Below are 102,619 nucleotides of genomic sequence, written 5' to 3'. Positions count from 1 at the left end.
GCGCTGGAGCCCCTGGGGGGGGTGCCCCGGCCCCGCCTGTCGGGGGGGCCGGGGCCACCACGGGTGTGTTGTCAGCTGCTGGTCGTCAGCAGCCGGTTGGCCAGGGCGTCGGCGAGGCGGTAGGCCTCGTCGGCCGAGAGGGTGCGGCAGATGGCGTCCGCCAGCTCCTCCACGTTGTGCCAGTCGACGTCGCCGAGCTCCGCCTGCGGGGCGGCCGACGACTGCTCGTCCACCGGGACCACGGCCCGCTGCTCCGGCATCGGGAGCGGCTCGGAATTTTCCGCGGAAAATCGCTCGGGGCTCCGGACGGGCTCGGCGCTCGCGACCGGGTTACGGGGCGCGGGCTCCGGCCGGGGAGCGACGGGAGCCGGCGCCTTCACGGTGGCCGGTGCCGCCTCCGCGGCCGGCTGGGCCGCGGGCGTGGAAGCGGGTGCGGAGGCAGCCACCGCAGCGGGCTGCGGCGCGGGGGCCTCCGCAGGCGCCTTGGTGGCGGCCCTGGCCTCCAGCTTCGCGGCGCGCCTGGCGGCCACCGCGTCGGCGTCGGACTGGAGCAACTGCTCCAGCTCCGCGGTCTGCCCGGCCAGGGACATCGCCTCGATGCCCTTCACCGAACCGAGCCGGCGGGCGACGTTGATGGAGACGCCCTCCTCGCCGCGCGCCTTGGCCCGCACCTGGCGCTGCAGCTCGGGGTGGAGCTTCAGCAGGTTCTTGCGGTGCGAGATCCAGCTCTGGGACCAGCCCTCGGCCTCGGCGGCCTCCTTGGCGGTCGGGTACTGCGCCACGATGAGTATGACCGCGTTGGCCTCTTCGATCGGGTCGAAGTCCTTGCGCGCCATGTTCTCGTCGAGCGCGGCCCGCAGCAGGGTCGCCTTGGACTCCGCCACCGAGTCGTCCACGACGACGAGCAGCTGCTCGCGCCCGTACAGCTCAGCGGCGGCCCGCCGGCGGTTGCCGTTGACGATGACGACGTCCTGCGGTCCCGCGCCCAGCGTCTGCTGGTCCTCCGGCCACAGCCGCAGGTAGGCGGCCGGGGTGACGGCGAGGCAGCTCTGCAGCTGGCGGTCCTTGATGCTCGCCAGGTCGGAGAGGTCGCCCAGCTCGTCACGGGGGTTGCGCGGGTTGGGCAGGCAGTCGGCGGTGGGGATCCACTTGGCCACCGGGGCGCTGTTGTTGGCGCTGTCCACGCCGGGGGCGTCGACGACCGGGTCGCCGGCCATCGACGCGAAGGAGACACGACGACCCGCCATCAGCGGCCCCCGTAACCCAGCTCGAGGGACAGGCGGAAGAAGTCCTCACGGGCCCGGTAGGCGGTGCCGCTCTCCTTGTACTGGGTGACGACCGTTCCCTCGGCCACCGCCCGCGAGTGGATCTTGTACCGGCGCAGGACGGTCTTGGCGCGGGGCCACCCCTTCGCCGTGATGTACGCCTCGGTGTCCTCGAGGTCGGCGCGGCCGTCCCGGGGGTCCCAGTTGTTGACGACGATCCGGAAGGGGATGTCCATCGGCTCGATGACCTTCTGGATGGTCCGGGCCGTCGGGTCGAAGCACAGCGGCTCGGTGATCATCGGGACCAGGACGTCGTCCGCGATCTCCAGGGCCCTGCGCAGGATCTCCTCGTCCGCCAGGGTGCCCGGCGTGTCGATGAAGATGTGCTGGTACTCGTCCTTCTCACCGAGGACGTCGAAGGTGCACGCCGCGAGGTTGACCGTGGTGGTGGTCTTGCCCACGCCGCCCTTCTGGTTGGCGATGACGTGGATCTTCGCGCCGGTCTTCTTCAGGTGGATCAACTGCTCGGCATGGTCGTGTGCCGCCATGAAGTCGAAGGGCAGGTTGTCTCCCACCCGCTCGGCCCAGACGACGGCGGACCCCTGGGGGTCGGTGGACACGACAAGCACAGATGGCTTCATGATGTTCCGTTCTCTCCGTGGGCTTCCCGGGCCGACTGCCCGGTACTGCGGATGCCCGCCGCTCAAAGCCGTGGTCGGCGGACGGAGAACAGCATTCCAGATGATCAGCCCGGAGCCTGACACGACCCGCGTGTCATGGAGCACAAAAGGGATGGATCGCGGTGGCCGGACTTCCGGAGAACCGCTCTGCTTTCCTGAGTCGGCATCCAATCTCAAGGGCTACCACCTGCGGTGATGCCTGTTTGGCGGAGGGGGGAATTCATGAGCACTGGTCATTCACATGGGCGGGCGCGTCGTGCACGTGCCGGCTTTCACGACGCAGGCCGACCGTCGCGGCACGGCGAGTCCCGCCCGGAGCCGGCCACGGGTGACGGCCGGCTCCGGGCCCGACCTGGGCAGGGTGAACATCGCTGGCGCTCGCATTGGTCCCGGTGCGCTGCCCGTCGGCGAGCGGGCGGTCAGTGGGGTCCGGAACTGTGACGGGCATTCCCGACCGTGCGGATGCGGACATTGGACCCGGGGCAGCCTTGTCGGGCCGAACTTGGACGTGCGACCAGTTGACCGCGCCGCCTCGGAGCAGAATGGGACGCGAGACGGCGGTCCCGTGATCCTGCTGCTCGAAGTGCTCCTGTGTGGGTGACATGGCGGAGCGATGTGCGAAGGGTCGGCCAACCGACGAAGTAGCCCTGCTCGGTTGGGAGAACGGAGCGCCACGTCGACCCCTGCGCAGACGGGGCTGTGGACTCGAACTGATTTAATTGGCGCACTCCGAGCCGAATCACAGCAGGTCAGAAAGTGTAGGCCCCGCACGCGCGGGGATGGCTCCTGCGACTCGACGTCGCCCGGCGTGCGTTGGTCGTAGGCCCCGCACGCGCGGGGATGGCTCCGTCGACGGCCACCTGGTGCTCCACCTCAAGGAGTAGGCCCCGCACGCGCGGGGATGGCTCCCTGTGGCAGCAGGGTCTCGTGCCTGCGGACTCGTAGGCCCCGCACGCGCGGGGATGGCTCCATGCCTCCGGCCTCGAAGTTGCCGCTGGGGGTGTAGGCCCCGCACACGCGGGGATGGCTCCCCGGCCCGGCACATCAAGACCGGCGGCATCGGGTAGGCCCCGCACGCGCGGGGATGGCTCCAGCTTCGTGAGTTCTGCGTGCGTGACCACGGTGTCGGCCCCGCACGCGCGGGGATGCTCGTTGAGCGCTGGCGGCCAGTCGGGTTCGGCTCACACTGGTCTCCGCCCCGTTTGGCAGGCCGGATCTGCCCGACCGTCGTCCGGGCCAGCTGAACAGCCCTGAGGCAGGCGTCCCCATCCCTCAGGGCTCCGATGAGCGTTCCGTCACGGCAGAGCCAGCGAGGTTCAGGGGAACCCGTGGGATGTCGCACACCTCGACCGCACCGGCTTCACCTTGTTCCTGGGCGAAGCCGCTGTGGGCGTCGGCGGCTGGTCAGCGGGCGACGACGACCGTGATTGGCGTGTCGTCGCAGCCGGCCGCGATCTCGTGGAGCGCGTTCAGCTCGATGGGATCGACGGCGAGTCGCCAGCGGGTCTTGACGGCCACTCCGAGGCCCCGGACCTCGTCCTGCTGCTCACCGTGAACCGGAGCGCCGTCGGCGGCTGGTCGTACGGCTGGACAACGAGCGCCTGATCGGCGGCGAGGGCCCGCAGGGAATCGCACCGTCGGGGTCAGCAGACCTTCCGGTAGGGCACTTCGGGGAGGTACGTGTCCCAGTCGGTTTGCGGCAGTCCGCCTCCGGCTCGTTCGCAGATGTCGGCGGCTTCCCGGTCCGGGGCCACCACGACCTCGTGTCCTGGTACGTGTTCGGTCGCCATGCGCAGGGTGCGGTCGTCGGGGCTGAAGGCCAGGGAGAGGGTGGCGCCTCCTGGTGTGGGGAGGGCGGGGCCGAGTGGTTGGTGGGATGCGAGGTCCCACATCCGCAGTGTGCCGTCGGTGCCTGCGGCGGCCAGGGTGCGGCCGTCGTGGGAGAACGCGATTGCGGAGATGGGGTCGAACACCCCTGCGGCGTTGGGTCTGAAGGTGCCGGGCAGTACGCCCAGGTTCCGCTCGGCATTGCCGTCCCAGAGTGTGACGCGGCCGCCTTCGTCGCCGGTGGCCAGGTACCCGCCGTCCGGGCTGAAGGCCACGGCGTGGGTCGTGTTCTGGGTGAGCGTACGGGGGTTCACCTGGCCCGATGGCAGGTCGGCGAGTTGGTTGTGCGAGGTGACGAGGAGTTGTCCGTCCGGCCGGGCGGCGAGTTGTTCCCCGCCGACGCCGGAGATCACCCGTGTTCTGGCCCTCTGGGACAGGTCCCAGACTTCCACGGCCTCCTCCTGCGGCATCCGTGACACCAGAAGCGATCGTCCGTCCGGTGTGAAGGCGATCGCGTTGACAGTGGACACGGTGAGCCTCTCACCGGCCACGAGGTCCAGGGTCGCGGTGACGCTGGCGGTGGAGACGTCCCAGATGGACACCCTGGGGGGTGCGTCCCACTGCAAGCGGTCGAAGACGCCGAAGGCGAAGGCTCCCCCGTCGGGACGAAAGGCCGTGAGGACGGTGCAGGGCATGGAGCTCCGGCGCTGCGAGGTGCAGGACGTGGCGGGGAGGTCGACGGCGTTTCCCGGCCCGCGGAGATCGCGCAGTTGGAAGCGGTACATGTCCCCGCCCTCCGGCGACGCCAGCGTGGCGAGTGTGCTGCCGTCGGGGCTGAACACGGCAGCCGCGATCGGTCGGCTCGTCCAGGCCGGAGCGAGGCCAGTCGTGAGGTCGATGGTGCGGACCACCGCTCCGGTCGGGCCCTCCAGGTAGCGGATCCTGTGTGCGGCCGGATCCAGCCTGAACTGGCTGGCGTCGGTGTTGGCGAGCGGATGCCGCAGGAACGGGACCGATGGGGTGTCAAGGCGCCACAACAGCACCTCCTTGCCGTCCGACGCCACCATGAGCGTTCCGTCCGCGCTGAACGCCGCCTCCCTGATGTCGGCGTGCTCGATCCGCGGGAGCTCCGTTCCCGAGGCGATGTCCCAGATCCGGACTCCGCCGCCGTCGACGACTGCCAGCCGGCGGCCGTCCTGCGCGAACCCGACCGCCTGGTTGAGGCACTGCTGCGCGGTGACGTCGGGGGCCCAGGGGGTGGGGACCGGGCGCTGTTCGGGCACATTCCACACCTGGACGGGCTCGCCCGGAACGCACAGCGCCATCAGGCGGTCGTCGGGGCTGAGCGACGCATCGGGGTACGGGTAGTGCTGCATGCGGTCCTCCACCCACATCCGCCGCTGCCTGGCTTCAGGTACGCCGCGTAGCTCGTCGGGGACGACCGGCCTGCGCTCACCGCCCCTGGTGCGTCGTTCGAGCAGCAACCGGCCGTCGCGGACATCCCGGACCTGGACCACGTCGTCCTCGCCCGCGACAGCGTAGAGGAGCAGGGTCCGTCCGCTCGGGCTGAGTCGGGCCGCGGTCGGGTCCAGGCCGGGACCGGAGGAATGGCGTGCCACCGGGGCCGCGCCCGTACTCTCCTCGGGCAGGTTCCACACGTTCACATGGTCGTGCTCGAACACGGCGAGGGTCCGGGCGTCGGCGCTCATGTCGTCCACGTCGTCCGCTTCGGCCCCCAATCCGGGCAGCGAAGCCACCCGGCGGTGCGTGTCGACGTCCCACTTCACCACCTCGTCGCGGCCGACACCGACGAAGGTGCGGCCGTCGCCGCTGAGGAAGTGGGTCTGCGGGACGGATTTGCCGGAGGGCGGGTCGGTGAAGACGTCCTGATCCGGCTGGACGGCGGCGCCGAGCAGTGCGGACCGTGACTCGGGAAGATCGGCGGTCTTCCACGCGGCGAGGCTCAGCCGCATTGCCGTGAGGGGGTCGGAGGTGCGCATGCCGTCCGCCACCGCGGCGGCCCGGCGGGCGGCGGCCTCCGTGCGACGCCGTTCGCCGGTCCGATTCTGCTGCCACGCGATCACCCCGGTCAGCAGGACGAGGACGACCAGGGCGGACAGCGTGCCGAGGAGGGTGCGCAGCCGTCGGGCTGAACGTGCCGTGCTTCGCTGTTCGCGGCTTCGGGCGGCGAGAGCGGCCCTGACGAACTCGAACTCCAGCGGGGTGAGGTCGTCGCGGTGCCCGCCGGTCGCGAAGGCCGCTTCGGCCGCTGTCAGAAGAGTGCCCCGGTAGAGCGCTCCGGGATCGCGGCCCAGGTCCTCCCAGGCCTTGGCGGCCTCGGTGAGGCGCCGGTGCTGGCGCAGCCGGTCGCGGGCGTCGTCGACCCACGCGTTCAGCCGCGGCCAGCAGCTGATCAGTGCCTCGTGGGCGAGGTGGACGGTGTCGCCGTCCAGGGTGATCAGCCGGGCGCGGGCCAGGCCTTCGAGAACCCCCGCGGTGCCGGTGTCGCCGGTGCCGAGGGATTCGAGTTCGGTGCGGTCGGCGGGACGGCTCGTGTCCTGAGCGCCGTCGCCCGGGGTGACCAGTCGCAGCAGGATGCGCCGGGCAGTGGTGGCCTGTTCCGGTGTCAGGCCGCCGTAGGCCCGCTCCGCGGTGCGGGCGATGGCGCCGCGTACCCCGCCGGCGGCTTCGTAGGCGGCTTCCGTCAGTGTCCTGCCCTTGCGGCGGCGCCACGTCTCCAGCAGGGCGTGCGACAGCAGCGGGAGCCCACCCGGTTCGCCGTCGACCTCCTCGATGATCCTTGAGGTGAGGGCGCGTTCGACGATCAGGCCCGCGCCGGCGGCCGGCTTGACGATGGCCTCTCGCAGCTCGGCCGGGCCCATCGGCCCGACCAGCAGCGTGGCCTCCCGCAGGGCGACGGCCAGGCCGTGGTGGTCCGCGCAACGGCCGAAGAAGTCCGCCCGTACCGCCAGGACCACCCGTAATCGGCTGTCCGGATCACACGCTGCCAGCAGCAGGTCGAGGAAGGCCGCGCGTTCCGCCGGTTCGGTGCACAGCGTGAACGCCTCCTCGAACTGGTCCACCACCAGCACCGTGTCGCCCGCGCCGTTCGCGGGCGCCATCAGCTCGGCATGGTCGGAGGCGGGCCGCGGGCCCGGAGTGAGGATCCGGATGGCGGCCGGACCCGTGCCCGTCGCGCCCCGGTCCCGGAGCGCCGGAATCAGTCCGGCGCGCAGCAGGGAGGACTTGCCGCTGCCCGAGGCACCCACGACGACGACCAGGCGACGGGAGTCCACCAGGGCCAACAGGTCGGCGACGAGCCGGTCGCGGCCGAAGAACCGCTCCCGGTCACCGGGTTCGAAGCGGGCCAGGCCCCGGTACGGAGCATCGGCGTCGTCACCGTCCTCGGCTGCCGCGTCCCGCGCGGCGGCGTGCCAACGCCGCTCCCACTCCGCGAGGTCCCCGCCACAGGCCTCCACGTAGGCCAACGCCACCGGCAGCGAGGGAAGCTGCTGACCGCCGGCCGCCCGCGACAGCGTCGCGACCGAATACCGGGTACGGCCGGCCATCGCCCGGTAGGTGAGGTCTCCGGCTTCCCCGCGCAACCGGCGCAGCTCGAACGCGAAGCGTTGGACCGGCCCTGCGGCCGGATCCAGCGGGCTCTCCTGGCGCCCCATCCTGTGTCCTCCCCCACTCGGCGACACCACCGGACCGGCGTCAACCTACGGGCCGGGGAAACCCACCACAACGGCTTCTCATCAGCCTGTCTCGTTCCAGCGGTCCTTCCGACCTGCGGAGCGGCATTTTGTTTCGTCCGGCAAGCAGGGCTGCGCAACAACCGGCCGGCTGTGAAAACTCGAACCGTGCCGGGGCCGAAGCACAGCAACGGCCGGCCCTGACGCCGGCGCGACCACGCCCCGGGGACACCACCGCCCGTACGGGCCGTGTTCCGCCGCACCGGTGAAGCGCAACGGCATTCCGAGACCCTGCGGCTCTCGGAATGCCGCACAGTCCCCTCCGCTCCCCACACCGAAAGGAGACAGCGATGTCTCTCGTCAAGATCCGTACCGCGATGATCGCGTTCGCGTCGAGCGCGGCACTCATCGGCGGCACCGTCGTTCTCGCCGCTCCGACCGCATTCGCCGCCACGCCTCAGGTCACGGCCGGCTGCTACGGGTCCTCCTGCAACAGGCAGGACCCGGTGGACATGGGCTGCAGCACGGACGCCTACACGGTGGAATCGGTGGATTCGGCGAAGGGCACGATCGAACTCCGCTACAGCCCTTCGTGCAGGGCGAACTGGGCCCGGATCTCCGGCGCCTCGAACGGGCAGGAGTTCTACGTGTACAACGAAAGCCTGGTCGTGTGGTGGCACGCGATCGGCTCCACCGGATACGGCGACATGGTCGATGGCTCAGGCAAGGCGCGTGCCTGCATCTCTAGCGGCGCCTGCACCGGGTGGCACTGAGGCTCCTTCGCCCGTTCGGGCATCCGGGAAGCTGCCGTGGTAGCGCAGCTCCCCGTCCTCGGCGGGGTCGGCAGCTGACGCCCGGGTGGGTGTGGCCCACGGTCAGCACCCCACCCGCGGTCCTGCCATCCCGTGCCTCGCCGGGCGCACGCCGACACACGCCGACACACGCAACTTCTGCCGATCCCCTTCTTACAGGGAAGGAAATCCGAGTGAAGCGTACGAATCGTCTGGTCAGGGTCCTGGTCGGTCTCGCGGTGGCCGCGACGGCGCTGGGCGGACTCGCCGCTCCGACCGCATCCGCCGCCACGCCCCGAGTCACCGCCGGCTGCTACGGGTCCTCCTGCAACGGACAGGACCCGGTGGACATGGGCTGCAGCACGGACGCCTACACGGTGGACTCGGTGGCCTCGACGTTGGGCACGATCGAACTCCGCTACAGCTCTTCGTGCAGGGCGAACTGGGCCCGAATCTCCGGCACCTCGATCGGGCAGAACTTCTGGGTGCAGAACACGAACCAGAACATCCACGGGTGGATCGCGACCGGCTCCACCAGCTTCGGCAACATGGTCAACGGTTCGGTCCAAGCGCGAGCCTGCATCGATAACTGGGACCAGCCCATCTGCACCGGCTGGCACTGAGGCCCCTCTGCCCGTTCGGGGATCCGGGGAGCTGCCGTGGTAGCGCGGATCCCCGTCTTCGGCAGGGCCTGAAGCTGACACATCGGCGGAGCCCGAAACCCGCAGCGCGGGCATTCGCATGGCTCCGACCGTTCCGCCGGGACGGTCCGAAGCGGGTTCGGCGCGACCACCCGGGTGGGGCGTGACCGTCAGTCACGCCCCACCCGTGCCCCTGCCATTTCCACTGCCCGGCCCAGCGCACTCCGAAATCAGTCCGGGCGAATTCTCGCCGATGAAATGAACCGCCACACGGAGATCAAACCCGAGGGAGAGAAATGAAGGGCAACTTCAAGGCAGCCGCAGCATCGCTGATCGCAAGCGGAGTGCTGCTGATGGCATCGCCTGCAACGGCAACCGCGGCCGAGGTCCCCTCGCGCCTCGGAACGGATCAGGCGGCCGCCGGATACAACGGCGCCTGCGGCAGCGGATACCGGGTCATCGACAGTCTGCGACTGGAGTCGGGCGCCAACATCTTCCTGACCTATTCGGACAGCGGGTTCAACTGCGTCGTGACGGTGGCCGAATACCCCGGGTCCGCCCGATCCATGGACGCGTGGATTCAGCGGACCGGCGACTACGCCTCCCGTCATTCCGACAGCGGTAACTACACCGCTTACGCCGGCCCGGTCTTCGTCTACGCCGAGGGAAGCTGCGTGGACTGGGGTGGCTCGTACACCTACGGAAAGTACTGGCAGAACGCCGGGCACTGCGGTTGATCCCGCCGTCGCGGCGCTCTCCGATCCCCCGCATTCCCGGGAATTCCGACCCGGATCATCCACCCCACCCGCTCGGTCAGTCGCACAGGGAGTCCAAGTGAGGAAAATCCAGTCGTTCCGCCTTCGCGCAGGAATCGCCCTGTCGTCGGCGCTCGTGGGCCTCTTCGCTTTTCCGCAAGCGGCCGCAGCAACTCCGGTGAACGGGACCTACAACGGATCGTGCGGCGCCGGATACAGCGAGGTCGACTCGCTCGACATCAGCGGATACGGGCGCACCTTTCTGACCTGGAACAAATCCAACGGCTACAACTGCGTCGTCACGCAGAAGTACGGGGCGAACGACGGACCCGTCGAGCTCTACTACATGACGGCCTGGATCCAGCGGACCGCAGACGGCTTCGAGGAGGAGGACAAGAACCTCTACCACCACTACGCGGGTCCGGTGTACGCGAACGGGCGGGCCACCTGCATCAACTGGGGCGGCTACGTGGACGACGCACCCACCGGGGCGTACCAGTACAGGTCGCACTGCGGGTAGCGAGGAGAAGGAGGAACGATCATGATCGTCGAAGCACTCCATTGCGGTGGGGTCGGCCCTCGCGAGGGTCCCGGACGGCTCCGGGGCCTCAGAAGTTCCGTTCCCGCCGTCATCGCGGGAGCCATGACGATGGGACTGCTCGCCCTCGCCACTCCCGCCGCCCACGCTGACGCGTCCGGAGTCTGCGGGAACGGATACAAGCTCATCGACTCCGCGCCGGTCGGGAACCTCGGAACGGCCTACCTGACCTGGAGCGCGGAGTCGGGCCGCAACTGCCTGGTCGTCGTGCGCAGCCACCCGGGCGCCGCCCTCTCGATGAATGCCTGGATCGGGCGGGACGACGGCATCCAGGACATCGACTCCGGCTACTACACCTCGTACGCCGGCCCCGTCTCCGTGGACGGCCGCGGCACCTGCATCGACTGGGGCGGTGTGATCCACGACCAGGAAGTCAGCCGCTGGCACACCCACTGCGGATAGCCCTGCCGCTCGGGAGGGGCGCCCAGTCCGACGGCCTCCTCACCTGACGAGAAAGGAGGACACCCGCTGGCCGGCGCGCCCACCGTGGGGCTTGCCCCCGTGACCCTGGCGCCCGGGACGGCCACCGCAACCACCAGCGCCCACAGCGGAGTCTGAGGCGCCGGCTGCTTCTCCTCGTACGCGGGGCCGGTCTGCCTCTACGCGAAGAACTTGTGCATCCACTGGAGCGGCGGCATCGGGGGAGCAGCGACAGGATGCTCGCAGGTCATGTCAGAGCCGACTCCTACTGCAGGTGACAGTCCGAGGACCCGGCTCCCCGGTGCCCGGTGGTGAAGTGCACATCAGGGGCACTGCGCGGGCGGCACGTCGATCGGCAGAAGAAAGAGACCGGGAGGCCCGGCAGCCGTCATGGGTGCCGGGCCTCCCGGTCGTCGGCCGGTGACATGTCGGGTCCGACCACAAGCTGGTCGACGTGCCGTACGGCTCAGTCCCGCCGGCGGGGAGCCTCGTCGTCCGGGGGGTCAGGGCCGGCGAAGTGGAAGGGCACCGACGGGTGCCCGGCCAGGGCCGGCCCGCGCGTTCGGCGGCCGCGGCGCATGCGAGCTGTCCACCGCCGGCCTCCTCCACGCCGTCCGGGTAGCGCCTCGCCGTGGTGGAGTGGATGGTGGCCAACGGATGCTCCTGCGCGGGGTCCCCGGTGATCGCCAGCAGGACCGTGAACCAGCCGTGGACGGTGTCGCCGTCCCGGACCGCCTCGATCGCCACGACGCGGCCGGGGCAGCCGGCGGCACCAAGCGCCAGGGACTCCAGGTCGAGGGGGCTGTCGGGGCTCCGGGCGATCCGGTTGTCTTGGTGGGTGTAGCGGTCGTTGACGATCTCCTGGGCGATGCCGATGCCTATGCCGGAGGGGACACCGCCGACATCGAGGACGGTCCGCAGCGCGCGGAAGAGGCAGCCCTGGAGGATTTTCCTGTCCCACCCCCGACGCGGGCGCGGCAGCGAGGACGTCCTCGCCTGCGCCCCGGGCCCGTGGGGGAACGAGGCCCGCCCGCCCGGCCGGGATCGGAGTCCGGCTCGGCACCGAGTGCACCGCCGCGCCCGGGACGATCACGATCGGCGGGAGGGGAGCTCCCGCCGCGACAGCATCAGCTTTCGGCGTTCTCGGTCGATGTCGGTGACGACGACCAGGACTTCGTCGCCGACCCCTACGACCTCCTGCGGTGTCCGCACGGGTGTCCGTGCGAGGTCCTTGAGGTGGATCAGCCCCTCGACCCCGTCGGCCACCTGGACGAAAGCGCCGAACGGAACCAGCCCGGTGACCCTTCCGCGCAGTGTCCGGCCCGGCACGACGTCGTCGGCGAGGTCCTGGAAGGGGTCCGGCCGCGTAGCCCGCAAGGACAGCCTGGCCTCCCCGTTCGTGGTGTCGAACTGGAGGAATTCGCACGAGACGCGCTCACCGACCCGGACGATGTCCGAGGCCGTTTCGAAGCGACACCAGGACAGTTCGGGGAACGTGATGAACCCGACCCCCGGGAAGACCGGATGGGCGGGCCCGTCGTCCAGCGCCACGAACACGCCGAACGACTCGATCGACGCGACCGTGCCGGCCATGATCTCGCCGGGGGCGAGCAGCTTCAGAAAGGCCCACAGCTCCGGGTGCCCGGTGGCTGCCATCGACAGCCGCACCCCGCCCGCGGGCCGGTCGACGCCGATGACCTCAGCGGTGATCCGCCGACCGACCTCCACGCCCTCGGTCCGAGGCCGCCCCCAGGACAGGTCCAACGAGCCGACGAACCCCAGCGGTCTCGCCGGGAACCCGTCCAACGTCACCGCGACGCCGGAACGGGTGGTCTCCGATACGACCCCACCGCACAGGTCGCCGACGCGGATCGCTGACAAAAAGCTCCGTACGGCGCGGTCATCCGGTGCTTCGTCCATACCGGCAAGCCTTTCACGGAGGGAGGGGTGGGCCACCAGGAGGCGGGCGTCGGATCCGGCTCGGGCGGGGCCGAGCCGGTCCGGCCCGTCTGCAGTTCGCTGCGCTCCCCCGCCCTTCTCCGCCCCGCAGCGCGCACCGCCGCCTACGCGCCGACCGGCTCCGACCGCACGAAGGACGTCCTCGCCGCATGCCGTTCCCGTCCGCTCGTCCGTCCGTCCGCCGAGCAGTACCCGGCCGCATGTACGGGCTTGGCATGAGACAGCGACGTTGATGGCGCCGGCTGCCGCAGATGAACGCGGTTGCGACCTCCGGGGACAGCGGCCACCAATGCTGCCCGCGCACCATGCGAAGCCCTGGCACGGCTGACAGCGAAGCCCGGAACGACCCGTCGTCCTGACCACGGCCCGGGGCGGCCCTGCCACGAGTCCTGGCCTGACTCAGACTTCCGTGTCGCCCTTACGGGAAGTCAGATCTTCGGCGCCAGGCGATGGCGGTTCGGATGGGCACGAAGCCGAGGCGAGGTGAGCTCCAGGGCCCGGTTGTCGAGTCCGGCGCTCATGTGATCGAGCCAGCGTTCGTACCAGTCGAGGAAGTCGGTGGCGGAGGAGACGTTGGGACCCCAGTAGCCGTCACTGTTGCCGATGAGGACGCGGCCCACGAGAGGACCGTTCACCGCGATGACGCATACGTCGGTGCAGCCCATCTCGATGATGTGGAGGAAGAGGTCGCGTGCGTGCGCCCCAGGTTCCGGGCTTCCGAAGCCCCGCGGTGCTCCCGGTTCTCCGCGCGGATCCATGACCAGCAGGGAGCATCGCTCCAGCGGCATGAGACCGTAGAACGGTGCCGCCCCGGAGCCACCGATGTGCGTGAGGAACTGCCGGTGGGCATCAGGCACGATGATGTCGTGTTCGGCCTCGAACGCAGCGACGCGTGCTTCCGTCAGCTTCGGACCGAGGTGGAACTTGTGCTGCTCTTCCCCGAAGGAGTGGCTGCGCACCGGTTGGAACGGGATCGCGGCCAGCTTGCGGCGCAGGCGGGGTATGCGGGGATCCATGGTGCGTCTTCTCTCGTTCCCGCCACCGTATCGGAAGCCGGGTCAGTGAATCCCGATGTCGACCAGAACCGTCCCGTGGGCGCGATCTTTGTGCGGGGCGTACTCATTGACGCCAACGACCTGCGGGGCCGGTGGCCCTCGAACGGGAAGGGAAGTGTCGGCCCTGTTAGCCAGCGGGGCCTGGATTCGAACTGAATGAATTGGCGTACCCTGAGACGGATCGTGGCAGGTCAGGAAGTGTCGGCCCCGCACGCGCGGGGATAGCTCCGGCCTGGTGCTCGACCTCATCCAGTAGACCCCGTCGGCCCCGCACGCGCGGGGATAGCTCCCGCTCGTGCACCTCAGGGAAGGCAATCGCGCGGTCGGCCCCGCACGCGCGGGGATAGCTCCGGTGATCACGAGCAAGGGGACGAAGGAGTGGAGTCGGCCCCGCACGCGCGGGGATAGCTCGAAGGAGATGGACGACCAAGGGTCCCCGGGTGTGTCGGCCCCGCACGCGCGGGGATAGCTCCCTCCAGTGCCACAGGCCGGGCAGGCCCCAGGGGTCGGCCCCGCACGCGCGGGGATAGCTCCAGGTCGGCGCGCAGCTTCTGCTGCTCGTCCAGGTCGGCCCCGCACGCGCGGGGATAGCTCCGCATGCAGGCCGCCCGTGCCTACGCCCGCCGAGTCGGCCCCGCACGCGCGGGGATAGCTCTTCAGCTCCGCCGCTGGTCGTGTGGCCTATGGTGTCGGCCCCGCACGCGCGGGGATAGCTCCCGGTCCGTCCTCGACGCCTCCCCCGGCGAACTGGCGGCCCCGCACGCGCGGGGATGGCTCCGACGAGCCATGCCGAGTGCGTGGCGTCCGTCCAGTTCTGAGCAGTTGACCCCACATCCGCTCCCCCGACCCGCCCGGGCGCCCGGTAGCGTCATGAGTACACCGAGTGACGGTGTGCCTCTTGCTCAGACAAGGACCCTTCATGCGCGTCTCCGTGATCGGCTGTGGCCACCTCGGCATTCCGCACGCGGCGGCGATGGCCGAGCTCGGCCACGAGGTCGTCGGCGTGGACGTCGACCGCGAAAAGGTCGAGCGGCTCAACGCCGGCGAGTGCCCGATCTTCGAGCCCGGCCTGCCCGAGTTGCTGGCCCGGCACGTCGGCAGCGGCCGTCTGCGGTTCACCGCCGACATCGCGGAGGCGGTCGCGTTCGCCGAGCTGCACTTCATCGGCGTCGGTACCCCCATCGACGCCGACGGCCGCTCCTACGACACGGGCCAGGTCTTCGGCACCGTCCGCCGGCTCGCCCTCCACCTCACCGAGCCCTGCACCATCGTCGGGAAGTCGACGGTCACCGTCGGCACCACTGCCGAGGTCACCGCTCTCGTCCAGCGACTGGCCCCGGCGGGCACCGGAGTCGAGGTGGTGTGGAACCCCGAGTTCCTGCGCGAGGGCCATGCCGTGGAGGACACGCTGCGCCCGGACCGCATCATCGCCGGGGTCACCGGCGCCGAGGGCGAGAAGGCGATCCGCGAGGTGTACGCAGGCATCCTGGACGCCGGTGTCCCGTTGTTCGTCTGCGACCCGGCGACCGCCGAACTCGCCAAAGGCGCCGCCAACACCTTCCTCGGTCTCAAGATCTCCTACATCAACGCGGTCGCGGACATGTGCGAGGCCGCCGGCGCCGACATCGCCCGGATCGTGGAGATCCTCGGCGTCGACCCGCGGATCGGCGCGGGCGGCATGCGGCCGGGCATCGGCTACGGCGGCGGCTGCTTGCCCAAGGACGTCCGCGCGTTCACCGCCTCGGCCCGGCAGCTCGGTGCCGGCGGCGCCGCCGACCTGCTGCTCGCCGCCGAGGGGATCAACGAGTCCCGCATCGGCGTCGCGATGGACCTCGTCGCCGACGCCCTCGGCGACCGGCCGCTCCGGGACGCCCGGGTCACCGTGCTGGGTGCGGCGTTCAAGCCCGGCACCTCCGACGTCCGGGAGTCCCCCGCCCTGGCACTGGCCCTCGCCCTGTACCGGGCCGGCGCCGTGGTCACCGTGCACGACCCGCAGGCCGTCGCCAACGCGATGGTCCGCAACCCCGAACTCGACTTCACCGCGGACCTGCCCGCCGCACTGGCCGGCGCCGAGTTGGTGGTCCTGGCGACCGAGTGGTCCGAGTACCGGCGGGCGGACCCCGGTGCCCTGCTGGATCTGCCCGCCGACCCCCTCCTGGTCGACTGCCGCACCACCCTCGACCCCGAGCCCTGGCGCGCGGCGGGCTGGCGCATCCACCAGCTCGGCAGGCCCGGAAAGTAGCGGAGCCCCATCGAGGGGCAGGGCCGCAGACTCGAAGCAGGTCCCGATCGGGCGGCGATTCCTGCCGGACCGCCGGAACGACGCTCTCCGAGGGGGCGGACGGTGCACCTCCGCCCGAGGGGGTCCAGTACTGGTAGGAGTCTGCGGTCGGGGGATCTGGGTTCGTCCGTAGAAGCGGGCGGTCGGCGGCCCTGCGCAACGGTGACAGGCTTTCGCAGGAACGCAGGGCCGGAAGCACGCTTGTGTCGGCAGCGGTCGGGCAGACGATCTACAGAGTTCCGGCGTCCGGCCAGTGGGACCAGTGGGTGTTCGCCGGGAGCGTCGGTCGGTACCGGGTCGGGTCCCCGGAGTTCAAGACCTCGGCGATCATCCGGAACGTCTCGTGACCGCTGGGCATGACGTCCCAGGAGTCCTCCGGTTGGTTCCACTCGTCAAGTCGCATCAGCTCCGGCAGCTCGGAGGGAATGCCGGCCCGCAGCTCCGTCTCGTCGGCCAGCAGGAGCGTCCTGTTCGCCGGCGCGAGCAGGCGGAACACGTCCTGCAAAGGGGTGTCGGCGTCGGCGTCGACCGTCAGCGCGGTGCCGCGGACGACCACCGGGACTCCTCCCGCGTAGACCTCGGTGCCGGCGGGATCGATCTCCTCCATGTTGTCCACCCGTGCCAGGAAGTCGCCGAACCCGGGCTCGCCGCGCGTCAGGCAGTTGCCGAAGCAGTGCATGACGTCGATGAGGTTGCCGCCGCGCGGGTTGTAACCCAGCAGTTCGGCGACCACGGCCCAGCGCGTGCTGTCGCCGAGCAAGTGGATCCGCGCATCGACCGGGTAGTAGTAGCCGTTGTCGAGATCAGGGAACTCTCCCTTGTCCGCGCAGAGATCGAACTGTCCGAGGATCGACGAGGTTGTCATCACGTCTCCAGGCTAGGACCGGGCTCTCGGCCGCTCCCTGGCGGGAGTCCGCTGCCCGGTGGCGGCGGCTCAGGCCCGTGACCTGCTCGACGAACGTCCGCCGCCCGCAGGAGACGACTTCGCACGTGAAGCGCTGGACACGAAGCCGCAGCACCACCCGCCGTGCTGCCAGGGGAAGATCGGCGGGAAACCGCAGGTAGGAGCCGTGAACCCGTCCCGACCGGCTCCCCCAGCCCCGGGCAGCAAGCCGTGACCGTCCGGGATCTGACACCTATCCGGATCACGTCGCCGTTGTCCCGCACCGACATCACCCTGATCTCCGGAGCCGACAGGAAGAGCAGAGATCAACGGTCACAGGGAGGTGGCACACCGTAGAAGTTGGACCGGAGCCCTGGCTTTCGGACAGTCAGAGGTGGGGCCAGGGGTCGATGCCCTCCTCCTTGAGGCGTCGTTCCTCCCGCCAGTTCAGGAAGACCGGCTGGTCGGGGGAGAACATGCCCATGGGTTGAGGACTGATCTCGCCGGTCAGGAACCCGACGAGGAAGTCGACCATGCCGTAGTCGTACTCGACCCAGTCACCATCGCGGGTGAGTACGAGGGTGGTCCACCTGTCGGGATCCGGATCCGTGGTGTCCCAGAACGCCTGGCTGGCGCTGCAATCCACGGCCCATGAGATCTTCCCCTCCAGGGCTGGGCCGTCGGCGGGATCCAGATCGAGCAGCTCGTACCCGCACTCGATCAACTCCTCGAAGAGCAGGGGGCCGCGAGAACCCCGGGCGACCTCCAGCGGCAGTCCTATGGAGAGCGAGCAATTGATCGACCCACCACCGTAGAGGGAGACGAAGTCGCGGTAGTCCGCCGGAAATGGAGTGCCCCACCTTTGGGCCACCTCGTCCCAGTCGATGGGATCGCCGGCTCCGGGGTGCTGCGGCAGAATCCCAGCCAGTCGGGCAACACTCGGGTGCATCAGCAGCGCCTCTCGGAGAACTCGGGCAGAGGCTCCGCCGAGCGTTCGAATGTGCGCGCGACCCAACCACCGCGGCTTGAGACAGCCTATTGATCAGGTCCCCGCGAGGAGAACTCGGTGACCTCGCTGCCGGGAGATCCGCCGGCCGTCCCGCACTGTCTCCTGCGTCCGCAGCGTCTCGACGGTCGCCGCCGCCCGGCGCCGGGCGGCCGTGTCGGCAACGGCCCGGACGGCGTGGTCGGCGCCATGGGGGTCGCAGAGCGCCCGGACGAGCCCGGTACGGACCTCACGACCTGGTTTCCATCGCCTGCAGCCGGGCCCGGGCGTCGGCGACGACCCGTCCCGATTCCTCGGTCATCCGTCCGTCCGCGTCAGTGATCGGGCAACTCATGACCAAGACGGCGAGGCCGGCGAGATCCACCATCGTCACCACCTCCGTGTGTCGGCGGGAATCGTAGTGGGCGAACTCGTCACACGCTTCGACCAGTGCGGTGAACGACGGCAGCCGTTCCACGATCATGAACCGGAGGTCCCGCAGGACGCGCCGGGTGTCCCTGCTGCGCTCGTAGACCGCGGACGCGGCGTCCTCCACCTCGCTCATATCCGTCTCGGCCCGTTCCAGGGCCTGTGCCTTCTCCTGTTCGCCGCGCCTGAGTCTGCGGCTCTGCCACTCCCCGATGGCGGCCAGCGAGAGGACGGCCGGAGCCGCGACGATCAGGGACAGCACCGTCGTCCCGGCCGCCATCCCGCCACCACCCGCGGCCAGAGACCCGCCGCCGAACCACGCGAGCGTGGCACTGCTGGCCGCCGCCCCGGACAATCCCGAGATCGCCGTGCCGGTCGAGGCAGAGGCGAAAGCTCCCACCGCGAGATAGGCGCCCAGCCCTGCACCGGACCCGACGAGCGCGCTGCCCGCCAGCGTGCCGACCGCGGCCGCCACGGCACGTTCGCGCAGCCGTCGAAGCTCGATGCCCACCACGTCGCCGACGTTCGGCATCTCGATCGAGGCCGGCTCGACCGGATTGACGCGCTCAAGACGCCGGAAGGCTTCGCAGAAGGGGACCAGGGCCTCGTCGTAGAGCGCCTGCCGTGCCTTCTGCTGGGCGGCGTTCTCGGCCGCGGCCCGCTGATCGAGCTCCTCCTTGCACTCCAGCAGACGCTCGTACCTCCGGCGGTTCTCCTTCGCGAGCCTGACGGCGTCGACTATGGCGATGGCCACGCTGCCCCCCTTGATACCGGCTCGGAGATCCTAGGTTCTGTCCCGCCGATCATGTCCGGAGCCAGATGATGGTTGCTGCGACGGTGACGGTGCCCAGGTAGACGTATGCGCGCTTGTCGTACCTCGTGGACACAGCTCGGTAGTTCTTGAGCTTGTTGATCGCCCGTTCCACGGTGTTGCGCTTCTTGTACCGCTCCTTGTCGAAGCCGGGTGGGCGACCCCCTGCCCGGCCCCGGCGTACGCGGTTCACGGCCTGGTCACTCTTCTCGGGGATGACGTGGTGGATGCCGCGTCGCCGCAGGTAGCGGCGGATCCGGCGATTGCTGTACGCCTTATCGGCGCTCACGCTGTCCGGCGTGGTGCGCGGGCGGCCCGGCCCGAGGCGAGGCACCCGAATGCGTTCCATGACTGGCTCGAACTGCAAGCAGTCCGCCCGCTGGCCTGCCGTCAGCAACAGTGAAAGCACGCGGCAGCGCCCGTCGGCACTCAGGTGAATCTTGGTGGTGAAGCCTCCTCGGGAGCGACCGAGCGCCTCACCTCCTGCACCACCTCCGCCAGGCGGGCGCACAGTCTCACCCACGGTCTTCCGCTCTGGTGTGCCATCGCGGCCGCCCCTTTTGACGCGGCGGGCGGCGGAGCTTTCCGCGCGCCGGCCGCATGCTGGTGGGCACGGATCGAGGTGGAATCAACCGAGACGTCCCAGTCGATCCCACCGGCGTCATCGGCCTGGGCTTGCACCTGCTGGAGTAGTCGTTCCCAGGTTCCGTCGGCCGACCAGCGCCGGTGGCGCTCGTAGACGGTCTTCCACGGCCCGTAGCGTTCAGGCAGGTCACGCCACTGCACCCCGGCTCGCACCCGGTGCAGGATGCCGTTGACCACCTGATGATGATCGCGCCACCGCCCGCAGCGGTTGTTGCCCGTGGGTAGGAGCGGCTCCAGACGTCGCCACTCCGCCTCTGTCAGATCCCCCCGACCAGTCACGCAAGAGCCAACGAACCAGTGGGTGACATGGGCACGGTCAGCACCTGCGATGCCACCACGCCAACTCCGGGTCTTCCGTCGGCTCGTGATGCGTTCGCCCGAGGAGTACCCCGTCCAGGCGCTCGACCTGCACCCGGAGTTCGCTGGCAGCCCTCGGCGGAAGCATGAACAGAGCCTCTTGCAGCTTGTCCCGGGCCCAACCCTCGCCGCAGCAGGGACAGGTGAACTCCGCTTCCCACTGCCTCCACCGGCGCCTCGTGCCGTGAACGCGCACGGACCACACGCTCAGCGCCACCGCCACGATGCCCGGAGACAATCGCTCCCGTTCAAGCACACGGACAGCGGCATTCGCCGCTCCCGACAGACCTGGGACATCGCGATACCGCACCCAGGGCATACCCCAGCCGCATTCCCGCGGCCGAAGCGAAGCTGGTGTTCTACGAGGCACGGCCCCTTCGGATGCAAGTCATGGACGGCATCCTCCCACAGCCCAAGATCGGCCGGACAGAACCTAGTGCCGTACCGGGTGATGCCCTTCCGGGGGCTTCCCGGCGTTCGTCAGCGCGAGTGCGATCGTCACCTTCAGCGGCCGGCGGCTGCCGAGCGCCACGCCCACCGGCCTGTCCGCGGCGATGGCCGGCTCGGCCTGCACCGCGTGGCGCCGGTTCCTGGGCCGCCACCAGCGGTCCCGGTCCGCCGCCCTCGGCACATGCCCGGGCGAACCGGAGGATGACGGGCGTCGCCGCTGCGGCCTCCCTGCCCGGATGACCAGGCGGCTATGCGGACAGTCGCCGGAGCCATTCCCTCAGGAGTTGCTGTTCGGCGGGGCTGAGGGCGTTCTGGCCGGGCAGTGCCGCGCGCAGGGCGCGGGCGGCGCCGGCCGGTCCCGGTTCCTGGACGGCGGGTTCCCGGGTGGTGACGGTGGTGATCATCGATACGGACCTGGACGTCGGCGCGTTGTGGGCGGCGGTCGAGGAGGCCGTGCCGCGTACGGCGGTCGCGGGGGCGGTGGCGACCCTGGAGGCCCAGGTGCCGGAGGACGACGGGTCGGCCGAGGCGGACGTGCTGGCGGGCCTGTCCCTGTCCGAAGCTGCCACCGAGCACCTGGACCAGCTGGTCCGGGGTCTGGATGCCGCGTGGCGGCAGATGGCCGACCGGCTTCAAGAGGCCGGTGACGACGCGAAGGTGGAGGTCGTCGTCCCCGAGGCCGGGCGGCACCGGCTGGGTACCCAGTGCAAGAAAAGAAGGCTGATCGCCGAAAACCTGGCGTTCGCCGACCGACCGTGGCCCAGCCGACGAGTCGAGAGCAGGGGGCTCAGCGGGCCAGCAGGCCCCGGATCGCGGCCGCGATCTCGTCGGGTGCCTCTTCGGCCATGAAGTGCCCGGAGTGGGTCAGCCGGTGGTCCAGGTCCGGCGCCCACGCCTTCCACACCCCGGCAGCGTCGTAGCCGAGCCGCGCGCCCCAGTCCTGCTGGACGACTGTCACGGGCATGGCCAGCTGCGACCCGGCGTCCAGGTCCGCTTGGTCGTGCGTGACGTCGATGTCCGCCGAGGCCCGGTAGTCCGCGACGATCGACGTCACTGCCGCGGCGCTCGCGCGCAGGTATTCGGCACGTACGTCCTCGGGCATGGTGGTCGGGTCGTTGGCCCAGGCGTCGAGGAACGAGCCGAAGAACACGTCCGCGCTGCCTGCGATCATCGTCTCCGGCAGGCCCGGCGGCTGCGCCATCAGGAAGAGGTGGTAGCCGACCGCCGCCGAGACGCCATGCAGGACGTTCCACATGTCGAGCGTCGGCACGACGTCGAGGATGCCCAGGTGCGTGATGGTCTCAGGGTGGTCCAACCCCGCCCGGAAGGCGACCAGGGCGCCTCGGTCGTGGCCGACGAGGGCAAAGCGCTCGTGGCCGAGCGCCTCCGCCAGGGACACGACGTCGGCGGCCATGGTGCGCTTGGCGTACACATCGGGGTCGGTGGCCGCCGGCTTGTCGCTGGCGCCGTAGCCCCGCAGGTCAGGACAGATCACCGTGTGCTCGTCGGCGAGCCGCGCGGCGACGTGTCGCCACATCAGGTGGGTCTGGGGAAAACCGTGCAACAGCACGACCGGGCTTCCGCTGCCGCCGACAGCTGCAGCCAGCTCCACACCGTCCGCACCGGGCAGGCGGACGTGATCGAAGCCGGGAATGGTGAGCGTCATGAAGGACCACCCTTTCGGGTCGGGGACTTGACCGGATCATCAGCTTGGGCGACGGCGATCAGCAACCGATCAGTGCGGTTGGGCGCAGCCGACCCCCGGCACGGAGGATGAGGGCATGCGAATCGACGTGCTCGGTGTGGTGCGGGCCCTCCACGACGACGGCCGCCCGGTCGACCTGGGCGGACCCCGCCATCGTGAGGTACTCGCCCGGCTCGTCGCCGCCGAGGGACGGATGGTCACCACCGACACCCTCGTCAATGACCTGTGGACCGATCCGCCTGCCCGCGCCGTCGGCGCTTTGCGTACCTTCGTCGCCGCGCTGCGCCGCGCCCTCGAACCCGACCGACCGCCCCGCAATCCGCCGCGCGTCATCGTCACCGAAGGTCCCGGCTACGCGCTGCGCCTGCCGCGCGAGGACGTGGACGTCCATCGCTTCCAGGACACCCTGGCCCGAGCCCGCCGCAACCCCGCCGCGGTGATCGGCCTCGGCGCGGCACTCGCGGCCTGGCGAGGACCCGCCTACGCCGATGTGACCGGCTCCGCATGGGCGCAGCGCGAGCGGACCCGGCTGGAGGAATTGAGGTTGGAGGGGGTGGAACTGCGCGCCCGGATCCTCCTCGACTCCGGGGAAGGGGCCGATCTCGTCGCCGAACTGGGTGCCCATGTCGCCGAACACCCGTGGCGCGAGCCGGCCTGGGAGCTGCTGGCCCGCGCGCTGTACCGCGCGGGCCGCCGGGCCGACGCGCTGGCCACCCTCCGCCGTGCCCGCGCGATGCTCGTTGACCAACTCGGACTCGACCCCGGTGGCGACCTTCAGCGCCTGGAGACGGACATCCTCAACGGGTCCGCGCCCCCCGAAGGAGCACGTACGGCGTGGACCGGCCCTGGTGTCCGGCTCGGCCCGCGCACCACCGTGGATCTGGCCCGCACCCTCGCACTGGCGGGTGGCGACGCCCTCGTGCGCTCGCGGCGCGACCGCCTCGCCGCCATCCAGGCGGCGGAACGCACGGGAGACCTCTCCCTGACCGCCCGGATCATCGGCGCCTACGACGTGCCCGCCATCTGGAGCCGGGCCGACGACCCCGAGCAGTCCCGCGCCGTCGTCGCGGCTGCCGAGCGCACGCTCACAGGGCTGGGCCCAGACGGCCCCGCCGACCTGCGCGCCCGCCTCCTGGCCACGGTCGCCGTCGAGAGCCGCAGCGCCGATCTGTCCGGGACCGAGCTGAAGCACGCGCAGCAGGCGGCGCGTCAGGCCGAGGAGCTGGCACGGGACCTGGCCGATCCCGCCCTGCTGGCCTTCGCCCTCAACGGGGTGTTCCTGCAGTCCTTCAGCAGCCCCGGGCTCGCGGCCGCACGGGACAGGACCGGCGCCGAGATCCTCGACTTGTCCACCCGGCACGAGCTGCCGAACTTCGCCGTGCTCGGCCGACTCGTCCGCCTGCAATCCGCCTCGGCCCTCGGCGACCTCGACGCCGCGACCGCGCACGCCAACGCGGCCGACCAGCTCGCCGCCACCACCGAGGCGCCCCTCGTCCCCGTCCTCACCGGGTGGTTCAGGGCCCGGGCCACGGCCGCCCGCAGCGCCGAACCCGGCGGACCGACCGCCGCCACGGCAGCAGCGCACTACCGCGCTGCCGAGGACGCCCTCCGGACGGCCGGAATGCCGGGGCTGCACCGCGGCCTGTTCCCGCTCGCCCTACTGGGACTGCGCCTGCTGCACAACCGGCCCGCGCCCACCGACCCGCACCTCGACTGGGGCCCGTACAGGCCCTGGACGCGTCCCCTCGTGCTGCTCGCCCAGGACCGGGGCGAGCAGGCTCGTACCGCCCTCGCTGCGGTGCCCGAGCCACCGCGTGACCACATGCAGGAAGCGCTGTGGTGCCTGACCGCCCGCGCCGCCGTGGGCCTCGGCGAGCGCGGAATCGCCGCGCGCGCTGCGGCTGCCCTGCGTGATGCCTGTGCAGAACACGCCGGCGCCGCCAGCGGAATGCTGACCCTGGGCCCGGTGGCGCGGTACCTGGCAGAGGCGGAGGCATGCGCCGGAGCGGGGTGAGCGACCGCAATCCGCGAACGCCGGGCCCGTCCGCGCTCACCCCACGGCCCCGGCGGAATCAGGTCGCATGACGTCGTTGACCTGCGTCGGTATTGCCGGAGAGGTCGGCCATCGCCCCTCCGGGGTGGATGCGACGAGTTGTCGGAGGGTCTCCGGTTCGGTTCAGCTGCCGTAGCGCCGCTGCCTTGCGGCGAAGCTGCGGACGGCGCGCAGGAAGTCGACCTCGCGGAACGCGGGCCAGTAGGCCTCGCAGAAGTACAGCTCCGAGTAGGCGCTCTGCCAGAGCAGGAAGTTGGAGAGCCGTTGCTCTCCGCTGGTGCGGATGACCAGGTCGGGATCGGGCTGGCCGGCGGTGTACAGGTGCGGGGCGATGTCGTCGACGGTCAGGGCGTCAGCAACCTCGGTCAGTGACGCGCCGGCTTCGGCCCGCGCGTACATCAGGTCGCGCATGGCGTCGACGACCTCCTGGCGGCCGCCGTAGCCGACGGCCAGGGCGACGTGGGCGCCGGTGGTGCAGGTTCGGGTGGCCTCGACCGCCTCCTTGAGGGCGCGGGCGGTGCTGTCGGGCAGGGCGTCGGTCATTCCGGCGAGGTGGACCTGCCAGCGGGCGTCCGGGCGGGTGAGGCGGTCGGTGACCACCTGCTCGATCAGCCGCATCAGGTAGGTGACTTCGGCGTCGCCGCGGCGCTGGAGGTTCTCGGTCGAGCAGACGAAGACGGTGATGTGCTTGATCCCCAGGGCCTCGCACCAGGAGAGCACCTCCTCGACGTGTTCGGCGCCCGCCTTGTGGCCGAGGCTCGGGTTGGCCATGCCCATCTGTCGGGCCCAGCGGCGGTTGCCGTCCATGATCAGCCCGACGTGCCGGGGCAGTGGGCCCGCCATGACCTCGCGGCGCAGGCGGCGGGTGTAGAGGGAGCGGAGCAGGTCGGGCATGATCACCGTCCAAGTGGGATGGGAGCGGCCCGCCGGTTCAGGCGGACCCAAATCAGGGGGCGTCGTGCGGCCTACGGCCCCGATGGCAGGTCGCGCAGGTCGCTCAGGGTGCCCGCGCACACCGCCGTCAGCAGGAGCAGGCCCACGCCGATGCCGGCGCCGAGCGGGTGGAATCCGTCAGCGGCGATGGAGAGCCCGAGGATGGTCGCGCCGCCGGTGGCGCTGGCACCGGCGAGGGTCCGTACGCCGGCCCGGAGGCGGCCGGTGCCGGGTGGCACGACGGCGTCCGCGCCGACGCCGGTGAAGATGCGGGGGATCTGGATCGCGCCGAGGCCGAGGGAGATCCACCAGGCGGCGAGCACGGCGGTGCGCAGGGTGGGCGGCGAGGCGTCCGCGTCCACGCCGCCGTGCACCAGGACGACCACGGTGGTGCCGAGGAGCGTCGGTACGGCGAGACGGCGGAGCGCCCACCCCAGCAGTGTGATCGCGGCGCTCGGCGTGGGCCGGGGCCGGGGTGCGACGAGGGCGATGCCGAGCAGCAGCAGGGTGGTGCAGCCGTGCATGACTCCGTTCCGCACGCCGTCGGCGGGCAGGGGGCCGGCTTGTTCGGCGGCCAAATGGCTCAGGAACCAGGCGGCGAGGGCGACCGTGATCCCCATGGTGGCCACCCGCCGCTGGCGCTGCGCCGGGGAGTCGGCGGGCCAGTGGGCGGGGTGCAGCCACATGTCCACGATGCCCGCGACCAGGTTGGGCCACGACTTCCAGCCCGCGCCGCGGGCCTCGTCCTCCACCATCGAGCCCCAGCGCTCGCGGAAGGCGTCCGGGTAGAGCCTGACCAGGCTCCGGGCGACGATGCTCACGCCGGGTTCACCCCCAGGCGCCGTAGTCCCGCGTTCGCAACGCGGGCCATGGCGCGCAGTTCTCGTTCCAGGACCTCGCGGCCGAGGGGCGTCAGCTGGACCGGGCGCTGGCGGCCCTGCCCGTCGAGCGGTTCGATCAGCCGCTTCGTCTCCAGCCTGGCCAGCGCCCCGTACAGGCTGCCGGGGCCCAGCCGCTCCCCGGTCAGCTCCTCGATCGCCGTGTTGATGGCGTATCCGTGCATCGGCCCGTCGGCCAGCGCGCAGAGCACCAGCGTCTGGGCGTCGTTGGCTTGCATGTGTCGTTCCTTCCGATCTGACGGAGCACCATACTACGTGCCGCGAACTACGTGCCACGTACTACGCGATGTGTACTATCGCCGTCATGCGCAACGACGTGACGATCGATCAGCTGGACGTCGGACACCCCGCTCGGCCCACCGCGGCCGCGGCGCTGTCGACGTCCGCCGCCGGCGCCGCCGCCTTCACCCTGTTCGCCTACCTGACGACGCAGGTCCGCTCGGTGCGGGCGGGCAGCCCCTGGCAGGGCGATCCGTACGACGCGGTGGTGACCTTCACCATGTTCTTCGTCCCCCTGCTCAGCGCGCTCGGTGCGGTCCGGGTGCTGCTGTGCCGGCGCGACCGGCCGCTTCCGCGCTACCGGGTCGAGCAGGTACTTCGGGCCGCGCTGGTCTGCACGCTGCTCGTCGCCGCCACGCTCGCCACCGACTGGGCGGCGGTGGCCGCGCGGGCGGACCGCGCTTCCTGGGACGGTGGCACCCCCTGGCTGATCGCGTCCCTGCTGCCGCTCACCGGGGTGACGGCCGGGAGCCTGCTGCTGCACCGCCGGGCGATCCGACGGCTGCCGAAACCGGTACGCGGGGCCGACGACGCGGCCGACGGTGCGGGCGGGGACTGGCTGGACGACCTCGCGCCCCTCGCGAACCTGCTCGCCGGCCCCCGCTCCCGCGCGGGGCGCGCACTCGCCGCGCTGATCGGCCGCGGCACGGTGCTCGGCTTCGTGCGTCGGCGCTTCGCCCCGCTCGCCGCCGCGGCCGCCCTCACCGCCGGCCTGCTGGTCGCCACGGGACTGGCCTCCGGCGAGGGCTGGCCCGGGGTGCTGCTCTTCACCGTGGAGGCCGCGGTCTTCGCGGGCGGAACCTTCGCCTTCGTGATGATCTGCAACAGCGTCCTGCGGTTCGCCGCCTCCCCTCCCGCATCGGGGACGCGACGGGCCGCCCGGATCGCGACCACCGCAGGCGCGTTGACACTGCCGGTCTCGTTGGCGCTGCGGGACACCGCCTGGCAGCTGCTCGGGCTCGGCGACCACGTCGAATCCATCGGACAGTGGGCGGCCTTCGCACTCGCCTGTGCGCTACTGACGGGCGCGCTCACCTTCGGTGCGGCCGCAACCGGAAGCCGGGAGTGACAGCGGGACGCGCCCACTACGGGGACGCACTTGCCACTCCGGGAGTGCCGGTCGCACGTTGAGCCCACCAGCGGCGCGTGACAGGCTCGTGCACCATGATCGATGATTTCGCGAAAGAGTACCTGCACGGCGATCTGCGAGAATTACGCGAGACAATGCTCTGGAAGCTCGACGGGCTCGGCGAGTACGACATCCGCCGGCCCCTGACCTCGACGGGCACCAATCTTCTCGGCCTGGTCAAGCACCTGGCGATGCTGGAGGCCAGGTACTTCGGCGAAGTCTTCGACCGACCGTTCCCCGAGCCCCTGCCCCGCTGGGACGATGATGGGGAGCGCGACGCCGACATGTGGGCGACCGAGCACGAGACGCGCGAGGAGATCACCGACCGCTACCGTCGTGTCTGGGAGCACGCAGACGCGACGATCACCGCCCTCGCCATCGACGCCGCCGGCTACGTGCCCTGGTGGCCCCGCCCCGATGTGAAGCTTTTCAACGTTCTGGTTCACATGCTCACCGAGACCAGCCGGCACGCAGGACACGCCGACATCCTGCGCGAACAGGTCGACGGCTCGACGGGGACAACAGCCCACGACGCGACTGGGCGGCACGACGCGGCTTTCCGGGAAGCCCAGCGCGCGAAGATCGAGCGAGCCGCCGCCGAAGCAGCCGTCACCGAACTCGGCCAGAAGCGTCAGCCCTTCACGACCGACATGGACTTGTTGTAGCGCGGCCCCTCGGCGACGGCGTGCAGATCGCTTCGGGAGGCCGAAGACTGGCGTCTTCGGCTTCCCGAGGTACCACGGGAACCGGCGCGGGTGCGAGCCGCGCGCGACCGGTTCCGCCTTGTCGAATGGTCGCGGCCTGCTGGCGAACCAGCCGGCTGCTCATCAGGACGTCCAGCAGGCCCGGGGTGCCCGTCGTTGTGGCGGCGGTGGTCCTCGGGCATGAGGTCCAGTGGCGCGCGCCGTGCCCTGGGCGCCCGGCTGGACGCCGCGTACGCCGGCCGGACACCGGTGCGTCGGTGCACCCTCACGGCGCCGGCGTGAACCACGCCTGCGGCTCGTCCCTCTCGACCAGCGCGATGATCTCCCGCATCCGCCCGCTCATCGGCGGCAGGGCGTCCAGCGCGAACCAGCCGACCTCCACCGACTCGTCGTCGCACACCCGGGCCGGCTGACCCGGGCCCGTCGGCCGGCACGCGAACACCAGCTCCAGGTACTGCGCCAGGTCGCCGTTGCCGTGCCGCACCTGCGGGGAGGTACCCACCTGGGCCAGGCGCTCCACCAGAACCTGCACGCCGGTCTCCTCCGCGACCTCGCGCACCACCGCGGCGGCCGGCTCCTCGCCCGGCTCCACGATTCCGCTCAGCGGTGTCCACGGTCCGCCGGCGGACCGGCGCTGCAGCAGCACCTGTCCGTTCCCGTCACGGACCACCGCGACCACCCCCGACAGCCACAGCAGGTGGTCGGGGCCGACGGCCCTGCGAAGAGCCGACACGTACTCAGGAATCACGGACCCCACCGTAGACGGGGAAAGGATGCTCCGGCGGAGATTCGGTCATTGCGGGCGCCCTCGGCCGCCGGACACCGACGTGCTCGACGCCGTCCGCACCGGGTCCCGCCCACCGCTCCCTGGTATGGGCGGCGGGACCTATCCGAGGAAGGGGTTGGGGCTGGCGGCGAGGCCGTCGGCGGTGAGGGTGTCGGCGAGGTGGGTGAGCTGGGGGTGGGTGGAGGCGACGGCGCGCAGGAGGTCGCGCACGCTGGGCGCGGGGTCGAGTCGGCGGCCGCGGCCGCTGGTGAGCAGCGGGCCGGCCTCGGGGCTGCTGTGGGGGGCGGCGGTGCGGCGGTGGGGGAGGTAGTCCTCGACGGCGAGGGCGACGGGTGGGGGGAGTTCCTGGAACTCGGTGCCGCCGCCCTTGAGGGTGACGAGGGCGGTGGTGCGGTGCTGCTCGCGCACGATGCCCTCGACGTCGAGGGCGACGGCCTGGTGGGCGCGCAGGCCGCGGCCGAGGACGAGGTAGCCGAGCGCGCGGGCGCGGTGGGGCATCAGGCCGTTGTAGCGGTCGAGGGCGGAGACGTAGAGGGTGGACTCGGCGCGGGTGAGGGCGGGGCGGCCGGGGAGGTCGGCGACGGAGGGGCGCAGGGTCTTGGGGGCGGGGTTGACGATGCCGGGGTCGAAGCGCTGGGCGTGCTGGTAGAAGCCGCGCACGGCGCTGACGAGGAAGGCGCGGGTGCGGGCGTTGTCCGCGCCCGCGCTCCAGTCCTTGACGTCGCGTCCGCCGGCGGTCCAGACCCGGTCCCCGATGTACGCGATCCAGCGCATGACCTCGCGCGGGTAGTTCAGCTGGGCGCTGTCGCCGAGCGGGGTGGTCGTCAGCCAGTCGGTGAGCACCTGCTCGGGATCGGGGTGGAGGACTGGGAGCTCTTCCTTGGGGGTGGGCCCGCCGGCTGGGGTGTGCATGGGACCCAGGGTGTCACAGGCCGGTCAGAGAGGTGTCGGAGGCGGGTTGTCGATCGCTGTCCAGCCAGGGGCGCCCACAAGCCGCCGCGAGATGATCTCGAAGTCTTGGGTGCCGGTCCTGGCGCCATCATCGGTACGACCACGTCCCCGACCGGCAACTCCGCGCCTGCGGCCGCGTTCCGAACCGGCTCGGCGCAGACCGACCGCTACCGCCGACACCCGGAGCGATCCTCCCCGAAGGCCGGGCTGTCGGCTCGGCGGCGGGCCCGTCGCTGTCAGAGGTCGTTCCTAGACTCAGGCCCATGGGAGGAAGGTTCGACCGTCACATGATCCCTCGGGCTCCTGGTCGCCAGGGATCTGCGGAGGTGCGTCTTTCCGGTCCTCTCAGAATGACTTTCTATAACAGCCTTACCGTCACCACTGCCATGGCCAGCCTTCCGAACCGCCGTTTTCACGCGTACGTGAGGGGCGCGCGCGGCGCCGGCTGAGTAGGTGGCTGAGGTCTAGGGCTGTTATAGAAAGTCATTCTGGGGTGGTACGGGCGGCCCTGCAACCGATCCTCACCGACACGGAGACGATGACCGTGCCCCTGGATGGCCAGCACATCTGGACCCGGTGGCACCTGCGCGAGCCGATGGCCGCCCGCGGCATGATCTCGGGCGGCACGATGCGGCGCGGGTGCCTGGAACGTCATTGGCTACCGGATCTTGCGGGGCGTGGGGACGACTTCGATCGAGCGGACTGCGTATCCGCGGTTCAAGCGGCTGGTCAGTGCGCATGAGCTGCATCTGTTCTTCGCGCCGACGCGGGAGGAGGCGGCGCGGGCGGCGGAGCGGATGGACGCGGATGGAGATCAGCCGGCCCTGCTGCTGGCGTTGAAGTCGTACCAGCGGATGGGCCGGTTCCCGAGACCGGAGGAGTATCCGGAGGCGAGGCTGCGGCCGAGCATCGTTCAGCGTGCCAGCTCAGGACGTTCGGTGGGCCTGTCCGCGGCACGGCCGGCTTCATGTCGCTGACCTGAACGTGACGGCTACGACACCTCACCGCGAGCGGAAATAGCATCGCCACGGGTGGAGTTGGTGAGGGAAGTTTGCCGTTTCAGGAGGGGTCATGCGAGCGATTCAGATGTCCGAAGTGGGCGGTCCCGAGGTGCTGCGACTGGTCGATATTGATCAACCGACGCCGGGCCCGGGCCAAGCGGTCGTGGAGGTCGCCGCATCCGGGGTCAACTTCCTCGACGTCTACCACCGCGAAGGCCGGTACAGCCTCCCGCTGCCCTTCACCCCGGGCGCTGAGGGCGCCGGCACGGTCGTCGAAGTTGGACCCGGCGTCGCCGACGTCGCAGTCGGGGACCGGGTCGGCTGGGTGGAGATTCCCGGCACGTATGCCGAGCGGGCCGTCGTGGACTCCTCCCGGCTGGTGCCGCTGCCCGACGACATCGGCTTCGAGACAGCCGCCGCCGTGCTCCTCCAAGGCATGACCGCGCACTATCTCGTCAAGGACGCCTACCCGGTTCAGGGAGGCGACACGGTGCTCGTGCATGCGGCTGCTGGTGGCATGGGGCTGCTTTTGACCCAGCTCATCACCCATCTCGGCGGCAGGGTGATCGGCACGACGTCGACCACGGCGAAGGCCGAGCTGGCGAAGCGTGCCGGGGCCGCTGAGGTGATCCTTTCCTCCGCAGTCGACGATCTCGCAGCCGAGGTGAGGCGACTCAACGGCGGTCAGGGACTGCCGGTCGTCTTCGACGGCGTCGGCGCGCACACCTTCGATGCGAGCCTCGCCAGCCTGCGAACCCGCGGCCATCTCGTGCTCTTCGGCGCGGCAAGTGGTGCCGTGCCGCCGTTTGATCCGATTCGGCTCGCCCACGGCGGTTCGCTGACCCTGATCCGGCCCAGCCTCGGGCACTTCATCGCCGATCGGTCCGAACTGCTCCGACGGGCCGCCGATGTGTTCGAGTGGGTGCGCTCCAAGGCGCTTGAGGTCACCGTAACGGGCCGCTACGCATTGTCCGAGGCCGCCCAGGCCCACAGCGATCTGGAGGCTCGGCGTACCACCGGCAAGCTGCTCGTCGTACCCGATGCGGCCGCTATTGGACGCCGCGAGGAGACGCAGAGCTGATCGCGGGTGACGAGGTCGGGGATCTTGGAGACTGAGATGTCGAGGGCATGGCCGACCGTCATCGCCGAGGTCCCCGACAACGTCAGGCACTCAGCAGGCCAAGATCAAGTTCTGGCGGGTTTCTGGCGTACCGGGGTCACACCCCTTCCAGGTCCGTGGCGAACAGCGGGCCGTAGCGGTCGGCGGACATCTCGTGGACGCACTTGACGAGGATCTCGGCATCCTGGTCGTCGAGGGCGAGGACGCCGAGCGGGGTGCCATCCGGGCGGGCGACGATGAGCTGGGCGACCGGCGGCGGTGGCGTGACGTTCTTGGAGACCTCATTCCGGCCGGTGCGGAGGGCTATCGGTCGGCCGACGTTGAGAACGATCAGTCCTGCTGGGCTTGGGCGGGAGGGCGGCTGTCCCGGGCGTCTGGACTGCTGCTTGGTGATGCACCTGGTCATGAGGGTGATCGCGGCCCAGGTGATCAGCGATTCGGAGTGCCGGACGAGGCGTTCGTAGTCGCGGGCGTGTCGGCGGGCGTGCATGACCCAGGCGTGCGAGCGTTCGACCACCCAGCGGCGGGGCAGGACGACGAACCCCTTCGCGTCCTCGGGCCGGTTGACGGTCCTGACCGTGAGGTTCAGGTATTTCTTCGCCCAGCCGACCAGCCAGCTGCCCGGCGTAGGCGGGGATGTCCTGGGGAGGGCAGCGGATGGTCCGGGTGGCCGGGTCGGGGAGGTCCGCCCGTCGTGCACGGCCGCGCGCATCCCCTACACCGGGGGACACGAACTCCACCTCCGGCCGTATGCCAGATCGAACACCGGAAGGACCCTCATGCAGCACAAGGAACACGCCATCACGATCAACGCCCCCGTCGAGAAGGTATGGGATGTCCTGGTCGACGTGGAGGGATACGCCCGCATCTTCCCGCAGACCCACGAGGTCCAGATCACGGAGAGCTCCCCGACCCACCAGATCGTCAGGATCGTGGCCGAGGTCGCCGGCCAGAAGCAGTCCTGGGTGTCGCGGCGCGACATCGACCAGGATCGCCGGGTCATCGCCTATGAGCAGCTGGAGAAAGCTCAGTTGATGAGCCACATGGGTGGGGAATGGCGCGTGAGGGAACTTGCCGACGGTTCGACGGAGCTGGTCATCACCCATGACTTCGCCCCGCAGGAGGGCCTGGTCGGCGGGCTCATCGGCGCGAAACCCGGAGACGAGGACCTGGGAGAAGTCCTGAGCCGGGCAGTGGATCAGATCAGCCACAAGGACCTCGCGGCGGTCAAGGCCGAGGCCGAACGACTCTTCGCCGCGGCCGGCTCGTCCAAGTCTTGAGCGGCCTTCACACGCCGGCCTTGAACGCGCCCAACGAGCACGGGCTCCCGGCCGGGGCGAAGGCGGCCGGGAGCCGGAGGGGGACCGCCGCACCGCCGACCTTGGCGAGCGGGGGGTGCCAGTCCTGGTCGCCGGCCGACGGCGACGCCGAGGTAGGGGGTGTTCCACCACGCCGTCCCGTAGCCGCCCCGCAGCCAGAGAGTGCGCCCCGGCTCGGCGGCAGATCTCGCTCAGCCATCACCCAGAGTGACTGAACCATGGTGCTCGCAAACTTCGATGTCCATTCGCAAGGCGTGCTGTCCGGTCACAGCACGATGGAGACAGGCACGGACGAGGAGTCAGCGATGCGTACCGGGGACGTCGTGGTCGGCGAGACCTACATCAAGAGCATCCCCCAGCGTCTCCCGGAGCAGCTGCGCCGTCCGGGAGACACCCGGCACGCTGGCTGCACCCGGCCGACGAGCAGCTGGAGCTCCGCCCGGACACGGACCACTTCCACCGCGCTGGTGTGCCGGGACGCGGACGGGATGACGCCGGCCGAGATCGACCGGGCGGCGGAGAAGGCGCAGCTCCACCATGTCCAGGTGGGCGCTGGAGCGGCGGCGCTTGACGATTCCGGGGAGCGGGTGCGGGCTCGACTCCGGATGAAGATTCGAGCAGGTCGCGGCGTTATCGGAGTTGGCGGGGAGAGTGGCGGCCCCCGGGGGCATATGTCGGCATGCGAGTCGACCGAGAACACCCGCTACGTGCAGTCCCCAGCCTGGAACTCTGTGTCATGTTGGTGGTGATCATCGTCGTGCTCGGCCACGGAGCCTGCTTCCGCCGGCTGCCGTAGGGCTGGGCACGGGTGCGGCGACTTGGGTGAGGAGTGGGCGTGGCGAACGTGAACGGGCAGAGTGCGGGGTCTTCTCCCTCCAGCCACCAGCCGTTGGGACCGCACCGGACCGCCTCCAGCTCGGTGGCGACTCGGGCGATGTAGTCGCGGTGCGGCAGGTGGCCGCCGCGCTCCTCCAGGATCCTCGGCACAATGATCTTCCCCTCCGTCGGTGGTGCGGGCCGGGCACGGGCCCGTTGGTGAAGCGTCGGGCGCTGCGCCCGTGGACAGGGCACCGGCGGCACTCACGACCGGCCCGTGCCGGTCACCTCCAACCGCGGGCTTGTTGCTCCTCGAACCGGGTGGTCGACGGCCACGACCGGCGCTCGACTCTTACGCCGAGGTGTGCGGCATCAGCCGGATCCGGCCGTCCTCGCGCTTCAGCCGATCGACGGTGGCCGCACCGTCGATCAACGCGGCCACGACGGCGCAGCTGTCCGCGGCCGGCGCCGGATCCCCGAGGAGTCCGGCGCGCTGGTGGCCGGCTGTGATCGCCACGGCGAGGACTGCCGGGAGCCCTGTCGGCGGCCCGCGGTTGACTGACGTCATGGACCACACCACCGACCACCTGCACCGCATCGACGCCCTGCTGGCCCGCCCTGCCCCGGCCGTCGCCCGCCTGCCCGCCGACGGCGACCTCACCACCGCCCACCGCCGCCTCGTCGAGGCGTTGCGCCCGCGCTGGGGGTCGTCGCGCGTCCTGGCGACCGGTGGTTTCGTCGACCCCACCCTCGACGACGGCAGCGGGCTGCCGTTGGCCGCGCCGTTCGCCGGGCGGCTCGTCGAATTGTGCGGGTGGGTGGCGGGCGGGCGGTGGATCGGCTGCGGGATCGTCCGGGACAACGGCGGCGGCGGGTCGCACCTGGTCGCGGTGACGGCCCGCCGGGTCGACCCGGCGACGGCCTTCCTGCCCGCCGGGGACGCGGAGGAAGGGGCCGAGGTGCCGGGTGGGCGCTGGGTGCGGCGGCTCGCCGTCGTGACGGGCCGGCCGCGGTCGCGGCAGTGGCCCGTCGACTGGTCGTCGGCCGAAGCCCGGCTCGGTACCGCCCTGCCCGCCGACTACCGGCGCCTGGCGGAGCACTTCGGCCCCGGCACGTTCGCCGGCTTCCTCGACCTCTCCCTGCCCGGCCCCCCGCCCGGCCGCGACAACCCGTTCCCGCAGTTCCTGTGCCTCGTCGAGCAGGCCCTGCGCCTTGCCGAACTCGCCGCCGACCCCGGTATCGCCGACCTCTACCGCCCCCACCGGCTCCACCCCGCCCCGGGCGGGCTCCTGCGGTGGGCCGACTCCGTCCGGGCCGACCAGTTCTACTGGCTGACGGAGGGCGCGGACCCGAACCGGTGGCCGGTCGTCGCCCGCGACGAGGACGGCGACAGCTGTGCGCGGTTCGACGGTTCCACCGCCGAGTTCGTCCACCGGCTCCTCACCGACCACCGGCACCCCTTCTCGGTCGCCGAGCTCATCGACCGCCCCGACTTCGAGCCGTACGAGCCCCACGACTGCGACGACCCCTTCGAGGACCGCCGGCTGCCGTAGCAGGTCGGTTGACAGGTTCGCCGAGCGGACAAGGGACAGCCTCGTGGAGCGACACGAGCACCGTGGTCACGGCATCGCCGTGCCCGACTCCGACGCGTTCTCAAGGCACCTCCGCGGGCCACCGCAACCGGTTCCGCCGATGCCGCACGCGGCCTGCACGGTTCAGCCCCGCCCCCGTGGGGACGGCAGCGGGTTGGCCGGCTCGTGCAGCCACGCCCGGTGCTCGCCCCCGTCCACGGTCAGCCCGAAGCTCTCGAACCCCGGACGGCCTTCCCCCACCCACCACTGGAAGGACTCCTCGACCTCCGACCACATCCGGCGGGGGCCCGACTGGCGGACCTCGAACCGGCGCGCGCCGTCCACGAAGTCCACCGTCGCCCAGGAGGTGACGCCCGTGTCGAACAGCCACAGGGTCGTCATACCGCCGCCGTCGCCGCGCCGGTAGTACACGTCGGGTACGGCCAGGCCCACGACGAAGGACGCCAGCCAGTCGTCGACGACTTCGAGCGGATTCAGGGTCGTGTACTCCTGCACGGCGTCCCCGGGCCAGTCGCCGGGCAGGTAGTCGTCGACGGGCGGGGCCTGGTAGCGCTGCTGGCGCATGCGCATGAACGCCGAGGAGCCGGTGAACGGGCCCCTGGCCGTGCCGTCGGCGACGGTCAGCCGGGCGACGGCTCCGCCCCCGAAGAGCGGCGCGAAGGGCAGCACCAGCACGCCCTGCCGGCGGATCTGCCCGATCACGGCCGGGGGGACCTCCCGTACCGAGCAGGTGAGGATTCCCCGGTCGTACGGGGCCCCGGGCAGGTATCCGTGGGCCGCGTCGCCCACCACCGCGGTCGGAGCGGCGTCGAGGGAGCGGAAGTTGGCGGCGGCCCGGGCGGCGACCTCCGCGTCCAGTTCCACGGTCACCACGTTGTGCGCGCCCTGGCGCCGGGCCAGCAGTCCGGCGTTCCAGCCGGGGCCGGTTCCGCCCTCCCAGACCCTGTGGCCTTCGTGGACGTCCAGGTCGCGCAGCATGGAGGCGACCATCGTCGGCATGGAGACCGACGAGGTCGGCTCCCGCTGCTGTCCGCTGTCCGCTCCGTCGTCCCACTGCGTCACGATCGCCACGTCGGAGTACGCGAGCTCCAACCAGCGCTCGGGGCTCTGCGCGCGGTCGCAGCGTTCGTAGCCGTCGCCGGTGCTCGCCCAGAAGACGTCCGGGAGGAACCCATGGCGGCCGACGTCGAGGAACGTCTGCCGCCAACCGGGGGTGAGTGCACCCGAGGCCTCCAGCCGGTCGACCAGCCGGACGTGGACGTCGGTGGCCGCCGTCACTTGTGCTTCGGATCGGGAGTCGGGCCCTGTCCGTCCGGGTTCGGCTTCGGGCCGATCTGCGGACCGCCGGGCTTGGCGTGGGCCCCGCCCTTGCCGTCGTTCGGGCCGCCCTTGTTCTCGTCACCCACGGTGCTTCCTCTCTGCTGCAACACTCCGAAGATTCGCAGAGCAGAGGGTAGTCGACCGGACACCTGGCGTGAAGCGGCTCATGTTCCTCTCGGCCACGGGCCGGCCCGGTCGACGATGTGCGCGGCGCCGCCGCGTTACCCGCCCGGCCCGGGCAATCCCCTCACATGGCCTCAAGCCGTTCATGGAGCTCCTCGGCGAATCGCGTCCGGTAGACGCCGTGGACGATGGCCCCGGGAGACTGGTAGCCCCTGTGCTCAGGGTTCGAGACTTCCCCGTCCCACAGCGCCACGCCTTCCGGAAGCAGCGGAGCACGGCCCAGGTACATCCGAGCGGCTTCCTCCAGCCGCAGCTCTCCCCCAACCACCGAGCTCCACAGCCCGTGGCCCTGCCCGACCACCCACATGCACAGATCCTCGGTGCTGTCCTCGGACCAGACGTCCCCGTCCACGCTCACACCTTCCGAGAAGTCGGCCAGCGATTCCGCCGCGGACTCGTATGCGAGCGCGAAGGCTTCGAGCACCTCCCGCGAGTGGGACTCCAACCACGACTCCAGGGCAGACAGACGCGGTCGTGTCGCCTCCAGGACCTCCCAGAACCAATCAGGCACATGATCCGGTTCCATCTCGGCTCCTGTGTCGACGGCTGCGGTACTCGCCCGACCGTACAGCGCGGTGGAGTTCCCTGGAGACTCCCGGGCCTCATCGTCGGCGAAGGGCGCTGACCGTCCGTACGGTCACCGGTTCACCGTCAGGCACCGAAAGTGGTGGGGTGCATCGGCCTTCGGCCGATCCGGCAGTGCCGCGCCCGCTTCGCTGCGTCCGGTCGGACGGCGGCGACAATGCCCTCCCGCTGAACGCGTCGGGCTTCCGGCCGCAAGGAAGCCCCGGCGGGGGCTTCTCCGGCGCCCACCCCCTCCGGATTCAGCAGCTACCGCTACGACTCGGTCGTTGTGCACAACGGCTCGGTTCAGCCGGTGTTCAACACCATGGTGGTCCTGCGGACCGCTACGCCCGGCGAGCTTCCGGGCGAGACCGACGTGGTGAACATCAACATCGGTTTGATTCCACCCAAGGAGACGGTGCAGCGCGACATCAGCGTTGCGGTACCGCCGGGGACCGTTCAGCGACCCGTCACCATTGAGTTCCAGGACGCTCAGGGGCGGACGTGGGAGCGGGACGAAGCCGGCCAGCTCCACCGCGGGGAGCGGGTGAAGGGCACCACCATCGGAGCCGCCATCCGGCGAAACGATGACGGTTCGATCGGGCCTGCCACGCCCAGGGCCGGATTCATGAGGCGCTTGCTGCGGCGGAGATAAGGGCCTCCACAGGCTGGCTCCCTCGCCTCAACCGGTCCCGTACCGGTCCCATTGCGAGCTTCGTCGGCCGTGGCCCGGTCGCCGTCCTGCGCCCACCTCGCGAGCTGCTCTGCGCGCATCCCGCTTCCGGAGCCGCTGCCGCCCGGATACCGCGACATCCTGGCCGCCATCGAGAAGGCCACGGACGGGCTCCGCGCCAAAGACGTCTGCCAGGCACTCGGCCTCGGCGCCGAACCGCGGCATACCGAAGGCACCCGCGCGAAGCTCAAACGCCCGGTGACCCGCGGCATCCTCACCGAACCCGAGCCCGGCCCGTTCGCCCTCACCAAGCCAACACCGGGCACACCGGAGGCCGACTCAAGCTGAAATCCGGCAAAGGCTGACCTCTGACACGAGATCTTTACCGCTTGCCGAGAAGAGACGCGATCCGCCCGCTGGAATCTCGATTGCCCGGCAAAGGGGGCGACGGCTACCGTCCATCCCATGACGTCGTACTGCTTCGCCGCAGGGCGGATCCGCCGCGCCTGAACGCGGCGGCATCCCGTTCATCTCCGCCGCGCCCGTGAGCCCCTTCCACTTCAACGGGTATGGAGATCCCCCATGTTCACCCCGTACCGGGAGCTGGACGCGCTCCTGGACGAGTTCGTCCACGCGGTCCGCGGAATCCTCGGCGACACGTTCGTCGGTGCTTACCTGCAGGGCTCCTTCGCGCTGGGCGCCGGAGACCTGCACAGCGACTGCGACTTCATCGTTGCCACTACCGTCCTGCCCGCCGGGGCCACAGAGGCAGAGCTCCGCCGGCTCCACGACGAGATTCCCACCCGTCCGGGCTTCTGGACCAAGCACCTGGAGGGCTCCTACGCGGACACCACGTCCCTGCGCGCCGTCGCCGGGCTCGGAACACCGTGGCTGTTCTGCGACCACGGCCACCGCGAGTTGATCTGGGACGCCCACTGCAACAGCCCGCACACCCGCTGGATCCTCAGGAACCACGGAATCACCCTCGCCGGCCCCCCGGTCACCGACCTCGTCGACGCAGTGCCACCCCAGGCCCTGCGCGAATCGATGCGCGAGATGCTGCCGGGCCTCATGGAAGACCTGCGGACCTGGGCCCGCTTCGACGTGGCCTGGAGCCAGCGCTATGCCGTGACCACCTACTGCCGGGCACTGTTCACCCTGCACACCGGCGAGGTGGCCTCCAAGCGCGATGCACTGGAATGGGCGCGCGAAACCCTTGACCCGCGCTGGCGCCCCCTGCTCACCCAGGTGATCCAGGACCGGGAGCTGGGCTGGGACCCGACCGACCCGCCACGACCGGGCAGCCTCGAAGCGATGTACGCCTTCGGTGCCTACGCGGAGTCTCTCGCCAGCTGAACGGAGCCGGGCCCGGCTGAACCCCTCCCGTCAAGGACGTGGACCGGCAGGGCCCGGATCATCACACCATTGCCCAAACTCATCCGACAAGCAGTCACGATTGCTTATTGGAGGTTAAAGGCTCACAGAACACCCTCTGAGAGGGCTCTCGCCGGGGCTGCTCGTGGAAGCGTCAGGGCCGTTGGCTGGAGATGAGGCAGTCAGCCGGCCATGCCGGGCGTCCGGACGGCACCGGGCATCCGCGGGTCGTTTCCCTCCCTAGTGCTCTGACCGCATAGGTTCACCGGTTCGCTCGGGCCGCAGTGGCGAGTGGGCGTCCGCCCCAGCGGATGCCTCTCTCGCTGCGGATGCGAGCGCGTTCCTTACGTTCGGCGGCCAGGACGTCGCGGTGGCGGGCGTTGGCGTTGCGCCAGCGGAGGTAGGCATGCAGGGCCCGGGTCTGGACCGTGTGGTTGGGGTGGTGGGAGTTGGCCCCCAAAGCCGCAGCAGCAGCCAGCCGGTGGCCTCCGCCGAGGCCGGCGCGAGGGAGACTGATCGTCCGATCGACGGCGAGCGTGGAGGGCTGACGCACCCGGTGAGAACGATCACCCTCACCCGGTGCGTCGTCCTTTGAGGAGCGTGAGGAGGAGGGGAGCATGAGGCCCGGATCAAGGCTTCGCGGCGAGTTCCCGCGTGGCTGGTAGAGCTCGGCGCGATGGTGGGTCACCGTGGCTTTATACGTGGTTCGTGAGAGCACCTGTCGCTGAGCGGCGAGAGCACCCCGTGCCACGGAAGAGTGATGTCGCCGGGTTTTGAGAACACCTGGATGCTTGCTTCGGGACCATGGTTGTGCTCTGCACGACGAGGGGGCCGGGGTGTTGCCGAAGTCCAAGGTCGATCTGTACGCGGCGATCCGCCGTGACTCGCGTGCCGGGCTGTCGAACCGCGCCCTCATGCGGAAGTACGGCGTCGGCTTCCTGACGGTGAAGAAGGCCCTGGAGTCGGCGTGGCCCGAGCCGCGCAAGAAGCCAGCGCCCAGGGCGACGCGGCTCGATCCGTTCAAGCCGCTGATCGACCAGATGCTGCGGGCGGATCTGGATGCGCCGCGCAAGCAGCGGCACACGGTGAAGCGGATCTATGACCGGCTGGTGGACGAGCATGGCGCCGACGAGGTCTCGTACCAGATGGTCCGTGGCTACGTGGCCGAGCGCCGCAAGGAGATCCGTCTGCAGGCGGGCCGCGGGGTGGTGGACGCGTTCGTCCCACAGACCCACAAGCCTGGTGCGGAGGCGGAGGTCGACTTCGGGGACGTGACGGTGCGTCTGGCCGGCGAGCTGGTGACCTGCTACCTGTTCGCGTTCCGGCTGTCCTACTCCGGCAAGGCGGTGCACCGGATCTTCGCCTCGTGCGGGCAGGAGGCGTTCTTTGAGGGCCACGTCCACGCTCTCAACACGCTGGGCGGGGTACCGACCGGGAGGGTCCGCTACGACAACCTTAGGGCCGCCGTCGCCCGGGTGCTGGGCTTCTCCCGCCAGCGTGTGGAGGCCGAGCGGTGGACCGCGTTCCGCTCGCACTACGGCCTGGATGTCCTCTACTGCCAGCCTGGCATCGGCGGCGCCCATGAGAAGGGCGGCGTCGAGGGCCAGATCGGCTGGTTCCGCCGCAACCACCTCGTCCCCGTCCCCGACGTCGCGACGCTGGCCGAGCTCAACGCGATGATCGACCGATGGGACGAGGAGGACGAGGCCCGCCGGATCCGGTCCCGGCCCCGCACCATCGGCGAGTGCTTCGCCGCCGAGCGGCCGCTCCTGGAGTCGCTGCCGGACGAGCCGTTCGAGACGGGCCGACTGTTCACCCCACGGGTCGACCGCTACAGCCAGATCGGGGTGCGCAACAACCGCTACTCGGTGCCGGTGCGGATGATCGGCCGGACCGTCCGGGTCATGCTGCACGCCTCCGAGCTGGTCGTCTACGACGGCCGGGAGGAGGTCGCCCGGCACGAGAGGCTGATCGCCAAGGGCGGCACCCGCCTCGATCTGGACCACTACCTGGAGGCCCTGGTCCGCAAGCCCGGTGCCCTGCCCGGGGCGACCGCACTCGACCAGGCCCGCTCAGCCGGCCGCTTCACCCCGGTCCACGACGCCTGGTGGGCGGCCGCCCGCAAAGCCCACGGCGAGCGCGAGGGCACCCGCGCGCTGATCGAAGTCCTGCTGCTGGGCCGGCATCTGCCCCACGAGCATCTCGTCGCCGGCCTCGCTGCCGCCCTCCGGTCAGGCGCGCTGACCGCCGACGCCGTCGCGCTGGAGGCACGCAAGGCCGCCGAGGCCGACATGAGGACGCCTGCAGAACCGGAGCCGCCCGCCGCAGACCGGGCAACGGTGACTTCGCTCACCGAGCGGCGCCTGGCCCAGCTCCCGCCCGACACGAGGCCGCTGCCCTCGGTGGCCCACTACGACCAACTGCTGCGACACCGTCGACCGAATCGCCCGACCCCGTGAAGGAGAACGCCGTGACCTTCCCCCGCCAGCGAGGAATCACCGAGCAGGCCGCCACCGCCGCCATCGACCAGGCATGCCGGATGCTGCGGCTGCCCACCATCCGCGCCCAGTTCCCCGAACTCGCCGAGAGTGCCGCCCGCGAGCAGATGTCCTACCTCGGCTTCCTCTCCGAGCTCCTGATGTCCGAGTGCGACGACCGGGCCCGGCGCCGCTCCGAGCGCCGGATCAAGGCCGCCGGCTTCCCCCGGGACAAGTCGCTGCGGTTATCAGGGGTTCTTTTGTGCCCGTCTGGAACGTCTGTCAGCGTGGGGTTCACTCGTCCTGATGGTCGTCGGCGTTTCGCTATCCGGGGTGTTCTGGCAGCGTCGGTGACGTCGGCAGCATGGCGTCGTGCCAGTGCAGAGAGTCGAGTTGTGTCCGGGCCGGACGTGGACGGTTGTCGGGTCGGATCACTTGCCAGTTGCGCCGATCGAGGAGTTCTTGGAGTTCCTCCGCGTCGGCCGGGATGCGTCACCGAACACCGTCAGGTCATATGCCGCGTCGCTGAGCGCGTGGTGGGACTACCTGGAGGCAGCCGGGCTGGCCTGGGATGGGGTGACGCTGCCGTCGTTCCTTCCGTTCTTGACGGTGCTGCGGACCGGTGATCCGGTCGGAGTGAACCGCCTGCCGACTGCGGGCGCGTCCGCAGAGGGGGCGGCGGAGTCGACGGTGGGGCTGCGGGTGGCGGCAGTGCTGTCGTTCTACCGGTATCACGCGGATGTCCACGGGGTGCCGGTTGCCGGGCGGCTCTACCGGATGGGTGGACGACGGGCCCGCAGCCGATACGTCCGGGGCCTGGCCCACCTGGACCGCGGCGCCGACCACGCGAGCCCGGCGGTGCGGATCCGAAGTTGCGAACGCGGACCAGCACCAGTACTCACACCCGCCCAGGCCGAGGCGATCCTCGACGGGTGCGCGCGCTTCGACGCGGCCTCGGGCCAGTGGTTGGGGTCGGTACGCGACCGGCTGCTGTTCGCGACGCTGAGCGAGACCGGGATGCGGCTGGGCGAGTGCCTCTCGCTCAAGCACTGCGACTGGCATGTCGGCCGGGGCGGCACCCCGTTCGTTGAGGTCGTGCCACGGCAGGATCATCCGGCCGGGGTCCGGGTGAAGAACAGCCGGTTCCGTCGCGTCTACATCAGCGACGACCTGGAGCGCCTGCACAGCGAGTACGTGTGGCAGCTCTGCGACACCGACGCCCACCGGGCCGTGGACCTGGAGAACTGGTGGGTGTTCGTCAACCTGCGTCGCGGCGAGTGGCTCGCGCCGCTGCGGCCGGAGACCGTCTACGACCTGGTCGGCACTCTGAAGCGCCGCCTGGGCAAGGCAGTTCCCGCCGCCTGGACGCCTCACTGGTGGCGCCATACCCACGCGACTGCCCTGCTGCTGGCCGGCGCCCACGAACACGTGGTGATGCGACGGCTTGGTCACGCCGACGTGCAGACCACGCTGAACCTCTACGGCTGGGTCACTGAGGACGCCGAGCTGAAGACGCTGGCGAACTGGAAATCGTTCACCGCCAACTGGCGTGGTCTAGAGGAGAGTTCAGCATGAGCGACCACGGTTGCCCGCCGACCGCAGTGAAGGGCGGGGCCGCCTCGGACCGGTGGGCCCAGAGCGCCGTGCTGGTCGATGGCTTGGACCCGGTCTTCACCGGCCCGCTGTTCGACCCGCGCGATGAGCGCCTGGCCGGGGTATTCATGCGCGGATCGCGGCAGGTCCGGCTCGACCTTACCTCCTTGCCCGAGGTCATGCGCCGCGAGGTCGGCTGGTGGCTGGCCACCTGCGCGCGCACGGGCGAACGGCAGATCCACGCCAGCGAGTGGAACCGCTGGGCGGCCACCGCGGCCGCCGTCATCGCCCGGCAGCGGCACGTCACGTCCTTCGCCGACCTGCCGCTGACCGAATGGATGGCTGCCTGGGCCCGGGCCTTCCACGCGGACAAGGGCCGGATGCCAGCCCCTGGGCACCGGCTGCGGGCCGAGCACGCTCTGCGCGGCATGCTGGAGCGGCTGCTGCGGCAGTACAGCAGCGAGATCGATTGGTGGCGACACGACATCTGGTCGCTGCGGCTTGATCCACGCATCCCGCGACGCGAGCACGAGCCGCGCGCGAACACCGCCGTCCGCTGGGCCGACATCAGCCCTGCCTGGCTGCGAGAAGGCACCAAGTTCTACCTCCGACTGCAGATGGAGTCCGGGCAGCTGACCTGGTCCACGGTGATGCAGCACCGCGTGAACACGGCACGCTTCGCGGCGTTCGTGACAGAGCGCGGCATCGACCACCCCGTGCTGGCGGTCGGCTCCGAGCGGAGCCTGCGCTCCCTCGCGCTGGAATTCGGCACTTTCCTGCACCACTGGCGGCGCGAGCATTCGGGCCGCCGCGAGGTCGGCGGCAGCCTCCAAGCGCGGACGATCAACAAGAATCTGCAGACGATCGACCTGTTCTACCGGGTGATGGCCGACTGCCGGGCTGAGGCGGCCGAGGCCCTCGACGACGCTCGTTGGCTGGAGCTCACCGACAGCCATGCCCGCATGTTCCGCCCCGCCGACCGGCCCCGGCAGCGTGAGCTCCGCGAGGCGGATGAACGCAACTACATCAACGACACCGACCTCAGCAGCATGCTCACCCACATCGAGATCCTCGGCCTGCCCGCCGAGCAGAGCCGAACCATCGTCCGCGACGCATGCCAGGTCGAACTGGCCGGGCTGGGCCAGCCCGCGGTCATGCGGGCCTGGCTGATCCAGGCTCTGACTGGGCGCCGGGCCAGCGAGGTGCTGCTGATGGACTTCGAGCCGCTGTCCGACATCCCCGGCCTGGACGCCGCCGCGGTCCCCGAGGGCGGGATGGTCGCCCGGCTCCGCTACCAGCAGACGAAGATCGACGGGGCGCCGAACACCATCCTCGTCGGCCGCGACGTGGTCGAGATCGTGCGGGAACAGCAGGCATGGGTGCGCGAGCACTGGAACCTCGGCCCCTCCGGCGCTGTCCGCTACCTGTTCCCGAAGACCACCGGCAACCGGCACGGCACCAAGTCCTGGGAAACCAGCAACTACAACCGCGTCCTGAAGCAGTTCAGCCACCACCTGGACCTGCGCGACTCCCGCGGCGAGCTCCTGCTCTACTCACGCAGCCACCGGCTCCGCCACACGAAGGCGACCACTCTGATCAACGCCGGCGCCCCCATCCACGTCGTCCAGCGCTACCTCGGCCACCTGTCTCCCGAAATGACGATGCGCTATGCCGCGACCCTGGCCAGCACCGCCGAGCGGGAATTCCTCACCCTGGCCAAGGTCGGCCGGGACGGCCGTGAACTCGGCATGGACCGTCGCGACATGCTCGACCTGGTCCAGCTCGACCGTCGCACTGACCGCATCCTGCCCAACGGTTACTGCCTCCTGCCGCCCACCCGCTCCTGCGACAAGGGCAACGCCTGCCACGGCTGCGACCACTTCGCCACCGACCGCACCTTCCTGCCCGACATCCAACGCCAGCTCACCGAGACTGAGTCCCTGGTCGCATCCCGGCAGGCCCGACACACCGATCGCTACGGGGAGCCGATGAGCTCGGCCAACGTCTGGCTCGAACAGCGCAACGCCGAGATCCGCAGCATGCGCCTGGAAATCGCCGCCCTGCAAGCCCAAGCCGACAACAGCACCACCGCCGTTCGCGGCGCCGGCGTCCTGGGCCGCGACGGCTACCAAGACCACTCCGCAGCGTCGGGCACGAAAGTCGGCCACTTCGATGACTGAACTCCCCGCCCCCGCCGACAAGGACATTGGCACTCGCCGCGTCACAGCCCTCAAGAAGGCAGCCCAGGACAAGAGCAAGGGCGCAACCAACCGCGCGGAGGCAGGGCTCCGGTCGCTCCTCAAGTCCGGATCAGAGATCAACTTCCGATCGGTCGCCCGAGCCGGAGGTGTCAGCCTCGACTTTCTCTACAGCCACCCCGACCTGCGACGCCGCATCGAGACCCTGCGCAGTCAGCAGAACCCCAAGACAAACACTCTTGCCGACGCCGCGACGAACAGCGACGGCACCGTGATCCAGACCCTGACACAGGCCCTCCGACACGAACGCACCACCCGCCGAGAGCAAGTCCGCGATCTGCAGCAGAGGCTCGCCGCCGCCCATGGAGAGATCCTCCGCTTGCAGCGCGAACTCCATGCCACGGACACTGGCACGTGACCAATTGCAGTCAGCCCGATCGAGACGCTGGCTACGAGTCCGAACGCAGCCCCAGCATGCTGTGCTGAACCACACCGGCGGAAGCGTCAGTGACTCCCGAGGCCTGACGCACCACCTCCACCAGCTGTTGACGAAGTTCCACTGCCGGCTCTCCGAGCACGACACCGCTGAGCACCAGCTCCAGCATCAGACAGTCATAGTCGGCCGAGTTCCCATGAAGGCCCCCGCGGCCCGCTTCCACGACGGCTGAGGCAATCCGCCAACCACCACCCTCGACAGGTGCGAACGTCGCTTCGAAGACGCCAAAGCCGGTCCAACTGCGGTGCAGATAAACGACCCTGTCCTCAGCGAAGACGTTCCACTTCTCATCCATGTCCCGGGCCCGATATCCCCTCCGGATCCGGTCCCAGTTGGCGTCCGTCCAGACACGACCAGGCAACTGCGACATCGGTCCGGGCGTGTTGATCGACAGAACGCGTCGGAACGACTCTCGGGTGAGTGGGGCATCGGAAGTCATGACGCGATCCTACGGATGGACCACCCCGCCAGGACAGCGACTTACCTCCAAGATCAGATCGCCCGGCAGGGCGAGCGAATCCAGCCACCTTCCAGACGCGTCATCAATGCTCTGATCAGCTACTCTGCAAGATCGAATTACTCTTACCCCAGATAACTCCAGAAGTTCGACTTCGACGCGAACCCGAACATCGACCCGGCGACGATCCACACCCTCGCGGCCTGCGAGTGGATCAAGAAGAGTCTGCCGCTCTGCCTGATCGGCGACTCCGGCACCGGCAAGTCCCACCTGCTGATCGCGCTCGGCACCGAGGCCGCGATGGCCGGCTTCCGCGTCAAGTACGTGCTCGCCACCAAGCTCGTCAACGAGCTCGTCGAGGCAGCCGACGAGAAGCAGCTCGCCAAGACCATCGCCCGCTACGGCCGCGTCGACCTGCTCTGCATCGACGAGCTGGGCTACATGGAACTCGACCGCAGAGGAGCCGAGTTGCTGTTCCAGGTTCTGACCGAGCGGGAGGAGAAGAACAGCGTCGCCATCGCCTCGAACGAGTCGTTCGCCGGCTGGACCAAGACCTTCACCGACCCCCGCCTCTGCGCGGCCATCGTCGACCGCCTCACCTTCAACGGCACCATCATCGAGACCGGCACCGACTCCTACCGCCTCGCAAGCACCCGCGCCCGCGCCGAACAGCAAGCCGTCGGCTGACATCGCACGCCACGGATTCGTGGAACGTCCTCAGCGCTCCCGGATTCTCGACCACCACCAGCCGCCCACCGTCCACGCATCGACGGGACCCGGGTTCGGCAGCGTGCGGCGCTCGAACTCGTCGTCGATGCGATCCACCAGCCGGCCCAGGTCCCGCCGGGCACCACAAGGGAGGTGGAGCATGACCTCTTCCAGGTCATCGCGGGCATACTCGACCTCCAAGCCAGGCTGCCAGACATGGGACGCACTGAGATAGCGGCCCGGCAGCTTGAACATCCACTCGAAGCGGTCCAAGGCGTCAGCGACAGCGTTGGGCCATAGCCGCTCGTCTTCGAGACGGCGGATCGCTGCACGGGTCCGCGCGGAGACCCCTCGGACCCGACGCACTGCAACATTCCTGCGCGGCCGCCACCGTTCAGCACGGACGGCCTTCGGACGCCTACGCGGCATCGACCTTTCGGATCAGCATGGCGTCATGCTGACACAGCCCAGCCTGCTTCCGCACGCGTGACCACCACGCACCCGCCACGCCAGTGTTCCTACTTCTCACCAACATTCGTCGGATCCGCAGCCAACGAGTGATGCCGGAACCCACCGACAAGTGCTCTCGCCTATGACCTACGCAGCCAGTCACCGGGATCCGTGAGCAGGCACTGAGTGCTGCGGCGGCTGTGGCTACCGTAGTGTTCGTCGGCGAGATGGTGCGCGCCGTGCGGCATCGTGACGAGCCGAGGATCCTGGCGCGTCTGGTCGGCTCGGTCGAGGGGTACGTGGCGGGCCTTCTGGTCAACGGCGCAGGCTTGGGCGTTTTGGGCACCATGGAGATCGAGAATGATCTGCCTGTGGTGCTGATGGTGCTGCTGACGGGGTGGTGTCTGTCCAACATCGGCGTCAGCGCCGTGATGTTCGTCGTGGTGGCCCAGTCGAGGATTCGGAGGCCAGAGGCGTGGGCCGAACTCGATTTCGTCGAGCGGCATGCCCCGAAATACGGCCAGCCGCCGGAGACGATCGAGGAATACCGGGCGCTGCAGCTTCAGGAGTAGACGTCAGAGGCTTGACCAGCCGAGGAAGGACAGAACCCCGTGGACGCGATGCCCACGGGGTTCTGCGCTGCTTGGCCGGCCGAGCGGGACGTCGACGCTACTTCCCGCACTTGGTCTTGAAGCCGTCCAACAGAGCCTTGCCCGCATCGGAGTTGTCCCGCACGTACGCGCTACCGCTGATGCTGATCGAGGTGGTGCTGGTTGAGATCGGCTCGCTGCCGGTCCGCTTGTTGCGGCTGTCGTCTCCGGCGACCGTCCAGATGATCTGGGACTGATCCTTGTTGAACTCGCCGGTGCTGGTCACGCCCGGCTTCTCGTAGACACCGTCGCAGCTGTACTCATGATGCGAGACACTGTTGCCCTTGACGACCAGCTGGCCGAGGTCGGACGTGCCGTTGACGTCCTTGACGTAGTAGGTACCGTCGAGCTTGCTGGCGCTGTCGCTGCTTCCGCTGCAGGCGGTGAGTATGAGTGAGCCCGCGGCCAGGGCCGCGATGGACACGGTCATCTTGGCCCGCGTCCTACGTGCGGTCCTGGTGATGCTCATGGTGCTCTCCTTTCATTCGTCCTGGATAGTCGGTTTGAGATAGAAGGCCAGTCAAAATACCCTATGGATAGGTCACTTTGGCTGACCGGGACCACCTATCAGGCGCCTTCTCGGAGGTTGCCGAGCCGATGCCCAGTCAGCGCTAGTTGTTCTGACCGCATAGGTTCACCGGTTCGCTCAGGCCGCAGTGGCGAGTGGGCGTCCGCCCCAGCGGATGCCTCTCTCGCTGCGGATGCGAGCGCGTTCCTTACGTTCGGCGGCCAGGACGTCGCGGTGGCGGGCGTTGGCGTTGCGCCAGCGGAGGTAGGCATGCAGGGCCCGGGTCTGGACCGTGTGGTTGGGGTGGTGGGAGTTGGCGATGGTGAACTGCCGCAGCGGTCCGAAGTGGGCCTCGATCGGGTTGGCCCAGGAGGCGTAGGTCGGGGTGAAGCACAGTTCGACCTTGTTCTTCTTCGCCCAGCGGCGGATGTCCGCGCCGGTGTGGGCGGAGAGGTTGTCCAGAATGATGTAGATCGGGGCGCCGTCGGGCCGGGCGGCGCGGATCGACTTCAGTGCGGCCAGGCTGTTGGCGGTGCCCTTGCGGCGGCGGTTGACGCCCCACAGTGTGTCGTCGCCCACGGAGTAGCAGCCGTGGAAGTAGGTGATGCCGTGGGTGCGGCGGAAGGTCGCCGGCAGCCGGTCGGGCCTGCCCTGCTTCGCCCAGCAGGAGCCCGCGGTGGGCCGGATCCCCAGGGGTCCGAACTCATCGAAGGCAAAGACCCGGTCCGGGAAGCGTTCCACAACATGCTCGATCCGGTCGAGCTTGGCGTTGCGGTCGGGGTCGGGGGACTCCTTCCAGGTCTTGGTGCGCTGGAAGGTGATGCCGCGGCGCCGGAGCAGGCAGCGTAAGGCCTCCCGGCCGATACGGATGATGCGTCCGTGTACTTTCCGCAGGTAGTCGGCGAGTTTGCGTACCGACCAGCGAGTGAAGGGCTGGCTGAGCTTGGCGGGGCGGGTGGTGGCCGTCTGGACGACGAAGTCCTCGTCGTCAGGGGTGAGCAGGCGGGGACGGCCTCCCGCCCATCGAGGGTCCAGGCAGGCCAGACCGATCTCGTTGAACCGGTGGATCACATCCCGCACAGTGTCCTCGTCGGCGTGGACCAACCGGGCGATAACCGGCACCCGGTTCCCGCCGGCGGACGCCAACAACATCATTGCCCGCCGGTAGCGCACCGAGCTGGTGCTGCCCCGGCGGACGATCTGCTGCAGCTTCTGTCCTTCCTGATCGGTCAGTCTGCGGACCCGCACAGGCTCGGCCACCCCACCTCCAGTAATCGGAATGGACGTCACCACCCATCCAACCGCGCCACCCGCCAATCCGGTGAACCTATGCGGTCACAGCACTAGGGACGGTGTCAGCGGGCGGGTGGCCGCTTGCCCGATGCTTCGGCGGCTCGGTGGCACAGCTCGACGAGGGAGCCGAGGAGTCGGCCGCCGTACGCGCGGGCGGCGGCGCAGGGGTCCGAGCCGGTTTCGGCGGCCTGGCCGCCGGACGGCCGCACGGCGTCGGGAGCGGGCCGCGGTCGGGCACCGCCGGCCGGGAGGCCCGGTCGCCGTCCGGGGCCCGGCAGTGGTGTGCGCCCCGCCCGGGGCCCGCCTCCGTCCGGGTCTGCGGCCGCGTCCTCCTGTTCGCCCGCGGGCCCGGCGTCCGGCGCGGGGACGGGCTCCGCGCCCGCGGGATCCGGCGGGGGCGGCACGGGGCCCGGCGCCAGGGAGGCCGACGGGGCGGAGCGCTCCAGGGCTCCCACGACGGCGGGGGCGACCGGCTGGTCGTCGGGTACCGGTCGCGGGCCCGTCCCGAGGTAGGCCCGCGGGCCGGCGTCCGCCGCCCCCGAGAGCAGTGCCGTCGCCAGGACGACCGCCACGACGGTGCCGCGTCCGAACGCCCGGGCCGGGGACGGGCAGCCGGGCGGGCGCCGGGCGACGGGGACCGCCGAGGGGGCGGACGCCGCCGACTCCGCACGACGCCGGCAGACCTCCGCGTTGCGCGACGCCGCCCACTGCTCCGACGCGCCCAGGCCGGCCCACGCGGTGGCGGCCACGCTGAACAGTTCGGCCGCCCGCCGGGGATCGCCGCCGACCGCCGCGACGTACGCGCGCACCTCCTGCGCGCGCAGCGCCTCGGGATGCAGGGCACCGCGCTCCAGGGCGACGTGCTGGTGGAGCTCCTCGGCCAGGCGGGCCGCGAGGACCGTGTCCCCGGCTTCCATGGCGCCCCGGATCAGGGCCACCCGGGGGGCGTAGGCGGTCGGCAGCATCTCGCCGGCCGTCCTCGGCGACGTGTCGGCCGTATCGGTCATGGGCCCCTCGCAGGTGGTCTCTCCGAACGGTGGATCACGTCACGTATACCGGTCGCAGCCGCCCGGGCCGGTCCGCGGTCATCCCATCGGGTGAACCGTCCCCGACCGGTCCGGGGAACTCCTCCGTCGTTCTGGCCGTGCCGGTCGGCCGCCCGTCGGCCCGGCCACCGGTCGGGCCATCGGTCGGGCACAGGCGTGGCGTCGCCGCGCGGAAATCGCCGCTTCGAGTGACAGGCCGTCAACGGAGCGGACGTCCGACGAGCGGTGCGCCCGGTGCTACGGCCCGGGACGCCTCCGTCGGAGGGCGGGCTTGGTGTCGGCGGCGCGTGAACCGTCTTCGGCCGTCGCCGAGACGTGGTTGCCTCCCCTGGAAGGGCAACGCGCCGAGAAGGCCTCCCACCACGGGGATCCCGCCCCCGCACCACGCTCCGTGGCGACGTGATGAGGAGTTCCTCGGCTGGTCGGGTGGCCACGACCGTCCGTCCTCGCAACTGGAGGCCTGCCCCCTGGCCTTGTTCACGAGTCGTGGCGTCGGCTGTTCACGAGTCCCGGAGGCGCCCCGAACCACGGTCGGGTGATGTTCACGAGTTCTTGCAGTCAGGCTGACCCGGGCTCCACGACGGGGTGCTCCCGGTGGGCGCGTCCCCGCACCGTGGCCGACCCGCCGGTCGCTGGCCCGTCCCGCGAGCGGGGACGGGCCAGCGGGTTCTCAGCGCAGCTGGCTGAACCAGCGCACGATGGCCGCCGTGCCGGCGACGTTGGAGCCGAGGTGCCTGGAGCCCGCGAAGTCCGGGGTAGCGAGGTCGACGACCGCCGCTTTCACGCCGTGCGATCGCAAGGTGGCCTCGCAGCGGTCGGTGTTGGCGTTGGCCGCCTGCTCGTCGGCGTCGGCCGCGTACAAGCGGACCGGGACGCGTGGTGCCCAGTCGCAGGTGCTGTCGGCCACCCGGAGTGCCTCGGCCAGGCGGCCGGTCGGGTGGCGCAGCATCTCGAAGCCGCGTGGGGTGAGCAGTGCGTCGATGGTGTCGGGCGTGCCGGCGAAGAGTTGCGGGCCGGTGTGCGAACCGTCGAACAGTGCCTCGACCGTGCTGCTGTACGGCTTCTGGAAGACCTCGTCCGGGGAGTCGTACAGATGGTGCAGCCGGTTCCAGGCGACGAAAAGGTACGCCGAGTACAGCACACTTGATTTCGGGTCGAGAGAGCCGTCGAGCAGTGCCGGCAGCTCGGAGTGCTGGAAGTCGTAGGCGCCGCTGACCGGCGCGACGGCTTCGAGCCGGAACCACCGGTCGTCGCCGGCCTGGAGCGCCCGTGCGAGTCCCATCGCCGCCGAGGCGCCCTGGGAGAACCCGGTGACCAGCACGTCGTGTCCCAGCGCCCGACCCGTACGCGGAACAAAGGCGCGGGCTGCCCGGAGCATGTCCAGGGAGGCGGTCGTCTCCGACGGCACATCCATCCAGGGATGGAGTCCCGGGCCGGTGCCCAGACCGATGTAGTCCGGGGCGGCGGCGGCGAACCCGGCGGACGCGTACGTGATGGCAGGCGAGGACACGAACCCGGCCTTGACCATGGAGGACGGGGCGTCGGAGCGGTAACTGGCCGTGCCGTGGGTGAATGACACCGTCCGCAACTCGTGTTCGCCGCCGCGGGGCAGCACCAGCAGTCCGCTGGCGGTGACCGGTCGGCCGCTGGGGTCCACGGTGCGGTACACCAGCCGGTAGGCGTCCACTCCGAACCGGACTGTACTCGCGTCGTACCTGGCGGCGGTCAGTGCCGCGGCGACATCCTCCTTCGCGGCCAGGGTGGTGATCTGCTGAAAGGACACCAACCGTCCGCGATCGCTTCGGTGCACCGTGTCCGCCGAGGCGGCTCCCGTCGTCACGGTCGCAGCGGCCAGGACGGCCAGGACTGTTCCGACGTTCAGCCGGCGAAGCACGGACCGTGGTTTGCCTGCTAAGTAGGTGGATTTCATGTCGCCGACGCTACGTACGGTCACCTCGTGCCACAGCCCAGCCAGCGGGCGTATCCGCCCTGTGGCTATCCCTACCGCGACACCAGGTGCAAGGCGGGGAACCGTCGAAGGCCGGCTGACCGCCGAAGGCTCCAACCCCACGGCCCTCTGCGCTCCGCCCTCCGGCCCTCCGGGTGGAGGGCCAGCGCCATCCAGCGACGTCGTTTCTCGTTTCTCGTGAACATCCGCAGCATTCAAGATCGCCAACTGTGGCCCAACCCGCTGTCCAATCGCTGCCGCCTCACGTGAACGAGGCCACCTGCCCCCCAATCAGGAGCACGGCCGGTGGCGAGCCGGTCGGTGGTCTCCGCGGTGCGGGGCGGGTCGGCGCGCACCGCGGTGCGGGGAGCGATCAGGTCGACGGCCCGGTCGTAGCCGTCGGAGCGGGCCCGGGCGGTGAGGATCCGCGTCTGCTCGCCGGCGACGCGGAGTTTGCGGCCGCTCTCGGCCAGCGCGGCGGAGGAAGGCGTAGGTGGACGTGGCGTCGGCGAGCCGGTCGGCGATGCCGGCGGCGGGCCCGGACCGGTGGGGCAGTGCCTCGACGGCCTCCCAGGCGAAGCGCCGCTCGATGCCGAGCACGATCTCGGTGAAGTCGGCGAGCTGCCCGATCAGCGCGGTGCGGGCGAGTGCCGAGGAGTCCTCGACGGGCAGCCGGTCGACGTCGGCGAGGTGCTCGGCGGCGAGGGCGACGAAGTCACCGAACCGCGCGGTCACCGGGGGCCGCCGGTGGCGTTGCGGACGGCCCGCGCGGCCCGGCCGGCGAGCAGGGAGGCCCGGGCCGGGGCGTGCGCGTCGGCGGGCGCGGTGGTGTCGGCGACGGCCGCGAGCTGTTGTTCCGCCTGGTCCAGGAGTTCGGCGAGCGCGGTCCCGTCCGCGAGGACGAGCGCTGTGGGTTCGTCGTCGTACCCGGGCTGGTCGAGCAGATCGCGGGCTTCGAGCACGAGGGTGTAGGCGCCGGTGGCGGCGAGGGCGTCGCCGTGGTCGGCGCCCGGCCCGATGGCCCAGGCCGCGGTCTGGTCGAACAGGTTCCATGCGCCGGCCAGCACGGTGGGGTGGTCGACGGCGGCGAGTCGGACGGTGGTGCGGGTGGTCCACCCGGTCATCTCGTTCATGGGGTGCGTCCTTCGTGCATCGGGTGTGCTCTTCGTGCAGGTGCGTGGAGGTCAGGCTGCCCGCAGAGCGGTCACTGTCCTGGCCTGCCGGGATTCCTGTGGAAAACCCGGTGTTCGCGGAGGATCCGGTCCAGTCGGGTGACGCGGCTGGAGACCTGGGACGGCGTACCGAACTTCCACCGGCGGTCATCCGCTGACCTGGCGTGTGGATTCCACCACTACCTGTCATTTCCGAACGAGCTCGACCTGGGGCTTCGGGTGGGTGTCCGGTCGGCGTCGTGTACCGGCCGTCTCGCGGCGGTGGCACTTGCCCGCGTGATGGGGCAGGATCCCCCTTCCGTGAGCTCTCAGGACAGCGAGCTGTCACCCGCGTGGGTTGCGCAGAAGCCCCGGGCCCTTGCGGACAAGTCCTCCGACATCGACCGGCCGGGTCGCCACGCTGCCGGCGCCCGCCTGCACCCGCACCACCAGGCCGAGCCCATTGACTCGGCCCTGCGCTCGCATAGCTACGGCGAAGTGACAAGTAGCTCTCTGTAACCGATGTGACGGTCTGCTGAGCAGTGGCTGAGGGTTTGAAGATCCTGTCCTCCGGGCTACTGCTGCGTGGCGTCGACGTCGTGGTCTGGAACCCATACCGGCGAGGTCGACGTCGCGAGCCCGAGATCGTCCAGGGTGGCGTCCTCACCTGAGAGCGCCAGCAGGAGGAACCGGGCCATGCCCATGTCGTAGTGGTGCCAGCCGTCGGGGAACTCGCCTCGCAGCCACACCATGACGGGCCAGCGGTCCGGGTTGTCTCCTTCGGTAAGCCAGAAGCAGTAATCTCCGTTGTAGTTGCTCGCCCAGTACAACAGCCCGCCGGGCTCGGGGTAGACGGGGTACGGGCAGAGATCGAACGAATCCTCCCGCATCTGCTTGAATGCGGCTCCGGTATCGCTGGTGAGCCAGTTGACCTTGCGGGAGAGAGCGTCGACGCTGATGGGTCCGCCGGGCAATGGCCGCGGAGTCACGATGCCGAGTTCTCCCCGTAGCTCGCCGGGGCCGAAGAGATCGACGAATGCTCGGTAATCGGCGGGGAGCTGGATTCCGGCGATGTCCTGGGCCAGGTCCCACGGAAGCAGCGGCTCAGCAGCCGCTGGGTCCAGACCGGCGAGTTGCGCGAGTCCGGCGACGTCAGGCCGCGGGGCAGTGTGGCGCCCTGTCCGTCCCCGGAAGTCACGTCGGGCGATCCACAGGACGAGGTCTCGCGCGATCTGCTCGGCGCTGGTCTCCGTGGTCACGACGTGTTCCCTGCAGGACGGATCACGCAGGACGATCTCGTAGCCGCCCTCGTCCTCCAGCGCGACCGAGGCGAACCAGGACGACTCGTCCTCGCTGTCCTGGAGGACAACGAATGTGTTCTCCGCGGTGTCGAGCCCGTTGAGTAGCGTGCGTATGGCAGCTTCGGACGGGTCGTCGACGCGTTCGCTGTTCTCGTTCTCGGCGTAGTAGAAGTCTGCGGCCATGCACCCCTCCCCGGGTGGTATTTCGGCAGGTAGGTCGGACGCAGCCTGGCATGTCCTGCCGACAGTGCCGCTACCGGGACCGGGCCAGACACGCGCCTCTGTGGCGCCGTCGGGGCGCCCCGGGTGTCGGCGGCCCCGGCCGGGGCTCTCGGCAGCACACGGTGCGGTCCTCGCCCCTGGGCCCGCCGGGCTCTTCCTGGTCGTCGTCCTCGGTCCAGGCGCCGAGGGGCCCGGTTCGCCGTGGACCTCGGCGCCGAGCAGCAGCGCGCCGCCCTTGCGGTGCCAGTTGAAGGGCCCCCGCCGGCACCGTGGATCCCGCGCCGACCGGGAGCCCGGCCGGTACCGGGCGTGCTGCTCGATCGTGGCCCGCAGGACGCGCTGGTGCTGCATCTCCCGAATCAGGCCCCGCCGCATGGAGTGCCTTGTGCAGCGGGGGCGGGTACGGCGAAGGGTCCGGTGCTCGACCCGCAGCCGGGCCCGCAGGAGGAGCGCGAACTGCGGCCTCTACGGTGGCGGGCATGTCAGGATCTCGACGCACTTTCAGGCACGCGGACGGCGAACGCATCCCTTGGTACGTGGCGGCACGTGTTCATCCGTAACGGCGGCAACTACTTCCTCACCGATCTGCTCATCTACGCCGACGGGCTCATCGACTGCTGGGGCCTGGTCACGGTCGAGGAGTTCGCCGAGAAACTGCGCAGCGGATGGGTCGCGACGACATTCGAGGACGGTGCACGGGCATCGGCCCACCATGTGGCCGCGTGGAACGCACGGCGCCGGCCCGAAGTGGCCCGCCGGCGCGCAGGCAAGCGGCAGCGGCCACCCGGGCGGCGGGTCCGGTTCCCGGTCAGCGGCAGTTGTGGGCCGGTGGGCTGCAGAGCCTGACATCGCTGACGCCCGGCAGGCCGGCGATCCTCTGCCGCAGGACGGCCAGATCGGCGGCGGGGGTGTGAGGGGCGAAGACGACGGTGAGCGTGCCGCCCGGTACTCCGCCGGTCTCCCCCACACTGACGCTTGTGGCACCGTGGCCGAGGCCTGAGCCGTCGACCAGGAGCTCCGCCGGAAGCGACGGGCCAAGGAGTGAACTGCCCTCGCCGACGGTGGCGAGGAAAGCGTCCGGCTCCCTGAAGTACGGGCCGATCAGCAACGGGCCGAACACCCAGCCGGCAAGGCCGAGGGTCACCACCGACACCAGGGTGCCGACCAGCAGCGGGACGCGGCGGGACCCAGGACGCGACCGGCTTGCCGCGGCGAGCAGAACGATGCCCACCGGCGCCAGCATGAAGAGGCCGAAGAGGAAGCCGACAGCCGAGAACGCGAGCACCCCCCAGCCGGTGATCCGGCAAGCTGCCCGAAAGTTGTCCGCGTCCCGCGCGAAAAGGGGTGCGGGTGTTACCAGTGAACCGAGCACCAGCGGACCGTTGATGAAGGTCCCGCCGCTGGCGGCCACCCAGACCAGTGCTGGTGCCGCGCACAGCATCGCCAGTACCACCAGAACCCGTGCCGCCCGCGGCACCGGCCGACACACGCCCGACGTATCCACTCGCCCCCCAATATTGAACACGTTCAAATTGCAGGGGCGTCACGATAGCAGGAACATCCCCGCGGTGGCCAAGTACGCAGGCCCGGGGCGTTCATTCCGGTCACTCCAGCCGGTCCGGGCCGGCCTACTCATCGAGTACCAGCGGCGAGCCCTCCGACCCGCCGACAAAGCCCCGGGACGGCCAGCACCGGCGCAACGCGGCGTTCGCCCCCCCCCGGGCCGCCTCCAGCTGTTCTTCGGCCTCCCGTTCCAGGCACTGCGTGTGTTCCTGGTGGCAGGTCCAGCAGCGGCCGCCGAGGCGGCGGGTCCACTGCTCGTTGCCGTCCGGGCCGTACTCCCAGGTGCTCTCCTCCTTCGGGACCTGGCCACGGTCGGCGCAGGCCAGGGTCCACATCAGGTCGCAGTGGTCCTGGCGGGCCTTCTTCTCCCTCTTCTGGCGCCGGTCGTAGGCGGCACGGTTGTCCGGGTTGTCGAGCGCATCGAGCAGGGAGTGCCGGCCGGGGCCGCCGTAGCGCCACCACACCGGCCCAAGCGGGCCGTACTCGGCCAGCAGCTCCAGAGTGGTGGCGATGACCGGCACCGCGTCGTCGTACTCGCGACAGCCGTCCCCGTCCGCGTCGTGGGTGGGGACGGTCCACCAGCCGCCGCCCCAGGCGTCGCGCGCCAGGTCCGCCACCGCCTGCTGACGGTTGGCCAGGTCCACCGGACCGGCGTCGGTGACGACCGGGGCGACCGGCGGGTACCCGACACGGGTGTGCCCGGGCCAGGTACGAAGCCACCAGTGCACCATCCGGTCGGCCGGCTCCCGGTCGGAGCGGGCCAGGTCGTTGTCGCGGACCTTGCCGCGGAACAGCTCGCGGTACCGGGGGACTTCGCGGCCATGTCGGCCGGAGCCATGGTGGAGCGGTCGACCTCGACCATCAGCACCGGAACCCCGATCTCCGCGGCCTGCCACACCCCGTCCGGGCGCACCTTGCGCTCGCCACCCGGCAGCAGGAACCCGGTCTCGGTCGACCAGGACCGCACCGTGCCCACCCCACCCGCGGCCCGGGCGCACTGCCACCCAGGACGAACGCGGCGATCGTCTCGTTGACCGCCATCGCGGGTTGCTCGGGGCGGTCTTGTAGTGCCGTGCGATGGCGACCGCTTCGGCTGGGTGGCGGGTGGGCTGTGGCCAGCGCGCGTGGGCGGCTCGTTTGACGCCGAAGTTCGACATCTTGCGTTTCACGACACGGGGGTTGGAGCGTCGGCGGCGAACAGGGGAACGCCGAGGCGGTGGGCGGCGGCCCGGCGGGAGGGTCAGCGTCCTACCCGCAGTCAGCACACCTTCGGGTGGTTACGAGCAGCGGTCCCCGAGGACGGTGAGGCGCGATGCGTACGGTTCCGACTGACGGGGCCGGCCGACCACCCGGCCCGTACTGCCGAGAAGGGATCCGTATCTTGCCGCGTTCACACCGCACCCTCGCCGCCGCAAGCTCTTTGTTCCTCGCCTCATCCGGTCTCGTCCTCGCCGGCGCGGCCGGTGCCGGCGCTGCGGCCTGCGGAGCCCACAAGGTCACCAGCATCCCTGGTGCCGAAGCCGAATACCGTCTGGCCTGCAGCAACGGGAACCTCCGCGTGTACGGCTGGGTCAAGGACACCCGCCCCGACGGCGACTTCGCCGCACTCCACATCCACAGTTCCAGCGGCGAGGTGCGCAGCGCGTTCGCCGACGGCATGGGCACGGTCGAGCACTTCGACTTCACGTTCGCTCGCGCCAGCTCGGCGGAAGTCCGGCTGAGCTTGGACAACTGACCGGCAACGGGCCGCTGTGGTGCGGCGTCCCGACGCGGCGACGGTTGCCGTTGTCCGTACTGACGGGCAGGGACGGCGGCTATCGGCCGGCCGGGCGTACCCGGGCGCCGGTCCGGGCTGGGACGGCGGCACGCTGGTAGGTGTGAGTGCCCGAGGGTCCGCGCGGGTGCGGCTGCCCCACATCGAGCCGACACCGGCGACGGCCGGGGGCTCGCCCGGCTTGCTGTCGGCGGGTCAGTGCCGGACTCCGGCCGCCGTCCACGCGGGGGCGGTGATCTCGCGGTAGGGGTCGACGACCGCCTCGCCCCGTTCCCCGTCCAGAACAACGGCGGTGGCCACCACTCTCACCGCCGGAAGGTCGAGCATCAGCGAGGATCCCCGGTTTCCCCGCCCATGCTCTCGTTTCCCCGGTTGGTTCTCGTCTGAGGCATGAAAGGAGCGAGCAAGCGGGGCTCCGGGGTCCGAGGCATGAGGGCGGGTCGAGTCCGGCTCCGGCGAGCAGAAATCCGGCCGCCAGAAGTCCTCGTCGAACATGTCCGGCAGGACGGACCCGAGCGGCGTCTCCCGGGAGAAGTACGTGACGCCGCCGATGCACACCGTGCGGTAGCCGTGCCGGCCGAGCCCGACGAGGAGGTTCGGCGCGTCGAAGACGAACGTGCGCGGGTCGACCGTCTTGAACGCCGGCGGCCGGCACTCCCACAGCCGCGGGGGCTGCTTCGGCTGCGGGAGCTTCGGCAGGAAGCCGGAGAAGAACGCCACGTGCGCGGGCAGGGTGAACGTACCGGGCGTCCGGCGCTCCTCCCACTGCCCTCCCGGCACGAGGCCGGCCACGCTGTCGACGAGAAGCGCGCCCGGCAGATCCTGCGCGACCTCGCATCGGACGGCATCCTTCAGCGCGTCGACACCGATCGAGCCGTCTACCGCAACGCTGCCGATCCGGAGAATTAGGCTGATAGGCGGGAGCCACGACACTCACATCCGCGCCCGGGCCGCTCCACCGGAACCGGGGCGTTGCGTCGCGAGCTGGATTCACCTGTGCGAGTGAACTGCGCCTGCCCACTGGAGGCCAGCACTGGACTGCCGCAGAGTGCAGCGGTTGCGGCACGAAGGCCCGCAGGTCAAGCCGTCTGCGGGCGGCCTCGGATGCGTGGCGTCGGCACCTCTAGACTCGCCCTCATGACGCAGAGACAGCGCTGATCGACTCGTCCGGCGCCTCCCTCCGGGCCCGATGGGGCTCAGGCGCAGACCCAGGGCGGTGTCGTTCAGAGGTTTTGTCCGGCTGGATGCCGGTTCAGGTGGCTTGCGTGGCAGCGTAGTTACTCAGGTTGAACCTGTGAGGCGCGCAACGCGTCCACGCACACCAGGGCTCCGCGCAGAGCGGGTCAGCTGCCCGGGTGGGAGGCCGCCCAGCCGTGTTCGAGCAATGCGAAGGCCTCGTCGGCGGCGCGGTTCGGCTCGGAGTGCCGCAGGATGAGGCCGCGGGCCTCAAGGGCGAAACGGGCCAGTGCGGCGCAGCTGATGTCGTCCTCGGGGGCACCGACAGCCTCGGTAATGGCTCGCGCCAGGGCCGCTTCGTGGCGCGTCCACATGCGGTGGGCGTAGTCGCGCAGCGCGGGGGTCTCCTGCACCATGCGCGTGAAGTCGGCGAACCGCGGGTCCGTGGTGTGGACGGCGAACTGGGTCTGTTTCAGCAGGATGTGCTCGCGCAGCGCCTGGGGGATCGACTGGCCTGGGGTGCGGTCGCGCACGGCGGCGACGAGCGCTGCTTCAAGGTCGTCGTCCTGGTCGAAGACCAGGGCTTCCTTGCTGGGGAAGTGCTTGAACAGGGTGGTTACCGAGACGTCCGCGGCGTCGGCGACGTCCTTGACGCCGACCTGGTCGTAGCCGCGGTCGAGGAAGAGTTCGAGTGCGGCGTCGGCCAGGGACTGGCGTGTCTGGGCCTTCTTGCGCTCGCGGCGCCCGGTCGGTTCGGTCACTCGCCCATGATAGCCCAAGATGCAGCGACTTCGAAAGTTTAGTCATTGCACTTATTTTGTGAGTGTGCTTTCTTGATGATGCCGGGCCTCCCGGCGGCTCACCCACCTCCCGAGGGACACTCCCATGAACTCTGCTCGTGATTCCCGCATCGCGATCGTCGGCGCCGGCCTGGGCGGCCTCGCCTGCGCCCGAGTCCTGCAGCAACACGGCCGCTCCGCCACCGTCTTCGAACGCGAGGCCTCCGCCGACGCCCGCCCGCAGGGCGGCACCCTCGACCTGCACGCCGACACCGGCCAGACCGCCCTGCGGGCGGCGGGGCTCCTCGACCCGTTCCACGCCCTTGCCCGCCCCGAAGGAGAGGAGTGGCGCGTGCTCGACTTCACCGACGCCGCCCTCCTGGCGCATCAGGGGCCTTCCGCCGCCGGCGGCCGGCCGGAGATCGACCGTGGCCAACTGCGCGAACTGCTCCTGGACTCACTCACCGAGGGCACGGTGCGGTGGGACCGCGCCGTCAGCAGGGTCACCCCGCTCGCGGACGGCACCTGCCGACTGCTCTTCGCTGACGGCGCCGCCGAGGACTTCGACCTGGTGGTCGGCGCCGACGGCGCCTGGTCGCGCGTCCGCCCGGCCCTGTCGCACGCCGCACCCCGCTACACCGGCGTCACCTTCGTCGAGACCGGATTCGACCACTGCGACACCCGCCATCCCGACCTCGCGCGGCTGGTCGGCAACGGATCGATGCTGGCGAAGGGCGCCGGCAGGTCCCTGGTCGCCCAGCGCAACAGCAATGGCCACATCCGCGCCTACATCGCGCTCCGCACGCCGCAGGACTGGCACATGGCCGCCGGTATCGACCTCGGCGACCAGCGGGCCGTACGCGCGCACCTGCTGAGGATGTTCGACGACTGGGACGAGAGCCTGCGCTACATCCTGCGCAACAGCGACAGCGGGTTCATCAACCGGCCCCTGTTTGTCCTGCCCGCCCCGCACACCTGGCAGCACGTTGCCGGCGTCACGCTGCTCGGCGATGCCGCGCACCTGATGCCCCCGGTCGGGCTGGGCGCCAATCTCGCGATGCTCGACGGCTCCGACCTCGCCCACGCCCTCGTCACCGAACCCAGTATCGACGACGCCGTCCGCGCCTACGAGAGCATCATGCTGCCGCGCTCGATCGAGGCCGCGACGAGCAGTGCGCAGGGACTCGACCACCTCGTTCCCGCAGTGACTTCCTGAGCAGACTCCACCGCCCCGGCCCCCCGCGGCCGTTCCCGCGTCGATCATGTGCACTCTCCCGGCGGTCGCGTCCGCCCCAGGGCGGCGTCGTCAGAGGGTCTGTCCGGTTTGATCACGTGATGCCGAGGGTGTCGAGTGGCCGGGTGGCGTCTCGGCCGTGTTAGCGCAGGCCGGCGGCGATGTTGTCGTAGCCGGTGAGGCGGAGGGCGCCGATGGCGAGGTTGCGCAGTGCGGCCATGGTCCGGGGTGCGGTTCCGGTGCGCACGCGCGTGGGGGCACCTCCCGGCCGAAGGCTGGGGGAGCGTCCTCGGCGAAGGTGGTGTCGCGGATGTGGTGGATCTTGTTCTCGATGCCCCGGTGTTCGCGGACGTGGTGCGCGATCTCGGGGGCGTCGGCCTGCTCCGCCGTCAGGTCGGTGACTGCGTGGACGCGTTCCAGGGTGACCTTGCCGGTGGTGACGATCCGGCGGCGGCGCACGATCTGCACGGCCTGGGCGGCGTGGGGGAAGTCGAGGCCACAGGTGACGGTGGCGGTCTTGACGCGGCGGATCCCGTCGCGGCCGTGTGCGATGGCGCGGGTCTTGTCCAGCAGCGGCACGTCCCGCCAGGGCAGCTGCTTCAGGTGCTGGTGCAGCAGCGGCTGATTCCCCTTGATCACGGCGATGCGGTGGGCCTTCTTGTCCTCCACCAGGAAGCGGGCGTGGGCGGTCTGCGAGTGCAGGGCGTCGAAGGTGACCACGGTGTCGGCCAGGTCGAGTGGGGCGAGCATCGGCCGGAAGACGGTGATCTCGTTGGTCTTGGAGTCGACCTCGCGCCGGGCGGTGACCAGGCCGGCTCCGGTCATCGCGGCGAGCAGGTGGACCTGGGTGCCGTCGGTGCGGCGGGCACCGCGCACGGTCTTGCCGTCCACGGCCAGTGAGCGGCGGCGCGGGGCTGCCCTGTCCTGGCCCGGTGGCGGGCGGCCAGGGTCGCGGGCGGCGAGCCAGGTGCCGATCGCCGCGTCGAGGGCGTCGCCGTCGACGCGCCGCAGGACCCGGCGCACGGTGGCCTCGGCCGGGGCGGTGGGACCGGATGGCTCCCGGCGGGCGGCGCCGAGAGCGACCAGCACGGCGGGCGGCGCGTCGGCGGCCCACTCCGCAATCGCGGCCAGGGACTTCGCGCCGGCCAGCACCGCGCACGCGGCGAGCGCGAGGACGAAGGCGAGGGGGTGGCGGCGGCCCTTGGCCCGGCGCGGATCGGGTACCGCCGCGAGGCGGCCCAGCAGCTGCGGGTGTTCCCCGGGCTCGGCAGGCCGGGTGGCGGCGAGCTGGTCCAGGCCGGCGGGGATGGGCGATGAGGAGCGGGCAGACACGGTCCTCCGTCGTGGTGATCAGGGCTTCGACACCTCATGATCACCTGGAGGCCATGCCTGCCTCCGCTCACGCCTCGTCCGCGAACGCCACAGTCACGTCCGCCACCTGAACCGGAATCAAGTCGGGCAGATCCCCTGAACGACGCCGCCCTGTGACGGATGCCATCTGGTGGCATTTCAGAGAACCGCAGGTCAGGCAATTGATAGTGCACGAATAAGCGCAACTAATACTCTCAAGTTTTGATGCCGCGTCAGTTGGCTATAGAATCGGCCGCACCACTGCCATTCCGAGGGATATTCCCTCGGCCCCTCCGCATGATCTTGGGTTCTCCCGAACCCGGGGGCCCGGGCGCAGCCCATGCACCCATCGTGGAGGGGAGCAGCGTTCCATGACTGGAGAGCCGAAGGACCCGAACGCCGGCGGCGAGTCGGAGCGGGAGAAGCCGGACGACCAGCGGGAACGCCGCGTGCAGATGATGGGCGCGATTGTCATCGAAGCGCTCAGGCTGGCGGCGGAGATCTTCCGCCGGCTCTGAGTGCGGCAGTGCGGCCCGGGGTGCCACCCGGGCCGCACATGTGGTGATGGTCCGCCGCGCGGTCCGCGGCCGCCCGGTTGCTTCCGTCGTGAGGAGAGCCGGGCGGCTTCACCATGCCCCCGAAGGAATCATCCTTCGGAAGTCAAAATCATCAGGCCTGAATCGGTAACAATCCCGAAGACCTGATGATGGAAATCCGATTCATTGACCAACACATTCGATCCCAATCCCTGACTTCAACTTTGAAGACACCTCATTGAAGTTCAGAATGCAATCGGATGCTTCAGATTCTTTCGATGGCCTAAGACTAAATCTACCACGACGCCGAAAAGGATCGAGGTCTTCAGCGGGCGGTTGCCCGACGACGAGAGAGCCCGGGAAGTGAGGTATCCCGTGCGGGACACCTCCTCCCTCGCGGCCCGACGTCTGGGCGTGGGACCAGTTGGTCCCGGGGCCGCTCCGCCCGGCCGGCGCCCCGGATCGGCCTCGGGTCCTACTCACGTGAGTACGTGGTCGCCGCATGCCTCACCCGCAGCGTTAGAAATCTAACGACCAGCCGCAGGGGCGGCGCATCACTGGTTCAGCGCCCCTGACGGCCTCTACACCCCCGCCTGGCTTCCCGTCCTGCGTTAACGGTCGTTAGCCTCGTATATCTGGCAATATACGAGGCAACTGCTGTGGGAGGCTTCCTCTCGTCAGCACCCCATGCGTGCAGGAGAGTCGAGTTGAGTACCGTACCCACGCCCGGCGGGCCCGCCGGCGTCTTCCGCACGTACCGGCACAGCGTCACCGAAGTGGCCCGGCTCGGCGACGCCCTGGCCGTGCCCCAGGGTCGCACGGCCGATTCCGCCGGGTCCGCGCAGCTCGTACGGCGGCGGCCCCGCCTCCACGGCGGTCAGCCATGAGTACCGAACTCGACATCGTGGAAGGCGAGTTCGTCGACGTCGATGGCCGGCCAGTGCCTGCTGCCCGCACCGGCAGGCACGGGATCGACGTCAGCGGATTCGACCGTGACACCGTGCTGGTGGCCGGTCGGCCGCTGCCGGCCGCGTTCGCGGCGCCGCAGTACGCGGCCGGGGACTTCGTCATCAGTGAGGAGATCGCGCGGCTCCTCAGCGAATCGAGGGTGCCCAACACCGAACGCAACCACCGGGCCCGGATTCGGGTCTTCGAACGCTGGTGTGCCGAGCGCGGCCGGGTCGCGCTGCCCTGCACCACGGCGACGCTGATCGAGTACGTCGGGTGGATGATCCTCAGCGACGTCTACGACCCCAACACGGTCTCCGACTACCACAGCACCGTGGTCACCTGGCAGGAGCGGGAGACTCCCGGGAACACCCGGCCCGGGACCATCCAGACCGGCAAGATGATCGCCGCCTTCCGCAGGAAGTGGTCGGCGACCAAGACCGAGAAGCAGTCACCCGCGATCCTCGAAGCCGACCTGGAGGAGATGGTCGCCGACTGCGACCGGGACCACCGCCAGGGCATCGGTCGACGCGACGCCGCCATGCTCACGATGGGCTGGCACCTGCTCAGTCGCCGGATCGAGCTGGCCCGCCTGGTGCCCGTCCACGCCGAACTGCACACCGACGGCATCGCCGTCCGGCTCGTCGCCCGCAAGACCCGCAAGGACGGTTCGGTCTTCGAGGCCTGGATCCCGGCCCGCGACGACGCCCCGCACCTGTGCCCGGCGCGCCGCCTGCGCGCCTGGCTGGAGTACGCCCGCACCGTCCGCATGCCGCTCGACCGGGCCCTGTTCCGCGCGCTCAACAAGGCCGGTCAGCTCCAGGTCCGGCTCACCCCGCAGACCCGGCCGAGGCACCCTGACGGGCAGCCGAAGGCCGACCACGAGATCGCCGTCGAGGAGTGGGTGGAGCTCTCATACCTGTCCGGCGACGCCGTCAACGCGGTCGTCAAGGCCCGTGCCCGGAACGCGTACCGGAGTGTGGCCGACCTCTCGGAACAGCAGCGCGTCGAGTCCGGCTACAACGCGCTGCTGCACGAGGACACCGTGAAGGCCGTCACCGCGCACGGCCTCCGGGCCGGCGGGGCCTCCGCACTGCGCGAGGCCGATGTCCCCGAGGACCAGATCGCCGAGATGGGCGACTGGCGCAAGGACTCCGCCGCGATGCGCCGCTACTTCCGCCGGATCCGGGTCCGGAAGCAGAACCCCTGGGCAGTTGCCCGCGCCGGCCGGATGCAGGAGCGGGCAGCGCCACTGTGACAGGCGGACACTGCCGCTCCGCGCCGCGGCGGATACCCCTGTGGGGAGGCGCAGGGGTACGGAGCAGCCTGCTCCCGCGGTGTCGGACATAGCCGGTGCGCCAATGGATCCAGTGCTCACGCCCAATCTGCCCGGTGGGCACGCCATCCCATCAGCAGTCAGGCCTCTCGGTCGACCAGCAGGGGCACGGTCCGGCACCAGAACTCGCAGTGGTTCCGGACAGCGGAGTACTCACCTGCGGGCGGCCAGGGGGCGCAGTTTCTCCTACGACCCGCTGAGTCCCATCAGGACGACTGCGGTCCCGTCGATGAGCCGACCGCACGGACGGACTCCGGTGAGTTCGGCGCTGCTCGACAGCGTGGCGAGGGAGCACGTGCCGGCGGCTCCGCTGCTGCCATCGTGCCGGATCGCTTCCGGTCCGGCCGATCGGCCCGCGGGAGCGCGCTCTTCCCACCCGGCTGGGCCTGTCCGGGCCCGGGCACGAGCGGCCTCCCGCCGTCCCGAAACCGATCACCGCCGGCCGGGACCGTCCGCCCCGCTACACCTGCTCCGGGCGCAGGAGACCGGCCTGGCGGGAGAAACGCAGGAGGCGGTTGTAACCCGAGGCGTCGCGGTACAGGGACTCCAGGTACAACACGCGCACGATCGCCGTCAGCTCGGTCTCGGTGGCGCGCACCGTGTGACGGCGGGAGCCCGGGACCGGCAGTGCCGTGGCGAGCACGGTGTCCAGCGCCGCCGAGTCCACGCCCGTGAGGACGCCGGCCTTGGCATCGGCGAGGGCCTGGCGCAGGAGCTCGATGTCGGCACCGCGCAGTTCGAGCGCGACACCCGGCACGGGGGCCCGCTCCGGGCCTGGCCGGGCCTCCACAGCCGGGTCCTCGTGGCGGGCCCGGTACCGCAGGGCATCGTGCCCGAGGGGGGTGAGCCGGGTCGCCCAGGCCGAACAGTCCTTGCCACTGGGCAGGGTTTCGGGCAGGTCGGCAGGTGTGAGCTCGAACAGCCCGGCACGCGCGAGCCTGCGGACCGTACCCGACCCGCCGGAGTGGGCCTCCAGGAGCCGGTCGCCTGCCATCCAGGTGCCCGACCCCAGGGCGGCAACCGTCTCCAGCATCATCCACTCGATCTGACTGAGCGTCATGAATCCTCTCTTGGTCCGTAGTTGCCGTCAGCCTTCCATGCCCGCTCGGCCCCGTGACCCCGGTTCCGGCGGACCGGGGACGTCGACATCCACTCCGTGGAATGCCTGCTCCATTCATGAACAGAAGTTCGCGGCCTGCGTCGAGACCCGCAGCATCAGCTGCGGCAGAGCCGGCCGGACGGGCGCGGACGTGACCGATCCGGAGAGGACGGGGGCCGGCACCGGGCGCAGCTCCTCGACCGCACTCCCGAGGCCGGGCACCCGCACCTCGACAGGTGTGCCGTGCACCGTCGCGGGCAGAGGGCAGAGGGCAGAGGGGAGAGGGCAGCGTGCGGCCGGGGCCCGGACGGTGATCCGCCCGGGCCCCGGCGCTCGTGGAGGCGGGACGGTCAGGCGCCGGGGACACTGACGTAGCCGGAGATCCCGTGCTTGCCGGCGCGGGCCTCGGCGGGCTTGAAGTGGCGGTGCGTCACCTTGTCCCCGAAGTTGCCCTCGACGGTGTCGATGGTTCCGTCGTGGTTGACGGCGACGACGACCCCGACGTGGCCACCGGTGGCGTAGGCGGGCGAACCGTAGACGACGAGGTCGCCGGGCGCGGGGGTGTAGGGGCGCTCGCCGCGTGCGGGCAGGCGGTTGTGGAACAGGTGGTGCTCCTGGCCCCACTTGCCGACACCGCGCCCGAGCAGGGTGGTCGGCGCGGGCCTCACACCGGCCCGGTGCCAGGTCCAGTCGACGAACGCGGCGCACCAGGAGGTCTTCGCGCACTTGCTCTTCTTGGCCTCCCCTTCGGCGTAGGCGAAGTACTTGTCGCACGCGCCGGTCTTCTCGGGCTTCTGGCCGGCCGGGGTGATCTGGTCGCGGGCGATGGAGACGATCCGCTCGCGCAGCGCGGAGCGGGCCGCGGTGGCGGGCTCGGCCGCGGTGGCGGACTCGGCGGCGGTCGCGTCCCGGACGGTGTGCACACCGTCCGGGAGGGCGGCGGCCGCGGTGGCGGTGCCGAGGCCGCCGAACGTCCCGGCGGCCAGCAGGGCGACGGCGGCGGTCCTTCCGGCGCGGCCCGCGAGGGCGGTGAGCAGGCGCGATTCTGCCATGTGCATGATCTCTCCTTGTATGCGCTCCCACCGACCCGGATGGACGTGCGACACGTCCGGGGTGCGGAAGGGGATGGGTTTCGCCGGGGTGCGTCCTCCGGCCGATCACCACCGTTGCACGCCCGACCGCCGAACTCCTACGCTGTGTGAACTCCTGGTTACCCATGCATATGCGCAGAGCCTCCGCACGGCGCTGAACTGGTCTTATGCGCAGCCGAAGGAAGAGGAAACGAGCCGATGACGCACAGCCGGCCGCCGCAGGAAGCAGAGGAACCGGACCGGCAGACGGCCGCCGCGGCCCGCGCCGAACTGGCCCGGACGCTGCGGAGGTGGCGTCAGGACGCCGGAAACCCCACCCAGGTGACCGTGTCCCGGCGCACCGCGATCGCCCAGACGACCCTCTCCCGCTACGAGAACCCCGACGGCAGGTACCCGGCACCGGAAGCGGCGCTCCGCTCCCTGGCCGCGTACTACGCGGTCGCCGACGGCGAACTCGTCCGCGCTCTCGAGCTCAGGGCGGCGATCGACGGCGGAGCGGACGACTCTCCGGTACCGGAGCCGGTACCCGAGCCTGCGGCGGCGACCGCACCGGGGGCTCCCCTGCCCGGCTCCGGGCCGACAGCCGGTCAGGAGCCCGGTGGCGAACGACGGCACCGGGCGCTGTGGGCCACCGGGGGCGCGGCCGTGGCGGCCGCCTGCGCGATCCTCTACTTCGCGGCGGGCCCGGGAATCGGCGCCGGCGACATCAGCGGTACGGACGCCGCGTCCACGCCCGCCCGGCAGGCGGTGCCCGCGCCCACGGCGGCCTTCTCCTGCGACGGGGCGTCCTGCCTGCACGTCGACCCGGTCGGCACCGTCTGCGACCGCGACGCCGCCACCGCCGCGGCCGACCGCGACTTCGGCGTCCTGATCGAACTGCGCTACAGCCCCTCCTGCCACGCCGCGTGGGCCAAGATGAGCGGAGGCTCTCCCGGCGACCGCGTCCAGGTCTTCGGCACCCCGCCCGAGCAGGAGGAGTACCGCCAGCAGTCCGGCCACGACGCCCACAGCAAGATGGTCCGCGCCGCCCGCCCCGCCGACGCCCGTGCGTGCGCCGTCGTCGACGACCGGGGCACCGTTTGCGCCGCACTCCCGGAGACCCCCGCGGGATGACGAGGGAGAACGAGGCGCGGACGGGCCTGAGCAGCACGGGTGGAGGCCGAGGGCAACCGCCCGTCGAGGCGGAACGGATCCGGCGCCCTCCGCCCTCGCGATCCGGGGTGAGCGCCCCGGCCGTACCGGCTTGGGCGACACGGCCGGGCCGCCGTCGCCAGGGCAAAGGGACTCGCCCAGCGTCCAGGCGCAGGACTCGACGTAGGACTCACTGGCGATGAGCTGCTTGATACGGTGCTGGTCCACGTCGTAGCCGACGACACGGTGGCCCACCTCGGCGGCGCGCACGGCGAGTGGCAGCCCCACGTGGCCCTGACCGGCGACAACAACATCCATGACGACTCCAACCCGGGTGAGGAGCACGCCGTGCCCCTGGTTTCTGTGGTGATGCCGGTGCACAACTCGGCCGCCACTCTCGGCACGTCGGTGCGCTCCGTGCTCGCGCAGACCCACGCAGACGTGGAGGTGCTGGTCACCGACGACTCGTCCACCGACGACTCCATGGACCTGCTGCGGGACCTGGCCCGCCAGGACGAGCGGGTGCGCCCGCAGGCGGCGCCCGAGCAGGGCGGCGCGGCCAAGGCCCGTAACCTCGCCCTGGAACGGGCGCGGGGGGAGTACCTGGCGTTCCTGGACAGCGACGACATGTGGTTGCCCGGCAAGGTGGAGCGGCAGCTCGCATTCGCCGCCGGGGGCGATGCTCCACTGACGTTCACCTCCTATTACAAGGTCGCCGGCGACCACACGGGCGAGGCCGCCGACTTCGTCCCGAACGGTCGGGTGGTCGTGGCACGGGAGCGGGTGACGTACCGCGACATGCTGGTGCAGGACCACATCGGGACCCTGACCGCCATGTACGACCGGACGGCGTTGGGCACGCGGCTGATGCCGGACATGCCGAAGCGGCAGGACTACGCTCTATGGCTGTCGATCATGAGGGACGGGCACGCCGCCCGCGGCCTGAAGGAACCGCTGGCGGTCTACAGGGCCGGCCGGGCTGGGTCGCTGTCCTCGAACAAGCTGGCGCTGGTGGAGCACAACTGGCGGCTGTACCGGGAGCACGAGCACCTGTCGGTCCCGCGGTCGACGCTGGCGCTGTCCGGGGCGGTGTGGCACTCGGTGCGGAAGGCGCGGATCTAGCATCCGTTCACGAGCTCCGGGCGATCGGCGTCGCCGTTCGGGCCCCGCCCCGTTGCCGTGCCGCGTGCTCGGCGGCTGGACTGGGGCGGGACTCGATGGGTCACCGGTGCCGTCGGCCTGCTGCACGGCCGAACCGAGGGCGCCCGGCGCGCGCAGGAACAACTGGAGGAGCAGCCGCCTGTCTGCGGCGGCGATGGCCTCCTGACCGCTCTGAAGCGCCTCCCGGCCATGCAGGATGTGCCCGCTGGTTCACGATGAGGTAGTCCCCGGGCTGGAGCATGAAGGAGACCTGCCCCCGGACCGGCTCCTGGGACCGCCACCTCGGCCGCGAAGGCCGTCGCCAGCCGCCGGAACCGGTCGTCGGTCCCCAGCACCTTGGCGACGTTCCCCAGGCGCAGCACGGCGTATCCGCCCGCAATTCCTCCACCCGGGCCGGCTCCACCCACTCGCGCCTCTCCAACGCCCCCAGAACCGACGGCATCCGTCACCTCCGACCGGCCCCGCACCGACACAACGGTTCGAGCATGCCTACCAAGAGACGGACAGATACCTGACCTGGAAAAACGTGACCCTGCCTTCGGATTGGGAATCGCTTCTCATCAGATCGGCAAGGGCTCAGGTACTCGTCCGTGCCGACAGATGACGGCCCAGGTGGGAGGCGGTCAAAGTGTCGTACTCTCGCACGATGTCCGCAGGGTGGCCTTCGGCGACGATGCGGCCGCCGTCGTCGCCCGCCCCCGGTCCGAGGTCCAGGACCCAGTCCGCGGCGGCGACGGTGCGCAGGTCGTGTTCCACCACGACGACCGTGTTCCCGGCGTCCACCAGGCGCTGCAGCTGCCCGACGAGGAGGTCGATGTCGGCGGGGTGCAGCCCGCTGGTGGGTTCATCGAGGAGGTACAGGGTGTGGCCGCGCGGCGCGCGGTGCAGCTCGCTCACCAGCTTGATGCGCTGGGCTTCCCCGCCGGACAGCGTCGTGGCGCTCTGGCCCAGCGTGAGATAGCCCAGGCCGATGTCGGAGAGGAACTCGAGGATGCGGGCGGCGGGTTGCACGTCCTGGAGGAACTCGAGGGCCTCGTCCACGCTCATCGCCAGCACGTCGGCGATGGTTCTGTCGCGGTAACGCACCAGGAGCGTGCCGGGGTTGTAGCGGGCGCCCTTGCAGACCGGGCAGGGGGAGGTCTCTGTGGGCAGGAAGAGGAGTTCGATGCTGACGACTCCGTCGCCCAGGCAGTGCGGGCAGCGCCCCTGTGTCACGTTGAAGGAGAACCGGCTCGCGGTGTAGCCGAGTTCCTTCGCGGCCGGCTGGGCGGCGAACAGCTTGCGGACGCTGTCGAACAGGCCGGTGTAGGTGGCGAGGTTCGAACGCGGTGTGCGCCCGATGGGCTTCTGGTCCACGACCGCCAGCCGGTCGATGTCCTCGAGCCCGGAGCTGGCCCGTACCGTCACGCGGTCCTCCTCCAGGTCCCAGACCGGCACCTCGGCCTCCTCCTCGTCGACGGTCTCCACCGACGCGGGCCTACGGGCGATGTCCTGCGCGGTCTCATCGGCGTGCAGGTGGTCGCGGACCGTCTCCGCGAGGGCACGCCGTACGAGGGTCGACTTCCCGGACCCGGAGACGCCGGTGACCGCGGTCAGCGTGCCGAGCGGGAAACTCGCGTCCACGTCATGGAGGTTGTGGCCGGTGACTCCAGTGAGGCTCAGCCATCCGTCCGGTTGCCGGGGCTTCTCGGGGCCGGGCACCGTGGGCGCGCTTGGCGTGAGGTACCGGGCTGTCACCGATTCCTCTGCCTGGTCGAGCTGCCCGGCGGGGCCGTCGTACAGGACCCGCCCGCCGTGGCGGCCCGCACCGGGACCCATGTCGACGATCCAGTCGGCCGAGGCGAGGACCTGGGCGTTGTGTTCCACGACGAAGACGCTGTTCCCGGCTCCTCTGAGCCGTCGCAGCGCGGTGAGCAGCAGCTCGGTGTCGGCGGCGTGCAGGCCGGCGGAGGGCTCGTCCAGGACGTACAACACGCCGAACAGGCCGCTGCGGAGCTGGGTGGCCATGTGCAGGCGCTGGAGTTCGCCGCTGGAGAGGGTCGAGGTCGCGCGTCCGGTCGCGAGGTAGCCCAGGCCCAGGTCGATCAGTGTGCCGAGCTGGTCCTGGAGGCCGCTGATCAGGGCGTGCGCGGCCTGCCTGCGTTCGGCGGGCAGGGCCAGGGTGTCGGGGTGGTCGCGCGCGGTCTCCAGGAAGGCCGAGAGCTGGGTCAGCGGCATCGAGGTGGCGACGGAGATGTCCTGCCCGGCGACGGTCACCTCCAGGGCCTCCGGGTTGAGCCGCTTGCCGTGGCAGGTCGGGCAGATCTCCTGGGTCATGAAGGAGACGGCCTTGGCCCGCAGGTGCGCTGCTTTGGAGGTGGCGAAGGTGTGCAGCACCCACTTGCGGGGGCTCATGTAGGTGCCCTGGTAGGAGCGTGCGATGCGGTGTGCGTCGCGGATCGGGTGCACGGTGACCGTCGGCTGCTCGTCGGTCGTCAGCAGCCACTCGCGGCGGGCCGCGGGCAGGGTACGGAAGGGTACGTCGATGTCCACGCCCAGCTCGGCGAGGATGTCGCGGTAGTTCTTGCCCTGCCAGGCGCCCGGCCACGCGGCGATGGCGCCCTCCCGGATGCTCAGGGAGTCGTCACCGACGAGCTTGCCGTCGTCGACGGTGTGCAGGCGCCCCAGACCGGAACACGTCCGGCACGCGCCCACCGCCGTGTTCGGCGAGAAACTGTCCGAGTCCAGCGGCGCGGCGTCCCGGGGGAACGTCCCGGCCAGATCCTCGGGAGTCCGGCCCGCCGGGTAGGTGCCGGCGCGGGAGTACAGCATGCGCAGCACGTTCGAGACCCGGCTGACGGTCCCCACCGTCGAGCGCGTGCTGCCCCCGCTGTGCTGCTGGCGCAGGGCGACGGCCGGCGGCAGACCGGTGATCGCGCCGACCCTGGGCGCCGATCCCTGGTCGATCAGCCTGCGGGCGTACGGCGCGACGGACTCGAGGTAGCGCTGCTGGGCCTCGGCGTAGATGGTGGCGAACGCCAGCGACGACTTGCCCGACCCCGACACCCCGGTGAAGGCCACCACCTGGTCGCGCGGCACGTCCACATCGACGTGGCGCAGATTGTGCTCGTCGGCACCCCGGACCTTGATCAGTCCGTCGTGACCGGCGTCCTGCGGTGCGGTGTGCGACGGAGGAGAATCCATTCGTGCGTGCAGTGCCATAGGTGAAACGTATCCGCGCAGCTCTGGCGGCGCCCGTGTGGATGATCGGGTGACACCAATTTGCGCACGCTGTGGACGGTTCGACCGCACTGCACTTGCCCTCTGACCCGCGGAACCGCCGGCCGAGCCCTTCGCCGATGTCGGTCGTACAGTGATTTCATGCGGCCCGTCTCCCAGAGAGAGCGCAAGGGGCGCCCTTCGAGGTCATCAGCCCCTACCGGCCCGGTGGCGGCCATTGCCGAGCTGGCTGGGAGTGTGGGCGAAGCCGTGATCCACATCGCCTCGATCGACCACCCCGCCAAGCGCATGACGGACGAGACCACACCAACCTGGCGAGGAACCTACTAGGACATAAAGGGCGATCCGTCTGCGATCAAACGCCCTCTGATGCCCGGGCGTGATCGAAATGTGCGAAGCAGCCCGCTGTCTGCCGGACAGGGGCATGGTCGGTTGAGGGTTTTCAGGGCGCGCGCACCAGTGCCCCGACCGAGGTCGCCGCGACCTGCTCGATGAGTGCGATGCCGGTCTCCCGCGTGGGCTGACCGTCGGTGAGCACGACGACGAGCAAGGTGTGTCCCGCACGTTCGACGATGCCCACACTGTTGACGGCCCATAGCTGAGGTACCCCGCCCGGGAGCCAGCCGTTCTTCAGTACCGGCAGGTCGCCGGGCGCTCCCGCGGCGCCGACGCCCCAGTTCTGTCCGTCAATGATGGCGCTCATGAGGGCCCGCACGTACGACCGGGATTCGGCGTTCAAGGGGGAGTCCCGCGTGAACACGGCCTTCAGGAGGGAGATCTGGTCACGGGCTGTGGTCCGGGTCAGTCCCCAGGCTCCCCTTTGGCCGGCGTGTGCCGGGGTGAGTCCGAATCGGGCGTTGGCCGCGTCCAGACCTTGGCGTCTGCCGATGTCGATCCAGAGTTTCTGTGCCGCGTCCCCACGGGCGCGAGGCCGACACTTCCTGACCTGCTGCGATTGGGCTCAGAGTGCGCCAATCCATTCAGTTCGAATCTGGAGCCCCGCGTGTGCCGGGCTGGCGCCCGGAGGTCAACTCTCCCAACTGCGCCCCGACGAAATGGGCCTGAGCCTTCGACGGCATCGTACGGGCTATTGTCAGGCATGGGCGTCTGAGGACGGGTTCGCCGGTGCGAGTGTCGGTCAGGGCCCGGGGGCGGAGCGGCTGACGCGGGACGACCTTCAGCTCGGCGATGCCGCCGTCCTCGCCCCCGACGCCCGGACCCGAAACATCGCGGCGTCTAAGCAGCAGCGCGACCTGCCTGTCCGTCTCCTATATCACCAGGTCGGGCTTGTAGTCACAGCCGCTCCAGGGCGACCAGCATCCGTGATCGTACGGTCATCCGCCACCACGGCCGTGTTCCTTGTGGACGGGTCGGCGAGCGCGATACGACGCAGCACCTAAGCGTCCCGCAACTGGTACGGCAACGGATAGTCGGATTCACCCTCCCCTGCGGAGCACGTCGACGTGTCCGCGCCGCTGGCCGACTGATGTCCTCGCTGTGGCAGCACCGGACGCGGCCCCGGCTGCTCCTGCTGGCGTACGCGCGGGCCGGCGACGCCGGCGGCGGGAGCCTGCTGGTGAACGGCCAGGCCGTCCTCGCCCAGCTGGCTGCGCACCACCCTGCCACCGTCGAGGTGCTCGTCGCAGAGCGGGCCGCCTACTTCGGCGGATCGGGCGGCCGCTTCTGCCCGGTCCCCCCACGCATCATGCCGTTCTTCCCGCCGGTGCGTTCCCGTGGGAACACGCTCGGGAACACCCCAGGGGAGCTGGACACCGGCTCCAGCCGTCCCTGGACCGACGGCGCGTCGCCCGACGCCGGAAGCGAAGTCCTTCCGTCAGGCGCACAACTGTGCTCACGCAGCGGTCGGCAACCGGTCGGCGAGGAGCAGCGCCAGGGGGCCGCCCTGGAGGAGGAACCGCCCCTCGCTGACCGCGGCGAGAGCTTCCTCCATCGGCCACCACATCAGCTTGAAGTCGTCTTCCCCAGGGGCCGGCTCCTGGGGGCCGAGGGTGAGGTCCCGGGCCTCGAAGAGGTGGAGGCGCGCCGTCGAGCCCGGCACGATGGCGTACGACCCGAGCGGACGCCAGGTGGCGGCCGTGATTCCGGCCTCTTCGCGAAGCTCGCGCTGCGCGCACTCATCCAGTTTCTCGTCGCCCTCCTGGCGTCCTCCAGGCAGGAACAGATACTCGCCACCGTGCAGGGGGAACGGCGCGGTCAGCACGGCGACCAGGCCGTTGGAGTCACGGGCCACGACGACGGCCGCGTCCCGGGTGGGCAACTGCGTGTTGGTCATGCACGGAGGTTAAGCCGCGGTCAGACCACCATGCTGGCGAACGGCACGTTCGTCACCGTCGGGTGGATGATCCCGCGCCCGTGGTAGCCGTCCTCGCCGAAGGCGTCCCCGTGGTCGGCGCACATGATGACCAGCCACCTCCTGTCGCTGGTCAGGCCGTCGACCAGGTCGCCCAGGTGCTCGTCGGCGTACGCGAGGGCGGCGGCCTGCGACTGCCAGGAGTCGGAGCTGTCGCCGAGGTAGTGGCCGTGGGGGACGTGCGTCGCCGAGACGTTGACGAACAGGAACAGCGGCCGATCCGCACGCGCCCGGGCGACTTCGAGGGCGTGCTCGACCTGGTAGCGGGTCGAGTCCGGCTCCGGCGAGCAGAAATCCGGCCGCCAGAAGTCCTCGTCGAACATGTCCGGCAGGACGGACCCGAGCGGCGTCTCCCGGGAGAAGTACGTGACGCCGCCGATGCACACCGTGCGGTAGCCGTGCCGGCCGAGCCCGACGAAGAGGTTCGGCGCGTCGAAGACGAACGTGCGCGGGTCGACCGTCTTGAACGCCGGCGGCCGGCACTCCCACAGCCGCGGGGGCTGATGCGGCTGCGGGAGCTTCGGCAGGAAGCCGGAGAAGAACGCCACGTGCGCGGGCAGGGTGAACGTACCGGGCGTCCGGCGCTCCTCCCACTGCCCTCCCGGCACGAGGCCGGCCAGTCGGGGCGTCTGGCCGGCGTGCATCGTCGCCCGGGCGACGTCGTAGCGCAGCGAGTCCAGGGTGACGAACAGGATGTTCGTCCCGGACCCGATGACGGTGGCGGCGTCGATCACGTCATCCCTCCGCGGTGGCATAGTGCTTGGCGAGGTCGGGCCGGTGGACGACCCGGCCTTTGGAGTGGTCGTTGACGGGGATCGGCACCTTGTCCCGGGCGATGAGGTCGCAGATCTTCTCCAGGCCGGTGCCCACGGTGATCGCGGCCCCGTCGGCGGCGAGCAGCTGGATCGTCACCTCCACGCCGACCGTGCTGATCCGGGCGCCGGGCACCTGGAGGGTGCGGATCGCGTAGGCCAGCAGTTCCTCGTCGCCCTCGCCGACGACGGACACCGTCGCGGCAAAGTGCCGGCAGTTGATCGCGCCCCGGTTGAACAGCCCGCAGTACTGCTTGGCCAGCTCGCTGCCGTCGTGCACCAGGGCGACGCCGTGCGCGCCTGTGGCGAGCACAAGGCAGGACCCGACCCACCAGGCGACGGCCGGGTGCAGGTCGACCGGGTGCCGGCCGGTGATCCGGTCCTCGGCGAAGACCTTGGAGAGGTCAACGGGATTGAGCACGGCGGTCCTCCAGCAGCGAGTGGATCTCCTCGGCGAGCTCCTCCGGGGTGCGCCCGTCGGTGCTGATCGGCACGCCCGTGGTGTCGGTGGCGGCGAACAGCCGGTACAGCTCCTGGACGTGCGACAGCAGGGCGGGCCGGCGGGCCAGGAACCGGTCCGTCGCGGCTCGGGCCGGCCGGGTGTCCATCCGGCGCCGGATCTCCTTCTCGGAGGTCTCCAGGTAGACCGTCAGGTCGGGCCGCGGCAGGTAGCCCAGGTACGGACGGAACGCGCCGGCGGCGACCTCCAGGTCGAGCTGGTTCACGGCAGCGTGGTTGACGACGACCGAGGCGGACCACCGGTCCGCGACGAGGTTCCCGCTGACCAGTGCGCGGCGCGCGGTGTCGGCCGCGTCGAGGGCGCCCGTCAGATGGAAGGCGAACTGGGTCAGCGCGCCGCCGTGGTCGTTGACGTAGCCGATCAGCGAGCTGAGGGGACGCGGGATGACGTGCAGGGTCTGCGCGCCGAGCCGGTCGGCGAGGAGGCGGGTCAGGGTGGACTTGCCGGAGCCGCTGATCCCCTCCAGCGCGAGGAGAGCGCCGTTGTGGCCGGTGATCGGCGGCTGGTAGCAGGGGTGCAGTTCGAAGCTCACAGCGTTCCCTCCGTGAACGAGGCGACGTGCCCGGCGACCGCCGTAGCGATCGCGGCCGGGGCGTCGGCGGTGGCCAACAGGTCGGTGAGGTCGAGTCGGAGGTCGTCGCGCAGCAGGCACGGCTGGAGGCCGCCGGCGTGGTCCAGGCGCAGCGACCAGAATCCTTCGACGCACTGCGGCCGAATCGGGCAGGTCCCGCACTGGCCGACGTGGTGGCGGCCGAGTTCACGGTGGATGACCTCGACCTCCAGGCCGTCGATGGTGAAGACGCGCCGGCCCTGGCCGACGCCCGCGATCTCGACACGCTCCTCGCGGGTGAGCGTGCGCAGATGGGCCACCAGCCCGTCCGCCGGAACCGCCGCGCTCTGCTCGGAGGCGTTGAAGTCGGTGTCGACCAGCTCGATGAACTGAATCGGCAGCCGGCGCTCCAGCGCGTACTGGAGGATCGCGTGGACCTCGTGCTCGTTCTGCTTCTGGAGCAGGGTGTTCAGCTCGACCCGCTCGAAGGCCTCCCGGGCTGCGTCGATCCCGCCGAGGACGGTCGAGACCGGCAGTCGGGTCTTGGCGATCTCTCGGAACGTCTCGTCGCTGAAGTAGTGCAGCGAGACTTTGATCTTGTCGAGGACGGTGTCCCGCAGCCACGGCATGGACCGGGCGAGCAGGATGCCGTTGGTGATCAGCGAGAAGCTGACGTCCGGGGCAACGAACTGCCGCATGCCGTCGAGGACCGGCTTGGCCAGCTTCGACGCCAGGGTCTCACCGCCGGTGAAGTACACCCGGGTGAGGCCCTGGTCGATCAACGTGCCGATGATGGTCACGTAGTGCTCGGCGCACAGGACCCGCCGGCGCGGCTGCCGGGTGCGGTCCTCGCGTGTGGTGCCGGGCGGGACGTCGCCCTCGTTGTGGCAGAACCAGCAGGCGATGTTGCACTTGGGGCCGAGGGAGACGCGGAGCTGGCCACGCAGCGCAGCGAAGTTCCGCAGCGCGGTCACGCTGACGGCCGGGGTCGGGCGGGGCGAGAGGGTGAGGAGGGTCACGACACACTCCTGTTCTCGGGACGGAGAAGTGCCTTGCTACGGGTGGGGCTGATCCGGCGTGGTAGCGGCCGGGGATGAGGAGAAGTGCGCTGCCTCGGCGTGGTGGATCAACAGGCCGAGGACGCCGGTGCCGAGGAGGTCCAGAGCGACTCAGGAGGACGTCAGGAACGTCCCCAGACGGTCGCGGGCCGGGGCGGCGTGTTTCCGGCGCGGGTGAGGGCAGTAGACGTAGGACGTGGTGCTGTTCGTCAGCATGGGGTCTCCGGCAGCGTTGGGAGTCCGGCTTTCCCAGTGAACCGCCACCCCGATGGCGTGATGCGTAGTCGGACTACGGGCCGTAGTCCGACTACGGGTCAGCCGATCCGCACACCCGCCCGGAGCGCGAAGTCCTGTACTCCGGGCAACTTGCGATCGTGCCGCAGCAGGCCGACGGCGAGGTCACGGACGGCGCCGCGCCGGACTTCCTGCGGAGCTGCTTCCTCGGCAGCGAGGAGAGCGCGGTAGCACTGCTCCGGCTTGCCCCACTGGTCGAACGCCCTGGCAACGTCGATGAAGAAGCGGGCCTGCCGCTCGGCGGTCGGCAGCGCCGTCGGGTCGATCGTCCGGGCCAGCTCGATCGCCCGCCCGGCGTCACCGAGTTCGTAGTGCACCGACAGCTCGTGCAGGGCAACACCCTGGATGCCGTCCACCAGCCCGGAGGAACGGCCCGCCGCGGCAGCGCTGTCGGCGGCTTCCTTGATCAAGGCGTGGGCGTAGGAGCGGTCACCACCCTTCGCCGCGGTGTAGGCGGCCGTGGCGTACAGATCGCCTCGTGTGGCAAGGCGCGAGGCCTCCGGAACAGAGGCGTCGGCGAACAAGTCCTCGGCTGCGACCACCACGATGTCCGTCGCCCTGGCCAGGCTGCCCTGACGACGCCAGGAACTGGAGACCATCCGCTGCGCCTCCGCGACGACCAGCGGGTCACCGGCCTGCCGGGCGGCAGTCAGTGCGCGGTCGGACGTGATCGACACCAGGTTGTTCGTGCCGACCTTGATGCACAGCCGGACGGCGATGTTGTACAGCTGGGCGGCGTTCCGAGCGCGTTCCTCCACCGTGCCGACCATGCCAGCCGCGGCGATCCGGCCGGGTAGGGCCTCGGCCAAGGCGTCGTACCGAGCCGACTTGAACTCCTTCCGGGAGGCCAGCACGGACGCTGCGACGCTTGCCATGCTCGGATCGCGGCGGGGAGCCGGGAGCCGATTCGGGCCGTACAGCAGCAGGTCCTCCAGGCCGCCGAGCGGCGACGAGGCCTCGGCGTGCGCGGCCTGCTGGCCGGCAAACCCGGCACCGAGAGCGGCGACGGCCAGGGTCAGGAACGGGCGGCGTCGCACGTCTTCGTCCTCCTCGGCACCGGAAGTCGTCGCCAGCGTACCCGGGCTGACTCGCCGTCGCGGTGATCTCGACCTCTTTGCTGCGGGCTGTGGCAGCGCCATCAACATGTCGACCTCGACTCCCAGCACCGAGGCCATCCGACGTAGGAGCTGCACGTCCGTGACCCGCTGGACATCTCGCTCGACCTGGGACATCCAGTCCTCGCCGTGGTCGAGCTCCACTGCGAGCCGCAGCTGTGTCCAGCCCATCTCCGAGCGACGAAGCGAGATGAACCTGCCGAACGTCTCGGCCACCGTTCCCCCGGTGCACGTAGTCAGGACGCTACGGACCGCTACCATAGCTGCGGAAGGGGCACTCCTGGTAGAGCACCCCTCCCGGCATCACTTCCCGCCACGCCAGGCCAGGATGGACGCCCAGTTGGCCTTGATGGCCGCGCGGTGGCGTTGACCGGGCGGGCTACCATGCGGCGGGTAGCAAGCCCCAATAGGCCACCGCGGGCCGTCGTTCGGGCCGACCTGCCCGGCCAATACCCGTCGCAGTACCGCGCGGATCTATCCCCGCGAGCGCGGGGCCGACGACGAGTTCGTCCGGCAGGCCGCGGGCACGCAGGAGCTATCCCCGCGAGCGCAGGGCCGACATCGGCCCGGTCGCGTGGCGGTGGTGCCACTGGGAGCTATCCCCGCGAGCGCGGGGCCGACGGGGCAACCGCAGCCCTCGCGACGCTCGCGGTGGAGCTATCCCCGCGAGCGCGGGGCCGACATGAGGTAGCGCTGGGCGGTGCCGTGCTCGCCGGAGCTATCCCCGCGAGCGCGGGGCCGACACTTCCTGACCTGCTGCGATTGGGCTCAGAGTACGCCACTCCATTCAGTTCGAGCGGGGCCGGCATGCCTTGGTGGGGGCCGGGTCGGGGGTGGGCGGGTGCCTCGCGCACCGCGGGGCCCGGGCCAAGGGGGCGGCGGGTCATGCTCAGCCCCAACGAGCCGCCTGTCTGCCGGGACACGGTCAGTGCTGGCGTGCAACATCGCCCTCGGTAGCAGGGGCGAGCTGCAAGTGGATCGCGAGAACGCCGAGTGCTTCCTTGGCCGGCGGGTAGATCTCGCGGCAGGCGGTGAGCAGTTCGGCCCGGTCCATGCCCTCGCTGCCGATCGCCTCGTTGTCCTCGGCGTCGAGCATCGCCGCGAAGGTCTGATACTCGGCAACCTTCAGGACCTGGGTGCGGCAGCGGGTCTCGCCGGATTCGAAGACGAGGACCTGGCCAGGGCTGATCCTCCGCATGCTCGGGTAGCCGACGCGGCCAGACGGTCCCACAGCAGGGCCCGTACTGCCGGTGAGGCGTCGCGGCCGGCCGTCTCGCAGGCCACAGTGGCGAACTTGACTCCGGAGCTGCCTCCGATGGTCCACTCCAGGTAGGCGAGAAAGGCGTAGGAGTTCGCGGTCAGCGAGCTGTCCTCGGCGGCCTGAGCTGCGGTCATCGAGGTCAGGAAGTGCACGCGGGCCTCGCTGTGAAGGCCTGCGTCAAACGCCGCCCAGCCCGCGAGCTGGGCCTGCTCGGCCATGACACCGCGCAGGCCGATCCCGGTGATCTCGGTGTAGACGCCCAACGCAGGGCGACAGCACCAGCCGCCGGCCGCCCTTTCACCCTCACGAGCGATGTACACGGCCACCAACCCGTTGTTCTGTGATCAACCTGTGGCTGGCAGCTCGTACACCATGATCGCGTAGAGCGGGGAGTCGATGAAGGGACGGTGCTCACCGACCTTGTGGTAGCCCCAGGATTCGTACAGCGCCTGGATCTTGGGGCGGGCGGTGTCGACGGACAGGACGGCCATCGCTTCCGTCCGATCGACAAGGAGCGCCTGGTGGAGCTGCTGGGACAAGCCCTGCTTCCGCCAGCGGGGGCGGATCATCAGCTCGGACACGCCGAAGGTCGCGGCCCGTTCAGGTGCGGGCATGCACTCGCGCCACCACTCCTTTCCTTCGGCGAGCGGGGCACCGTAGGTGAAGCCAATCGGCTCGTCGTCGTCGTAGCCCACGACGCAGCTGAACCCGGGCTTCTCGCTCCAGTGGTCAACGAACCAGGGGAAGCGCTGCACAAACTCCTCGTCGCGCCGGTCGTGGTAGGCCTCGTCGTGCACGTCCAACAACAGCTGACGCAGGCCTTCGGGCAAGCTGCCCTGGGGGAAGCGGCGGATCTCTATCATGGCTGGTGGTCCTCCTCATTGGTGCGGATGCGGTCTCTCCATTCCAGCGTCTCGCGGGAGTCGGGCGCCACCTTGATCAAGCCACGATGGAAGTCACCGAGGAGAGAGCGCAGCCGGCCCGGCAACGGATCGCCAGCCATCAGAGTATGGGCCTGAACGGCTGTCACGCAGGCCGGCTCGACCTCGTTCTGGTAGAGCTGCGCGAGCGCCATTCTGGCGGTCACCATTGCCGTGTTGCGCCGGAAGTGGCTCGGGATGCCGGCCAGCGAGCGGTGACATGCGCCCTCGGCCTTGGCGTACTCGCCAAGGTGTTCGTGGATGATCCCGGTCAGGCCGTGCAACTCCGGGGTGCCGAAGAACGCCGTCCATGACGGGCGGGGCACGTCGTTGGCCGCGTGGGCGAGGGCGTCGTTTGCGTGCCCGATGTACCGCAGTGCGGCCTGGCGGTCGTAGAGAGCGGCGTGACCGATCGCCGCCCGAGCATGGGCAAGCGCGGCGAAGAACGGGTCGCGCCGGGCGATTCCACAGACCTGTGCAGCCTGAGCGGCAGCCAGGGCGAGCGGGTACCGGCGCTGCTGGTAAGCCATCATCGAGGTCGCGTTCCACAAGCGCAGCTCGGAGGTGCTGTCGCCCGCCAATCCTGCCAGTGTCAATGCTCGGTCCAGGTGTTTTTGGGCCTGATCGAACTGGCGGGCGTCCACGCATGACCATGCGGCGGTGGCGGTGTAGTCGGCGGCGACCGAGTACAGCGCGCTGCGTACCCGCTGGCTGGCGGGCCGGTCCTGAAGTCGCGTTGCGGCCTCGGCGCCTGCGAGCGAGGCACGCTCAAGGTCCTGGTGGCCGCCCCGCTCGTTGTCCAGCTCGGCCAGCGCCCTGAGGCCGGCTCGCAGTCGCTCTACATCGGACTTGCCCACCGCGTTGGGCCGTGAGGACAAGCCGGGGACGCCGGCCGCCGCAGCGGCGGCCGGTGCAGCAGCGAGGAAGCGTCGGCGATGCATGGGGTCCTCCGGCGGAACAGGGTGCTTGGTACCTGGGGGAGAGAAGCCGAGCTCTTTGCTCGTGCACCCGAATACTGCCTCCAATGCGGCACGGGTCTTCATCTGGGGCCAGCGAGTTCTTCCGGTCATGAGGTTGTAGACCGTGCGCTCGGAGAACGCACCCAGGGTGCCGCTCTCTCGGGCGACATGGTCGTTCATCAGCTGGGCCAGCTCGGCTTGCAGCAGTCCTCGCTCGGCCATCTGCTGCTGAAGTAGGACGTTCTCCCCCATGCACTCAACGTAGCGCCACTGTCACCACAGCGCTGACGCTCCGGTGAATCCCACAGCCGGTTCTTCCGGTTTCGTGCGAGCGGAAAGCCCGTACTTCTTCCTGCCCTACACGGTGCTGATGGTCGTTCACTGGGTGTCAGTCGCCGGAACGGTGGGCCGGATCCTCGGGCCCGCAGGAAGGCCGACTGCTGCAGTGACCCTGAAAATGACCCGAGTGAGTGAGGCGCCCCCCATGGAGCCGAGATCACGCACCATCACCACGCAGTTCCCCGCCAAGCGGGCACAGCTCAGGGACCTCCGCCGCTGGGCCAGGGAGGCCCTGCCGCTGCTGGGCCTCGATCCGCACCAGGTGGACGTCGTGCAGGACGGCGTGGAGCTCGTGCTGAGCGAGCTCGGCACCAACGCCGTCGTGCACGGCTGCGGTGGCGACCGGCCGGACGTGACGTTGACCGCTTCCCTGGAGTACGTCGCAGGAGTGCTGCGGGTGTCGGTGACCGATCCGGGGCCCGGGCGGCCGGAGCACCGGCCGGTGGACGACGAGGCGACCTGCGGCCGCGGCCTGCGGCTGGTCAACCGGCTCGCGTCGCGGTTCGGCGTCGATCCTCTTCCCGAGGGCGGTAAGGCGGTCTGGGCGGAGGTCACGTTGCCCGCGTCCGCGCGCTCGACGGCCGCCCTTGCCGAGCAGGTCGGCCTGCAGATCGCGGTGCTGCGCGCGGGCACCGCGCTGCGGGAGTCCAGGCCGCGGCCGGCCGTCGGCATGCTGCCCGGGCAGCCGGCGCTCGACCGAATACCGGCGTGACCGTCTCCCTGTAGACCTCCGGTGCCGTCCGCCGCACGCCTTCCCGCGTGGGCGGCACCGGACTCCGGAACGCCTGCCCCGGCTTGATCTGCCGGGGTGGGCAGCGGAAGAGCAGTGCCCCCGTGCGCGCACGCTCACCGCGGTCCGGGCGCGCCTCCCGTTGCTCTCGGGGAGGCCGGCCCGGACACCCGCGGGGCCCAGCCTGTCCAGGGCGGCCCCGCGAACCCAGGTGGTGCCGTCCCCCCGAAGACGGCGTCGCCCGGTGTGCGGGCCCGGCCGCTGGGGAGCTGCGCCGGGCCCGCGCACCCACCAGCACCCGCCCCTGGGGAGAGGCGGGCAGCCCGGGCCCAGGGCGCCACCCCCGTGCGCCCCGGCCCGGGCGAACCGGACGAGCGGAGAGCGGAGGGACTGCACTCCGCCCGTCCGTCCCGGCACGTGCCACCCGGCACGGGGCCGGCCGGTCCGGGACGGCCCGTTGGCCGTCCCGGACCCCCTTCTTCCACCGAACTTCGTATCGAGGACTGCTGTGAGCGTCGGAACCCGCACCCGAACTCTGCTCAAGACCACCAGCCCGGCCCGCAGAACGGACGTCGCGGCCTCCTACGAGGCCCTGACGCAGGCCTGTGCGGCCAGCGGGATCGACGCCCGGCAGGCCGAGCTGGTCAGCGACAGCCCGAACCACCTGTGGCTGCTGCCCGCCTCGCGCACCTTGGCCATGGTGCACCCCGACCCGGACGAGGCCTGGGCCCTGATCCGGGGCGCGCGATTCCTGCGGCAGCACGAGGTCCTCGCCACCGCACCCCGGTACGGCGACGTCCGAGCGGACACCGCGGGACAGACGGTGACGTTCTGGCCGGACCCGGGGCAGCGGAGCCCCGACACATCCCTGTCCGGGTGGGTGACCGCCCTCACCCACCGGATCGACCCCCGGACGGCGCCGTGGCTGCGCGAGCACGACCCGTTCGCCGGGCTGCTGGACGGTCTGGACGACGCCCCGCTGAACGCGGCCGCCCGCCGTTTCCTGCGCGAGCGCACCATCCAACTGCACGAGGAGTGGGACTACCTCGACTGGCCGACCCCGGACACCGTCGTTTTCGGCACCCTCGGCATGGTCCCGGTCCACGACGACGGCGTCCACGCCGGGACCCTGCTGCGCCGCCCGCTGACGCGCGGCCACAGGGAGTGGGACCTGGTCGCCGCCCGCTGGCGCTCCGAACTGCTCACCGGCCTCCGCCAGGACCACCGGACCTACGCCGACACCTACCTGGCCTACGACATGGAGCAGCAGGCCTACCCCTACATCGGGGCGTGGTCCGGCTACCAGGTCGTGCGCGACGTCGTGGTCCTCACCGCGGTGATGGACGCAGTCCGCAGTGCCCACCTCGACCAGCGGGCCCGCGCGGAGGCCGCGCACCGCGTTGCGTGCCTGCGCGGCGCCCACCCGGCCCCGTGGAACTGGGGGCCGCGATGACGACCTCCCGCCCGAGCGGGCCCCTGCTGCCGGTGGTCCACGAGCCCGCGGTCATGCGGTGCGGCCACTACGTCGCCGAGGAGATCCCCGGACACGAGGCCCTGGTGCTGAGCCACCTGGTCACCGACCTGAACGCGATCGAGATCGCGGCCGCCGTCAACGCGATGCCCGGGCGCCGGAACGCCGAGAGGCTGACGCCCAACGTGGTGCGCAGGAGCCTGCACTCCCTGCAGGAGCGGCTCCGGGCGAGCACCCGGGAGCAGATGGTGGACGTGGCCTGCCGCGCGAAGATCCTGCTGCCCCCGCGGACGGAACCGGCAAGGCCGCTCCCGAAAACGCCTCTGGCCCACTTCCAGCTCCGGGCCCAGGGCTGGACCAGCCAGGAAATCGCCGGCTACTTCGGGGTGACACCGGCCACGGTCACCACGTACCTGGCCGACATCCGGCACCGGGCCGGCACCCGCGGCAACCCCGCGGCCGTCTTCCGCCTGCACGGCGTGCCCGGCGCCCTGGACGGCTCGCCGAACTGCCCGATCTGCGCGTCGAAGGGGGCGGCGTGATCCGGCCCTACGCCGGTCCGTGGGACCGGGAGTCCGTGGTCCGCGGCGAGCTGTGCCCCACCTGCGGGGGCCGGATCGTCCTGACCCGGGAGCAGCGCGACGTTCTGGTGCTCACCGCCGCCGGCAGGACGATCCCGGCGGTCGCCCTGCGGATGGGTTGCAGCACGGGGGTCGTCTGCTACGAGCTCAAGCGGCTGCGGAGTATCACCGGTGCCCGCAATGCGGCTCACCTTGCTGCGATCGGTGTGCGGGCCGGCATCGTGCCGGCGGTGGGGCCCGACCGTCCGCCGGGCCGTCTGGACTCCACCCAGGTCCGAGTGTTCGCCCACATCTCCGCGGGGCTCATGCCGCGCGAGATCGCCGAGATCACCGGGCGCGGCCCCGCAGTGGTCCGCGACGCCGTACGCGAGGTGGGCGAGCTCCTCGGAGTGCAACGGATCCCGGCCATGATCACCATGCTGTTCGGCCTGGGGGAACTGCCGCGCCGTCACCACGGGTGCTCGCGGCCGGCATGCGTGCTGAGCCGCCAGCAGCAGGAGCTGGCCACGGGCCCGCGCCAGGAGGCCCGGGAAGCGGCCGCACGCTGGGCCGAGGACGTCGCGGCCGCGGCCGTCTGGCGTACCGAGCACCGCCGGGCCCGTCAGGAACTCGCCGACGCCCTGGCCAGGCTGGACGACGGGATGACCGAGCTGCGGGCCGCCCGCTTCGAGGCGCAGGAGGCCCTGGACCTGGTGGCGGCGCTGACCGCCGAGACCCTGGCCGACGCCCGCGGCAGCACCTCGCAGCTGCCCCCCGACCTGGCCGACATGCGGGCCAGGGCGATGGCGAACCTCACCGACCTCGGGGTCGTCCTGCGCAGCGCCCAGGTCGTCAACGACCGCCTGGCCGCCGTGGAAAAACGCCAGGACCGGCTGGAGCAGAGCCAGAGCCGGCTGGCCGCCGGCTTCGAGCGGCAGGCCGAACTTGCCGCCCGCCACCGGGCCCACGCCCTCGTGGCCACCACCACCCCCGAGCTGCGCGCCGAGCGCCCCTTGGTCCCTCCCGAGGCCAGGCCCTGGAACTCCCCCCGGCCGCCCACCACCCTCTGACCCCCACGAGGACACGACCACCATGCCCACCCCGCTCCCGCCGAGCGCCCCGGCCGGCGTCATCCCGCTGCCGGCCGCCGACCTCCTCACCCACGACCCCAGCAGCCCGCTCGCCGACCCCCACCGCCTGGTCGGCGACGACTGGCTCACCCCCACCGTCGACGCGGTGCTGCGCCTGCTCGACCAGGCCGACCCGCGCGCACTCGCGGCCGGCTCCCACACCGGCCCCGGCCACACCCTGCTCCTGCTCGCCGCCCCCCGCGACGGCCACCCGGCCTGGTACCTGCGCCTGCCCGACGGCACCGCCGCCGCGCCCCGGCCCACCGGGCGCACCACCGCGGTCCTCCCGCTGGCCGGCACCCTGCACCTGGCCCTCTACCGCGACCAGGACGACATCGACCGGCAGAGCCCCCAGTACCTGCGCACCCTGCACCCCGGCCAGCTGTGCCTCCTCCACGCCGGCGCCACGACCCTGCTCGCCGGCGCCCCGGACAGCGTGCAACTCGTCCTCACCCACCTCCCGCCGACCGACCCCGACCTGCTGCCGCTGAGCGCGGCCGACTACCCGGCCGCCGCCACCACCGCCCGCTACCGCCTCACCGCGCCGCGCCGTGACGACGACCGACCCGGCGGCGCGTTGCCGGAGGACATCCCCGACCTGCGCGGCGCCGACCTGCCGCGCCTCCACGCCCAGGCCGGCGCCCTGCACCGCCTCGCCGCCGACCGCGCCCTGCTGTCCTACCTCACCACCACCACCGTCCTGGCCCCCGAACGGTACGAGGCCTCCCGCACCACCCTGCTCGAAGACCGCCTGGTCCTGGCCGCCGCGGACGACCGCGGCTTCGAGATCAGCCTCAACACCCGCCACCACCCCGCCACCCAGCGCGTCCCGCACAACCACGCCCACCCGCACACCGTCCGGGTCCTGGCCGGCGGCTACCTCCACACCGTCTCGCTGCGCACCGACGGCCGCACCGACGGCCCCTTCACCACCCGCGACCTGCGCCGGGCCGTCACCACCACCGAGCTCCCGGGCAGCTCCTACACCCTGGCGCCCACCCTCGTACGCCAGGCCGCGATGCTGCCCCGCACCAGCCTCCTCATGCTGCGCGGCCCCCACGCCGCCGACGCGCACGCCGCCGCCGACCTGGTCCCGGCGCTCTTCGCCTGTCGGGAGTCCGCCGACAGCGAGACGCCGCCGCTCTCGCGCCCGCTGACCGACGACGAGCACCGCACCACGTACTCGTGCCTCGCCGAGGACGACGTCATCGACTGCCTGCCGCCCCGCCCCTGAGCAGCACCCTCCCACCCCTGCGACCGATCGGACCCGACCCGCATGCTCCTGCCGTACTCCAAGCTCGACCCGCTGTACCCGCCCGGCCGCTGCGTCTACGCCCAGGTCATCATCCGCAACGCGTCCGGCGGCGTCTTCCAGGTGACGACCAACGCTGACGACAACCGGGGCTGGGACGTGCCGACCTGGCGCGCCATCAGAGACCAGGCGCCGCACGATGCCGCCCGGCACGCCGCCCGGCGCGACGCCTCCCTGGATGTCGACACCCTGCGGCTGCTCGTGGTGGACACCACGCCCACCACCGAGACCACTGCCGAGGCGTACTGGCTGGTCTTCGACGGCGGCACCCTCCGCGACGAGCAGATCTCCTGCCAGGAGCTCCCGAAGCCGGGCGAAGTCCACGACGGGATGCGGTTCACCGATCCGAGCCGCATTCCCTCCGGCCGCATCCAGGCAGCCCTGCGACGCCTCGCCGACCCCAGCGCCCCCGTGCTCCTGGCCGACGGACACCCGGTCACCTGAACCGCACCGCTTCATCACCGAGATCCACCGACCGCTGAGAGACCATGACCGCCACGACCACCCCACCCCACACCCGCACCAAGCCCGCGACACTGCGCTGGCTGCTGCTATGGGGCACCCTCGCCACCACCGCCTACGCCGCACAGATCGCCGAACTCGCCTACCACCTCGCCGACCACCGAATAGGTGCGGGCCCGTTCGCCTGGATCGAATGCGCCGGCGTCCTGGCCGCCGCCACCTGCACCATCCGGCTGCGCCTGACCCGGGGCGGCACCGAGGCCTGGCGCGACCCCGTCGTCCTCACCGCCGCCGTGCTCGCCCTCTGCCGACTCACCGTCGCCGCCGAGGACGGCAGCGTGGCCGGTGACCTGCTCCGCCTGCTGCTCAACCCGCTCGTCCTCGCCCTGCTCGCCGCCGAGCTGATGCGCCGGGTCGGAGCACCGGTCCGCTTCACCCGGCCGACCTGGCGCACAGCCGGCCTCGCGGTCCTGTCCGCCCTGTGCTACCTCCTCGCCCTCCGTGCGGCGGCCGCGGTGGCCGATCTGATCGCCCAGTACTACCCCGTCCCCGCCCCGACGGCCGGGTTCGACGCTCACGATCACGTGCCCGCCATCGCGCTCGCGGCGATGAGCCTGGCGCTGCCCCTCATCGAGGAACTCGTGCTCACGGGAGCGCTCGTCACCATCGGCCGGCAGCTACGCGTACCCGTGCCGGTCCTGCTGGCAGCCGCTGCTGCCGGCCGGATCGCCCTGCACGCCTACCTGGGCGCGCCCGGCCTGGCAAGCGCCGTCTTCGCGGTCGCCGCCGTCGCCCTGTACTGGGACCAACGACGCCTGCTCCCGCTGGTGGCAGCGCACGTCGCCTGGGACCTCCACGCCCTCGTCCTCGCCCCCGCGTAGAACACAGCACCCCCCTTCCTGCCCAGGCCGTCGACCGTGGAACCACCCGCCGCCGGCCCCCTACTCACCAGAAACGATCATGACCTCCTTAGAAATCCTCAACGACGCCGGCTCCGACGGAGACCACCTGGCCGACGGCCTCAGCAACGCCCTCAGCGCAGCGGCGCCGATGGTCGAGCAGATCTCAGGCCTCTCCCTGCCCCCGCGGGTGACGGTGCGACTCGCCACCCCGGAGGCGAGCCGGGCACTCTCGGTCCTCCACGTGGGGCGGGTCTACGGCACGGCCGCCGAACGCCTGGCCACGCGCGAGACGTTCGACATTGCCAAGAAGATCGCCGACACCCCGGTCACCCCGCACCGCAACGCCGTCCTGGTACGGCGCGACGGCCCTTCTTCGTCAGGCGCGAGCACATCACCGAGCACAGCCGCGCCCTTCGCATCCCGATGGTGAACGTCGAACTCGGTGTCCTGGGGAGAACGGCCAGCGGGCCCCGGGCCGCATCGTCCTCGTCGGCCACCACGCCACCTTCTACGGCCCGACGCTGCGGATGATCGAATCCGAGTGGTTCAGCCGGGTACTCACTGCCCACGGCCGGGCCCTGGCCTGCGGTGACTTCAACGAGCCGGCACTGGGAGAGGAACTCGATGTCGCCACCATCGCCGACCGGGCACACTTCCACAACCGCACCCACTACGGGCACGGCGTCGGTCGGGTGCCGGACCACCGCACGGACGAGGGCTCTCACCGCCGCCGGGTCGTCGACCTGGCCCGCAAGGTCGGCGGTGCGGCACTCGCACCGACGGCCGGCTACGGCCCCGGTGCCGCTCACCGGGCGGTGGAACACATGGGCGGCGTCACCTCGGCCCGGAGTTCATCCACGCTCGCCGATCTGCGTTCGAGGTTCGCTCCGCAGTCCGACGTGCCCATGGTCCGGAGATTCCTGGAGAGCACCGCCTCCGTCGGCGCCGCACGAGCTGACCACTGCCGTGCCGTCCGGCTGGCTGGACGGACGAGTACGTCCGGCGAGTGGCGCACCCGCCTCGTGCCACAGGTCCCGAACTGCTCCGGTCGCGTCAGCGCTCAACCGGCCCCCACGCCCGGACACCGGCCGAGGGAAGGCCCACGATGACCCGACAGCAGAACCTCGGCTTCGCTCTGACCGTGACCGGTGGGCTGGAGCTCGCCGGTCACCTGCTGGCCGGAAAGCACGACGCGCCCATGATCGGAGGAATGCCGCGGCAGGGCACAGAGCGAGGATCCAATTGGTTGGTTGCCCAATCGATTCGACCCGAGGATGTCCCCATGCGTCGTGCCCTCACAGCGGTCGCCTTGTGCGCCACGACCGTTGCTCTCACGCTCGGAAGCGCGGGATTCGCCAACGCGGAGGCTTGGATCTACCCGCAAGCATGCGTGGACGGGGGCGGGCAGGTTTTCCAGATCGAACCCGGGCTCGGCAAGTGCGTCGGCGGGACGTACGACGGTATGGAGGTGCAAGAGCGACCCTGAGCCCATTCGATCTTCTCGCGAGTCCCGGAGCCGAGGCCGGAGACCGCGCCGCCGCCAAGCCTCCGTCAGCCGCCTGCGGCGGGCCCGCTCACCCGCTCTTGCGGCCGCGACGCCGGGGCGCTTCGGCTGAGGCCGTCGCCTCGGCGAATGCGGCCCAGTTGCCCTTCAACTCTGGCACGTATCTCGCACGCCGCCCCACACATACGAACCCGGCTACAACCGGTTCCTCTGCCACCGGCGGCGCCGCATCTGCCCCTCTTGACCCAGGCCCCGTCGACCGAGATGCTCGCCAGCAGCCGTGGCGAGCGCGTCGGTAGCCCTGACGGCCATCTCCGGTGTCATGCAGACGATCCTGCCGCATGGCCCTGCTCGCTCCGGTCACGCCATTTGCGGCCGGTGACACGGTTCTTACCGGCACTCCAAGTGGGTCCGATTGGAACGTCACGATAATAACGGGCCCGGTAAAACACTCTTGACCTGGTCAAACGCACAGATCGTGCTCCCTGGGGGGCGGGGCCGGCCGGTTTCCGGAGGTGCTTCGACTACCGAGCGGCCTGCCTGCGGGATGCGTGGCGCATGTCGGTGAGGGCGGAGGTCAAGCGGGCTGAGCCGACGGTGGTTGCGATCGCGGTGGCCTGGGCAGCGTGGTGGTCGGCTTCGATGCGTTCGCCTTGCCGGTAGAGCACGGTGGCCAGGCGGGCGGTGGCCATCGCCCGCACCCGGGTCTGGGCCTGGACGGTGCTGGCTTCGGCAGCCCGGCGTAGGTCGGCGACAACCTGCGGGTTGTCGCGGCCGGTGGTGGCGGACAGCAGGTAGAGGGCGAATCCGGTGTCGCTGCCGATCTTGGCTGCGGTGATCGTGGAGGTCCAGGCCGGTCCGGATGCGAGGTCGGTGACCCGGTCATAGGCGTGCTCGGCTGCGACCAGGTGGCGGGCCACTTGGCGTTCGTCGCCGTTCAGGGCGTGGATCTGGGCCAGGACGGCGCAGAGCATCGCCCGCACCGCTGCGGGCAGGCGCCCGCCCACCTCGCCTGCCAGCTTGAGAGCTTGCCCGGGGTGGCGCAGGTGGATCTCCTGGCGGACGGCGTTGGTGGCGAGGTGGCACAGCAGTCCGGTGTCGCCGTGTTCGCGACCGGCGGTCAGACCGACCTGGAACAGTGAGCGGGCCTCGTCGAACAGACCGGCATCGAACGACGCCCAGGCAGTCAGGTTCGCCAGGCGCGCGATCGCACCGAGCAGTGCACGGCGTACGGCCGGGCTGGTCGACGCCTCGGTGAGGCTGACTGCGGCGTGCAGCTCGCGCAGCGCGAAGTCGCGCACTGCGCGCCCGCCCGAGGCCCGGTCCCAGTGCTCCAGGAGGCCGGTACGCTCGGTGATGGCGCGGATGTCGCCCATGCGCAGGCGCGTGAGGGGCGGGGTAGGTGGCAGCAGGACGGTGAGGGCGGTGGCCAGGACGTCTCGGCGGTTCGAGGTGCTCACCTCCTCGTGGTGGAGCTGCTTGGCGCTCAGGCCCAGCTCGGCCGCGTTTTCCGCGCCCAGCACAGTGCAGAGGGCCTGCCGGTAGTGCTTGTGCGGCCAGGTGATGAGGCCACGTTCTATGCGTGAGACATAGCCGGCGTCAAACGGTGACTCCCGCCCGGTGTCCGCTTCAACCAGTGCGCGGACCTGCTCCGCGACTTGACGCCGAGTCAGGCCCCGAGTGAGCCGTGCGCGTCTGAACAGCGTGTTCGTCACAATGCCCCGCCTTCAACCTTCGGCCCGGGCAGCGAGCTCAGCGTGCTGGGGCTGCCGCAGACTGCCTACCGATCTGCTCTGCTGTTGTCACCCGATCCGGTGGTCTCCTGGAGATGCTCCACCCGCCACCAGGCACCGGCCGAGGAGCGGTGGTCGAACGGCCGCGCCGTACCGACCAGGGGCCGTACAGTCCTGGCCATGACGACCGACACCACCACTGCATCGTGGCGCGAGATCGACCGCACCACCGCCTTCAGCAAGTTCGGCCGGTCCGTGGACCGGGTCGAGTTCGAACTGCCCGACGGACGGAAGGAGGAGTTCTACCTCAAATGCGAGCGCCCGGCCGGCGCCGTACTCGCTCTCACTGCCGACCGGCAGGTCATCCTGGCCCGCCAGTACCGTCCGGGCCCCGACCGCGTTCTGCACGAACTGCCGGGCGGCTACATCGAACCCGGGGAATCCGCAGCGGACGCGATCGCCCGCGAGTTGCTGGAGGAGACCGGCTACCAGGGCGAGGTACGAGAGGTCGGACCCTACTGGCTCGATGCCTACTCCGACGTACGCCGCTTCGCCTTCGTCGCCACCGACTGCGTCAAGGTCGCCGAACCGCAGCCGGAGCGCACCGAGTTCATCGACGTCGTCACCCTTTCCCTGACCGAGTTCCGCGACTGCGTGCTCCGCCGGGGCGAGATGACCGACACTGCCGCCGCCTACCTCGCCCTGGACGGGCTGAGCCTCCTGTAGTCCCCCGAGACGGGCGGGCCGGCACCACATCCTCACCCACCCGCCACCCGGGAGGACCCCGTGACCGATCGGAGCACCACCGACACCGCCCCGTACTACAGCAGCGCACTCGTCTCCCTGCCCGCCCAGACCGTGGCCCTGGTCCTGGCCGGCGGCAAGGGCAGCCGCCTGCGTGCCGCGCCCGATGCCGAACTTCAGGGCACGCCGAAGGTGCTGGTGCCGATCGACACCTCCGTCGGCCGCACCCCGATGCTCGGCCACGCGCTCACCCGGCTCACCGTCGCCGGATTCCGCCGGATCGCCGTGCTCACCAGCACCGACCCCGCCACCGGTGCCGACGCAGTCGAGACCTACGCCCTCACCCACCCGTCGGCCCGGCAGGTGGAGCTGACGATCCACCGCGAGCAGCACCCGCTCGGCACCGCCGGTGCGGCCTACGCGGCCCTGGGCCACCTGTCCGATGTCCCGGCCGCGGTGGTGCTGCCCGCCGACACCCTCTTCCCTACCGTCCTGCTTCCGTCCGCCGTCACGGAGCACCGCTCCCGCCCGGCAGCGGTGACGTGGACCGTGACCACCGCGCCCGGCCGCTGCGCGCAGAACGCGGGCCGTCTCTTCCTCGACCCCGACGGCCGGCACGTCGTCCACGCGCTGGAGGGCGTGGACGCCACCCTGCCGGCCGGGAGCCGCAGCGGGCTGCGGCAGGCCACGAGCACGGGCGCCGTCGTCCTCACCCCTGCCCCGTTCCGGGCGCTGTTCGAGGAGTATGCCCGGCGCCTGGCCCACCCCGGCGAGGCGGACCTGTAGCGGCAGTTCATGCCCTGGGCGATCAGCCAGGGCCACCCGGTCGGGGCCTTCGACATCCGCACCTCGGCCCCCGACCTCGGCACACCCGACCGCTTGGCCGCCTTCGGCCGCAGCGCCTGAGAGGAGAGCAGCACCGTGCCCGGCATCGCCCTGTCCACGCTGACCGAGCAGCAGGCCTGCCACTTCCGCGACCTCGGCTACCTGCGCCTGCCCGACCCCGGTCTGCCCCGCGACCTGTTGGTCGAGGTCGCCAGGACGGTCCGCGCCCGCGCCGCCCTCCTGCCCGTCGGGCAGGCCAAGATCTACCGGCTCTACCAGCACGACCGCACCCTGATGCACCGCCTCATCGCCCACCCCGCCATCCTCGGGCCGCTCACCTCGCTGCTCGGCCCCAACGTCGTCTACGTCCTCAACCGGCACAATCAGGGCTCGCTGAACGCCTCCGGCGCCCACCAGGTGCGGCTGCACCGCGACATCCTCCAGCCCACCCGCAGCCTGCTGACCGCCATCGTGTACTTCGAGGACGCCACCGTGGAGACCGGATGCACGTGGATCGTGCCCGGGTCCCACCGCGCTCCGTACGTCGGCGTCCCGCAGCCCGACGGCGGCGGCACGTGGATGGACGAGCATCCCGAGCTGGCGGACCTCGCCGACCAATCGGTTCCCGTGCCCGTCCCTGCCGGCGGTGTCCTGTTGTTCGACGGCACCCTCTTCCACACGGTGGGCGCGAACACCGGCAGTACGACGCGCGCCAGCGCGGTCCTTGGCTACCGCAGCGCGGACGAGCTCGATGCCCGCCCCGACCCCGACCGGCAGATCGTCGTCGCCGGCGCCCAGCTGTACCGGGGCAACGACCGGCCGAACCGACCCAAATCTCGGTAGGAGCTGGTGGTGGTCGGCACAGCCCTTGGGGTGTCGACCACCACCCTCTGTTCAGGCTGTCGTTCTGCGGGAAGGCCCTTGCCCCCGGCTCAGCAGGCTGAGGCCTCGGCGGCGTGCCGGGCCGTACGCAGGTTCGCACGCCACGCGGTCTTCGCCGCGGTCTGTGCGCGCCGCCGTGCATGTCCGGAGGCCGCGGCCGCACGCAGACCGTCCAGGTCGGCGGTCAGAAGCAGGGGACAGTGGTCGGAGACGTCCTCATAGCCGGTCAGCACCTCGAACCCCAGGATCGCTCGGCGGTGTGCGGGTCGGCGTAGGCGTGGTCGATGCGCTGCTCGCCGCCTTGGCCGTCGGCACCGGGTCCGTAGCCGGCGGTCGGGGCGAGCGGTGCCTTGCGGCTGGTGGCGGCCGCGACGTACCGGGCCAGGCCGGTGTCGACCATGGCGGTGAGGGCCGGCGGGGCGGGAGCTGTTACGGCAGCTGCTGCAGGACCATCTGGACCTGCACGCGGTGCGGGAGGAAGAAGTGGTCCGTGCCGGTGCCCGGCCGGTCGTGATGGGGCCGGAGGGGCGGGTGCGGCCATGGCGGGAGACGGGTCTCGCGCGCTGGCTGGCCAGCGTGTTCGGGCTGGTCCGGGTCACCCGCGTCGCCCACCGGGACCGAGGCGAGCTCGGCGTCGGGCAGGTTGCGCAGCCACACCGCCCACTGCCCGGCTCAGTCATCGCCTGCTCGTGCTCTGCCTCACCGCGCCGGCCAGCCGGCGCATCCCCTGCTCGGTCAGCCGGCCGACGTCTCAGCGCTGATCCAGTTCAGGTAGCTCTCGGCGCCGGCCACGACCGGCACCGCGACGACCTCCGGCACGTCGTACGAGTGCTGCTCACCGATGAACGTGCTGAGCGGCCCGGCCAGCTCGGCACGGGTCTTGAAGTCGATCCGCCACTCGTCGCCGGACCGCACCTCGCCCTCCCACCAGTACACCGAGCGGACCGGGTAGACCTGCGCGCACGCGGCCAGCCGCTCGCCGATCACCTTCGCGGCCAGCTCGCGGGCCTTCGTCTCGTCGTCATGGGTCGTCGTCACCACGAGGAAGTCACTCATGGCCCGAGCGTAACCATCCAGATCACGCCCGGGGAACAGCACGGTGCCCGTCCCGGAAGCGTGACGACCCCTTACGCGTCCGCCGTCATGAACGCTACGACGACACCACCACCACAGAAGGAGCAGCACCGTGGCCACCCAGCCCAAGGCCCTGACCGTCAGCTACCCACGCCACCGAGCACCCGCCCGCCCATCGAGCCGCTGCTGCTCGACCTCTACGCCGGGATCTACAAGGTCGAGGCCGCCACCGATCCGTTCCTCTCCGTCGAGCGGTTCACCGACCGCCTCCACCGCCACACCGCCGCCTCCCGCTGGGGCTGTACCCTCGGGAGGTGGACGGGCAGCCCGTCGGCTACGCCTACGGCTTCGCCCGCACCGCCGGCCACCAGTGGGAGCGGGCTCGTCAGCACCGTGCCGGGCGTGGACCTGGAGGAGCACGATAGCCGCACCTTTGCTTTGTGCGAGGTGATGGTCCGTACGGACTACCGCGGCACCACCGCCCGCACGCTCCACGAAGAGTTGCTCTCCCACCGAACCGAGGAACGCTCCAACCTCTTGGTCGACGTGGAACACCCGAAGGTCCGGCCCTCTACGAACGGTGGGACTGCACCGAGATGGGGATCACGCAGCCGTACCCGGACTCCCCCGCTACGTCTCCATGTGGCGCCCGATCACCCTCTGAGCCGGACGACGCCGGCGGGACGTTCGGCAACGGCTGCTGGGATTCGTCCTGGGGCCGGCTGGGTTCCGTCCCCAGGCGGCTCCGCCGCAGGCCAACCGGGGCGCCGTCCCAAAAGCCGATCGGCAGCCGGGTCGGCCCGACGGTCTCCAGCCCGAGGCCACCCGTCGAGGTGCCGGCCGCAGCGCAGCGGGCACCACCAGCGGACCGTCCCGGCCTTGAGGTGTCCGAGCGGGTAGGGAAATCCGGTTGCGGGAGGCACTGCTCCGGCCTGCGAGTCCTGCTGAACAGCGTTCACGCCCCCATCCCAGCCTTGGCAACCAGGTTCCGGGGGCGGCGCACGGCCTCGTCGAGAACGTCCGCCCCACCGGCCGAGGGCGACCTCGATTGGCTCGGCGCCGGGCAGGTTGCGCAGCCACACCGCCCACTGCCCCGGCTCAGTCATCGCCTGCTCGTGCTACCTCACCGCGCCGGCCAGCCGGCGCATCCCCTGCTCGGTCAGCTCGATCGCGAACGCGCCGTCCACTCCGGACGCGTGGCTCAGGAGTCGTCGCTGGTCATGTGGAGGGTCGTCATCCCTGTGCCCTTCCTGTCCGATTGGGCCGGACAGAACGGCACAGACCGGCTCGCCGTGTGAGCCGGAGCGGTGGACAGCCGACCCCCTCAGTCCCTCTGCCTGAGCTTCCGGGCGTCGAGGCCGGCGTACCGGGCCCGGGTCGACTGGCCGGTGTCATAGGTGAAGAGCGTCACGGGGGCATCACCGACCATCGGCCGCAGGGCGAGCGTCCGATCCACGATCTCGTCGTCGGCGATCGGGAGCCGGGTGTGCCGCGGCGGGTCAAACATGATCTCTACGGTCACATCGAGGCCCCCGGCTCCTCCCTTCTGCAGGACGGGGAAGGTCTCATCGCCCTTCGGGAACAACCGGTCTATGACGGCCAAGGCAACCCGGGCCCGGCCTCGCACGTCCCCCTTCGAGTGGGTGTCCTTGGTCCGGTCGAGCTCATCAATGACGACCATCGGGATCATCAAGTTGACCGCGCCCTCGGAGAGCCCGGTCAGAGCGACCCAGTCGATCGCATCCAGCTTCTCGGGGTGGTGGATGAACAGGCTGGTGTCGAAGACGGCGTTGAGCGCTACGGCAGGCCGGTTCGCGATCGCTTCCTTGAGCGCGTTCACGGCGAGCGCGAGTTCGCGGCTGCGCACGCCCAGTTCGAGCCTGACGAGGCTGTTGGTGAACCGCACCACGTGCGCGGCGCCCAACTCGGTCGCACCGGCCAGCATGTGCTCGTACCGGCGGGTGAAGATCAGCCGGTCGATGTCCGTCTCGCTGATCCGCCCCTCCAGGTGAGAGAACGCGTCGTTCGCCCACTCCAGGTAGGCGAGCACGAGTTGCCCGGCGTCGCCCGAGAAGCCGGTGTACAGGTTGCTGACCTTCGTGTGAACGTGCTCGAGGGCCTGGAGCGCACCCTCACGGTGCGCATCCGGGTGCAAGGTGAGGTACATGTGGGGATGATGCCAGCGCCATGCCGCCACGCCTACCGGGTTTCCGCTGGACGCAGAGATCGTTGCCGACAAGCAACCGCCCGCCCCAGAGCCGGTCGGGCGGTTGGTCAGGAGGGCGGCCGCCCCGGCGGCGCTGGTCCCGTGTCATCGTCTTCCCCGGCATGGCTGGGAGGGGGCCCCGAGCGGGATGCTGTCCCGGGGCAGCTACACCGCCAAGTCGACCTTCGTGGACGACGACGGCAAGACGCTCGGGGAGGTTGAGTACGCCTACGACATCACCCCGAACTGGCCGGCCGCCGGGTAGACCGTAACGAGGCGGCCGGTCGCAGCCTCGTCCGTGGACCGGATCAGTTGGGGCGGTCCGGGCCAGTGGCGGACTGCGGTCGATACTGTGGTTCCCGACGAGGGGGACAAGTTGTCGCTGGTGAAGAAGGGTTCGCGTCTGATCACCGTCGACGGTGTGGTGTACCGGTGGCGGGTGATCGGCAGCGTCCGGTGCTGTGTCCCGTGCAGCAACGGCGTTTCGGATTTCGCGGTCCAACGGGTCGGCCGGAGGAGCGCGGTGCTCGTGGCCGCCACGTCGGCGTTTCCGGTCGTGCCGTCCGCCGTCGAGGCGGGAGTCCGCGCGGCGCTCGGTCAGGGATGGCGATCAATGGAGACCGGACCCGCCTTCTCCCTGGGGGAGTTGGTGTAGGGCCGAGGTGACGGCCCCGGTGCTCGGCAGGTGGTCCGTGCTCCGTGGTCTGCGGCCCGTGGCCCGTGGGCGGGGACCTGTCGGAGGGGGCTTCTACGATCCCGGGCATGGACATCGACGCATGGTGGGGCATCATCGGGCAGGCGCGCGCCGCGGTCGGGGACCGGGCCGACGACCGGGATCCGCCCGATGACCCGTTGCCCGGAGCGCTGGTCGACGTACTCGCGGCGCTGGAGCCGGACGACATCATCGACTTCTATGTGAAGCACATCGAGGTGACCGACGCCGCGGAGCGGTATTCGTTGAAGTGGGCCGCCTTCCTGATCGAAGGCAGCGTCTCGGACGACGGTTTCATGGACTTCCGTGACGGGCTGGCCCTGCTCGGACGGGAGACGTTCAGGCGCGCGGTGGCCGATCCCGACTCCCTGGCCGATCTGCCGGTGGTCGTCAGGATGAGCCGCGACGAGGGCGGCTGGATCGGCTTCGAGGCGCTGAGCCTCCCGATCACGGACGCGTACCGGAAGGTCCGGGGCGAGACCGACACGCTCGGGGCGGCGGTGGAGGCCGCGATCAACGGTATGACGCGTCCCGACCGGCCGGGTGGTGGCACCTGGGATCCGGAGGACGACGACGCGATGCGGCGCCACCTTCCCCGACTCGCGGCACTCTTCCTGGACTGACGGGGCGGTTCCCGAGGTGTCGGTTCCCGAGGTTCTCGCCAACTCACCCGTTCTCCCGTGGAGTTGTGCGGCCGGTGGCGGTTCGTTCGGCCCATGACAGGCCATCCAGGCCATTCGGCGACCGGTTGTGGACAGGGCGCGGCCCTCCTGGGGGAATCCGGTACTCCGTTCGTGATGGCCTGCCACACTGCCCGACAAGAGCGATGTGACATGTCACAGTGCTCTCGGCGTCCGTCGGGAGCACCGAATGAGGGAGGAACCCCATGAACCGCTTCTCCGCCGTGCTCGCCGGTGCCGCCGCCCTGGCGGCGCTGACCGGCGCCCAGGCCGCCACCGCCTACGCCGCCACCGCCGCGACCGGTTCCCCGGCCGGCCCGGCGGGCACCACCGTCTGCGGCAGCCCGGGCGCGCCGAACTACGTCACGACCAGGGCCTGTATCACCGTCAACGGCAACCAGGTGTACGCGTCCGGGCGCGCCACGCCGACCAGCCCGACCTGGCAGGACCAGCAGGTCTCCTTCCGGCTGACCAGCACCGGCATCACCAGCCCGCCGTTCGCCACCGTCACCCCGACCGTCCTGATCCCGGCCGGAGGGGCCGAGGTCGGCGGCATCACGGGCACCGTGCCCTGCGGCACGACGGTGAGCGCCACGTTCAGTGTGGAGCAGCCCGGCTGGTCGCCGTCGACCGCAACCGTGTCGACCGTCGTGACCTGCTGACCGGGGC

The 102,619-nt window shown here is 70.7% G+C and carries 98 protein-coding genes, 9 pseudogenes and 3 CRISPR repeat arrays; of the genes and pseudogenes, 51 read left to right on the top strand and 56 right to left on the bottom strand.

Features of this window, described 5'->3' with window-relative positions; translation table 11 throughout:
• Positions 1-71 precede the first annotated feature (71 nt).
• A complete protein-coding gene (locus ACFVHV_RS01030; RefSeq protein ID WP_380347939.1) occupies positions 72-1,247 on the bottom strand; it encodes a ParB/RepB/Spo0J family partition protein in 1,176 nt (391 codons plus the stop codon).
• The gene (locus ACFVHV_RS01025; RefSeq protein WP_359902473.1) at positions 1,247-1,885 is read right to left on the bottom strand and encodes a ParA family protein; all 639 of its coding nucleotides are present in this window, start codon (positions 1,883-1,885) and stop codon (positions 1,247-1,249) included. The genes ACFVHV_RS01030 and ACFVHV_RS01025 overlap by 1 nt, the downstream gene beginning before the upstream one ends.
• Before the next feature lie 818 nt (positions 1,886-2,703).
• Positions 2,704-3,098: direct repeats of the CRISPR family, unit length 29 nt; unit sequence GTAGGCCCCGCACGCGCGGGGATGGCTCC.
• Positions 3,099-3,310: 212 nt separating this feature from the next.
• Between ACFVHV_RS01025 and ACFVHV_RS01020 the strand changes: the two genes are divergently transcribed.
• On the top strand, positions 3,311-3,550 hold the full coding sequence (locus ACFVHV_RS01020; RefSeq protein WP_380347937.1) for a hypothetical protein: 240 nt from the start codon (positions 3,311-3,313) through the stop codon (positions 3,548-3,550).
• A gap of 38 nt (positions 3,551-3,588) precedes the next feature.
• Here ACFVHV_RS01020 and ACFVHV_RS01015 read toward each other — a convergent pair whose 3' ends face one another.
• On the bottom strand, positions 3,589-7,449 hold the full coding sequence (locus ACFVHV_RS01015; protein WP_380347935.1) for a helix-turn-helix domain-containing protein: 3,861 nt from the start codon (positions 7,447-7,449) through the stop codon (positions 3,589-3,591).
• A gap of 368 nt (positions 7,450-7,817) precedes the next feature.
• Here ACFVHV_RS01015 and ACFVHV_RS01010 point away from each other — a divergent pair, with 368 nt between their 5' ends.
• The 5 genes from ACFVHV_RS01010 (at position 7,818) to ACFVHV_RS00990 (ending at position 10,654) form a co-directional block, all read left to right on the top strand.
• Positions 7,818-8,240: a DUF2690 domain-containing protein gene (locus ACFVHV_RS01010; protein ID WP_380347933.1), complete on the top strand. Its 423-nt coding sequence runs from the start codon at positions 7,818-7,820 to the stop codon at positions 8,238-8,240.
• A 212-nt stretch (positions 8,241-8,452) separates the two neighbouring features.
• Positions 8,453-8,881: a DUF2690 domain-containing protein gene (locus ACFVHV_RS01005; protein ID WP_380347931.1), complete on the top strand. Its 429-nt coding sequence runs from the start codon at positions 8,453-8,455 to the stop codon at positions 8,879-8,881.
• A 314-nt stretch (positions 8,882-9,195) separates the two neighbouring features.
• Positions 9,196-9,636 carry a spore-associated protein A gene (locus tag ACFVHV_RS01000; RefSeq protein ID WP_359902463.1) on the top strand — a complete coding sequence of 147 codons (441 nt, stop codon included), beginning with the start codon at positions 9,196-9,198 and terminating at the stop codon, positions 9,634-9,636.
• 196 nt (positions 9,637-9,832) lie between these two features.
• Positions 9,833-10,174 (top strand): spore-associated protein A, encoded by a 342-nt coding sequence (locus ACFVHV_RS00995; RefSeq protein WP_359902461.1) that lies wholly within the window; start codon positions 9,833-9,835, stop codon positions 10,172-10,174.
• Between the two features lie 123 nt (positions 10,175-10,297).
• Positions 10,298-10,654, top strand: a complete 357-nt coding sequence (locus ACFVHV_RS00990) for a spore-associated protein A (RefSeq protein ID WP_380347929.1) — start codon at positions 10,298-10,300, stop codon at positions 10,652-10,654.
• A gap of 1,107 nt (positions 10,655-11,761) precedes the next feature.
• Here the strand turns inward: ACFVHV_RS00990 and ACFVHV_RS00985 are convergent.
• Both ACFVHV_RS00985 and ACFVHV_RS00980 read right to left on the bottom strand, forming a co-directional pair.
• The gene (locus ACFVHV_RS00985; protein WP_380347927.1) at positions 11,762-12,628 is read right to left on the bottom strand and encodes a S1 RNA-binding domain-containing protein; all 867 of its coding nucleotides are present in this window, start codon (positions 12,626-12,628) and stop codon (positions 11,762-11,764) included.
• A gap of 431 nt (positions 12,629-13,059) precedes the next feature.
• A complete protein-coding gene (locus ACFVHV_RS00980) occupies positions 13,060-13,647 on the bottom strand; it encodes an SMI1/KNR4 family protein (RefSeq protein ID WP_380347925.1) in 588 nt (195 codons plus the stop codon).
• A 239-nt stretch (positions 13,648-13,886) separates the two neighbouring features.
• Positions 13,887-14,464: direct repeats of the CRISPR family, unit length 28 nt; unit sequence GTCGGCCCCGCACGCGCGGGGATAGCTC.
• Between the two features lie 141 nt (positions 14,465-14,605).
• Between ACFVHV_RS00980 and ACFVHV_RS00975 the strand changes: the two genes are divergently transcribed.
• Entirely contained in the window at positions 14,606-15,928 is a 1,323-nt protein-coding gene (locus ACFVHV_RS00975; RefSeq protein ID WP_380347923.1) for a UDP-glucose dehydrogenase family protein, read from the top strand.
• A 268-nt stretch (positions 15,929-16,196) separates the two neighbouring features.
• Here ACFVHV_RS00975 and ACFVHV_RS00970 read toward each other — a convergent pair whose 3' ends face one another.
• From ACFVHV_RS00970 to ACFVHV_RS00945, 6 genes and pseudogenes are all read right to left on the bottom strand, one after another.
• Complete coding sequence (locus tag ACFVHV_RS00970; protein WP_380347950.1) at positions 16,197-16,832, bottom strand: DUF7003 family protein; 636 nt, start codon at positions 16,830-16,832, stop codon at positions 16,197-16,199.
• Entirely contained in the window at positions 16,771-17,103 is a 333-nt protein-coding gene (locus tag ACFVHV_RS00965) for a transposase family protein (RefSeq protein WP_380347921.1), read from the bottom strand. The genes ACFVHV_RS00970 and ACFVHV_RS00965 overlap by 62 nt, the downstream gene beginning before the upstream one ends.
• A 135-nt stretch (positions 17,104-17,238) precedes the next feature.
• A complete protein-coding gene (locus tag ACFVHV_RS00960; RefSeq protein ID WP_380347919.1) occupies positions 17,239-17,799 on the bottom strand; it encodes an SMI1/KNR4 family protein in 561 nt (186 codons plus the stop codon).
• 286 nt (positions 17,800-18,085) lie between these two features.
• A complete protein-coding gene (locus ACFVHV_RS00955) occupies positions 18,086-19,018 on the bottom strand; it encodes a hypothetical protein (protein ID WP_380347917.1) in 933 nt (310 codons plus the stop codon).
• A 49-nt stretch (positions 19,019-19,067) separates the two neighbouring features.
• Positions 19,068-19,999 (bottom strand): annotated as a pseudogene (locus tag ACFVHV_RS00950) (IS5 family transposase).
• Positions 20,000-20,775: 776 nt separating this feature from the next.
• Complete coding sequence (locus tag ACFVHV_RS00945) at positions 20,776-20,931, bottom strand: hypothetical protein (protein WP_380347915.1); 156 nt, start codon at positions 20,929-20,931, stop codon at positions 20,776-20,778.
• Here ACFVHV_RS00945 and ACFVHV_RS00940 point away from each other — a divergent pair.
• Positions 20,915-21,376, top strand: a complete 462-nt coding sequence (locus tag ACFVHV_RS00940; RefSeq protein WP_380347913.1) for a hypothetical protein — start codon at positions 20,915-20,917, stop codon at positions 21,374-21,376. The two genes, ACFVHV_RS00945 and ACFVHV_RS00940, sit on opposite strands and share 17 nt — an antisense overlap.
• On the opposite strand, the gene ACFVHV_RS00935 is transcribed toward ACFVHV_RS00940, so the two are convergent.
• A complete protein-coding gene (locus ACFVHV_RS00935) occupies positions 21,315-22,193 on the bottom strand; it encodes an alpha/beta fold hydrolase (RefSeq protein ID WP_380347911.1) in 879 nt (292 codons plus the stop codon). The genes ACFVHV_RS00940 and ACFVHV_RS00935 overlap by 62 nt on opposite strands.
• 115 nt (positions 22,194-22,308) lie before the next feature.
• On the opposite strand from ACFVHV_RS00935, the gene ACFVHV_RS00930 reads away from it, so the two are divergent.
• A complete protein-coding gene (locus tag ACFVHV_RS00930) occupies positions 22,309-24,246 on the top strand; it encodes a BTAD domain-containing putative transcriptional regulator (protein ID WP_380347909.1) in 1,938 nt (645 codons plus the stop codon).
• A gap of 162 nt (positions 24,247-24,408) precedes the next feature.
• Here ACFVHV_RS00930 and uppS read toward each other — a convergent pair whose 3' ends face one another.
• The 3 genes from uppS to ACFVHV_RS00915 form a co-directional block, all read right to left on the bottom strand.
• Positions 24,409-25,185 carry a polyprenyl diphosphate synthase gene (gene uppS / locus ACFVHV_RS00925; RefSeq protein ID WP_380347908.1) on the bottom strand — a complete coding sequence of 259 codons (777 nt, stop codon included), beginning with the start codon at positions 25,183-25,185 and terminating at the stop codon, positions 24,409-24,411.
• A gap of 65 nt (positions 25,186-25,250) precedes the next feature.
• Positions 25,251-26,039 carry a hypothetical protein gene (locus ACFVHV_RS00920; RefSeq protein WP_359902432.1) on the bottom strand — a complete coding sequence of 263 codons (789 nt, stop codon included), beginning with the start codon at positions 26,037-26,039 and terminating at the stop codon, positions 25,251-25,253.
• On the bottom strand, positions 26,036-26,335 hold the full coding sequence (locus ACFVHV_RS00915; protein WP_380347906.1) for a PadR family transcriptional regulator: 300 nt from the start codon (positions 26,333-26,335) through the stop codon (positions 26,036-26,038). Before ACFVHV_RS00915 ends, ACFVHV_RS00920 begins: the two co-directional genes overlap by 4 nt.
• Before the next feature lie 86 nt (positions 26,336-26,421).
• On the opposite strand from ACFVHV_RS00915, the gene ACFVHV_RS00910 reads away from it, so the two are divergent.
• Positions 26,422-27,465: a hypothetical protein gene (locus ACFVHV_RS00910; protein WP_380347904.1), complete on the top strand. Its 1,044-nt coding sequence runs from the start codon at positions 26,422-26,424 to the stop codon at positions 27,463-27,465.
• 95 nt (positions 27,466-27,560) lie between these two features.
• Complete coding sequence (locus ACFVHV_RS00905) at positions 27,561-28,190, top strand: DinB family protein (RefSeq protein ID WP_380347903.1); 630 nt, start codon at positions 27,561-27,563, stop codon at positions 28,188-28,190.
• Between the two features lie 304 nt (positions 28,191-28,494).
• On the opposite strand, the gene ACFVHV_RS00900 is transcribed toward ACFVHV_RS00905, so the two are convergent.
• Complete coding sequence (locus ACFVHV_RS00900) at positions 28,495-28,977, bottom strand: NUDIX domain-containing protein (RefSeq protein WP_380347901.1); 483 nt, start codon at positions 28,975-28,977, stop codon at positions 28,495-28,497.
• Positions 28,978-29,115: 138 nt separating this feature from the next.
• Positions 29,116-29,928 carry a hypothetical protein gene (locus tag ACFVHV_RS00895; RefSeq protein ID WP_380347899.1) on the bottom strand — a complete coding sequence of 271 codons (813 nt, stop codon included), beginning with the start codon at positions 29,926-29,928 and terminating at the stop codon, positions 29,116-29,118.
• Between the two features lie 716 nt (positions 29,929-30,644).
• Between ACFVHV_RS00895 and ACFVHV_RS00890 the strand changes: the two genes are divergently transcribed.
• Complete coding sequence (locus ACFVHV_RS00890) at positions 30,645-30,944, top strand: DUF4158 domain-containing protein (protein WP_380347897.1); 300 nt, start codon at positions 30,645-30,647, stop codon at positions 30,942-30,944.
• Positions 30,945-31,038: 94 nt separating this feature from the next.
• On the top strand, positions 31,039-32,049 hold the full coding sequence (locus tag ACFVHV_RS00885; RefSeq protein WP_359902415.1) for a quinone oxidoreductase: 1,011 nt from the start codon (positions 31,039-31,041) through the stop codon (positions 32,047-32,049).
• 432 nt (positions 32,050-32,481) lie between these two features.
• Here ACFVHV_RS00885 and ACFVHV_RS00880 read toward each other — a convergent pair.
• Positions 32,482-32,701, bottom strand: a pseudogene (locus tag ACFVHV_RS00880) (transposase); the annotation flags it as partial.
• 166 nt (positions 32,702-32,867) lie between these two features.
• Here ACFVHV_RS00880 and ACFVHV_RS00875 point away from each other — a divergent pair.
• Positions 32,868-33,368 carry an aromatase/cyclase gene (locus ACFVHV_RS00875; protein WP_359902412.1) on the top strand — a complete coding sequence of 167 codons (501 nt, stop codon included), beginning with the start codon at positions 32,868-32,870 and terminating at the stop codon, positions 33,366-33,368.
• Positions 33,369-34,575: 1,207 nt separating this feature from the next.
• On the opposite strand, the gene ACFVHV_RS00870 is transcribed toward ACFVHV_RS00875, so the two are convergent.
• Positions 34,576-34,740, bottom strand: a complete 165-nt coding sequence (locus ACFVHV_RS00870; protein WP_380347895.1) for a hypothetical protein — start codon at positions 34,738-34,740, stop codon at positions 34,576-34,578.
• A gap of 49 nt (positions 34,741-34,789) precedes the next feature.
• Between ACFVHV_RS00870 and ACFVHV_RS00865 the strand changes: the two genes are divergently transcribed.
• The gene (locus tag ACFVHV_RS00865) at positions 34,790-35,776 is read left to right on the top strand and encodes an SMI1/KNR4 family protein (protein ID WP_380347893.1); all 987 of its coding nucleotides are present in this window, start codon (positions 34,790-34,792) and stop codon (positions 35,774-35,776) included.
• Between the two features lie 162 nt (positions 35,777-35,938).
• Here ACFVHV_RS00865 and ACFVHV_RS00860 read toward each other — a convergent pair whose 3' ends face one another.
• The 3 genes from ACFVHV_RS00860 to ACFVHV_RS00850 all read right to left on the bottom strand — a co-directional run bounded on the left by ACFVHV_RS00860 (position 35,939) and on the right by ACFVHV_RS00850 (position 37,844).
• Positions 35,939-37,093 carry a protein-L-isoaspartate(D-aspartate) O-methyltransferase gene (locus tag ACFVHV_RS00860; protein ID WP_380347891.1) on the bottom strand — a complete coding sequence of 385 codons (1,155 nt, stop codon included), beginning with the start codon at positions 37,091-37,093 and terminating at the stop codon, positions 35,939-35,941.
• Complete coding sequence (locus ACFVHV_RS00855) at positions 37,090-37,221, bottom strand: hypothetical protein (protein WP_331768627.1); 132 nt, start codon at positions 37,219-37,221, stop codon at positions 37,090-37,092. Before ACFVHV_RS00855 ends, ACFVHV_RS00860 begins: the two co-directional genes overlap by 4 nt.
• A 161-nt stretch (positions 37,222-37,382) precedes the next feature.
• Positions 37,383-37,844 (bottom strand): hypothetical protein, encoded by a 462-nt coding sequence (locus ACFVHV_RS00850; protein WP_380347889.1) that lies wholly within the window; start codon positions 37,842-37,844, stop codon positions 37,383-37,385.
• Between the two features lie 351 nt (positions 37,845-38,195).
• Here ACFVHV_RS00850 and ACFVHV_RS00845 point away from each other — a divergent pair, with 351 nt between their 5' ends.
• The 3 genes from ACFVHV_RS00845 (at position 38,196) to ACFVHV_RS00835 (ending at position 39,911) form a co-directional block, all read left to right on the top strand.
• Positions 38,196-38,537: a hypothetical protein gene (locus ACFVHV_RS00845; protein WP_380347887.1), complete on the top strand. Its 342-nt coding sequence runs from the start codon at positions 38,196-38,198 to the stop codon at positions 38,535-38,537.
• Positions 38,538-38,606: 69 nt separating this feature from the next.
• Positions 38,607-38,903: a hypothetical protein gene (locus tag ACFVHV_RS00840; RefSeq protein ID WP_380347885.1), complete on the top strand. Its 297-nt coding sequence runs from the start codon at positions 38,607-38,609 to the stop codon at positions 38,901-38,903.
• Between the two features lie 234 nt (positions 38,904-39,137).
• Positions 39,138-39,911, top strand: a complete 774-nt coding sequence (locus ACFVHV_RS00835) for an aminoglycoside adenylyltransferase domain-containing protein (RefSeq protein ID WP_380347883.1) — start codon at positions 39,138-39,140, stop codon at positions 39,909-39,911.
• A gap of 280 nt (positions 39,912-40,191) precedes the next feature.
• Here the strand turns inward: ACFVHV_RS00835 and ACFVHV_RS00830 are convergent.
• Positions 40,192-40,383 (bottom strand): annotated as a pseudogene (locus ACFVHV_RS00830) (IS630 family transposase); the annotation flags it as partial.
• 385 nt (positions 40,384-40,768) lie between these two features.
• Here ACFVHV_RS00830 and istA point away from each other — a divergent pair.
• The 5 genes and pseudogenes from istA to ACFVHV_RS00805 all read left to right on the top strand — a co-directional run bounded on the left by istA (position 40,769) and on the right by ACFVHV_RS00805 (position 46,615).
• Positions 40,769-42,388 carry an IS21 family transposase gene (gene istA, locus ACFVHV_RS00825; RefSeq protein WP_380347881.1) on the top strand — a complete coding sequence of 540 codons (1,620 nt, stop codon included), beginning with the start codon at positions 40,769-40,771 and terminating at the stop codon, positions 42,386-42,388.
• 11 nt (positions 42,389-42,399) lie between these two features.
• Positions 42,400-42,651, top strand: a pseudogene (locus ACFVHV_RS00820) (ATP-binding protein); the annotation flags it as partial.
• 217 nt (positions 42,652-42,868) lie between these two features.
• Positions 42,869-43,981 carry a tyrosine-type recombinase/integrase gene (locus ACFVHV_RS00815; RefSeq protein ID WP_380347879.1) on the top strand — a complete coding sequence of 371 codons (1,113 nt, stop codon included), beginning with the start codon at positions 42,869-42,871 and terminating at the stop codon, positions 43,979-43,981.
• A complete protein-coding gene (locus tag ACFVHV_RS00810; protein WP_380347877.1) occupies positions 43,978-46,179 on the top strand; it encodes a tyrosine-type recombinase/integrase in 2,202 nt (733 codons plus the stop codon). Before ACFVHV_RS00815 ends, ACFVHV_RS00810 begins: the two co-directional genes overlap by 4 nt.
• Positions 46,172-46,615 carry a DUF6262 family protein gene (locus ACFVHV_RS00805; protein WP_380347875.1) on the top strand — a complete coding sequence of 148 codons (444 nt, stop codon included), beginning with the start codon at positions 46,172-46,174 and terminating at the stop codon, positions 46,613-46,615. Before ACFVHV_RS00810 ends, ACFVHV_RS00805 begins: the two co-directional genes overlap by 8 nt.
• 31 nt (positions 46,616-46,646) lie before the next feature.
• Here the strand turns inward: ACFVHV_RS00805 and ACFVHV_RS00800 are convergent, their stop codons facing one another.
• Positions 46,647-47,132: a hypothetical protein gene (locus ACFVHV_RS00800; protein ID WP_380347873.1), complete on the bottom strand. Its 486-nt coding sequence runs from the start codon at positions 47,130-47,132 to the stop codon at positions 46,647-46,649.
• 156 nt (positions 47,133-47,288) lie between these two features.
• Between ACFVHV_RS00800 and ACFVHV_RS00795 the strand changes: the two are divergent.
• A pseudogene (locus ACFVHV_RS00795) lies at positions 47,289-47,837 on the top strand (ATP-binding protein); the annotation flags it as partial.
• A gap of 30 nt (positions 47,838-47,867) precedes the next feature.
• On the opposite strand, the gene ACFVHV_RS00790 reads toward ACFVHV_RS00795, so the two are convergent.
• On the bottom strand, positions 47,868-48,131 hold the full coding sequence (locus ACFVHV_RS00790; RefSeq protein WP_380347871.1) for a hypothetical protein: 264 nt from the start codon (positions 48,129-48,131) through the stop codon (positions 47,868-47,870).
• Between the two features lie 377 nt (positions 48,132-48,508).
• Between ACFVHV_RS00790 and ACFVHV_RS00785 the strand changes: the two genes are divergently transcribed.
• On the top strand, positions 48,509-48,880 hold the full coding sequence (locus tag ACFVHV_RS00785; RefSeq protein ID WP_380347870.1) for a hypothetical protein: 372 nt from the start codon (positions 48,509-48,511) through the stop codon (positions 48,878-48,880).
• A 97-nt stretch (positions 48,881-48,977) separates the two neighbouring features.
• On the opposite strand, the gene ACFVHV_RS00780 is transcribed toward ACFVHV_RS00785, so the two are convergent.
• The 7 genes from ACFVHV_RS00780 to ACFVHV_RS00750 form a co-directional block, all read right to left on the bottom strand.
• Positions 48,978-49,427 carry a hypothetical protein gene (locus tag ACFVHV_RS00780; protein WP_360211087.1) on the bottom strand — a complete coding sequence of 150 codons (450 nt, stop codon included), beginning with the start codon at positions 49,425-49,427 and terminating at the stop codon, positions 48,978-48,980.
• Positions 49,428-49,604: 177 nt separating this feature from the next.
• Positions 49,605-50,726, bottom strand: coding sequence for an IS630 family transposase (locus ACFVHV_RS00775; RefSeq protein WP_360211085.1), 1,122 nt, complete (start codon positions 50,724-50,726; stop codon positions 49,605-49,607).
• A gap of 95 nt (positions 50,727-50,821) precedes the next feature.
• A complete protein-coding gene (locus tag ACFVHV_RS00770; protein ID WP_380347868.1) occupies positions 50,822-51,766 on the bottom strand; it encodes a hypothetical protein in 945 nt (314 codons plus the stop codon).
• A gap of 709 nt (positions 51,767-52,475) precedes the next feature.
• Entirely contained in the window at positions 52,476-53,588 is a 1,113-nt protein-coding gene (locus tag ACFVHV_RS00765; protein ID WP_380347866.1) for a lipase, read from the bottom strand.
• A 456-nt stretch (positions 53,589-54,044) separates the two neighbouring features.
• A complete protein-coding gene (locus tag ACFVHV_RS00760; protein ID WP_380347864.1) occupies positions 54,045-54,488 on the bottom strand; it encodes a hypothetical protein in 444 nt (147 codons plus the stop codon).
• Positions 54,485-54,886, bottom strand: coding sequence for a hypothetical protein (locus tag ACFVHV_RS00755; protein ID WP_380347863.1), 402 nt, complete (start codon positions 54,884-54,886; stop codon positions 54,485-54,487). The genes ACFVHV_RS00760 and ACFVHV_RS00755 overlap by 4 nt, the downstream gene beginning before the upstream one ends.
• A gap of 593 nt (positions 54,887-55,479) precedes the next feature.
• Positions 55,480-56,388 carry an SMI1/KNR4 family protein gene (locus tag ACFVHV_RS00750; protein WP_380347861.1) on the bottom strand — a complete coding sequence of 303 codons (909 nt, stop codon included), beginning with the start codon at positions 56,386-56,388 and terminating at the stop codon, positions 55,480-55,482.
• 518 nt (positions 56,389-56,906) lie between these two features.
• Here ACFVHV_RS00750 and ACFVHV_RS00745 point away from each other — a divergent pair.
• A pseudogene (locus tag ACFVHV_RS00745) lies at positions 56,907-57,153 on the top strand (DUF1768 domain-containing protein); the annotation flags it as partial.
• A gap of 82 nt (positions 57,154-57,235) precedes the next feature.
• Here ACFVHV_RS00745 and ACFVHV_RS00740 read toward each other — a convergent pair.
• Positions 57,236-57,958 (bottom strand): hypothetical protein, encoded by a 723-nt coding sequence (locus ACFVHV_RS00740; RefSeq protein WP_380347859.1) that lies wholly within the window; start codon positions 57,956-57,958, stop codon positions 57,236-57,238.
• A 97-nt stretch (positions 57,959-58,055) separates the two neighbouring features.
• Positions 58,056-58,721, bottom strand: a complete 666-nt coding sequence (locus ACFVHV_RS00735; protein WP_380347857.1) for a hypothetical protein — start codon at positions 58,719-58,721, stop codon at positions 58,056-58,058.
• 650 nt (positions 58,722-59,371) lie between these two features.
• On the opposite strand from ACFVHV_RS00735, the gene ACFVHV_RS00730 reads away from it, so the two are divergent.
• Positions 59,372-59,725 (top strand): hypothetical protein, encoded by a 354-nt coding sequence (locus ACFVHV_RS00730; protein WP_380347855.1) that lies wholly within the window; start codon positions 59,372-59,374, stop codon positions 59,723-59,725.
• A gap of 234 nt (positions 59,726-59,959) precedes the next feature.
• Here the strand turns inward: ACFVHV_RS00730 and ACFVHV_RS00725 are convergent, their stop codons facing one another.
• Both ACFVHV_RS00725 and ACFVHV_RS00720 read right to left on the bottom strand, forming a co-directional pair.
• Entirely contained in the window at positions 59,960-60,697 is a 738-nt protein-coding gene (locus tag ACFVHV_RS00725; RefSeq protein ID WP_380347853.1) for a hypothetical protein, read from the bottom strand.
• A gap of 410 nt (positions 60,698-61,107) precedes the next feature.
• On the bottom strand, positions 61,108-61,701 hold the full coding sequence (locus ACFVHV_RS00720; protein WP_380347851.1) for a TetR/AcrR family transcriptional regulator: 594 nt from the start codon (positions 61,699-61,701) through the stop codon (positions 61,108-61,110).
• A gap of 124 nt (positions 61,702-61,825) precedes the next feature.
• On the opposite strand from ACFVHV_RS00720, the gene ACFVHV_RS00715 reads away from it, so the two are divergent.
• Entirely contained in the window at positions 61,826-62,935 is a 1,110-nt protein-coding gene (locus ACFVHV_RS00715; RefSeq protein WP_380347849.1) for an FAD-dependent oxidoreductase, read from the top strand.
• A gap of 90 nt (positions 62,936-63,025) precedes the next feature.
• Here the strand turns inward: ACFVHV_RS00715 and ACFVHV_RS00710 are convergent, their stop codons facing one another.
• A complete protein-coding gene (locus tag ACFVHV_RS00710) occupies positions 63,026-64,285 on the bottom strand; it encodes an ISAs1 family transposase (protein WP_380347848.1) in 1,260 nt (419 codons plus the stop codon).
• A gap of 389 nt (positions 64,286-64,674) precedes the next feature.
• Here ACFVHV_RS00710 and ACFVHV_RS00705 point away from each other — a divergent pair, with 389 nt between their 5' ends.
• Positions 64,675-64,821: a hypothetical protein gene (locus ACFVHV_RS00705; RefSeq protein ID WP_380347846.1), complete on the top strand. Its 147-nt coding sequence runs from the start codon at positions 64,675-64,677 to the stop codon at positions 64,819-64,821.
• Between the two features lie 901 nt (positions 64,822-65,722).
• Positions 65,723-67,045, top strand: coding sequence for a hypothetical protein (locus ACFVHV_RS00700; protein WP_380347844.1), 1,323 nt, complete (start codon positions 65,723-65,725; stop codon positions 67,043-67,045).
• Between the two features lie 538 nt (positions 67,046-67,583).
• Here the strand turns inward: ACFVHV_RS00700 and ACFVHV_RS00695 are convergent.
• From ACFVHV_RS00695 to ACFVHV_RS00685, 3 genes are all read right to left on the bottom strand, one after another.
• The gene (locus tag ACFVHV_RS00695) at positions 67,584-68,183 is read right to left on the bottom strand and encodes a hypothetical protein (RefSeq protein ID WP_359902361.1); all 600 of its coding nucleotides are present in this window, start codon (positions 68,181-68,183) and stop codon (positions 67,584-67,586) included.
• 114 nt (positions 68,184-68,297) lie between these two features.
• Positions 68,298-68,471: a hypothetical protein gene (locus tag ACFVHV_RS00690; RefSeq protein ID WP_380347842.1), complete on the bottom strand. Its 174-nt coding sequence runs from the start codon at positions 68,469-68,471 to the stop codon at positions 68,298-68,300.
• Between the two features lie 101 nt (positions 68,472-68,572).
• A complete protein-coding gene (locus ACFVHV_RS00685; RefSeq protein ID WP_380347840.1) occupies positions 68,573-69,274 on the bottom strand; it encodes a CHAP domain-containing protein in 702 nt (233 codons plus the stop codon).
• Positions 69,275-69,511: 237 nt separating this feature from the next.
• Between ACFVHV_RS00685 and ACFVHV_RS00680 the strand changes: the two genes are divergently transcribed.
• The gene (locus ACFVHV_RS00680; protein ID WP_380347839.1) at positions 69,512-70,426 is read left to right on the top strand and encodes a DUF2690 domain-containing protein; all 915 of its coding nucleotides are present in this window, start codon (positions 69,512-69,514) and stop codon (positions 70,424-70,426) included.
• A 195-nt stretch (positions 70,427-70,621) separates the two neighbouring features.
• Here ACFVHV_RS00680 and ACFVHV_RS00675 read toward each other — a convergent pair.
• A pseudogene (locus tag ACFVHV_RS00675) lies at positions 70,622-70,762 on the bottom strand (NAD(P)-binding domain-containing protein); the annotation flags it as partial.
• Between the two features lie 30 nt (positions 70,763-70,792).
• Here ACFVHV_RS00675 and ACFVHV_RS00670 point away from each other — a divergent pair.
• Positions 70,793-71,566 (top strand): glycosyltransferase family 2 protein, encoded by a 774-nt coding sequence (locus ACFVHV_RS00670; protein WP_380347949.1) that lies wholly within the window; start codon positions 70,793-70,795, stop codon positions 71,564-71,566.
• A gap of 615 nt (positions 71,567-72,181) precedes the next feature.
• On the opposite strand, the gene ACFVHV_RS00665 is transcribed toward ACFVHV_RS00670, so the two are convergent.
• Positions 72,182-74,806 carry an ABC transporter gene (locus ACFVHV_RS00665; protein ID WP_380347837.1) on the bottom strand — a complete coding sequence of 875 codons (2,625 nt, stop codon included), beginning with the start codon at positions 74,804-74,806 and terminating at the stop codon, positions 72,182-72,184.
• A gap of 261 nt (positions 74,807-75,067) precedes the next feature.
• On the opposite strand from ACFVHV_RS00665, the pseudogene ACFVHV_RS00660 reads away from it, so the two are divergent.
• A pseudogene (locus tag ACFVHV_RS00660) lies at positions 75,068-75,154 on the top strand (IS5/IS1182 family transposase); the annotation flags it as partial.
• Between the two features lie 112 nt (positions 75,155-75,266).
• Here the strand turns inward: ACFVHV_RS00660 and ACFVHV_RS00655 are convergent.
• From ACFVHV_RS00655 to ACFVHV_RS00610, 10 genes are all read right to left on the bottom strand, one after another.
• On the bottom strand, positions 75,267-75,563 hold the full coding sequence (locus ACFVHV_RS00655; protein ID WP_380347835.1) for a hypothetical protein: 297 nt from the start codon (positions 75,561-75,563) through the stop codon (positions 75,267-75,269).
• Between the two features lie 1,113 nt (positions 75,564-76,676).
• The gene (locus ACFVHV_RS00650) at positions 76,677-77,117 is read right to left on the bottom strand and encodes an NUDIX hydrolase (RefSeq protein WP_380347834.1); all 441 of its coding nucleotides are present in this window, start codon (positions 77,115-77,117) and stop codon (positions 76,677-76,679) included.
• Positions 77,118-77,137: 20 nt separating this feature from the next.
• Positions 77,138-77,929 carry an STM4013/SEN3800 family hydrolase gene (locus ACFVHV_RS00645; protein WP_380347832.1) on the bottom strand — a complete coding sequence of 264 codons (792 nt, stop codon included), beginning with the start codon at positions 77,927-77,929 and terminating at the stop codon, positions 77,138-77,140.
• A gap of 1 nt (position 77,930) precedes the next feature.
• On the bottom strand, positions 77,931-78,428 hold the full coding sequence (locus tag ACFVHV_RS00640; RefSeq protein WP_380347830.1) for a hypothetical protein: 498 nt from the start codon (positions 78,426-78,428) through the stop codon (positions 77,931-77,933).
• Positions 78,412-79,059: a dTMP kinase gene (locus ACFVHV_RS00635; RefSeq protein ID WP_380347828.1), complete on the bottom strand. Its 648-nt coding sequence runs from the start codon at positions 79,057-79,059 to the stop codon at positions 78,412-78,414. The genes ACFVHV_RS00640 and ACFVHV_RS00635 overlap by 17 nt, the downstream gene beginning before the upstream one ends.
• On the bottom strand, positions 79,056-80,096 hold the full coding sequence (locus ACFVHV_RS00630; protein ID WP_380347826.1) for a radical SAM protein: 1,041 nt from the start codon (positions 80,094-80,096) through the stop codon (positions 79,056-79,058). Before ACFVHV_RS00630 ends, ACFVHV_RS00635 begins: the two co-directional genes overlap by 4 nt.
• 353 nt (positions 80,097-80,449) lie before the next feature.
• Positions 80,450-81,760, bottom strand: coding sequence for a helix-turn-helix domain-containing protein (locus ACFVHV_RS00625; protein WP_380347825.1), 1,311 nt, complete (start codon positions 81,758-81,760; stop codon positions 80,450-80,452).
• Between the two features lie 254 nt (positions 81,761-82,014).
• Positions 82,015-82,287: direct repeats of the CRISPR family, unit length 29 nt; unit sequence GGAGCTATCCCCGCGAGCGCGGGGCCGAC.
• 182 nt (positions 82,288-82,469) lie between these two features.
• Positions 82,470-82,775: an ASCH domain-containing protein gene (locus tag ACFVHV_RS00620; protein WP_380347823.1), complete on the bottom strand. Its 306-nt coding sequence runs from the start codon at positions 82,773-82,775 to the stop codon at positions 82,470-82,472.
• A 374-nt stretch (positions 82,776-83,149) separates the two neighbouring features.
• A complete protein-coding gene (locus ACFVHV_RS00615) occupies positions 83,150-83,668 on the bottom strand; it encodes a GNAT family N-acetyltransferase (protein WP_380347821.1) in 519 nt (172 codons plus the stop codon).
• Positions 83,665-84,936 carry an XRE family transcriptional regulator gene (locus ACFVHV_RS00610; protein WP_380347819.1) on the bottom strand — a complete coding sequence of 424 codons (1,272 nt, stop codon included), beginning with the start codon at positions 84,934-84,936 and terminating at the stop codon, positions 83,665-83,667. The genes ACFVHV_RS00615 and ACFVHV_RS00610 overlap by 4 nt, the downstream gene beginning before the upstream one ends.
• Positions 84,937-85,168: 232 nt before the next feature.
• Here ACFVHV_RS00610 and ACFVHV_RS00605 point away from each other — a divergent pair, with 232 nt between their 5' ends.
• From ACFVHV_RS00605 to ACFVHV_RS00560, 10 genes are all read left to right on the top strand, one after another.
• Positions 85,169-85,735: an ATP-binding protein gene (locus ACFVHV_RS00605; protein ID WP_380347817.1), complete on the top strand. Its 567-nt coding sequence runs from the start codon at positions 85,169-85,171 to the stop codon at positions 85,733-85,735.
• 526 nt (positions 85,736-86,261) lie between these two features.
• Positions 86,262-87,206, top strand: coding sequence for a hypothetical protein (locus tag ACFVHV_RS00600; RefSeq protein WP_359896517.1), 945 nt, complete (start codon positions 86,262-86,264; stop codon positions 87,204-87,206).
• A complete protein-coding gene (locus tag ACFVHV_RS00595) occupies positions 87,203-87,766 on the top strand; it encodes a helix-turn-helix transcriptional regulator (RefSeq protein WP_380347815.1) in 564 nt (187 codons plus the stop codon). Before ACFVHV_RS00600 ends, ACFVHV_RS00595 begins: the two co-directional genes overlap by 4 nt.
• A complete protein-coding gene (locus tag ACFVHV_RS00590; protein WP_380347813.1) occupies positions 87,763-88,854 on the top strand; it encodes a hypothetical protein in 1,092 nt (363 codons plus the stop codon). The genes ACFVHV_RS00595 and ACFVHV_RS00590 overlap by 4 nt, the downstream gene beginning before the upstream one ends.
• A 22-nt stretch (positions 88,855-88,876) precedes the next feature.
• Positions 88,877-90,148, top strand: coding sequence for a hypothetical protein (locus ACFVHV_RS00585; RefSeq protein WP_380347811.1), 1,272 nt, complete (start codon positions 88,877-88,879; stop codon positions 90,146-90,148).
• Between the two features lie 42 nt (positions 90,149-90,190).
• Complete coding sequence (locus tag ACFVHV_RS00580; protein ID WP_380347809.1) at positions 90,191-90,670, top strand: hypothetical protein; 480 nt, start codon at positions 90,191-90,193, stop codon at positions 90,668-90,670.
• A 44-nt stretch (positions 90,671-90,714) separates the two neighbouring features.
• Entirely contained in the window at positions 90,715-91,569 is an 855-nt protein-coding gene (locus tag ACFVHV_RS00575; protein WP_380347807.1) for a type II CAAX prenyl endopeptidase Rce1 family protein, read from the top strand.
• Positions 91,570-91,648: 79 nt separating this feature from the next.
• Positions 91,649-92,020: a hypothetical protein gene (locus ACFVHV_RS00570; RefSeq protein WP_380347805.1), complete on the top strand. Its 372-nt coding sequence runs from the start codon at positions 91,649-91,651 to the stop codon at positions 92,018-92,020.
• 97 nt (positions 92,021-92,117) lie between these two features.
• The gene (locus ACFVHV_RS00565) at positions 92,118-92,699 is read left to right on the top strand and encodes a hypothetical protein (protein ID WP_359896531.1); all 582 of its coding nucleotides are present in this window, start codon (positions 92,118-92,120) and stop codon (positions 92,697-92,699) included.
• The gene (locus ACFVHV_RS00560) at positions 92,696-93,076 is read left to right on the top strand and encodes a hypothetical protein (protein ID WP_380347803.1); all 381 of its coding nucleotides are present in this window, start codon (positions 92,696-92,698) and stop codon (positions 93,074-93,076) included. Before ACFVHV_RS00565 ends, ACFVHV_RS00560 begins: the two co-directional genes overlap by 4 nt.
• Positions 93,077-93,618: 542 nt before the next feature.
• Here the strand turns inward: ACFVHV_RS00560 and ACFVHV_RS00555 are convergent.
• Complete coding sequence (locus ACFVHV_RS00555) at positions 93,619-94,809, bottom strand: helix-turn-helix domain-containing protein (protein ID WP_380347801.1); 1,191 nt, start codon at positions 94,807-94,809, stop codon at positions 93,619-93,621.
• 198 nt (positions 94,810-95,007) lie between these two features.
• Here ACFVHV_RS00555 and ACFVHV_RS00550 point away from each other — a divergent pair, with 198 nt between their 5' ends.
• From ACFVHV_RS00550 to ACFVHV_RS00540, 3 genes are all read left to right on the top strand, one after another.
• The gene (locus ACFVHV_RS00550) at positions 95,008-95,553 is read left to right on the top strand and encodes an NUDIX hydrolase (protein WP_380347799.1); all 546 of its coding nucleotides are present in this window, start codon (positions 95,008-95,010) and stop codon (positions 95,551-95,553) included.
• Between the two features lie 60 nt (positions 95,554-95,613).
• Positions 95,614-96,357: an NTP transferase domain-containing protein gene (locus ACFVHV_RS00545; RefSeq protein ID WP_380347797.1), complete on the top strand. Its 744-nt coding sequence runs from the start codon at positions 95,614-95,616 to the stop codon at positions 96,355-96,357.
• Positions 96,358-96,492: 135 nt separating this feature from the next.
• Positions 96,493-97,239, top strand: a complete 747-nt coding sequence (locus ACFVHV_RS00540) for a phytanoyl-CoA dioxygenase family protein (RefSeq protein ID WP_380347795.1) — start codon at positions 96,493-96,495, stop codon at positions 97,237-97,239.
• 265 nt (positions 97,240-97,504) lie between these two features.
• On the opposite strand, the gene ACFVHV_RS00535 is transcribed toward ACFVHV_RS00540, so the two are convergent.
• Complete coding sequence (locus tag ACFVHV_RS00535) at positions 97,505-97,678, bottom strand: hypothetical protein (RefSeq protein ID WP_380347794.1); 174 nt, start codon at positions 97,676-97,678, stop codon at positions 97,505-97,507.
• Between the two features lie 14 nt (positions 97,679-97,692).
• Between ACFVHV_RS00535 and ACFVHV_RS00530 the strand changes: the two are divergent.
• A pseudogene (locus ACFVHV_RS00530) lies at positions 97,693-97,914 on the top strand (ISKra4 family transposase); the annotation flags it as partial.
• A 99-nt stretch (positions 97,915-98,013) separates the two neighbouring features.
• On the opposite strand, the gene cutA reads toward ACFVHV_RS00530, so the two are convergent.
• Both cutA and ACFVHV_RS00520 read right to left on the bottom strand, forming a co-directional pair.
• On the bottom strand, positions 98,014-98,334 hold the full coding sequence (gene cutA, locus ACFVHV_RS00525; protein WP_380347792.1) for a divalent-cation tolerance protein CutA: 321 nt from the start codon (positions 98,332-98,334) through the stop codon (positions 98,014-98,016).
• A 1,342-nt stretch (positions 98,335-99,676) separates the two neighbouring features.
• Positions 99,677-100,519, bottom strand: coding sequence for a PIN domain-containing protein (locus ACFVHV_RS00520; protein ID WP_380347790.1), 843 nt, complete (start codon positions 100,517-100,519; stop codon positions 99,677-99,679).
• Positions 100,520-100,622: 103 nt separating this feature from the next.
• On the opposite strand from ACFVHV_RS00520, the gene ACFVHV_RS00515 reads away from it, so the two are divergent.
• The 4 genes from ACFVHV_RS00515 to ACFVHV_RS00500 all read left to right on the top strand — a co-directional run bounded on the left by ACFVHV_RS00515 (position 100,623) and on the right by ACFVHV_RS00500 (position 102,612).
• The gene (locus tag ACFVHV_RS00515; RefSeq protein ID WP_359896546.1) at positions 100,623-100,823 is read left to right on the top strand and encodes a hypothetical protein; all 201 of its coding nucleotides are present in this window, start codon (positions 100,623-100,625) and stop codon (positions 100,821-100,823) included.
• A gap of 87 nt (positions 100,824-100,910) precedes the next feature.
• Complete coding sequence (locus ACFVHV_RS00510) at positions 100,911-101,213, top strand: hypothetical protein (RefSeq protein WP_380347789.1); 303 nt, start codon at positions 100,911-100,913, stop codon at positions 101,211-101,213.
• Positions 101,214-101,320: 107 nt separating this feature from the next.
• The gene (locus ACFVHV_RS00505) at positions 101,321-101,893 is read left to right on the top strand and encodes a DUF4240 domain-containing protein (RefSeq protein WP_380347787.1); all 573 of its coding nucleotides are present in this window, start codon (positions 101,321-101,323) and stop codon (positions 101,891-101,893) included.
• Positions 101,894-102,156: 263 nt separating this feature from the next.
• Positions 102,157-102,612: a hypothetical protein gene (locus tag ACFVHV_RS00500; protein ID WP_359896551.1), complete on the top strand. Its 456-nt coding sequence runs from the start codon at positions 102,157-102,159 to the stop codon at positions 102,610-102,612.
• The last annotated feature ends 7 nt before the right edge of the window (positions 102,613-102,619 follow it).

Origin of the sequence: Kitasatospora sp. NPDC127116 (assembly GCF_042677365.1) — a bacterium.
Lineage (GTDB): Bacteria > Actinomycetota > Actinomycetes > Streptomycetales > Streptomycetaceae > Kitasatospora > Kitasatospora lactacystinica.
This window is presented reverse-complemented; position numbering and strand designations above follow the sequence as displayed.

Bases quoted from the DNA above. Each gene is read 5' to 3' on its own strand.
- ACFVHV_RS00780 (WP_360211087.1), bottom strand. From the start codon at position 49,427: ATGAGCATCACCAGGACCGCACGTAGGACGCGGGCCAAGATGACCGTG.
- ACFVHV_RS00680 (WP_380347839.1), top strand. From the start codon at position 69,512: ATGACGCACAGCCGGCCGCCGCAGGAAGCAGAGGAACCGGACCGGCAG.
- ACFVHV_RS00535 (WP_380347794.1), bottom strand. From the start codon at position 97,678: ATGGTCGACACCGGCCTGGCCCGGTACGTCGCGGCCGCCACCAGCCGC.
- ACFVHV_RS00575 (WP_380347807.1), top strand. From the start codon at position 90,715: ATGACCGCCACGACCACCCCACCCCACACCCGCACCAAGCCCGCGACA.
- ACFVHV_RS00615 (WP_380347821.1), bottom strand. From the start codon at position 83,668: ATGATAGAGATCCGCCGCTTCCCCCAGGGCAGCTTGCCCGAAGGCCTG.
- ACFVHV_RS01000 (WP_359902463.1), top strand. From the start codon at position 9,196: ATGAAGGGCAACTTCAAGGCAGCCGCAGCATCGCTGATCGCAAGCGGA.
- ACFVHV_RS00770 (WP_380347868.1), bottom strand. From the start codon at position 51,766: ATGACCGATACGGCCGACACGTCGCCGAGGACGGCCGGCGAGATGCTG.
- ACFVHV_RS00605 (WP_380347817.1), top strand. From the start codon at position 85,169: ATGGAGCCGAGATCACGCACCATCACCACGCAGTTCCCCGCCAAGCGG.
- ACFVHV_RS01030 (WP_380347939.1), bottom strand. From the start codon at position 1,247: ATGGCGGGTCGTCGTGTCTCCTTCGCGTCGATGGCCGGCGACCCGGTC.
- ACFVHV_RS00695 (WP_359902361.1), bottom strand. From the start codon at position 68,183: ATGACGCTCAGTCAGATCGAGTGGATGATGCTGGAGACGGTTGCCGCC.
- ACFVHV_RS00750 (WP_380347861.1), bottom strand. From the start codon at position 56,388: ATGGCCGCAGACTTCTACTACGCCGAGAACGAGAACAGCGAACGCGTC.
- ACFVHV_RS00945 (WP_380347915.1), bottom strand. From the start codon at position 20,931: ATGATCACCACCGTCACCACCCGGGAACCCGCCGTCCAGGAACCGGGA.
- ACFVHV_RS00915 (WP_380347906.1), bottom strand. From the start codon at position 26,335: ATGCAAGCCAACGACGCCCAGACGCTGGTGCTCTGCGCGCTGGCCGAC.
- ACFVHV_RS00665 (WP_380347837.1), bottom strand. From the start codon at position 74,806: ATGGCACTGCACGCACGAATGGATTCTCCTCCGTCGCACACCGCACCG.
- ACFVHV_RS00875 (WP_359902412.1), top strand. From the start codon at position 32,868: ATGCAGCACAAGGAACACGCCATCACGATCAACGCCCCCGTCGAGAAG.
- ACFVHV_RS01010 (WP_380347933.1), top strand. From the start codon at position 7,818: ATGTCTCTCGTCAAGATCCGTACCGCGATGATCGCGTTCGCGTCGAGC.
- ACFVHV_RS00960 (WP_380347919.1), bottom strand. From the start codon at position 17,799: ATGCACCCGAGTGTTGCCCGACTGGCTGGGATTCTGCCGCAGCACCCC.
- ACFVHV_RS00715 (WP_380347849.1), top strand. From the start codon at position 61,826: ATGAACTCTGCTCGTGATTCCCGCATCGCGATCGTCGGCGCCGGCCTG.
- ACFVHV_RS00850 (WP_380347889.1), bottom strand. From the start codon at position 37,844: ATGGAACCGGATCATGTGCCTGATTGGTTCTGGGAGGTCCTGGAGGCG.
- cutA (WP_380347792.1), bottom strand. From the start codon at position 98,334: ATGAGTGACTTCCTCGTGGTGACGACGACCCATGACGACGAGACGAAG.
- ACFVHV_RS00800 (WP_380347873.1), bottom strand. From the start codon at position 47,132: ATGACTTCCGATGCCCCACTCACCCGAGAGTCGTTCCGACGCGTTCTG.
- ACFVHV_RS00560 (WP_380347803.1), top strand. From the start codon at position 92,696: ATGACCCGACAGCAGAACCTCGGCTTCGCTCTGACCGTGACCGGTGGG.
- ACFVHV_RS00565 (WP_359896531.1), top strand. From the start codon at position 92,118: ATGATCGAATCCGAGTGGTTCAGCCGGGTACTCACTGCCCACGGCCGG.
- ACFVHV_RS00990 (WP_380347929.1), top strand. From the start codon at position 10,298: ATGACGATGGGACTGCTCGCCCTCGCCACTCCCGCCGCCCACGCTGAC.
- ACFVHV_RS00610 (WP_380347819.1), bottom strand. From the start codon at position 84,936: ATGGGGGAGAACGTCCTACTTCAGCAGCAGATGGCCGAGCGAGGACTG.
- ACFVHV_RS00595 (WP_380347815.1), top strand. From the start codon at position 87,203: ATGACGACCTCCCGCCCGAGCGGGCCCCTGCTGCCGGTGGTCCACGAG.
- ACFVHV_RS00735 (WP_380347857.1), bottom strand. From the start codon at position 58,721: ATGGTGCACTGGTGGCTTCGTACCTGGCCCGGGCACACCCGTGTCGGG.
- ACFVHV_RS00895 (WP_380347899.1), bottom strand. From the start codon at position 29,928: ATGCACACCCCAGCCGGCGGGCCCACCCCCAAGGAAGAGCTCCCAGTC.
- ACFVHV_RS00970 (WP_380347950.1), bottom strand. From the start codon at position 16,832: ATGACAACCTCGTCGATCCTCGGACAGTTCGATCTCTGCGCGGACAAG.
- ACFVHV_RS00505 (WP_380347787.1), top strand. From the start codon at position 101,321: ATGGACATCGACGCATGGTGGGGCATCATCGGGCAGGCGCGCGCCGCG.
- ACFVHV_RS00835 (WP_380347883.1), top strand. From the start codon at position 39,138: ATGTTCACCCCGTACCGGGAGCTGGACGCGCTCCTGGACGAGTTCGTC.
- ACFVHV_RS00585 (WP_380347811.1), top strand. From the start codon at position 88,877: ATGCCCACCCCGCTCCCGCCGAGCGCCCCGGCCGGCGTCATCCCGCTG.
- ACFVHV_RS00755 (WP_380347863.1), bottom strand. From the start codon at position 54,886: ATGAACGAGATGACCGGGTGGACCACCCGCACCACCGTCCGACTCGCC.
- ACFVHV_RS00580 (WP_380347809.1), top strand. From the start codon at position 90,191: ATGCTCCTGCCGTACTCCAAGCTCGACCCGCTGTACCCGCCCGGCCGC.
- ACFVHV_RS00705 (WP_380347846.1), top strand. From the start codon at position 64,675: ATGACTGGAGAGCCGAAGGACCCGAACGCCGGCGGCGAGTCGGAGCGG.
- ACFVHV_RS00810 (WP_380347877.1), top strand. From the start codon at position 43,978: ATGAGCGACCACGGTTGCCCGCCGACCGCAGTGAAGGGCGGGGCCGCC.
- ACFVHV_RS00930 (WP_380347909.1), top strand. From the start codon at position 22,309: ATGCGAATCGACGTGCTCGGTGTGGTGCGGGCCCTCCACGACGACGGC.
- ACFVHV_RS00570 (WP_380347805.1), top strand. From the start codon at position 91,649: ATGACCTCCTTAGAAATCCTCAACGACGCCGGCTCCGACGGAGACCAC.
- ACFVHV_RS00685 (WP_380347840.1), bottom strand. From the start codon at position 69,274: ATGGCAGAATCGCGCCTGCTCACCGCCCTCGCGGGCCGCGCCGGAAGG.
- ACFVHV_RS00980 (WP_380347925.1), bottom strand. From the start codon at position 13,647: ATGGATCCCCGCATACCCCGCCTGCGCCGCAAGCTGGCCGCGATCCCG.
- ACFVHV_RS00935 (WP_380347911.1), bottom strand. From the start codon at position 22,193: ATGACGCTCACCATTCCCGGCTTCGATCACGTCCGCCTGCCCGGTGCG.
- ACFVHV_RS00700 (WP_380347844.1), top strand. From the start codon at position 65,723: ATGAGTACCGAACTCGACATCGTGGAAGGCGAGTTCGTCGACGTCGAT.
- ACFVHV_RS00520 (WP_380347790.1), bottom strand. From the start codon at position 100,519: ATGTACCTCACCTTGCACCCGGATGCGCACCGTGAGGGTGCGCTCCAG.
- ACFVHV_RS00885 (WP_359902415.1), top strand. From the start codon at position 31,039: ATGCGAGCGATTCAGATGTCCGAAGTGGGCGGTCCCGAGGTGCTGCGA.
- ACFVHV_RS00975 (WP_380347923.1), top strand. From the start codon at position 14,606: ATGCGCGTCTCCGTGATCGGCTGTGGCCACCTCGGCATTCCGCACGCG.
- ACFVHV_RS00905 (WP_380347903.1), top strand. From the start codon at position 27,561: ATGATCGATGATTTCGCGAAAGAGTACCTGCACGGCGATCTGCGAGAA.
- ACFVHV_RS00650 (WP_380347834.1), bottom strand. From the start codon at position 77,117: ATGACCAACACGCAGTTGCCCACCCGGGACGCGGCCGTCGTCGTGGCC.
- ACFVHV_RS00865 (WP_380347893.1), top strand. From the start codon at position 34,790: ATGGACCACACCACCGACCACCTGCACCGCATCGACGCCCTGCTGGCC.
- ACFVHV_RS00550 (WP_380347799.1), top strand. From the start codon at position 95,008: ATGACGACCGACACCACCACTGCATCGTGGCGCGAGATCGACCGCACC.
- ACFVHV_RS01015 (WP_380347935.1), bottom strand. From the start codon at position 7,449: ATGGGGCGCCAGGAGAGCCCGCTGGATCCGGCCGCAGGGCCGGTCCAA.
- ACFVHV_RS00500 (WP_359896551.1), top strand. From the start codon at position 102,157: ATGAACCGCTTCTCCGCCGTGCTCGCCGGTGCCGCCGCCCTGGCGGCG.
- ACFVHV_RS00805 (WP_380347875.1), top strand. From the start codon at position 46,172: ATGACTGAACTCCCCGCCCCCGCCGACAAGGACATTGGCACTCGCCGC.
- ACFVHV_RS00910 (WP_380347904.1), top strand. From the start codon at position 26,422: ATGCGCAACGACGTGACGATCGATCAGCTGGACGTCGGACACCCCGCT.